The sequence below is a fragment of the Photorhabdus kleinii genome (genome assembly GCF_025384885.1).
GTDB classification, from domain to species: domain Bacteria; phylum Pseudomonadota; class Gammaproteobacteria; order Enterobacterales; family Enterobacteriaceae; genus Photorhabdus; species Photorhabdus kayaii.
Map to the genome: position 1 here is coordinate 1 of NZ_JAJAFY010000003.1, position 115343 is coordinate 115343.

Consider the following 115343-nt stretch of genomic DNA (forward strand, 5'->3'; position numbering starts at 1 on the left):
GGATAGTTATGATCTGATACTTTCTTTTTTGTGATTACCAAACCAAAACGGAGATCCTGTTTCAAGCGAAAAGTGCTAATGCATGATTTGAGATAAATGAAGGTTAAAGCGATGGAAATCAGTCATATGTACCGCCTCATTATTAAGCCAAATTGACAGGTACGAATGTTCAGATTAAAAAAGATAATAAATTTAAACGATCTATAAAATAGTTGCTGCTCTTGCTTTATCTGGCAAGAAAGAAACGGCACAACAATATAATTTCAATCGTTTTTTTTAAGATAACCTCAAATTCTTATAATAAATTTAAATTGAGAATAGTCATTAAGGTTAAATAATTTATTTATATGACTGTATTTTCAAATAATTATTTAATTAACCACATCGCTAATTATGGCTGATTGAGATATTTACCTAATCTTTATATTATATTGACAGGGTTTTTACTGCATTCTTAATATTTTCTATATTAACCAATATCTTGATTCTGTACGCAAATATCGGATTTTGCTTTAGCGCTTAATTTATTGCCCTCAGCGACTATCTTTATAGGGGTGGCCTTTTTATCTACCTGTCACCACCCCCAAAAAATTTAAATTAAGTTAAATCGCCTCTTCGTCCTGCTCACCAGTACGGATACGCACAACACGCGCCACGTCGAATACAAATATTTTACCATCACCGATCTTCCCGGTCTGTGCCGTCTGCATAATGGTTTCAACACAGGTATCGACAATATCATCTGGCACGACAATTTCTATTTTCACTTTTGGCAGAAAATCCACCATATATTCCGCACCGCGATACAGCTCGGTATGCCCTTTCTGGCGCCCAAAACCTTTTACCTCGGTTACCGTCATTCCGGTGATACCCACTTCCGCCAGAGCTTCACGCACATCATCCAGCTTGAAAGGTTTGATAATCGCATCAATCTTTTTCATGAAGTTTTCCTGTTGTTACCAATTTTTACGGCCGAAACCAGAGGTAATCGGGTAACGTCTGTCTTTACCAAAATTACGGTGCGTAATACGCGGACCCACCGGAGCCTGACGACGTTTATATTCGTTGATATCAACCAAACGAACAACTTTACGTACAATCTGCTCATCAAACCCCGCTGCCACCAGCTCATCAACCGACTTATCCTGTTCCACATAACCTTCCAGAATATCATCCAGAATGTCATAAGGCGGTAAACTGTCCTGATCAAGCTGCCCAGGCGCCAATTCTGCCGATGGCGGACGATCAATGACTCTTTGAGGTATCGCTGACGAAACGGTATTACGATATTTTGCTAATTCAAATACCAATGTTTTCGGTACATCTTTCAGCGCATTAAAACCACCCGCCATATCACCATATAATGTGGAATATCCCACCGCTGATTCACTCTTATTACTGGTCGTTAGCACGAGACGATGGCGTTTATTAGACATCGCCATCAGAATAACGGCACGACAACGCGCCTGTAAATTCTCTTCGGTGGTGTCTTTGACCGTACCCGCAAATAGAGGTTCGAATTGTGCCATAAATGCATCAAACACCGGTTCGATCGACACCACATTAAACTCAACACCCAACATGTCAGCTTGTTCTTTAGCATCCTCTATACTCATTTCAGATGTATAGCGAAATGGCATCATAACAGCCTGAACATGATCTTTACCCAATGCATCAACAGCAATTGCCAACGTTAAGCCAGAGTCAATCCCCCCGGATAAGCCTAACAACACGCCTTGAAAGCCATTTTTGCGAACGTAATCATGTACTGAAAGGACTAATGCTTGATACACCTGCTGCAATGGCGGTAATTCGGGTGCCGGATTAACCATAGGTTCAATTTTTAATTCATTAAAACGGCATTGTTGGATTTGTTCATTAAATGCGGCTAACCGATGAGTCACTTCACCATTTGTATTAAAAACTTTAGAACAGCCATCGAAAATCAGCTCATCCTGACCACCAACCTGATTAAGATAAATCATGGGTAAATCTGTACGTTGGCAATGTTCTTTAATCAGTTCATAACGAATATAAGGTTTTTCACGATTATATGGAGAAGCATTGATAGAAAGAATTAAGTCTGCACCAGCCTGTTTTAAGGCATCAATCGGCTCATCAAACCATAAATCTTCACAAATCAATAAGCCGAGATTGTAGCCCTTAAATGGCACAACACAGCTTTGATCGCCCGCTTTAAAATAACGTTTTTCATCAAAAACACCATAATTTGGCAACCGTTGTTTGAAATAACGGGCCAAAATTTTCCCTTGCCAGAATAAGGAAAGCGCGTTGTAAATCTCCCCGTCCTGCTCCCAAGGATGACCAACTAAAATAGCCGTTTGACAACTGGCCGCCTGTAAACGTGCTAATTGCTCACGGCAACGCTGATGAAAATCAGCCCGGAATAATAGATCTTCTGGGGAATAACCGGATATCGCCAGTTCAGAAAACATCACCAAATCAGCACCTTGGTGCTGTTGTTCCTGTACTGTCTGCAACATACGTTCACAGTTGCCTTCAATGTCGCCAATCATCCAATTAAGCTGTGCAAGGGCAATATTAAGAGTACGGCTCATACAATTTGGCTCTCCCAAGCCACCAATCTTTATACCAGTGTAAAAACTTCCTGAACAGCAGAGAAGTTATTCTTTAAAATCATTCGCATCTAACTCATGACGCGCCAGTAATTTGTAGAATTCAGTCCGGTTACGCCCCGCCATACGCGCCGCATGAGTCACATTACCTTTGGTCATTTGCAGTAATTTACGCAGATAATTCAGTTCAAACTGATTTCTGGCTTCTACAAAAGTGGGTAACGCAGTATTTTCCCCTTCCAGGGCCTGCATAACCAAGGCTTCACTAATAACCGGCGCAGTAGTCAGCGCAACACACTGTTCGATCACATTAACAAGCTGACGCACATTGCCAGGCCAACTTGCCGCCATCAGGCATTTCATCGCATCAACTGAAAAACTACGGACAAAAGGTTTATGACGCTTCGCTGATTCACGCAACAGATGATTCGCCAATAAAGGAATATCTTCAACCCGGCCATTCAAAGCTGGAATTTTCAAGTTCACCACATTTAGGCGGTAATAGAGATCTTCGCGAAACTCATTTTTTGCCATAGCCTTCGGTAAATCACGGTGAGTCGCTGAGATAATCCGTACATCAATATCCAGATCACGGTTACTTCCGAGCGGGCGTATTTTACGTTCCTGCAATACGCGCAATAATTTAACCTGCAAAGCCAGCGGCATATCACCGATTTCATCAAGAAACAGGGTTCCCTCCTGTGCAGCAAGGAATAACCCTTCACGGCTGCTGACCGCACCGGTAAATGCGCCTTTAGCATGACCAAACAGTTCTGACTCAAGGAGTTGTTCCGGCAAAGCACCACAGTTAATCGCGATAAATGGCTTTTTCGCCCGTGGACTGGCGCGGTGAATTGCCTGGGCTAGCACTTCCTTCCCCGTACCACTCTGACCGTTTATCAGTACACTGACATCAGATTGGGCAACCATTCGCGCCTGCTCCAACAAGCGCAACATAGCAGGACTGCGGGTAACTATCTGCTCCCGCCACTGTTCATCACTGGCAGGCGTGGATAACGCCAATGCGCCATCAATCGCTTTATAAAGCGCATCCCGATCAACTGGTTTAGTCAGAAAACTAAAGACACCCTGTTGAGTGGCCGCTACTGCCTCTGGAATTGAGCCATGAGCCGTCAGAATGATAACTGGCATACCCGGTTGTTGCTTCTGGATTTCAGCGAACAGTGCCATACCATCCATTTCATCCATACGCAGGTCACTGATCACCAAATCGATTTTTTCTTTAGTTAACAATCTCAACGCTTCACCGCCACTTTCTGCGGTTGTGACACGAAAGCCTTCACTGGTAAGACGCATTCCCAACAATTTCAACAAACCAGGATCATCATCAACCAGAAGAAGATGGGCTGGTTTACGCGCTGTCATGGTGCTGCTCCTTTATCTGATTCAGAGGTACTGTTTGGCGTACTATTTTTGTTAGGTAATGCCGTCGTTTCTGGCGTTTCAACATGTTTATCCAAATTGCCTGAGCCAGCACTCCCCTGATTTTGTTTACGGGAAGAGAGCTGACGTTCAATATCTGTCAGATTTTCCAGTTTACGAGAAGTTTGCTGTAGCTCAAATTCCAACCGTGCACGACTTTCACGCAGACGATCAAGTTTATTATCCGTATCTGCCTGTAATTTTTGGAATTTTGCCCGCTCCTCAGCCACTGCAATTTGCTGAACCTGCTGCTCACGCCATAACTGTAATAACGGTCGCAACGGATCTGGGAATTTCAACCTGTATTTGTTGAAGTTTTCAATCATCTTCCGACGCTCAGACAATGTAGGCCCGGCACTGTTAAGTAAGATACTTTGTTTAAAAGCCATATCCCAAGTAACCGGAAGCGTGTATTTCGCCATATTACGTGCTTTCGCTGATGTCAGGCGATCTGAACAATCCATCAGTCGCAGCCAGTAAAGCGCATTCTCAATCGATGGCAGCGTCTCTAAATCCCACATTAACTCACACTCGGCAATACGGTAATCCGTTACCCGTTGCTCTGGTATTACCATTTGAGTAACTGTCGCTAAATTATTATTAACCGGATTTTTAACGCAACCCGCCAATAAAAAAACAACGAAGATCAGCAGAATCATGCTAAAACCCCAAACTGAAACTCGTGGTAATAACAATCTGGCAACCAATACGTTTTTCCCAAGTTGTACTGCAATATTCTGCCGATCCGTCTTTCGTACAAAACGGTAAGTAGACCTGTTATGCATTATTTATTCATTCTCAGCAGCTAATGGCAATTTAATACGAAAACATACGTCAGCAAATTCGCTCTGAATCAATATCAGTTCGCCCTCCATACGCTTAATACAATCCTGCGCAATACTTAGCCCAAGACCACTGCCTTTCACTGCACCTTTACGCTGGAGCGTTCCCTGATAGAACGGTTCAAAAATCATACTGCGTTCTGATTCAGGGATTGGCGTACCTGTATTAGCAACATTAATTTGAACATATTCGCCAATCTGACGACTTGAAACCCAGATGTTACCGGATTCGGCACCATAGTGCACCGCATTAGAGTAGAGATTATCAATAACCCGCATTAATAGTGTAGGCTCTGCCCATAAAATATCAGTATCAAGCTGGATTTCCGTCTGAATATTTTTCGATCTTGCGGGTAAACTGTGTGATAAAACTACCTCATTAACAATTTCCCGCAGAGAAACCTGCTGTTGCTCCGTCGGACCATCCGCCAGTTTACGGTTATAATCCAGTAATTGCTCGATCAATTGCTGTAAATGTTTACTACTATTATCAAGAATAGCAACCACTTCTTGCTGATCAGCCGTTAATGGCCCTGCCACTTCATCAGCCAGTAATTCTGTCCCTTCCCGCATACTTGCCAGCGGTGTTTTCAGTTCATGAGAAATATGACGTAAAAACTCATGGCGCTGTGATTCCAACCAAGCCAAGCGTTCACTGAGCCAGATAATCCGTTGCGCCAAAGAGCGGAGTTCTCGCGGCCCCTGAAAAGAATCTATGCGAACGCCTAATGATTGACCTTCTCCCAATCGGTTAATCATGCGTTCAATCCCTTTAACCGGCCCGATAATCATGCGAGTAAATAACGCGACCAATAACGCACTCAGTAGAAATAAAATGAGACTCTGCCAGCCAAAAAATTGCCCTTTTTCAGCAATATCTCTCTGTAACTGTTCTCCTCGGCTGAAAATAACATCACGGGTAGCCTGTACCATCTGGCTATTAGCATTGGAGAATTGCTCAAGTAATTGAGCGGCAGGTTGGGTAGGTTCACTATTGAGACAAGCGATTTTTGTTAACTGCGACAGCAAATCGTTAAGCGTCTTAATATACTGTTGATCATCAAGTATAACCATCTGATCTTTCAGCATCTTAAGGTATTGCTGATATTGCCTTTGGTAGAGGTTTTTCAGCGTTTTATCCCCTAACACGCAATACTGGCGGTAACTGCGTTCCATCTCCAACGCAATACCTGTCATAGCCTCACTGCGGCGGGCATCCGCTAGCGTGGTACGGTTTATATCAGCCGCTTGCTCACTGAGTTGATCAAGACTCTGATAAGCCTGATAAGCCAAAACCAACAACGGCAATAACACCAGCCAGAAAGCCATGACAACTAATTGGCGCAATGAGCGCGGAAATAAACGCCATTTTTTCAAGGAAATCATCTCGTAACCTGTCAGTACACTCATGCTAACCGACAAAAGGCTGATAGAAAAACCATCGGTTGATAAATTTTGCTGTGACTGAAAATCAGTGTAAGACGCAAACAGTACAAAGGGGCAGGTAAACACCTGGGCGATGACGGCGGAATAATAGTTTTTGCTACTATCCCGCCAGTGAGGATAACGCATGCCCGCTGTTTATCTACAACAGTCAGACATAGGTTGGTGCCTCACTCCACGTGTCGCCCGATGTTTGATAAGGCTCGAAAGCGATATCACTGAGTTGGACGGTAGGCACCTTACTCTGGCATCATTCGATGGTTTATGTGGCATCTCTCCACCTAAATGTGGGCCGACATAAGAAGTTGAATGAGCAACTGTTCCAACTTAATGCATATTCTATGCCAATATTAAAATTTTAATTATAACTAGCTGTTTTTACTTTATAAAAAATTAAACGTAACGTTTCAGCAACCTAACAGCTTATTTTCCGGTATGAGTAAAATTTATTTTTTGTCGCCAATTAAAGACACCTAAAATCATGAAAATAAAAATAGATTAAAATCAAACAATTAAATGTCTCCTTTTTGAGACACCCATAACACCTGTTTGTCGGGTAATTGAGACAATGGAGCAATTGGGCATCTAAACGCCTAGGAATTCACTGATATAAGACTTTCACATCTGAATCACCAGCACTGATATCATGTCAATGGTCTATATATCTGGCCTTTATCAGCCAATGATGTACCATCGTAGATAGAAGCAAATAGGTCTCCATTCGGAGGAAAATATGTGTCAAACCCAAAACGAGGAACCGCTATATATGGTTCAAGATCTGACTCAATTTGAGATGCAGCAAAAACAAATAGCCTTGCTATGCCTACTTTCTCTTGCTGAAAAAAATATAAAATCGGGACGAGTAGTATCCCCTGATGAACTACGAAATAGCCTACGGAATTTAATCAACAATGACTGACAAAAAGGTGTGCAATTTCTGCTCACCCTTTTTCGCATCAGTTCAGCATATTCGAGTTAAAAGTAATATTCATCATGCAACGATGTAGTCACAAAAATTTCATTAATGTAGAAAAGGGTAAATAGAAATGAAAGTTATTGTTATTGGAGCAAGCGGTACAATAGGAAAAGCAATCTCGGAAGAATTAGAAAAAAATCACGAAGTCATTCGTGCTGGAAGGAATGGTTTAGATGTTATAGTCGATATCACTTCCGTTGATAGTATTAAGCGTATGTATGAAAAAATTGGAAAAGTTGATGCCGTAGTCAGTGCAACAGGTAGCGCGCATTTTGGATCAATTTCAGAATTAACTCCAGAGTTAAACGAAATAGGAATAAACAGTAAACTTAAAGGCCAAATTAACCTAGTACTGTTAGGAATGGACTATATTAACGATGGCGGAAGTTTTACTTTAACAACTGGAATTATAATGGACGACCCTATCCTACAAGGAGCATCAGCAGCTATGGCAAATGGTGGTGTCAAGGCATTTGTAAAATGTGCAGCAATTGAAATGCCAAGGGGAATTCGCATAAACAGCGTTAGCCCTAATGTCTTACAGGAATCATTAGATAAATACAGTGAGTTTTTCCCAGGTTTTAACGCTGTTCCTGCAAGCCGTGTAGCTCTTGCTTTTAGGAAAAGTGTCGACGGAGCTCAAACCGGACAAAACTACGAAGTTTATTAATTCAGAAAAAAGAATATAAATAACGTTTCATAATTCTGCTACACATGGCTTTCTTCAACTCATTATTATATACCCTATGGATTTCAAGATGCATCGCGACGGCAAGGGAGAGAATCCCCGGGAGCATAGATAACGATGTGACCGGGGTGAGTGAGTGCAGCCAACAAAGAGGCAACTTGAAAGATGACGGGTATAGATAAAATTATGAGTAGTATAAGATATAGCACTATTTTGGAATCTTATTTTATAAGTCTAAAAGACTTCTATATTAAGCGCTCCGATAAAGATTGATGGGGGGTTCTATCTCTAAACCTTTGATATAACGCTAATACTTACCACTAAGATCAAATTATTGCATTATACTAACCAACTAGGTTAATATCCGCTCATATGGAAAAACGAACCCCACATTGTAAGTTATCAGTGGTCAAGGCCATGATTGAAGCTGGAAAGGTACGTACCACACATGCAGCGCGAGTCGGTGCGAATGAGTTGGGGCTTGAGTTCTCCGATATGTTGGCCGTGGTGATGGCGCTCACTCCAGCAGACTTCTACAAGAGTATGACTACTTATTCTGATCACACTGTCTGGCAAGACGTGTACCGACCAAGTATACAGGCAGGCGACGTGTATCTGAAACTGACGGTCATTGATGACGTGCTGATCGTGTCCTTCAAAGAGTTATAAATAGGAGCTATGAACATGAAATGCCCTGTTTGCGGTGCAGCGGAACTTATCCATGACACCCGCGATCTGCCCTATACTTACAAGGGCGAAACCACAATCATTTCTGCGGTAACAGGCGACTTCTGCCCTGCCTGCGCCGAATCTATTTTGGATGCTGCGGAATCAGAACGCGTCATGTGCGAAATGCGGACATTCTCGAAGCAAGTCAACGCGGCCATAGTCGATCCCAAGTTCATTGCCAGAGTACGTAAGAAGCTCGCGCTTGATCAGCGGGAAGCTTCTGAAATCTTCGGCGGCGGCATCAATGCTTTCTCGCGCTATGAAAACGGCAAAACCAAGCCATCTTTAGCTTTAGTGAAGTTGCTTAAAGTGTTGGATCGTCACCCCGATTTACTCTCTGAGGTCAGGATGATGTGATTCTTTCTATTCGTTCTATTGGACTCCAACCCCTTAATTAATAGGTCTATCACCAAGCCATCCAAACATAGCCATTTATACCTCTGGATGGAATGCTAAAACAAATAAAAAAATGGCTTCAATTGTGATCTCATGTCAGTTACGAAACAAAGAATCTCAATGAAGCCAATCTATACTATCGCCTAAAAAAACCGCCTGATTACCCTAACTGCTTACGAGCATTACGGAAAATTCGCATCCACGGGCCATCTTCGCTCCACTCCTCTGGATGCCACGAATTATTCACCGTGCGAGATACCCTTTCTGGATGAGGCATCATAACAGTTGCCCGGCCATCAAGGCTGGTAACTGCGGTAATGCCATTCACTGAACCATTTGGGTTAGCCGGATAGTTTTCCGTAACCTGCCCATAGTTATTCACATAACGCAGCGCCACTAACCGGCTGCTTTCAAGCATCTCAAGATGCTGTCTATCTCGGAATTCCACTTGCCCTTCCCCATGAGAAACCGCAATCGGCATACGAGAACCTACCATATCTTGCAAGAACAGTGACGGGCTGTCAGCCACTTCCACTAAACTGAATCGTGCTTCAAAGCGCTCTGAACGGTTACGTACAAAACGCGGCCAATGTTCTGCACCCGGGATCAACTCCCGCAAGTTAGACATCATCTGGCAACCATTACAAACACCAAGCGCCAATGTATCAGGTTGTGCAAAGAAAGCAGCAAATTCATCACGAACACGCTCATTGAACAGTATTGATTTCGCCCAACCTTCACCTGCCCCCAACACGTCACCATACGAGAAGCCACCACAGGCAACCAGTGTCTGGAATTGGCTCAATCCAATACGTCCAGACAACAAATCACTCATATGAACATCAATCGCCTCGAAACCAGCTCGGTGGAACGCCGCAGCCATTTCAACATGGGAGTTAACGCCCTGTTCACGCAATACAGCCACCTTCGGCCTTACCTGCTGCAAAATGTAAGGCGCGGCAATATCTTCTGAAATATCAAAGGTCAGTTTTACATTCAATCCAGGGTCCTGATTATCCTGTTTAGCCTGATGTTCCTGATCTGCACACGCCGGGTTATCGCGCAGACGCTGCATTTGCCATGTGGTTTCTGCCCACCATAAGCGCAAGGTACTGCGATTCTGGCGATAGACTTCAGTGTTGCCACTAAAGATAACAAAATCATTACCTGCTTTGGCTTTACCCAGATAATGCACGCAATCGGCCAGACCATGTTCTGCCAAAACGCTTTCAACTAACCCTCTATCCGATGCTCGAATCTGAACCACAGCGCCCAACTCTTCTGTAAAGAGCGCCGCCAGAATATCTTCATCAAACACACTGATATCAGCTTCAATGCCACAATGGCCGGCAAAAGCCATTTCAGCCAACGTGACCAGTAAACCACCATCAGAGCGGTCGTGATAAGCCAGTAATTTTTGTTCCGAAATCAGTTGCTGAATCGCATTGAAGAAACCCGCCAATTGTTCAGCACTACGTACATCTGCGGGTTTATTACCCAGTTGACGGTAAACTTGTGCCAATGCGGTACCGCCCAGCGTGTTCTTTCCTTGCCCCAGATCGATTAATAACAATGCATTATCTTCATCAGTGGAAAGCTCAGGAGTGACTGTACGGCGAACATCTTCCACTCTGGCAAAAGCGGTAATCACCAGTGACAAAGGCGCCGTCATCTCACGCTCCTCACCTTGGTCATGCCAACGGGTTTTCATCGACATGGAGTCTTTACCCACCGGAATTGTCAGCCCTAGCACAGGGCACAACTCCTCACCCACCGCTTTAACCGCCGCATACAAACCGGCATCCTCACCAAGGTGACCCGCAGCAGACATCCAGTTAGCTGAAAGTTTAATGCGTTTTAAGTCCTGGACATAAGCAGAAGCGATATTGGTCAGAGCTTCACCGACCGCCATTCGGGCAGAAGCAGCAAAATCCAGCAAAGCGACCGGCGCACGTTCACCCATGGACATCGCTTCGCCATAGTAGCTATCAAGGCTAGCGGTGGTAACAGCGCAGTCCGCAACTGGGATTTGCCATGGACCCACCATTTGATCACGAGCAACCATGCCAGTGACAGAGCGATCGCCTATCGTGATCAGGAAGGTTTTTTCTGCCACAGCCGGCAAATGCATAATGCGTTTAACAGCTTCTGTCAGATCGATATCCCGACGCTCAAGGCTTTCACCCCTCGCTTTTAATGTACTGACATTACGCAACATTTTTGGCGTTTTACCTAGCAGTACATCCAAAGGCATATCGATTGGCTGATTATCAAAATGTTCATCATTAAGCAGTAAATGACGTTCCTCTGTTGCCTCACCGATAATGGCGTAAGGTGCACGCTCTCGTCGACAAATCTCCTCAAACAGCGGAAGTTGTTCCGGCGCAACAGCCAATACGTAACGCTCTTGTGATTCGTTACACCAGACTTCCAGCGGGCTCATTCCCGGCTCATCATTAAGAATTCTGCGTAACTCAAATCGTCCACCGCGACCACCATCACTGACTAACTCAGGCATCGCATTGGAAAGCCCACCAGCACCCACATCATGAATAAACAGAATCGGGTTGTTTTCGCCTAACTGCCAACAGCGATCGATCACCTCCTGACAACGGCGCTCCATTTCCGGGTTATCGCGTTGTACCGAAGCAAAATCCAGATCAGCATCGGATTGCCCCGATGCCATAGAAGATGCGGCCCCTCCACCTAAACCAATGTTCATGGACGGGCCACCAAGCACAATCAGTTTTGCGCCAACAGAAATTTCACCCTTTTTGACATGTTCATCTCGGATATTACCGATCCCGCCTGCCAGCATGATCGGCTTGTGATAACCACGTAATTCGCTGCCGTTATGACTGTTGACTTTTTCTTCATAGGTACGGAAATAACCCAACAACGCCGGACGACCAAATTCATTATTAAACGCCGCGCCACCTAAAGGGCCTTCTATCATGATATCCAGAGCACTAACGATACGCTCCGGTTTACCGAAATCCTCTTCCCACGGCTGTTCAAAACCCGGTATCCGCAAATTGGATACCGAAAATCCCACCAGACCCGCTTTTGGCTTAGCCCCACGACCGGTCGCCCCTTCGTCGCGGATTTCACCACCAGAACCTGTCGATGCGCCCGGCCAAGGAGAAATTGCAGTCGGGTGATTATGCGTTTCCACTTTCATCAGAATATGAGCCTGCTCCTGATGGTAATCATATGAACCATTTTCCGCACGGGCAAAGAAACGGCCAACAGAAGATCCCTCCATCACAGCGGCATTATCTTTATAGGCTGACAGGACATAATCAGGAGTCTGCTCATAGGTGTTTTTAATCATTTTGAACAGCGATTTTGGCTGCGTCTGACCATCAATAATCCAATCAGCATTAAAGATTTTATGACGGCAATGTTCTGAGTTAGCCTGAGCAAACATATAAAGTTCAACATCTGTTGGATTGCGCCCTAATTTCTGGAAAGCATCCATCAGATAATCAATTTCATCCGGGGCCAGCGCCAATCCAAGTTCAATATTGGCAGTTTCTAACGCACTGCGTCCTGCTTGCAGAATATCAATGCGTTTTAACGGAACGGGTTGCTGACGAGAAAATAATTTCTCCGCCTGTTCCAATTGAGTAAAGACCGTTTCCATCATCCGATCATGCAGCAGTGATGACAATATTTGCCACTGTGCACCACTCATTTCATCGCTCTGGATATAATAAGCCAGGCCACGCTCCAGACGCACAACCTGGGACAGGCCACAATTGTGAGCAATATCGGTTGCTTTGGAAGACCAAGGGGAAATCGTTCCCGGGCGAGGTGTGACTAACAGCAATGTACCTTGGGGTTCATGTTCAGCCAGCGAAGGTCCATATTTTAGTAATTGTTGTAACTTTGCTGAATCAACATCACTCAAAGATGCATTAATCTCTGCAAAATGAACATATTCCGCATAAATATCATTGACCGGAAGTTGCTGTTCTTGGCACACAGAAAGGAGTTTAGTGATACGAAATGCAGATAAAGCAGGTGAACCACGTAGAATTTTCATAGTAATCAATTCTCTCATCTTAGAAGCAAAGCTTAATAGATGCCTAAGGGGAAATGAGACCATTATAGAGGATTGTAACCCATGACGAAACCGTTTGCGTGACGATTATTACAGCCAATTATCCTATCGCCAAATCATGCAAATAGTATCAATTAGGTTGCACAGCCCGTTTTTGTTCCGCAAAATGCTCAATCACTGGAAATTTAACCATAACAATATAGCGCGTTTCCACATAGCACCACACTGCGTTATACAGAGATAACCATTTGAATAATATAAAAATAAATTATTTCGTTATCATTGTTATCGCTCTTTTTTCTGCCGCCATCATTAGTCTGAACATCAGTTGGCCGAATAAACAGCAGGAGCAGATTAACAGGATCATTACCAGAGGAGAGCTACGGATCAGCACCATTAGCTCACCTCTGATCCATCTTACCGGTAAGAAAGAACCAAATGGATTTGATTACGAGCTGGTACAACGCTTTGCTAATTACCTTGGCGTCAAATTAGAAATCAAATTTAGAACAAATATCAATCAGTTATTTGATGACCTGGAAAAGGGTGAAGCTGATTTTCTGGCCGCCGGCCTGACTTATCATCAAGAAAGGCTGGATCAAACCCGCACAGGTCCTGCCTACTATTCTGTATCCCAACAACTGATTTATCGCAAAGGAACTCCACGCCCCCGTTCTTTTAAAGACTTAAAAGGTAAACTATTAGTCGCTTCTGGTTCTGCTCATGCCAGCACATTGAAAGAAATGAAAGCGAGTTCCTTCCCTGAGCTCGAATGGAAGGAGACACAGCAATATAACACTCGCGAACTACTGGAACAGGTATCAGAAGGTAAACTGGATTATACGTTAGGTGACTCGATTAATGTCGCGTTGCAACAACGTACTCACCCTAATCTGGCCGTCGCTTTTGATGTGAGTGAAGATAACCCGCTGACATGGTATTTAAAACGCATTGACGACTACAGCCTTTACGCTGCCATGCTGGATTTTTTCAGCCAGCTAACGGAAAAAAATGTCATGCCACGATTGGAGGAGAAATACTTTGGTCACGTCCACTCATTTGATTATTTCGATACACTCTCTTTTCTAAGTGCCATCGATAATATTCTGCCTACCTATCGGCCACTATTTGAAAAATATTCCGGTGATATCAGTTGGCAACTACTCGCTGCCATTGCCTGGCAAGAGTCTCATTGGGACCCACAGGCAACCTCACCCACGGGTGTACGTGGCCTGATGATGTTAACCAGTCAGACGGCTAAAGGGTTAGGCGTCATTGATCGCCTTGATCCGGAGGAGAGTATTAAGGGAGGGGCGATCTATCTGCAAAATTTAATGAAACGACTACCTGAAAATATCCCTAAAGATGAACGCATCTGGTTTGCACTGGCAGCTTACAATATGGGTTATGGACATATGTTAGATGCCCGCAAACTGACGGCATCACAGAAAGGAAATCCCGATAGCTGGCTCGATGTCAAAAAACGGATTCCACTATTAAGCCAGAAAAAATATTATACAAATACCACCTATGGCTATGCCCGTGGACATGAAGCTTATCGCTATATTGAAAATATTCGCCGTTATCAGCTTAGTTTAGTCGGATATTTACAGGCCAAAGAAAACCGGAAAAAATTAATTCCCCAAGAAAACCAACCAAAATAAAAGTAAACAAATATAAGGCCCTAAGGAGTCAATTACAGCCATTATATATCCTCAGTTATATTATGTTTGACAACTAATTCAGCTAACCATACTAAATTCGTCAGGACACTATCTCTCTCAAAGGATAAATCATGATTAATTTAGACATTAACGAACAAAACAAAATTATGGTCGTCAGCAGCCATGTATTTAGTCCGACGACGGCAAATGGTCGTGCCTTTACAGAGTTAATAGAAGCATTAAAAAAGAACAATTTCGCTGTTATCCTGGCTGCTACATTCCAAGATGGCATAGCTACCGTTTCTTCTGACTCCTCACTATGCTGTATTTTTGTTGATTGGACTTCAGGAGATAATAACTATGAATCTCATAAACAAGTCTTAGAATTACTGAAAGAAATACGCAGACACAATACAACCATTCCGGTATTGTTGACCGCGGAATATTCCAGTATCGACACACTGACACTTGAAGTCATGGGATTGGCAAATGAATTCGTCTGGATGCTTGAAGACACGGCTGGATTTATCGCTTCTCGCGCCAGTTCGCTAATTAAGAAATACTATGCTCAATTATTACCGCCTTTCACTCGTGCATTACTGCAATACACCCAAGAATCACCAGAATATTCCTGGACTGCTCCTGGGCATCAAGGTGGTGTTGCACTGACTAAGACAGCGGCAGGAAGAGAATTAATTAATTTCTTTGGGGAAAATTTATTCCGAAGTGATATCGGAATAGAAAGAAAAATACTTGGCTCATTGCTAGATCATACAGGTGCTATTAAAGAATCAGAAGAATATGCCGCAACGATTTTTGGTGCTCATCAAAGCTATTGCGTTCTTAACGGCACTTCGGGTTCTAACCGTATTATCATGGGTGCCATTATTGGTGAGAAAGAGATTGTTATATGCGATCGCAATTGCCATAAATCTATTGGACAAGGTTTAATCATGACTGGAGCTTTGCCCGTATATCTTATTCCTCAACGCAATCGCTATGGTATTATTGGCCCCATTCCCAGAGATCAATTTCAACCAGAATATATCCAACAACTTATTGAACAACACCCATTAAAAGCGATCGCGATAGACAATAAGCCTGTTTATGCGGTCATCACCAACTGTACTTATGATGGAATATGTTATCACGCAGAACAAGCACAAGATTTACTAGCAAAAAGTGTTGATCAAATTCATTTTGATGAAGCTTGGTTTGCTTATGCGCGTTTTAATCCTATGTATAAACATCGTTACTCAATGCGTGATGACCCAAATGATTTTGACAATAATGGCCCGACAATATTTGCCACTCAATCCACACATAAGATGTTGGCAGCGCTATCACAATCATCCTATATCCATATCCGCAATGGTAAAAAACCCGTTGAACATTCCCGTTTCAACGAGTCTTATATGATGCACTCCACAACTTCACCGCTATATTCGCTTATCGCCACTAATGAAATTGCAGCGGCCATGATGGATGGCCCACAGGGGCAAAGACTGATACAAAACGCGATTAATGAAGCCGTAGACTTCCGTCTGACATTAGCAAAAACCCATCATCAATTTAAACAAAAAGATGATTGGTTCTTCTTACCCTGGAATGCCAGAGAGATTATCAGCGCAGATAGCGGTAAATTAATTCCTTTCCATGAAGCAAACAGAGAACAATTGGCAACGGATCCTGCCTGTTGGGTATTAAAAGAGGGAGACAAATGGCATGGATTTACCAATCTATCAGAAGAATGGTGCCTGCTAGATCCAACAAAAGTCGGTATTTTATGCCCAGGAATGAATGATAATGATGAATTGCTGGAAAATGGCATTCCAGCCGAAATTCTTTCCGCTTATCTCAGTCAGCATGATATTGTGCCGGCACGTACCACCGATTTTATCGTTCTTTGCCTGTTTTCTATTGGCGTCACCAAAGGTAAATGGGGAACATTGATCAATGTATTGTTGAATTTCAAGAAACACTATGACGCTAATACTTCACTTAAACAATGTTTGCCAAAACTCGCGAAGCAATACCCTGAATATTATGAAAATATGGGGCTCAAAGATATTTCGGATAAAATATTCGGATATATAAAAGAATATGAAATAGATATTGAGCAAAAGAAATCATTTAGCCAATTACCTGAGATAGTGAAACTCCCCCGACAAGCACACCTTGATCATATGGGAGGCCGCACTGAACATATACCACTTAATGAACTGGCAGGGCGCATATCTGCTGTGAGTGTCATTCCTTATCCACCAGGTATACCAATAATCCTACCGGGAGAACGTTTTGGTGATGAACATGCGCCCCGGTTACAATATATTCGCCAACTCGGTGAATGGAATAACAAGTTCCCAGGCTTTGAAAAAATCCTAGAAGGCGCAGAGATGATAAACGGCGAGTACCATATATGGGTACTAAAAGAGTGAATCCATAGGGTATATCTATTGATTTTCTTCCTGCTGTTTTCTGGCTGCTTTTAATGCTTTATGTTGCAGCCGACGTTGTTTGAAAAAAACACTCAACATCGTCGAACATTCCTCAGCAAGCACGCCACTGGTAATATCAATTTGATGATTCATGCCAGGATGGCGCAATATATCAACCAAAGAACCTACGGCGCCAGTTTTCATATCACTGGCGCCATAAACCAGCCGCTGTATTCGGCTATGTATTATAGCACCAGCGCACATAGTACAAGGCTCAAGCGTGACGTATAAGGTGGTATTTATCAAACGATAATTTTGTAACTGCTCTCCCCCTTTGCGTAACGCAATAATTTCAGCATGAGCGGTAGGATCATGCGCGATAATAGACTGATTCCAACCTTCCGAGATGATTTTATTATCAGCAACCAATAGAGCACCAACAGGTATTTCCCCCTGCTCTTGCGCTTTCATTGCTCGTTCGATGGCCTGCTGCATCCAATATTCATCACTATATTTTTCAGTCACTGCGGTATCTCATTTGATTACATCAGGGACAATTATAACGATTTGTTTTACCTATTTTCCAGATATATTTTCTTATTATTCCACGAGGCATATACATCAGAGATAATTTTATATATCGCTTATTACTACAACATCCCATAAATCAACCACTAAATATATAATACAACTCTATTTTACGACATCATTACATTTCCTTTAAATAAATAATAAGCCGAAACAAGTTCAGCTTATTATTCATTCTAAAATATTAATTAAAAACCGATTGCAAAATAATCTCCATATACATAAGTATCATTAGCAGATAACCTGATTTCACTTCCATAAGCATTAATCGTTCGCGCGGCAACCCAGGAGTTAAAAGTATTCAATGTCCCGTTAGGTGCTGCTGACATCGGAAATATCCAATCACCAACAGGTGACATAAAAACCTTCAGACAACCATGCTTAAACGGTGTTGGTAAAATAACTTTGTTTATCGCTAATGGAGTAAAATTATGCCTTCCCCACTGAAGTATTAATCCGCCCGGCAGTTGTTGATAACCATTATGAGATAAACTACCGGGGAATTTTTTATTCGCGTGACACTCTAATGAATCAGCAAAAGTCTTATTAAGTGTTGTCAAATCACCATTATCCAAAACATCCTTTCCACACTGCGTGGACATAAAATTAGCCACGACAGAGGCTATTGTTGATGATTGTCGTAATGCCTTATTTAACATGTGAGTAGTAATACTTTCTGGAGGAAACCCAGTTTGTAAATTCTGACTTTTTTCATATTCTGGTTGACCCACTACGTTGGCATTATTATTAATAGAAAAAGCTTTAAAATCATTCTTATTACTCATTTATCCTCCTCACAAAAAAATAATAGATTTCATTTACTAAGAACTTACTTACATAGAAATTTTCAAATACAAAGCTAACATCAATGTACAAACAATCAATAAATCTATTTTAATCATTATATTATTAAATAAAATATAACAAAATATTATTACAACATAATACAACTAACTCTTTTAAAAAAAACAAACAACACTATTTAGAAAACAATTCAGTTAATTTTATTAATTTCAACTCTATTAAAGGCAATATAATCAGGCATTAACAAAATGAATCATTTTTTGATCAGAAACAAAAATGATATTACATACACCCATAAAAAATTGTAGCAACAAGGAAATAATATAATAATGGAGCAGAAAGCTAATTTAATTAAAAATAGGATTTTAAGAGTTAACTATATTTTCCGTATATAAACAGGCTTGTTCTATATAACTTATACTTCGACACGCGGAATAGTAAAAGTTTTATTCCCCAGCCAAAAGTAAAAAAACCGAATGAATTATTTAAGGGAATACGAACATGCTTACTTCCGGATTAACGATGTTGCACTTATTATGTGAATCAAAGCCTCATTTTTATATCAATTTCTAGTATTAATCTTTCAGTATAGAAACTATTGAAGATAGTTTATAAAAATAAGAGACATTAATAGTTTTGATATATTTTCGATTACAAGATGTTAAACAATTTATTGTCATCAGTCATACATAAATAATCAATCGTTTAAGTTATAATATAATCTTACTATCCTCTTTTTGGAGTAGACTATAATTGAAATCAATCTCGATAAATTAGCTATACTATAACTCAACATGCTAATTATAACAGAACATTATTTTATTTAAGGAAAGTGCATATGAGTCACAAGAATGATTTTAAAGCTTTTTCTATTAATAATAATGCCAACGTAGTGAGTCAACCAGAATATGAAAAAAGTCAGAATTTAAAAACTGGGTTTCCCCCAGAGGATATTACTACTCATGTGTTAAATAAAGCATTACGTCAGTCGTCAACAATAGCCTCTGCCGTGGCTGATTTTATCGCCACACAATCTGGCGATGATGTTCTCGATGATGGGGATATTATTAAATTAATCGCCCAGTTAAATAGAGCTTTAGAACAAAAAATTATAACTAAAATTTCCAACTCCGCATTAGAAAAAACACAAAATGGCGCAGATATTCCTGATAAAAATGCGTTTGTGAAAAACTTAGGTTTAAATGAAGCTGCAAAACGGCAAGTAGGAACGGGGATTAATCAGATACCAGATATGTCATTTTTCACCAAAAATTTGAATGAAACTGGCTGGCAAAAATCACCTTCTGGTCTAATTGAAATGTGGGGAATAGCTCAAGTTAATGGTTATGGTTCTTACACATCTGGATATTTAAACAACTTTCCAATACCATTCCCAAATAAATGTTTTAATGTCACGTTAACTCATAATGGCCACAGCCCTAACGCGGCGGGAATATTTTCAGTAATCATAGAAAATCAGCGTGAATTTCGATGTTTTAGAAGCCCTACTAACTGGGCTCCCATTGTTACAGCATATTTTAAAGCAATAGGATATTAATTTAATAAAATTCAAATTGCCATAATCATTTAATTAACATGGTAAAAAATTTTGACCGATAAAAACATGTACTCAGCATATTCAATAAGGCATTACTTTTACAATAATTCAACATGTTATTTATATACCCTATGGATTTCAAGATGCATCGAGACGGCAAGGGAGTGAATCCCCGGGAGCATAGGTAACGATGTGACCGGGGTGAGCGAGTGCAGCCAACAAAGAGGCAACTTGAAAGATAACGGGTATAAAGTTTATCACTTAATTTAAGGAGTATAATATGAGTCCTAAAAATGATTTTAAGGCTTTTTCTATTAGTAATAATGCTAATGTAGTGAGCCAAGAAAAATATGAAGAAAATCAGAATTTGAAGACTGGGTTTGCACCAGATGGTATTACCACTAATATATTAAATAAGGCATTACGTCAATCATCCACCATATCCTCTGTAGTCGCTAATTTTATCGCGACACAATCTGGCAATGATGTTCTGGATGATGGAAATATAGATAAACTCACCGTTCAATTAAATAAGGCTCTGGAACAGAAAATGGCGCCAAAGGTTCCCGATGCCTCATTAACACAGAAAGGTATTGTTCAGCTTACAGATGTGGTTGGTAATAGTAATTCACTCGCTGCAACTCAAAAGCTCGTTTCTGATGTAAATGATAATGCTAACAATAGATTAGCCAAAAACCAAAATGGGGCAGATATTCCCAATAAAAATGAATTTGTGAAAAATCTCGATTTGCTGGACACCGTCAATTTGGCTAAAAATGCTGTGCCGAATAATAGGAAAATTAATGGTAAGGCGCTGACTGGAGATATCAATTTAGGGGCTGGTGATGTGGGAGCATTTAAGCTCGGATTAACAGGAAAATATTCTGTTGATAACCAAGTCCCGTGGAATGTAGATTCAGGGTCATATGACTTACTGAATCCGAAATTTAGTGATCATGTTGTGCACTTCTATAACGGAGCTGGGAGTTGTCCGGCTTTTCAATTGAAAGTACATTACAAAAACGGAGGTATTGCTTATCGCTCGGCTCGTGATAATTACGGATTTGAAGAAGATTGGACTAACATTTATACAACAAAAAACAAACCTACTGTAAACGAACTTGGTTTATCAGAAACCGTAGCATTGGCGAAAAATGCAGTTCCTAATAACAGGAAAATTAACGGCAAAGCGCTGGTTGAAGACATCAATCTAGAAGCCGGAGATGTCGGGGCGTATTCACGTTCAGAATCTGACAGGCGATATCAAAAGAAAGGCCCTAATCAGGGATGGCAAAAAATAGGGGCCGGTGGAGACAGCGGAAGTAGTATATTACTGAGTCAGGACATACGAGGAAGATGTATATATTTACGTACTGGTAGCCCAGGTATATTTTTACCTTTACAAATGCCTCCAATCGATAATATTTTGGTTGGTGCCGGATATGGTTCAAGAGGATGGCTCGTTGTGCATTCGTCAGATGGAGGACTGAGGTTATCTATAGTAAACAAAGAGGATTGCCCTGATATTACAGAAATTTATATTGCTGATTAGAATTATGGGCTGCATGGCAGCCCTTTTTATTTTTTAGGAGATAATTTACCCCCTATTTTACAAAGATATTTACCTATACCCGTTATCTTTCAAGTTGCCTCTTTGTTGGCTGCACTCGCTCACCCCGGTCACATCGTTACCTATGCTCCCGGGGATTCACTCCCTTGCCGTCGCGATGCATCTTGAAATCCATTGGGTATATATTTATCGAACAAGCACAAAACAAATATAACAATCTAGCCAACAGATAAAATAATATTATTTTCGCAACCGACATTCTGACGCCCTGTATTTTAACAAACCATTTAAAAATTGACAAAAGAGACAAGATAATTCCAAAATACCAACATTTTGAATATGCTTTCGATTACAAGACATTAAACGATTTATTATCATTAGCCATACACAAATAATCAATCAAGTGATTAATAATGGAATCTTATTATCCTACTTTTGGAGTAGACTATAATTGAACACAATCTCGATAAATCACCTACACTATAACTTAATATATTAATTACAAAAGAACATTATTTAATTAAGGAATATATATGAGTCCTAAGAATGATTTTAAAGCGTTTTCTATTGGTAATAACGCTAATGTAGTGAGTCAAGAAAGATACGAAGAAAGTCAGAATTTACAAACTGGATTTCCCCCAGAAAATATTACTACCCATATACTAAATAAATCATTACGCCAGTCGTCCACAATAGCCTCTGTTGTAGCTGATTTTATTGCGACAGAATCTGGCAGTGATGTCTTGGATGATGGTAATACAACCAAACTTACTACACAATTAAATAAAGCGTTAGAAAAAAAAATTACTACAAAAATTCCCGATGCCTCATTAACACAGAAAGGTATTGTTCAGCTTGCAGATGTGGTTGGCAACAGTAATACACTGGTTGCAACTCAAAAGCTTGTCTCCGATATAAATAATAACGCCAATAACAGACTAGAAAAAACTCAAAACGGCGCAGATATCCCCAATAAAAATGCGTTTGTGAAAAACTTAGGTTTAAATGAGGCTGCAAAACGGGAAGTAGGAACTAGAGTTAATCAAATTCCAGATATGTCATTTTTCACTGCAAACTTGGTTCAGAATGGTTGGCAAAAATTACCTTCAGGTTTAATTGAAATGTGGGGAATAGCATTAGTTTCTCTCGGTGGAAATCCTAATGGCGGATATATTAATAACTTTCCAATACCATTCCCAAATAAATGTTTTAGCATCACATTAACTCACAATGATTGGGACCCCGGAGCAGCAGGAATATTCGGGGCGTCTGTAGTAAATCAGAGTCAGTTCAAATGTTACAGAAGTTCTACCCCTCATACGCCTAATGTTTATACATATTTTAGGGCAATAGGATATTAATTAAAAATAATTAACTTACCATGATGATTATTTAATTAAAATTGGCAGAGAATTATGAACGATAAAAACTATATATTCAGTGAATTAAATAAAGCATTTTATCCGATATCATTACAACAAGATTATATTGCAGCAGGATCATGGCCAAATGACCCTATACCTGTAACAGATGACATATTCCATAAATTTTCAGGAATACCGCCCACAGGAAAAATACTGTCCTCTGGAGAGGATGGTCTTCCTTGTTGGAAAGATATTCCACCCCCAACGAAAGAGGAATTGATATCTATCGCAGAAGCCCAAAGAGCGAAATTCATATCTCTTGCAAATGAGAAAATAACGCCGCTTGCTGATGCTATAGAACTTGATATAGCTACGAATGAAGAAACACTATTACTTAAAGAGTGGAAAACATATCGTGTGATGCTTAATCGCATTGATACTTCAACAGCCCCAGAAATTGACTGGCCAATTTCACCATTATCGTAATTAAAAAAAGGACCGGGATTAGGATAGTTCCCGGTCTTTATCATCCTATTTATTCAGATATTTTTGACCTTCCAACATCTATTTCACCATTTTATTTACCAAAATCAGTGACAAATTCTTTTCTACAGTTAAAAATCATCAAATGTTAAATATAAATAGCCTGGATAGACTCTCGTTAAAAAACATTGAATACTTATTTCCATCAAAAATATAAAAATAGTTAACCTTATTAGAAATAATAACACCCCACTATTTTTATCCTGAACTAGACTATGATAAGCATTAATCACGATAAACCAGCCCAATAATAACCCAATGTATCAATTATATAATAATATTATTTAAGGAATTTGCATGAACCCAAAAAATGATTTCAAAGCTTTTTCTACTAGTAATAATGCTAATGTAGTGAGCCAAGAAAGATATGAAGAAAGTCTGAGTTTGTATTCTGGGTTTCCACCAAATGATGTTCCCACTCACTTGTTAAATAAAGCATTACGTCAGTCGTCAACAATAGCCTCTGTTGTCGCTAATTTTATCGCGACACAATCTGGCGATGATGTTCTCGATGATGGTGATACCATTAAACTCAACATTCAATTAAATAAGGCGTTAGAACAAAAAATTATAACTAAAATTTCCGATTTCGCATTGGAAAAAGCACAAAACGGCGCAGATATTCCTGATAAAAATGCATTTGTGAAAAACTTAGGTTTAAATGAAGCAGCAAAACGAGAAATAGGCACTGGAATTAATCAGATTCCAGATATGTCGTATTTCACTGCAAACTTGACTAGCGCTGGTTGGCAAAAATTACCTTCAGGTTTAATTGAAACATGGGGATTTGTACTGGCTAACGGCTATGGCTCTCTTGAGGCTGGATATTTAAATAATTTTCCAATACCATTTCCTAACGCCTGTTTAAATATTACGTTAACTCATGGTGGTTATAACCCCCAAGACGCCGGAATATGTTCAGTACACGTAGTAAATCGGAGCCAATTCCGATGTTATAGAAGTCCTACTAATCATGTTCCTCCTGTTGGAGTCTATTTTAGAGCGATAGGTTATTAATTAAAAAAAATTAATTTATCATGATGATTATTTAATTAAAATTGGCAGAGAATTATGAACGATAGAAACTACGTATTCAGTACGTTAAATAAAGCATTTTATCCGCTATCATTACAGCAGGATTATATTGCAGCAGGCTCATGGCCAAACGACCCCATATCTGTAACGGATGACATATTCAATAAGTTCTCGGGAATACCTCCCGCAGGAAAAATACTTTCCTCCGGCGAAGATGGTCTTCCTTGTTGGAAAGATATCCCACCACCAACAAAAGAAGAATTGATATCTATAGCAGAAGTCCAAAGAGCGCAATTTATATCTCTTGCAAATGAGAAAATAACGCCGCTTTCCGATGCGCTAGAACTGGGTATAGCAACAGACGAAGAAATGCTATTACTCAAAGAATGGAAAAAATACCGGGTGATGCTTAATCGGGTTGATACTTCGAAAGCACCTGAAATTGACTGGTCAATTCCACCCTTATCGTAATTAACAAAAAGACTGGGATTCAGGTAGAACCCGGTCTTAATCATTTTATTGATTCTGGTATTTTGTAGTTATTCAACACCAATAATCATTAAAATATTAAACCAATTCAGTCATACCACATAATTCCTCCAAGGAATAAATGAGACTTTATTAATGAAAATAAAGATCATTTTCAAACATTAAATGCAAATAGTTTAGATATATTTCAGATTACAAAAAATTAACATATTCATTACCAACAATTATATAAAAATAGTTAACCCTATAAGTTATAAGAGTATTCCATTATTATTTTTTCTAACTAAACTATAGCTGGCGTGAATAGGGAAAAATTATTTTTATAAAAATTCACTATATTGCTTATAAAATACACTGCTTAATTGGAGAAAAATATATGAGTCAAAAGAATGATTTTAAGGCTTTTTCTATTAATGAAAATGCAAATATAATGACCCAAGAAACATATGAAAAAGAACAAAAATTACAAACTGGGTTTCCAACAGCAGATATTACCCCTGAACTATTAAATAAGGCATTACGTCAGTCGTCAACCATATCCACTGTCGTCGCTAATTTTATCGCAACACAATCTGGCGAAGATGTTCTGGATAATGGGGATATAGACAAACTCACCGCCCAATTCAAGAAATCCTTAGAACAAAAAAACACAACAGAAACTCCCGATGCCTCATTAACAGAAAAAGGAATTGTTCAGCTCACAGACCAAATAGGCAACAGTAATACACTTGCTTCAACTCAGAAGCTTGTTTCTGATGTAAATGATAATGCTAATAATCGACTGGCAAAAGACCAAAACGGTGCAGATATTCCTGATAAAGCTGCATTTATAAAGAACCTTGGTTTATCAGATTCAACAAATATAACGATAGGGAATGGTGAAAATCAGGTACCTAATATGTCGTTTTTCACCGCTAACCTGAATCAGGTCGGATGGCAAAAATTACCTTCGGGTTTAATTGAAATGTGGGGAATAGCATCAGTTAAAGGCAATGCTTATGCCGAAGCTGGTGCTTTAAATAACTTTCCAATCCCATTCCCGAATAAATGTCTCAACGTCACGTTAACTCACGTTGGTAACGCTCCTCAACATGCTGGAACATTTTCACTAATGACGGTCAATAATGCCCAATTCCAATGTTTTAGCAGTATTCCAAATTTACAAATTCCTGTAGCAGCATTTTATAGAGCAATAGGGTATTAATATGAACGATAAAAACTATGTATTTAGCGCATTAAATAAAGCATTTTATCCACTATCATTACAGCAGGATTATATTGCAGCAGGCTCATGGCCAAACGATCCCATATCTGTAACTGATGGCATATTCAATAAGTTCTCGGGCATACCTCCCACCGGAAAAATACTTTCCTGTGGCGAAAATGGTTTTCCTTGTTGGGAAGACACTCCACCACCAGCAAAAGAGGAATTAATATCCATAGCGGAAAGCCAAAAAGCACAATTTATATCTCTTGCAAATGAGAAAATAACGCCGCTTTCCGATGCACTAGAACTGGGTATAGCAACAGACGAAGAAATGCTATTACTCAAAGAATGGAAAAAATATCGAGTCATGCTTAATCGGGTTGATACGTCAAAAGCCCCAAAAATTGACTGGCCAATTGCACCATTATCGTAATTAACAAAAAGACCGGGATTCAGACTGAATCCCGGTCTTTTTGTTATTACTAATACTACAATGGTTAATGTTCCGTCATCATACAAACTATTCTCCACCAAGATTTTTTAGTTCATACGATATTAGTGATCTTGTACGTCATCGAAATTTATTTTCCAGAATAAATCTTTCAACATGAAAATTATTTAATATACCTATATAAAAAGGCATTCATTACTCAGATATTCTTTCAATTTAAACATATCGGATTGTTTACTACTCAAAATATACGAAAATAATTAACCCCATAAGCTATAAAAATGTTTAATTATTATTTTTTCATCTCTAAACTGTGAGAGATGGAAAATTATCCTTACAATAACTTAAAAAATCACCTATAGAACCCACTATTGAATTTTAGGAGAATATATATGAGTCCCAAAAATGATTTTAAAGCGTTTTCTATTAGAGATGGTGCAAATGTGGTGGCTCAAAATTTATATGAAGGCACTCCAGAATTGCAGACTGGATTTCCCCCAATAGGCCTTACCACGCATGTATTAAATAAGGCATTACGTCAGTCATCAACAATATCATCTGTTGTAGCTGATTTTATTGCGACAGAATCTGGCAGTGATGTTTTGGATGATGGCAATATAGTCAAACTCACTGCACAATTGAATAAAGCGCTAGAACAAAAAATTACAAAAAAAGTTCCCGATGCCTTATTAACACAAAAAGGTGTTGTTCAACTCACAGATGTCATTGGCAATAGTAATACACTGGCTGCAACACAGAAGCTTGTCTCCGATATAAATAATAATGCCAATAACAGACTAGAAAAAACGCAAAACGGCGCAGATATTCCTAATAAAAATGAGTTTGTGAAAAACTTAGGTTTAGATAAAGCTGCAAACTTGAAAGTGGGAAATGGAATTAATCAAGTTCCAAATATGTCTTTTTTCACCGCAAACTTGGTTAAGAATGGCTGGCAAAAATTGCCTTCGGGTTTAATTTTAATGTGGGGATTAGCACAAGTTTATAACCATAGCGACCCTCAATCTGGGTATTTAAATAACTTTCCAATACCATTCCCAAACGCATGTTTTAGTATCACGTTAACTCACCGTGGTAATGACCCTCAAGCAGCAGGTATATTCTCAGCAACGATAGAAAATCAGCATCAGTTTCGGTGTTATAAAAATCTTAATTACCATAAACTCACTACTTTTACATTTTTTATGGCAATAGGATATTAATTAAAAAAATTATTATGATTATTTAATGAAAATTGGCAAAGAATTATGAATAACAAAAACTATGTATTCAGTCCATCAAATAAATCATTTTATCCGCTATCATTACAGCAGAATTATATTGAATCAGGCTCATGGCCAAACGATCCCATATCTGTAACTGATAGCATATTCAATAATTTCTCGGAAATACCTCCCACCGGAAAAATACTTTCCTGTGGCGAAGATGGTCTTCCTTGTTGGGAAGACACTCCACCACCAACAAAAGAGCAATTTATATCTCACGCGAATAAAAAAATAATCCCACTTTCTGATTCAGAAGAACTTGATATAGCAACAGACGAAGAAATGCGATTACTCAAAGAATGGAAAAAATACCGAATCATGCTTAACCGGGTTGATACGTCAAAAGCACCGGAAATAGACTGGCCAATTTCACCATTATTGTAACTAATAAAAGACCGGGATCAGGATAGCGCCCGGTCTTTATCACTCTATTCATTCTGGTATTTTAGCTATGCAATATCAAGAACCATTGAAATATCAACCCAATCCAGTAATATCATATACTTTTTCCCGGAGAATAATGACTCATTATTACTCCTCCTGCTCACCCTGACAGGATTTTATGGTTTAAATATATTTTCACCATTCTATTTATCAATATCAGGTTATTTGATTGAAAAATTCAACCAATTATCATCAACTACACATAAATAGTTAATCGCCTAAGTTATAAAAGTATTTCATTATTATTTTACCGAACTAGACTATGAATTTCTTAAAGTTATCTTTATAACAATTAAATATTATTAATTATAGAATACACTATTTAATTTGAGGGAAAAACATGAGTCCAAAAAATGATTTTAAGGCTTTTTCTATTAGTAACAATGCTAATGTTGTGAGCCAAGAAAAATATGAAGAGAACGAGAGTTTAAATACTGGATTTCCACCAGAGAGTATTACTATTCATGTATTAAATAAAGCATTACGTCAGTCATCAACCATATCATCTGTAGTCGCTAACTTTATCGCAACACAATCTGGCAATGATGTTCTCGATGATGGTAATATAGACAAACTCACCGCCCAATTAAATAAAGCGTTAGAACAAAAAATCACAACAAAAATTCCTGATGCCTCATTAACACAAAAAGGTATTGTTCAACTCACAGATATCATTGGCAATAGTAATACACTGGCCGCAACTCAGAAACTTGTTTCCGATATAAATGATAGTGCTAACGGCAGATTGGCCAAAAACCAAAATGGTCAAGATATTCCTAACAAAAATGAGTTTGTGAAAAATCTCGGTTTATTAGACTTGTTATTAGCAGGCACTCCTCTGTTTACACAAGGGGATAATTTCATAACGCTTAAAATTCCATTTTTGAGCGGATCAAAGAGAAAATATATCTTATTACAATCTGTATATGCAAAGGCTCCAAATTTAGCTAACGAGGGGAAATTCACTATCACATACCCAATTGCATACTCTTATGAACCTCATGCTATACTTTCAAGTATGGGAGGATTTGCCAGTGGAGGCAACTATGGTGAAGGAGCTGAAATATTAAAAATCAATAAAGAAAACCTGGTAATAATATCACATTGGCAGTCTCGCGGTGCACACTTTCCGCCTGTACGCATATTCGTAATAGGAGTATCAGATAACTAACTTTCAACACTCATAGTTGTTATCTATCTCTGACTTTAGAATTATCTTGATAAAGCACCGGAAATTGACTGGCCAATTGCGCCATTATTGTAATTAACAAACAGACCGGGATTAGAATAATACCCGGTCTTTATCATTTTATTTACTCTAATACTATACCCGTCATCTTTCAAGTTGCCTCTTTGTTGGCTGCACTCGCTCACCCCGGTCACATAGTTTGCTATGCTCCCGGGGATTCACTCCCTTGCCGTCTCGATGTATCTTGAAATCCATTGGGTATAGGTTGTAAATATTCTGTTATCATCCAAGCTATTTTCTCTCAAGACCTATTAACTACATAATATTAGAAGTTTTACACGCCCTTGACTTATTTCCTATATAGCTAACTGAATAATAAAGTTCACACATAAGCGTTTTCTAAGATAGAAAAAATTTCATCTATTATGGTTTTTTATTGCCAGACTTGGTTTTTCAATGTAATTTATGTCGTATAAAAATACAATAAGTGTGTAATAGTAAGAAATTAAAACTGACGATAACACACTGGTATAAAATGAAAAATAAACTAAGTTATTAAAATGTCGTTATTAATCAAAAAAAGCTGTATCAATTGTGATATGTGTGAACCTGAATGTCCCAATCAGGCTATATCAATGGGAGATGAAATTTATGAGATTGATTCCAAGCGTTGCACCGAATGCATCGGTCATTATGACGCTCCAACCTGTCAATCAGTCTGTCCGATAAATAATACCATTATCACCGATCCAGACCAACAGGAAACAGAAGAGCAATTGTGGGATAAATTTGTATTACTGCATCATGCAGATAAGATCTGAAATCAACGCTCAAGAATAACGGTCGCACAGGCATAGCGACGCTCATCGGCCAATGTCACATGCAAAGAGGTCGCCCCTAATTGCTGAGCCAACACTGCGGCCGCACCATAGAGCCGCAAAATCGGTTTTCCCAGTGCATCATTGACCACTTCAAACTGGTTAAATGCCAGCCCATTACGGATACCCGTTCCTAATGCCTTTGCTGCGGCTTCTTTTACCGCAAAACGCTTAGCCAAAAAACGAACCGGTTTTTCATGTTGCTGATATTGTTCCCATTCGAATTCACTGAGAATGCGTTTTGCCAAGCGCTCACCTGAGCGCTCGACAACCCCTTCAATACGGGCAATTTCAACAATATCTGTACCTAACCCAATAATAGCCATTAACGGCGAGCTTTCCGCATTTGGGTTTTCATATCCGCCACCGCAGCGGTCAAGCCACTGAATACCGCACGTCCAATAATGGCATGACCAATATTCAACTCATAAATTTCTGGCAGAGCAGCAATACGTTGTACATTATGATACGTCAGCCCATGACCCGCATTAACCGTTAGACCTTTACTCGCTGCATAAGTCGCGGCTGCTTTAATACGATGGAACTCTTTTTCTTGTTCTACTTCACTTTCTGCATCGGCATAAGCACCAGTATGAATTTCAATGAAAGGTGCGCCAACTTCACTAGCCGCATCAATTTGTCGATGTTCCGCATCAATAAATAACGAGACAAGAATACCCGCATCAGATAGACGCTTAACCGCCGCAGCAACTTTATCTTTCTGACCAATAACATCTAAGCCCCCTTCTGTTGTCACTTCCTGCCGTTTTTCAGGCACCAAACAGCAAAATTCAGGTTTAATGCGACAGGCAATATCCACCATTTCATCTGTCACAGCCATCTCAAGGTTCATCCGAGTCTGGATAGTTTTTTTCAACAGTTCTACATCCCGATCGGTAATATGACGGCGATCTTCACGCAAATGAATGGTAATTCCATCGGCTCCCGCCTGTTCCGCAACAAAAGCCGCTTGAACCGGATCAGGATAATTGGTACCACGGGCATTGCGCACTGTCGCAATGTGATCGATATTAACGCCTAATAATACTTCAGCCATATTTATCTCCTGTAGTCATATTAGAATATGACAAGTTTACACTTTCCATCTTGAAGAGAAACAAATTCATTAGTTTTCTTTCTTTTCAGGCTTCTGACGTACAAACTGCCGAAATAATTCACGACTTTTCAAAGGTTTGCCACCGAGATAAGGTTTTAATGCAATACGCGTGAAACGCTTTGCTGCCTTTAATATAGTAGAATCAGGGAATTCACGAGTTGCCAGTGATTTTAATTCGCGCCCAGTAAAACTGTAATGATCAACAACCAAGCTAGCAATAAATCCTTTTTCTTCTCTATAACGGTAGGTCATCGTGTCATCCACCGGCTCACCACTGCCCGCACAATGCAGATAATCAACGCCATAACCAAGATTTGCCAGCAACGCCAGTTCAAACCGACGTAATGCATGTTCCGGTGTATATTCACTGGCAGCAAGAACCTGCAAACATTGGAGATAATCAAAGAATAAGGCGGGGTAAGCCGTTCCCTGTTCAAGCACTCTTGACAACAATTCATTGATATATAAACCGCTGTACAATACGTTGCCGGTAAGAGGAAGGGCCAGAGAGATAGGATCTGCATCACGCAGCGTTTTAATTGCCCCCCGCCCACTCCAACGAACCAGCAATGGGGTAAAGGGCTGCAAGCAGCCTTTCAAATTGGAACGACGGCTACGCGCACCTTTTGCCAACACGCTAATCCGCCCTTCATTTTCAGTAAACAGATCCAGTAACAGACTAGTTTCACTGTAAGGACGCCCGTGAAGAATAAAAACACGTTGCCAACCGTCCACAGGGGATGCCTTATTTCAAATCATCGACGTAACCCAAGCTACGTAATGCTCGCTCATCATCAGCCCAACCCGCTTTAACTTTAACCCACAGTTCTAAGTGGATTTTTACATCAAACAGCCTTTCCATATCCTGACGGGCTTCAATGCCAATGGTCTTGATTTTACTGCCTTTATTACCAATGACCATTTTCTTCTGGCCTTCACGCTCAACCAGAATCAAACCATGGATATTGTAACCACCGCGCTCATTCGCCACGAACTGCTCAATTTCAACCGTGACAGAATATGGCAATTCATCACCAAGAAAACGCATAAGCTTTTCTCGAATAATTTCAGAAGCCATAAACCGCTGAGAACGGTCAGTAATGTAATCTTCCGGAAAATGGTGAGTCGCTTTCGGTATATATCCGCGCACAATTTTGGCAATCGTATCAACATTCATGCCTTTTTCAGCGCTCATTGGAACAACATCAAGAAAACTCATCTGTTTACTGAGAAAACCAATATGTGGCAATAAGCTGGTTTTATCGGTCACGTTATCCACTTTATTGATAGCCAGCAAAACCGGACAACGCAGATTACGCAGTTTGTTCAGTACCATCTCGTCATCCGGGGTCCAATGAGTCCCTTCGACAACAAAAATAACCAACTCCACATCACCGATAGAACTGCTAGCTGCCCGGTTCATCAACCGGTTAATTGCCCGTTTTTCTTCAATATGCAATCCCGGCGTATCCACATAAATAATCTGATAAGCACCTTCAGTATGGATACCCATAATACGGTGACGGGTCGTCTGCGGTTTACGAGAAGTGATAGATATTTTCTGACCTAAAAGCTGATTTAGCAGCGTGGATTTCCCCACATTAGGCCGTCCAACTATTGCAACGAATCCGCAATAGGTTTCTTGTTCGCTCATTCAAGCTCCAATTGTTTTAATGCTTGCTCAGCCGCTGCCTGTTCCGCTTTGCGACGGCTGGAGCCTGTTCCTTTAACCGGCTGTTCAATACCGCTCACTTGACAGTGAATAGTAAATTCTTGATCGTGAGCTTCACCACGAACCATAACAACCAGATATGATGGCAGAGGCAGATGATGCCCTTGCAAATATTCCTGTAAACGAGTTTTCGGATCTTTCTGTTTGTCGCCAGGGCTGATTTCATTCAGACGGGTTTCGTACCATCTCAGAATAATTCTTTCAATAGTCTGGATATCGCTATCAAGGAAAATAGCACCAATCAGCGCTTCAACCGTATCAGCCAGTATTGATTCACGGCGGTAACCGCCGCTTTTCAGTTCCCCCGGCCCCAAACGAAGGCATTCACCTAATTCAAATTCCCTTGCCAATTCAGCCAGCGTATTACCACGCACCAATGTGGCACGCATGCGGCTCATATCCCCCTCATCAACACGAGGAAAGCGATGATACAACGCATTGGCAATAACAAAACTCAGGATTGAGTCACCAAGAAATTCCAGCCGTTCGTTATGTTTACTGCTGGCACTACGATGAGTTAACGCTTGTATCAGCAAATCATGCTGATCAAAAGTGTACCCCAGCTTACGCTGCAATCTGTTAATTACGATGGGATTCATGTGCTACCAATATCGGTCAGAATTCGTCAAATAAAAACGCACACGCAACAGACCTGTAACAGGAACTCCTGACAAAACTGTTGCGTTTGCACTGGCTCCTTATATACCCGTTATCTTTCAAGTTGCCTCTTTGTTGGCTGCACTCACTCACCCCGGTCACATAGTTCTCTATGCTCCCGGGGATTCGCTCCCTTGCCGTCGCGACGCATCTTGAAATCCATTGGGTATAGGAGCCAGTCATTAAGTTTGAAAGGACATTCTACACTGCGAGTAAAATTAATGCTTCGCTAATATAAAAATATTAATTAATTCCACCAATACGGCTGAAGCGAACTCCGGTAGGCCATTCTCCTTCCTGTTTTTCAAAACTCATCCAGATGGCGGAAGCGCGACCGACCAAATTCTTTTCAGGGACAAAGCCCCATGCACGGCTATCAGCGCTATTATCACGGTTATCACCCATCATAAAATAGTGGCCTTCGGGCACAATCCACATTCCCTCTGGCAAGCCAGGCTGACGGAAATTAGGTACCGATAGTACACCGGGAATCTCCAAAATATGATGGGTCACTGCGTCCAAATTCTCAATTCTTTCACCCTGCCGCATACTGTAAGGCGGCAACGTTTCTTCAACAGGAATTTGGAAAACACCTACCTTTCTCAAACTTTCACCATTGGAATCGACACCATATTGCTGCATTGTCCACTCACTTGGAAATAGTGAACCGTAAGAAACCGGTAGTTCTCCCTGACAATTCCCTGTCTTACTGCAATTAGAAAAAATACGCAATTCTTTCTTTGCCGGATCATAAATAATTTTATCACCCGGTAAACCAACCACGCGTTTGATGTAGTCAAAACTAGGATCCAACGGGTATTTAAATACAGCAACATCACCACGCTTTGGTTCGCCAGTCTTAATCAATGTTGTTTGAGTGATGGGATCTTTCAATCCGTATGAATATTTCTCTACCAGAATGAAATCACCAATCAATAAAGTTGGCATCATGGAACCCGATGGGATCTGAAAAGGCTCATAAACAAAAGAGCGCAGGATCAGAACCACGGCTAACACAGGAAAAATAGATGAACAGGTATCCACCCATGTCGGCTTGTTAATAGTCTCAGCCAGATGCTCCTGATCCATTGTACCTTCAGTCAGCTCCTGCAATCTGGCAAGTTTTTTCTTGCGCTCTGGTGCCCATTTGAAACGATCGATACACCAAATAATGCCGGTGACTAACGTTGCCAACGTTAGGATCAGGGCAAAAGTGTTAGCCATTTAGACTCCTTACAAGCTTATTAATTGTCTTTACCAACATGAAGAATGGCTAAGAAAGCTTCCTGTGGTAACTCAACGTTACCCACTTGTTTCATACGTTTCTTACCCTCTTTCTGTTTCTGCAATAGCTTTTTCTTACGGCTGACGTCACCACCATAACACTTCGCCAAGACGTTTTTACGCAATTGCTTCACTGTTGAGCGCGCAATAATATGATTACCAATCGCAGCCTGAATTGCGATATCGAACTGTTGACGAGGAATAAGTTCTTTCATCTTCTCCACCAGCTCCCGGCCACGGTACTGTGCATTGCCACGGTGAGTAATCAACGCCAATGCATCAACTCGTTCAGCATTAATCAATACATCCACACGAACCATATCAGATGACTGGAAACGAGTGAAATTATAATCCAGTGAAGCATAACCGCGAGAGGTAGATTTCAATCGATCGAAGAAGTCCAAAACCACTTCCGCCATCGGTATTTCGTAAGTCAGTGCAACCTGTTTACCGTGGTAAACCATGTTAGTTTGCACCCCGCGCTTCTCAACACATAAGGTAATGACGTTCCCCAAATACTCCTGAGGTAATAGCATATGGCACTCAGCAATTGGTTCACGTAACTCTTCAATATTATTCAGCGGTGGTAGTTTAGATGGGCTATCCACATAGAGAATATCGCGGCTAGTTGTCTCCACTTCATACACAACCGTTGGGGCCGTTGTAATAAGGTCGAGATCATATTCACGTTCCAGACGCTCTTGAATAATCTCCATATGCAACAGGCCAAGGAAACCGCAACGGAAACCAAAACCCAACGCAGAAGAACTTTCCGGCTCATAAAATAGTGAAGCGTCATTCAGACTCAATTTACCTAATGCGTCACGGAACGCTTCATAGTCATCAGAACTGACAGGGAACAGCCCTGCATAAACCTGTGGCTTCACTTTTTTAAAGCCTGGAAGTGGTTTTTCCGCTGGTTGACGGGACAATGTTAAGGTATCCCCGACGGGTGCACCAAGAATGTCTTTAATTGCACAAACTAACCAGCCCACTTCGCCACAATCTAATACATCACGATCAACACGTTTAGGGGTGAAAATGCCAAGGCGATCGGCGTTATACACCTGGCCGGTACTCATTACCTTGATTTTATCACCCTTACGCAAGGTACCGTTTTTAATCCGCACCAGAGAGACAACACCAAGGTAATTATCAAACCATGAGTCAATGATAAGAGCCTGTAATGGCGCATCAGGATCGCCTTCCGGGGCTGGAATCTCTTTAACCAAACGCTCAATGACGTCTTGTACGCCGACGCCCGTTTTGGCCGAACAGCGCACGGCATCGGTAGCATCAATACCGACAATATCTTCGATCTCTTCCGCTACGCGCTCAGGCTCTGCCGCCGGCAAGTCGATTTTATTCAGAACAGGAACAACTTCTAGATTCATATCCAACGCGGTATAACAGTTAGCCAGCGTCTGGGCTTCCACTCCCTGTCCAGCATCAACCACTAGCAATGCCCCTTCACAGGCAGCTAGTGAACGGGAAACTTCATATGAGAAATCAACGTGCCCCGGCGTATCGATAAAGTTTAATTGATAGAGTTGCCCATCATTCGCCTTGTAATCCAAGGTAACACTCTGGGCCTTAATGGTGATACCACGCTCACGCTCAAGATCCATGGAATCCAGCACTTGCTCTGCCATCTCACGATCTGTTAAGCCACCACAAATTTGAATAATACGGTCAGATAACGTCGACTTACCGTGGTCAATGTGAGCAATAATGGAGAAATTTCGTATTTGCTTCATTATAAATATTTTTCTGCCTTGATATTTCTGAATCATTCGCCTATATGGACACACAGAGGGACATAAAGCGACGGTTTATTAGGTCGGCCACCGGCCTGAAAGGCTGTATTCTACATGCCAAATCTACGAAAACCTAGTCATGCCTACAGCTTTAAGGTATGAATCATTAAACGTTTTGGATAACTAAAATATACCCGTTATCTTTCAAGTTGCCTCTTTGTTGGCTGCACTCGCTCACCCCGGTCACATAGTTTGCTATGCTCCCGGGGATTCACTCCCTTGCCGTCGCGATGCATCTTGAAATCCATTGGGTATAGATTTATTCCCGATGCTGAATGTGAATGGCATCAGGAGGCAAGCCGATTTGCAAAACGACAGGTTGATATTCCTGCCGATTATCCCAGTAAGTAGCGATTTTGCGGGCAAAGAAGAATCCTAACGCGCCTCCTAAAACACCGCCACAAAACACCCACAATTGATTGGTCACCCATAACTGAAAAAGTGCACCACCAAGGAATAACCCAATAAGCGGTGTCAGATAAACCAACAACGCCGAACGCAGCAAGCTCCCTTCAGGGATTCCAACTTCCACTTTTTGCCCCGGTTGCAACGGTTGTAAAATCTCAAGTTCAAGCTGATGTATGCCATCAGACCCTAATTTATTGAGTAAATAAGAACCACACGTTGCTCGCGCCTGACAACTGCCACAACCAGAAGAGGAACCATAACGTAATAATGCCCGCCCCTGTTGCCAGTGAATTACTGTTGCCCACTCTTTAACCATCAGTCAGCTCCTATAAATGCGACACCAGCGGCGATACGCTTGGCAGTTGCCAATGGTAATTCACCAATAATTGTCACCTCATTTGCACCACGTATTGCACTATAAATCGTTCGGGGCCCACGACGGAGAGGATATTCCAACTTACCGGTTTTATCAGCATTAGTCACATTCACAGAAAAGCTAAATAAACCATCACTGAACATAATAGATTCAAGTGCGCCACTATTTGACAATTTACGACGGTTACGTGAAACCTCAACGAAACCAGCCGGCAATTTACCCACCTTCCAATTAAATACGACCTTCTCTAATGGTGGAATGACCAGCATTGGTGGCATATTTAAGCGAGTAATCACACTCATTGCATCATTGATATCCCCATCGATGGTAGAAGAAACAACCCTAAATTGTTCAAGCGCCTCACTATCACGATCAAGTAAGTCAATACGTAATGGTAAATGAGTTTCTTCGTCGATCAGTAAAATATAATTATAACGCACTTCATCTTTGGAGGTGATGCGTACAACCCTACAAGGCCTATCACCGATATGGGTACGACCAACGTCAATGAAATTGTAATATTTTTTCAACTGATTGAAGTCAGCAAAAATGACGGTCGGTAAATAATCAATAATATGATTACCACTAAGACTAAAAGCATCCAGTCCAGGTTCAAAATAACTGATCTCATTACCACGCTGGACAACTTCCCTACGAGAACCATCCATCTGCATAATCTGGGCAATTGGAATACCATTGATAATAGCGTGGCGATAACGAACTGAGACAATAGCCTGCTGGTTGAGATTAATAAAAGCAAGCTCGTAAGTTAGTGACCGAGTGGCATTACCCATCTCCCGCAACAAAACCTCAGCACTGCTAAGCTGTGCCGAGGCTTGTAAAGGAGCAAGCAGGCCACCCGCCAGCAAACAAACGGAGAACCAAATATGTTTCATTACTGCTATTGTGTTCCTAAAGATTGCGTTCCGGGAACCGGAATAGCAACCTGTGGTGAAATTCCCCGTTCATCATTTTGCCTAAAATGCACACGGCGATCGAGTTCATATTGTTGCAGCATGATGTTAATACGTTTATTACGCTCCTGCATTTGAATGCGCGGATCATTGCCAAATATATCATCACCAGAAGGCACTCCCAAACTCACCGGAGAAGCCGATCCCATCATTGGCAAAGTGTTAAATGCAGGCGTATCAGATTGATATTCAAGATCCTCAGCACTATGGCTGTTGTACTGCTGTACACCAACCAATACTGCCAGCGAAACACAGGCTGCAACACTCACTTGAACCATTTGACTCACCCAAGGACGAAGCTTTTGCCAGAACGGCATTTTTTGCCAGTTCTCTGGTTGAGGCTGAGATTCAGGTATAGCCCCAAGGGTGAAATGAACCGGCTCTTTTTCAAGTGCCAATGCAACCCGACTAGCAATATCCAGATGCAATACTTCCGTCACATCACCGCGCAATGTATCACGGATCAAGTGGTAATTCTCCCAGCGTTTCTGCATTACAGAATCTTTAGACAAAATACTAACGACTTCACTATCAAGAGTTTCGCCATCCATCAATGCGGAAAGTTTTTCTCTTTGCATGCCAAAGTACCCTTCAGTATTGTTCCACTATTTTTAATTTTAAATCAGTGGTTGAATTTTATCATCAATGGCTTCCCTTGCACGGAAGATGCGGGAACGAACCGTACCAACCGGACAATCCATAATGGTAGCTATTTCTTCATAGCTTAACCCATCTAATTCCCTCAGCGTTATTGCTATTCGCAAATCCTCGGGAAGAGATTCAATAGCTCGGAAAACCACCTGCCTCAATTCTTCTGACAACATTAAATTCTCAGGGTTCGAAATTTCTTTTAGTGCATTTGAAGTTTCATAATTTTCTGCGTCACTGGCATCCAAATCACTGGACGGCGGACGGCGCCCTTGAGAAACCAAATAATTCTTCGCAGTGTTTACTGCAATACGATACAACCAAGTATAAAAAGCACTATCGCCACGAAACGAAGCCAATGCACGATAGGCTTTAATAAATGCCTCCTGAGCAACGTCAGGAACATCACCCTGCGGAATATAGCGGGATAAAAGACTCGCCACTTTATGCTGATATCTGATTACCAGTAGGTTAAATGCCTTTTGATCACCTTTCTGCACTCGTTCAACCAGCATTTGATCCGTTAACTGCTCGCTCATTCGAGGTTAAATCTCCCGAAGCAAAGCTCCACATTGATATTTACTGAACCAACCATGCTGTCCTATTCCTGAGCAAGCATGGCTTTGAGTAATAAAATTCTGCGAAGTTCAATTTTTGTCATCATTTTATTGCAATCATAGCTTTGATCATATCTGATAGGCTAACATGATTTTTACCCATCTTCATTCATACATCATCAATTATGCAATCATTATTCTCTCAACATTACAGCGATGTACTTATTATTGGCAGCGGTGTCGCCGGCCTATCTCTGGCTTTACGCCTGGCCTCACAGTATAAAGTCACGGTATTAAGTAAAAGTATTCTTAGCGAAGGTGCATCCTATTATGCACAGGGCGGTATCGCCGCTGTATTTGATAAGACAGACAGTATCGCATCTCATGTCGAAGATACCCTTATCGCCGGAGCAGGACTTTGCGATAAAAGCGCTGTTGAGTTTATCACCAGCAATGCCCGTCATTGCGTACAATGGTTGATTGATCAAGGTGTCATGTTTGATACAGAAACCAGCGAAGATGGAGAAAAACAATATCATCTGACCCGTGAAGGTGGTCACAGCCATCGTCGTATTCTGCATCATGCTGATACAACCGGCAAAGAAGTAGAAACGACACTGGTTGATAAAGCGATGTCTCATCCAAATATCACAGTGAAAGAGCGCTGCAACGCAGTGGATTTAATTACGTCAAATAAAGCCCGGTTAGACGGTGATAATCGAGTCGTCGGCGCTTATATCTGGAACCGTCAGCAAGAACAGGTGGAAACTTATCGCGCTAAGGTTGTTGTACTGGCAACAGGCGGTGCGGCTAAAGTCTATCAATATACGACAAATCCCGATATCTCATCCGGTGATGGCGTTGCAATGGCATGGCGCACGGGTTGCCGTATCGCCAATCTGGAATTTAACCAGTTTCATCCGACCTGTCTTTTCCATCCACAGGAGCGCAATTTCCTGTTGACAGAAGCCCTGCGAGGTGAAGGAGCATATCTGAAACGACCTGATGGTAGCCGTTTTATGCTTGATTTCGATGAACGTGCTGAACTAGCTCCTCGCGATATCGTAGCACGAGCAATTGACCATGAAATGAAACGCCTTGGTGCTGACTGCATGTTTCTGGATATCAGCCATAAGCCAGCGGATTTCATTATCCAGCATTTTCCAATGATTTATGAAAAATTGCTGACACTGGGCTTTGATCTAACAAAAGAGCCGATTCCAATCGTTCCTGCCGCGCATTACACCTGCGGTGGTATTGTTGTCGATCATCAGGGACATACTGATCTCAACAACTTATATGCTATCGGTGAAGTCAGCTATACGGGTCTGCACGGTGCAAACCGTATGGCATCTAATTCTCTGCTGGAGTGTCTGGTGTATGGCTGGTCTGCTGCAGAAGATATCCAACAACAGATCGAAAAAATAGAAGAAGTACCGCAACTCCTTTTCTGGGATGAGAGCCGTGTTGACAATTCAGATGAACAGGTCGTCATACAGCACAACTGGAACGAATTACGTCTATTTATGTGGGATTACGTCGGCATTGTGCGTACAACCAAACGCCTGGAACAAGCACTGCGCCGTATTAATATGCTGCAACAGGAGATTCACGATTATTATTCCAATTTCAAGATTTCTAACAATCTGCTGGAATTACGAAATCTGGTGCAAGTCGCTGAATTAATCGTGCGTTGTGCGCTGGAAAGAAAAGAGAGCCGAGGTCTGCATTTCACACTGGATTACCCCGATTTACTGCCAGAATCAAAACCAACGATTTTGACGCCCTGATTTTTACTAGCAAAACTTCTGCATGACCACGCTCCGGCGTGGTTCTTTCCACAATTCATAAAATAATTCAATAATAGAGATAAAAATCCGTCACCAATTGCTGAAATTCTTGCGTATATGTACCGTCTGGTTGACGAATAGTCAATTCACTGATTAAACTGATTTTTTCCTGACGGGAAAATGCCAATAACATCCGATGCAATGGCTTACTTTGCCTGTCGCGGATATTGACCCGATGATGGGAAAACCAACCCAGACGACATGCCATTGTTTCAAATTCCTCACCAATGGCATATGGCAATACCACACAAAACAGACCATCCGCTGTAATCAACGTCTCGGCGTATTGTAATAATCGCTGGTGAGTCAGCGACCCCGTATAACGAGCCTGTTCCCTTGTCTCATTTCGACAAGCAACAGCCGGTTCAAAATAGGGGGGGTTACTGACAATTAAGTCATAACATTGCGAATACTGTTCAGCGAAATCACCAATATCCTGCTGATAAACATTTATTTTTTTCTGCCACGGAGATTGTTCTGCATTATCTTGCGCCTGCAATGCGGCCTCTGTATCCAATTCCACTGCATCAATTTTAGTATTTTCATCCGTACGCTGTGCTAGCATCAACGCAATGAGCCCACTGCCACAGCCAATATCTAAAATCGCTTTTTTGTCACTCACTGGAGCCCATGCTCCCAATAAAACGCCATCAGTTCCGACTTTCATCGCACACCGCTCATGACCAACAAAAAATTGCTTGAAAGTAAATCCATCCCGGCGTAAAAGTCGTTTCTGTTTCAAATTAATAACCTATATCTATTTAGCACAATAAATTTCGCCATAGGATAAAGGTTATTATGTTTCGGTAAAAGCTATCTACCTTAATTGACCGCTTTAATAGATGAACAATACGCCCAACCCGTTTATAATCGGCGGCCTAAACAGAGGTATATGATGACTGCAACAAACTTTTCTGAACTTGAGCTTGATGAACGCCTGCTTGACGCCCTGAATGATAAAGGTTATTCCCGCCCAACAGCAATTCAGGCTGCGGCTATTCCGGCAGCAATGGACGGGCGTAATGTACTAGGATCAGCGCCTACCGGTACCGGCAAAACCGCCGCTTACCTGCTGCCAGCTATGCAACATTTATTAGATTTTCCACGCAAGAAATCTGGACCACCACGCATTCTGATCCTGACGCCCACCCGTGAGCTAGCCATGCAAGTGGCAGATCAGGCAAAAGAATTCGCTGCACATACCAATTTGGATATCGCGACCATTACTGGCGGCGTAGCCTATATGAATCACGCAGAAATTTTCAGCGAAAATCAAGATATTGTCGTCGCCACTACAGGCCGTCTGCTGCAATATATCAAGGAAGAAAACTTTGATTGTCGGGCAGTTGAAACACTCATCCTTGATGAAGCCGATCGTATGCTGGATATGGGTTTTGCCAACGATATTGAAACCATAGCGGGTGAAACCCGTTGGCGCAAACAGACCATGCTATTCTCTGCTACTCTGGAAGGGGAAGCCATCCGTGATTTTGCTGAACGTTTACTGGAAGATCCAGTTGAAATTGATGCTGAACCATCACGCCGTGAACGCAAAAAAATCCAGCAATTTTACTACCGTGCAGATAATTTGGCACACAAAACAGCCCTACTTTGCCATTTACTAAAACAACCCGATGTCACTAAATCCATTATTTTTGTTCGCAAACGTGAACGTGTACATGAACTTGTGGATGAATTGCATCAAGCCGGCATTAAAGCCCGATTCCTTGAAGGGGAAATGGTACAAGCTAAAAGGACGGAAGCAGTTAAGCGCCTGAATGATGGCAGTATCACTGTTCTGGTTGCAACAGATATTGCTGCCCGTGGATTGGATATTGATGATATCAGTCATATTTTCAATTTTGATTTACCGCGCACCGCCGATATTTATCTACACCGTATTGGCCGGACAGCTCGTGCAGGTCGCAAAGGTACTGCAATTACCTTAGTGGAAGCACATGATCATCCTTTATTAGGCAAAATCAGTCGCTATCTGAATGAACCACTAACGTCGCGGATTGTTGATGAACTTCGCCCAACAACCAAAGCACCAAGTAACAAAGCCCACAATAAGCCATCGAAAAAAGTATTGGCTAAACGCAAAGAGAAAAAGAAAGCAGAAGACTCGAAGAAAAAAGTCAAAATACGTCATCGAGATAGCAAAAATATCGGTAAACGCCGTAAACCTTCCGGTAATCCAAAACCGGAAGTACCAACCAGTAGCGATGCGTAAATCTTTAAACGGGCCAGTTGGCCCGTTAATTATAATATGCAGTTGCACATAGTCAGATTATTCTGTGAGTAAATAGGCTCTCAGCATTCTCTATTTCTTTAAATAATCTATCGGGTATTTTGCCATCCCGAGTTTTTGCAGTCGATTATTTAATCGGTTTATGACAGAATTTATTTCCCGTCCCGATTAGAAACTTTCATTAAAATCTGCCCCTCTTGGAAAGTATATTGCCTAATTAGCCCATTAATATCCTCATTCCCCCTTTTTCCCAGAGGAATAAGGATTAGCTAAATCAATATTTGTATTTAATTTTTTACTAATAATTTTGTGAGGCGGATACTCTTTACACCAGTAACTCACACTACACTGACTGGCGATCCAAATGGCCTCCCCTCATCACAGATACAGCATGGCAGGGGAGAACAGAGAGTATTAGAGTTTCATAAACACTATTTATAGACGCTCTTGGTCCTGTTTCTGTACCAAGGAATAAAAAGATTTAGCGTTCCGCCCCAGAAAATACCGTCAAGCACACCATTGCTAAAGCCAAAAAACAGATTGAAATGTAACGAATGCAACAACACGAGGTGAATGCTTAACATAGCCGTAATAATAAACTTAACGATAAATGTGATAACAATCAGCGTCAGCGTCAACGAAGTGCCAGGACGGATGATTAAATCACTGCCTGCTTTTTCACGTAATCTTGGTTGAGAGCGCCACAGACCCCATCCCATTACAATCCCGACGAGTAAACCCGCCATCATCGTTATCAAAGCTAAATCTGAGAATGTAGTTTCACAAATGACGCTATATACCCCCCAAACCAAGAATACTATTGGTAGTAAGAAAAGGCGATCAATTCGCATTTCACGATCGTACAAGGCACTGATCCCACGCCTGATGAGAAAAGCAAAAAGAATCCAGACCCATATTGGGGTATCTTTAATAATGGTGGTCAGTGACATATTATTCTCCTTTCATATTTTGCGAGTTAAGAAGACTACACTGTAGAAATAGTTTTTTACTTGTTCCTGTAATGATTTCTCATCACGCCCGGTACGTACTTAGACACAATTATGGCAATCACAATAAATCCTAAAGAAACCAAATGCAGATAGATCGTCCAACTGAAGTAGTCGTTTATCACGCCATTAATAACAAAGACGCTCATCCAGACAAGTGCTATATATTTGTTTATTTCATAAAAGAGAAAATGTTTATACCTGTGATCATTGAAAATGCTTGATTTTCCCCAAACTAAGGCTCATGGTATCCGTCATGAAAATATTCATTACCGGTGAACAGAAAGCCGAACTCGAACACCTTCATCACACCTGCCGTGATAAGAGGGAATGTGATCGCATCAAAGCGGTTCTGCTGGCTTCTGAGGGCTGGAGTTCTGTCATGATCGCTCAGGCCCTGCGTCTGCATGAAACAACGGTTAATCGTCATATCAGCGATGACCTTAATCACCGCAAACTGAAGCCCGAAAATGGCGGCTCTCAGAGCCACCTCAGCGAAACACAGACGCGGGAACTTATCGCTTGTCTGACCGCAAATCTTCTGCCTACCACACAGGCGGTTATCCGCCTTGTCGAAGAACGGTGGGATATCAGTTACACCGTTCCCGGCATCAATAAATGGCTGCACCACAATGGGTTCAGTGATAAAAAACCGACCAGCGTGCCACACAAGTTCAACGCGGAACAGCAACGGGCCTTTATGGAAACCTACGGGAAACTGAAACAGGAAGCCGGAGACCATGAGCCTTTTATGACACTCTCTTCACACGTCAAATCAAGCTGTATCGCCTTTACCTGATTACCATATTTTTTTGTTAACTCTTCAGCTCTGCTATCTCCTTGCCACCAAGTAAACGTAACATTATATTGTTGCACAATGAGATCGTCGATAATACTCATTCCCACTTCTGAAGTGCCAGCCAGTACTAATGCAGAACGTTTTTTTCTGACAGCATTATTTTCAAAGTACTCTCTTCATTTTTCATTATTGTTTCCTTTACACTATCGAAACTGACTATTAAAATATACTAATGCAATTTTTAAACTGCACCAATTCATATATACAGTGATAAAGAAATTTGGTATTTCATGTAGAATAACCCCATAAAAAACATATAAATTTATCAATTAAAATCCAACAAATGAAACCAAATGTAATATGTTGAAAATAGTCTTTTTCATAATCAGAAAGAGACATTTTATTACTAGAGCCGTGTCTGCACTTACTGCTATAGAACATCTCGATGTAATCAAAAATATCGCTTCTGGCTTCTTCCAGAATCGAGTAAACTTTTCGCTTAATACAATCCCGTCTCAGCAACAGGAAAAAATTTTCAGTTACCACACTATCATGGTAGTTACCACGCTCACTCATACTGCTTTCCAGTTTTAGAATTTCTTTCAGGTTATTGTTAAATTTCAGATCAGACTTGTCCATAATGAATTCCTTAAATCTTAGCGAGTTTATTCTAGCAATCACGCAAGTTTTTGATCATCTATAATAAATGATCAGTCTTAAAGCGACCATAAATTCTGCTTCACAGCTAACAGTTATTTAGAGAAAAATTACTTTCAAAAAAACCATGTTACCGCCAATTTATATGAGTGAATGCAATATAAATATAACACTTATCCCAAGTTCATTTTTCTACCTTTAAATTAAAGTTAAATAAATATGAACTATTTTTTTGAGATAAAGATCAAAGATAATTTAAATAAGTGAATATTATTTAATGTTAATTACGAGTTCTATTATTTGTTTTTCACAAAAACATGCTACATCAGTAAATTAATTTGATTTTTTCCCTATTAGTTATAAATAAAGAAACATTTTCTCGAAAAAATAAATAATTTAACATTCTACGCCAAACAACTTACGAGAACCTCTAAATACTTCCCTTGATCTCGAAATTGAATAAAATATAAACAATGCCGTTCCTGACAAGGTAACCTCATCATGATGATTCGCTCTTCTCAGCAAAAATATCCTAGTGCAGGTAATTTACCTAAGCGCTATGCTTACTTATTGGAAACATTAAGCATGTTTGAATTACCAGCGAAGCTTCCTGACAGAAAATATCCGAGAGTAGTGAGGCGTAAACCGCAAAAATACCCGGTAAAAATAGAGGCCAATCAGCTTAACTGACTGGCATTAGGCCAAATAGCCCGTTTTTATCTTACTTTAAATAATATCGGCTGACTTGCTGCGCTTTCAGCCAATTATTGACTTTATCATATTCAGCCTGCATCTCACGGCTACGTACTTTCAGTGGTGTGAGATTGAAATAGATCTGGAACGTTGACTGCTGCTTATTCTGTAATGTGGGATCAGCGCCTGACTTCAACAATATCAACGCCAGTTCCGGTGAGTTAATTTTAGCTGCAATATGTAACGAAGTATCCCCAACCCGATTAGCCAAGTTGGGGTTAGCTCCTGCTATCAGCAGTAATTTAACCTGAACCTTTCTCCCTACCTGAACCGCAGCATGTAAAGGTGTTGCTAAAGTGACAGGATGAATAATATTCACATCAGGCGAGAATGATAATAAAGATTTAAGATAATCAGGATTGTTGATTTTTGCAGCCGTATGTAAAGCACTTTCTTGTTGCAACCCAGGTTGAGTAGGATCAGCTCCATCCCTCAGCAAATTATTAACATCATCCATTCGCTGATTGAATATCGCCCATTGTAACGGAGTTATATTTTCTTCACTCCGCTGACAATCTAGTTCCGATTCAGGCTCAATTACTTCATTAATTTTCATCACACTTCTCTTTAATTATGCGGAAATGCTCAGATCCGGTTCATTAAGCATGACTAGAGATTCTTCTTGCTGTTCATCATTTAAAGATGACCAAGGTTTGTATATCGTTAATAATTCCAGCACCTTTTCAAGAGAATGTGCTTTTAATCCACGTATCAGATTATTAGGAAAACCTTTGCCTGATTCTTCCGAATCATCATTATATTTCAGTAAGATTTTATGTCCTATTGGCTGAGATACCGGCAGTTTTTGTTGTAATGCATCAAGTAAATCATGCTCCACAACATAATGGCGTACCAATCCATTTTCAGCGATAGCCCTACCCTCTTGAGGTGAAAAACCCAAATTTTTCATCATATTGTCAGAAACACCAGCTGAATTAAATATTACCGCAGGCTTTCCAATTGATAATGCGGCTGTCGCGGCTAATCCACCTCCCAAAGAGTGCCCAGTAAATAACAAGTTTTCCCCAAATGCTATTCTGGCAGTACGAGCTAAATCAATTGCTTGATGATATTGAGCTTCATCAAATCCAAAACCTTGTCGTAAATTAGTTAATATATCCTTCAAATCATTAGTGCCCACAAAAGCCACTATGTAGAGATCGTCATTCCGATAAATACCTGCCTGAAAGCCTGTTGTTTCATCCCTTAAATTTGCCGGCTCTATTCCTGCCTTTAATAATTCACCATCAGAAAGACGAACATAATCACCTATTCCCATCGTGGTGCGTATGTAAACATCATCAGAAATTAAGGTCAACATATAATCAATCTCATGAGATTGCTTACCACTAATTTGCTCAGACTTAATTCCTGTGATTGACTTTAAATTAACGTTAATACTCTGTTCATTAATTAATGATTGATAGACTCTATTATTTTGTTTAGTTATTTCCGAGAGGGAAAAAACTTCAGTGGTCGTTTTTTCAATATTCTGGTCTGGAACAGAAGGCGGTGTAACAAGTTGAAGATTATTTAAAACGGGAAAACTTGAATCGACTGATAGATTCATTTCAATTGATAAACTCATAAAATTCCCCTAAGGATAGCTGAAAATAATCGACGATTTAATCAGTACAACTAATCTATCGGCAGGGAACGCCATTAAGTTAAATCAATGTTTAAATTTTGTTAATAAAATTAACCACCTGTGATTCTTCTCTCTGATAACAGAGAAATTTCTACCTATTATTTGTCAATAAATAGCCAGAAAAGAGTCAAAGTGAACTGACTACTTACAACAAATACTGTTTTGGCTTCATACAATATTCAAACGATCCAGCTTATCCTTAACCACAATCTGGCCCTTCACAGTGTTAAATACCTTTAATCATTTCTATCTCTACGTTCGCACAATAAACCAAATTATCAATGACTTATCTTGGTTATTTGGTCAAAACAATATGCCTCATTCCTATATACCCACACAAATGAGGATACTCATTGATTCAAAACAGTTAATTTCATATAGTTACTATAAAACATACTGCTACCTTACGTTTTAAATAAGTTTCTATAGCTAACCTCAAAGCAATTTTTTGGATAAACTTTCAAAAATACTTTACAACATTGAAATAGTTATCAAGAATTTAGTTTTAGTATGCATCAAAGGTTTTCCTCTAATTTTGTAATCGGTAAGCCAACATCCATTTGGTAATTATATAAAAAGGATTTACTATGTCCGCACCCCTCACATGGCACGACGTAATCGGTAACGAGAAAAAACAGCCCTATTTTCTCGACACGCTGGCCTATGTCGCAAAAGAACGTCAGGCAGGTAAAACTATTTATCCGCCACAACAGGATGTATTTAATGCATTCCGCTACACCGAATTGGCTGATATTAAGGTGGTGATACTTGGGCAAGACCCTTACCACGGCCCCAATCAGGCACATGGCCTCTCTTTTTCTGTACAACCGGGTATTCCTGCGCCACCTTCTCTGGTTAATATGTACAAAGAGCTGGCATCCGATATACCTGACTTCCAGCATCCAAATCACGGTTGCCTAGTCAGTTGGGCTAAACAAGGGGTGTTACTACTCAATACCGTACTCACCGTAGAACGTGGTAATGCACACTCCCACGCGAATCTGGGGTGGGAAACTTTCACTGATAAAGTCATTGCCGCTATCAATGAGCACCGTTCAGGCGTCGTTTTTCTGCTTTGGGGCTCCCACGCTCAGAAAAAGGGCTACTTTATTGATGCTAATAAACACCATGTTCTCAAAGCACCTCATCCATCTCCACTATCTGCTCACAGAGGGTTCTTTGGCTGCAAACACTTTTCAAAAGCCAATGCATTGCTAGAAAAACAAGGCATCGCGCCAATTAACTGGACACCTGAGTTGCCACAATAAAAAAATGCCGCCCCTGTTGGAGCGGCATTGATACTTATTACTGAACTAAAATTACTACTGAGCTAAAATTACTTTGATACAGCTACCATTGCCGGGCGTAACAAACGGCCATTTAAGGTATACCCTTTCTGCATGACCATCATGACATGATTTGGTTCATGCTGATCGGATTCCATCATGGTCATAGCCTGATGAATTTCAGGATTAAAAGGAACATTTGTGTCGCCAACAACTTCAATACCAAATTTACCCACAGCCCCAAGGAAAGACTTCAACGTCAGCTCGATGCCTTCAACCATAGGTGCTATTTCGGTATTAGTACGATCTGCCACCTCCAAAGCGCGCTCAAGATTATCAATCACTGGCAACAGTTCATTGGCAAATCTTTCTAACGCAAACTTATGGGCTTTTTCCACATCTTGCTCAGTACGACGACGGATATTTTCAACTTCAGCCTTAGCACGCAAAATGGCATCACGTTCACGTTGTTGCGCCTGCTTGAGCTGTTCTTCCAGCTCTGCGACACGCGGATCAACAACGCTTTCTGTCTCTGATGCTTCTGCTTTATCCGCACTATTTTGCTGTTCAGATACAACTTCCATATCTTCCGAGACTTGCTCGTCAGGCATTTTTTGTTCTTTACTACTCATGAATATCTCCGCGTATTTGGCATTAATCTCGCTACTTAGCCTATTATGGGGATCTAAACTGGGGATTCAAGGGAACCCGCCGTATTGTGAGGATAAAACCTCTTGCTAGAAGGCAATTACAACGATGAATAAAAAATTCAAATGCATAGGTATTGTTGGTCATCCTCGCCACCCAGAAGCACTTGCTACTCATGAGATGCTTTATCATTGGTTAAAATCCAAAGGTTATTCTGTCATTATTGATCGTCAGATTGCCAAAGACATTGGTTTAAAAGATGCACAAACTGGCGGTCTGACTGAAATTGGCAAACAAGCTGATTTAGCTGTCGTTGTTGGTGGTGACGGCAATATGTTGGGCGCTGCCCGGGTCCTTTCCCGTTATAACATTAAAGTCATTGGTATTAACAGAGGCAATCTAGGTTTTCTGACCGACTTAGATCCTGATAATGCTTTGCAACAACTTTCTGAAGTATTGGATGGCGAATATCGGAACGAACACCGTTTCCTACTAGAAGCTCAAGTCAGAAGAAACGGCCAGAAACCTCGTATCAGTACCGCTATCAACGAAGTCGTACTCCATCCGGGGAAAGTGGCACATATGATTGAATTCGAAGTCTATATTGATGAACGTTTTGCCTTTTCCCAACGTTCTGACGGACTAATTATCGCAACGCCAACTGGTTCCACAGCTTACTCGCTTTCCGCAGGTGGGCCAATTCTGACACCAAATCTGGATGCTATCGTCCTGGTACCGATGTTCCCACATACATTGTCTTCTCGGCCATTGGTTATCAGCAGTGAAAGCAGCATCAGGCTGAAATTTTCCCAAAATAGCAACGATTATGAAGTCAGTTGCGATAGCCAAATAGTTCTACCTATACAGGATGGAGAGGATGTAATTATTAGCCGCAGCAAACAGAAGCTCAATCTCATTCATCCTCAAGACTATAATTACTTCAACACATTAAGTACAAAACTAAGCTGGTCTAAAAAAATGTTCTAAAAAATTAGGTTTCACTACTTTACTGTATAAAAAACCAGTTTATACTGTATGAAGATACAGAGGTGTTTTTATACACAGGAGAAGTGTGATGCTCACCCAGTTAACCATTAGCAATTTTGCCATTGTTCGTGAGCTTGAAATTGACTTCCAGCCAGGCATGACAGCCATCACAGGTGAAACCGGCGCGGGTAAATCCATCGCAATTGATGCATTAGGTTTATGTCTGGGTAATCGTGGTGAGGCCAATATGGTGCGTAGCGGGGCTTCTCGTGCTGATATTTGTGCCCGGTTTTCTCTTTCTGATACGCCTTCTGCTCGCCAATGGCTAGAAGCACACCAACTTGATGACAGTAATGAATGCTTACTACGCCGTACAATAACGTCAGATGGTCGTTCCAGAGGCTTTATCAATGGCACTGCCGTACCGATTTCCCAATTACGCGAATTGGGTACCCACCTTATTCAAATTCACGGTCAGCATGCCCATCAATTACTATTAAATAACGGCCACCAAAAACGCCTGCTTGACACTTACGCTAATCAATTCAATCTGCAAAATGAAATGAAACAGGCATATCATCAATGGCACCAAAGTTGTCAGGATCTGGCTCGATTCCAACAACAGGCGCTTGAACGTCAATCTCGTCAACAGTTACTGGAGTATCACTTAAAAGAACTTAATGAGCTGGCACCACAATCAGGTGAATATCAAGAACAAGATAATGAATATAAACGGCTAGCAAACCGTGGTCAGCTACTGTCTGTCAGCCAAACCGCACTCCAGTTACTTAGTGATAACGATGAACAAAATATTACCAGTCTGCTGAACTACGCCAAACACGAACTGGCAGAACTCATCACTATGGATAATAAATTCAGTCAATTACTCACTATGTTGGAAGAAGCATCCATTCAAATTAATGAAGTCAGCGATGAACTCCGCCACTACGGTGATCAACTGGATATGGACCCAAATCGTCTTTTTGAGCTGGAACAAAAAATTTCACAACAAATTAGAGTGGCCCGCAAACACCACGTTGTACCAGAAGAACTTCCTTCACTACATCAACAATTATTAGAAGAACAGCAATTACTGGCGCAGCAAGAAGATGACTGCACCCACCTTAGCGAGCAGGTTAATAAACACCATAAGCAGGCATTGGAAGTTGCAGAAAAATTGCATCTGGTTCGCCAACAATATGCTAAAGAACTAAGTGAACTCATTACTCACAGTATGCATCAACTCGCCATGCCTCATGGTCGCTTTACCATTGATGTCTCTTTTGCACCTGAACATCTGAATGCTGATGGTTCAGATAAAGTTGAATTTAACGTCACCACTAACCCCGGTCAGCCACACCAATCTCTCGCAAAAGTTGCTTCAGGTGGTGAACTTTCCCGTATTGCGCTGGCAATTCAGGTTATAACGGCTAAGAAAATGGAAACGTCCGCCTTGATTTTCGATGAAGTAGATGTTGGTATCAGTGGCCCAACAGCTGCAATTGTCGGCCGTCTGTTACGTCAATTAGGCGAATCTACACAGGTTATGTGCGTCACCCACCTGCCTCAAGTAGCCGGTTGTGGTCACCAACACTTTTATGTCAGTAAACAGACTGATGGTGAAGAAACTGAAACTCAAATGCAATTGCTGGATAAAAAATCCAGATTACAAGAGCTAGCGCGGCTTCTCGCAGGCAGTGAAGTGACAAAAAATACCCTGGCAAACGCTAAAGAGCTGCTTGCCGCGTAATCTGATACAACTTTTGCGTATATTTAGGGTCATAGCTAAAGCTTGTATACCCTCTGGATTTCAAGATGCATCGCGACGGCAAGAGAACGAATCCCCGGGAGTATAGGTAACTATGTGACCGGGGTGAGTGAGCGCAGCCAACAAAGAGGCAACTTGAAAGATAACGGGTATAAAGGTTTTCAATCTCGTCAAGGTCTATTATTATCAACCTCCTGACTCCTAAAGGAATGTAATTACCATGCGCTGTAAAATGTTGACTGCCGCTGCTGTATCATTTGTCATGCTGACTGCGGGTTGCTCTACGTTGGAACGGGCTGTTTATCGCCCTGACATTAATCAGGGGAACTACCTAACACCGACTAGTGTATCAAAAATCCACAAGGGAATGACCCAGCAACAGGTAGCTTACACATTAGGAACACCGATGTTACAAGACCCGTTTGGAACTCAAACGTGGTTTTATGTATTTCGTCAGCAACCTGGGCACGAAAAAGTGACTCAGCAAACTCTGACCCTGACATTTGACAGTAATGGTGTACTGACTGATATTAAAAACGAAAATTCACTTACCGAAGATCTTCAATAACCAAAGAGATATAAATAGACAGTCAGTCAAAAAAATAGATGACTGACTGTCTATGGTAATTATTGAGCATTATTTTTAGCCCGCTCAGCACGCTTACGACGCATTTCTTTTGGATCAGCCAATAATGGGCGGTAAATTTCCACCCTATCACCCTCTTCCAAAATATCCGTCAACTTGACAGGACGGCTATAAACCCCAACTTTATTCTTTTGCAAATCAATATCATTACGCAAAGTCAGCAAACCTGATGCAACTATTGCCTGCTCAACAGTTGCGCCTTGAGTCAATTTCACCGTACGCAGATATTGGCGATCAGGCAATGCATAAACAACTTCGATATTGATATCAGACACGATAAACCTCACGTGCACGCAGAGTAAAAGCCTGCACCATACTTCCAGCCAGCTCCTTAAAAATCTTACCGAAAGCCAATTCAATCAGCTTATTAGTGAATTCAAAATCAAGGTGTAACTCAACTTTACAGGCATCTTCACTCAATGGTATGAACTGCCAGCCTCCCATCAACTTACGAAAAGGCCCGTCGACCAATTGCATATTAATGCTTTGGTTATCGGCCAGAATATTCCGGGTAACAAAAGTCTTACTTATACCCGCTTTCGAAACATCGACTGATGCAGTCATTTCGTTACTGCTAACACTCAGCACCCGACTGCCGACACACCCCGGCAAAAAATCCGGGTAAGAACCGATATCATTGACCAATTTATACATTTGTTCCACGCTGTACGGTACTAACGCAGAGCGACTAATCTGTGGCATATAATTTCCTGTAAGGCTTAATTGTAGCAAATAATATCACCTATACGTGATCAAAGAAAAAACTGTCAGCGTATAATGCAATAAACACGCATTAATCAGCAAATATGCGCGGGAAAAGATTTCTTTCACCAAACCATTCAGTATAATGCATACACTATGACAAAGAAAAAAGCACACAAACCCGGTTCGGCAACCATTGCCATGAATAGACGAGCTCGTCACGAATACTTCATTGAAGAAGAATTTGAAGCGGGTCTCTCGTTACAAGGATGGGAAGTCAAATCACTGCGCGCTGGTAAAGCCAACATCAGCGACAGTTACGTTTTGCTCAAAGATGGCGACGCTTATCTTTTTGGTGCCACCATCACCCCGTTAAATGTAGCTTCTTCCCATGTCGTTTGTGATCCAATGCGTTCACGCAAACTCTTACTTAATCAGCGCGAACTTGACTCATTATATGGTCGAGTTAATCGTGAAGGTTATACTGTTGTTGCCTTATCTCTCTATTGGAAAAACGCCTGGAGTAAAGTCAAAATTGGCGTAGCAAAAGGTAAAAAGGCACACGACAAACGTTCGGACATTAAAGAACGTGAATGGAAATTAGACAAAGCGCGTATTATGAAGAATGCAGGGCGATAAATTCTGGCATTATGGTTTAGTATTCTGATATACTTGCGTTTAAGACACTTGGGGCTGATTCTGGATTCGACGGGATTCGCGAAACCCAAGGTGCATGCCGAGGGGCGGTTGGCCTCGTAAAAAGCCGCAAAAAAATAGTCGCAAACGACGAAAAATACGCACTAGCAGCTTAATAACCTGCGCAGAGCCCTTTCTCCCTAGCCTCCGCTCTTAGGACGGGGATCAAGAGAGGTCAAACCCAAAAGAGATCGCGTGGATGCCTTGCCTGGGGTTGAAGCGTTAAATTTAATCAGGCTAGTTTGTTAGTGGCGTGTCTATCCGCAGTTGGCAAGCGAATGTAAAGATTAGACTAAGCATGTAGTACCAAGGATGTAGGAATTTCGGACGCGGGTTCAACTCCCGCCAGCTCCACCAAATTAGTAGGGACAGTGATAGGACAACAGCTTTAAAAACAGTGAGTTAGCAAAGTTGATTGGACACTGACCGGACGATGAAGGGACACAAAAGAATACGCAAAGGAGCCGCGGAGCTTTTGGAAAAACCAACCATAATTAGGTTGGTTTTTTTATGCCCGTAGCACAGCAACCAACTCCTCACAGTCAGGTGTTAATACTATGCTCATTAAAAGGGCCAACACCTCTATCATAATGCGTAGTGCAAAATAAAATGCCTCATCAGATCTCTGCTTCATATGGCATTATTTATAAATCCAGCACCTGATACCACCAGCTTCTGATGCACACATGTAACTCAACTTCATATACAATCGCCTTAGTAATCGGTATTTCTGGTGTGGCATATCCTATGTTCATGGAGTTCGGTTTGTGCCACTTAAACGGTCATTTTATTTACCAATGTCACCCTATCGGCGAAATGGCTATACTATGATGTGCCGATAAACAGTTTATATTTGTGGGAGTAATTTTGAAACGTATACCGCCAGAATTGTTTAAGTCTGAGATGAAACGAAAAGGCTGGACGCGCCGCGAACTGGCTATACGGTGGGGCAAATCAGAAACATGGATCAGCAAAATAGTGAATAATATAGAACGGGATCAACACTGGAATGATGCCCTCAATGGACTGCCTGAAAACGAAAAATCTAGGTAAACTATAGGTCATATTTTTATTGCAGAAAAGTGACCTATCGTTCATAATCCAACATTGAGAGACTATTTTCACTGACGCAGAGCTACCGGGCTGCCACCCGATAACCCTGCTTACCACAACTAACTATATAAGGTAGTTAATTATGGCTAAACGCGATAATAAAACAATTCAGCGAATTTCCCAAGCTGAACGTTTTGGCAAGGTAGCTAAAAACGGTATTTCTTTAAAAGGAAAATGGTTACAGGAGGCGGGATTTACCTTCGGAATGCCACTAAAAATCCGGGTGATGCCGGACTGTATTGTTATTACCGCCCAGAACACCCAGGAACTCTGGCAATGCCTGGAAGGACTGAGTATTGAGCCATTTAACCCCAATGCTGCTATTGACTGGATTAAGTATTATCCTGGTGGGTTGATGATTATCTAATAGACTAAAGCATAAATGGACTACACCTTTAAATGTTGGATGGTTATCCAACATTTTGAGGACGATTCAATCAGAGTAGTGCAGAAAAACCACATTTGATTAGACTTATCTAGCTATTGGGGGTCGGTTCAATTGGCCCTGATTCCATTATTCTAAGGGTTTTTCGGGCCAGTTAATATCTGAGGCTGAATTAACATCAACGCGGTTCAATAATACTCTATATTTTTTTAACTCTGCTAACAGCGATTTTTCCTCATCACTCGACATCCCCAAATCTACAGCATCTTGTAACGGAGCGATCTGTTTACTTACCGTGAGCATAAGTTGCTGTTTCTTATGTTCTGCTTGCTGCTGCTGTTCCCGTCTGAGCTTTATTTTATCACTTTCTGATATTATCCACTTTTCACTATCCCATTTGTGGTAAACAGATGGCGCTTGTTTTGTAAGAATTGGATAACCGTCTTTATCACTGACGATAGCAAAACCGCGCGATTGACCGTCAAGTAATTCATTATGTTTTTCTGCTGTTATTTCAACACACTCTTCATGAGCTTCATTATAAAAAACACATTCTTTTCTGGAAAAATAGACCATTTATACCCCCCAAAATAATATATGTACAACTTTGCCTGGATTCTCATCATTGTTGGGAGTGCCTGCTTGATATTCAAATGTCGATAGTGTTGCATTACGTACTAATGTGTGACCAGTTGATGTATTGATACTCGACATGCTTGCAATATAGCCAAAAAGCTTATTTTTAAAAGAAATTGGATAATTTACCTTTATCCATGATTGTTGAGCTGATGGGACTTTAACCCATTGAATAATTATCCCCGTATCTCCACATTGCCACCAGCCATTTTCGGATTTTATAGCTGTATTTTGTAATGCAAGAGTACCACTTTTCTCAGGCGTTAATATATTGTAACGCCGCTGATTTTTGGGATCGTCAGAATAGATATGCAACAATTTCCCTTCAGAACCGTTAATTCCCAATACATACCCATCTTTCGATTTGAAACGCAATTTAGGAAAAGGAGTTTTACTGTCAATCAGTAAACTGCCAACAGTTGCGGTTTTATTGCTAGAAATACGCAAGAAAGTATTATCGCTCTCAGATTTAGCATAACTTCCCACATCTTCAGCATTCAAACTAATATCCCCAGCCAACGGCTTCCCGTTAATTTTCCGACTACTCGGCACGGCACTTTTCGCCAATTCTACCGTTTCCGATAAACCGATATTTTTTACAAATTCAGTTTTATTGAAGATGTCAGCGCCATTTTGATTTTTAGCGAGTTTACTATTTGCATTATCATTTACATCGGAAGCAAGTTTCTGAGTTGCTGCAAGTATATTACTGTTGCCTGTTTTGTCAGTAAGCTGAATAATTCCTTTTTGGGCTAATGTGGCATCGGGAATAAAATCTTGAGTTGCAAGCTCTCCCAGTCCTAAATTATTACGCGCTGTCGCTTTGTTATTAATATCAGATAAGTTATTGGCTTTCTGTAGAAATAACCCGTTAGGATCTGCTAACAGATTTTTCCAACCGGAAGCTAATGTACTATCCGGATCTGTATTGTTATCTTCTACCCCATTCCACCAAATTTTACTTCCATCATAACTGGCAACAATAGCCCCTTTAGGATAACCATCAGTGGCAGCGCTAAAATCAGCATCATACGAATACAGGCCACCAGACATTGAATAACGTATTGCGGCAGTAATATCATTCAATATCCCGTTCATATCCTTGCCAGATGGGGGAATTCCACCAGCAGATATTGCTGTCATCGTTAACGGAGGAAAACCGCTCTGATATGTAGCTATACCTTTCGCCAAACTGTTTTCAGTAGACTTTGTTGCAATTTCGTTATAGTTTCCATCTTTTGCGAACGGAACAGTAATAAGAGTAGGTTTTTCAGTTAATTTCATTTTTCGGTATTCTTTCAACAATAGAGACGCTGACACCGGCTGGATATGGTAGTATTCCTGATGTTTGAACAATTGCTAATTCTGCTGTTGATAGCTGAAATTCAAATACATAACTCATCTTCATATTTCCATCATCAGTGATATATGCACGTCCGCTATCGCTAAACATATAAACAAGCATTCTGTTGATGTTTGGTATAGTGCAATCAGATATATTTGACATGGCTTTCATCATAATCAGCTTTCGATACATCTGATCTGATAGTTCAATAGTTTTTGTTTTTGATTCCCCGGCGTAAAATGGCGCTTGGCCAAATGGGTCTGGATCTGTTGTTGTCGAAATACTCAGAAAAGCTTCACCAAATCCCAGATATTTTGCATTTTCATTAACAGTCAACCATCTGCTAACATTCACTATTTTTCCCCACACATCCAGCCCATACGTGTTTGCTGTGTCAATATTCCAAATCAGGTCGTAAAATGTATTAATAAATTCAGCAGAGGAAACAGCGGCATTGAAACTTCGAATAAGTGAGTTGAGTTTTGGGCTAGCAGCATACTGAGCAAGAATAGTTGTTTCCACATTTTCCATTTATGAACCTACTAATTTTACGGATATATTATCAGTGTCAAGCGTTGGGATTTCATCAATACCAAAACTAATTGATGTTGAATAAGCAGTACCGTCACGGCTAAGTGTAATGCTGTAAATATCAACACTTGATGTATCTATGTTATAAACGCCTGAATAATATCTACCAGCAAATAATGTAGATGCTATTCTTGCTCGCGTTCCACCATCTTCACCGTTAAATGCTTGCGCTATAGCTGATTTAACTTGCGTTTCAATATCAGCAGGAAGGTAATCGCTATCAGCAAGTGAGACGTCAACATAAACACGAATGGGCGTCGGTATCACATATTTAATTTCATATTCAGGGTAAGGCTGAACATAGTTTTCATCATCCACAATGGTGTGAGTTGTATTCCCGTTCGTAGGAATACCTGGAGGCTTTTTCTTCCAGATTGCTCTAGCGACATCCTCAGTCTTTCCCCCATACACAGCAATATAAAGAGAGTTCGGCGCTATTTTGTATTTTGATACCCCGACTGTTTTTACTACCGAAGTATCATTTGAAATAACGTATGAGTCTGCTACCCCATTTACTTCTAATATTGCCGCATAAATGGCATGTAATGAGTTTGTCGCATTTTTAGCAACAGATTGTTTACGACGATACTCAAAATTAGCACGAGTTTCCTCATCTGTGCCAGGTACGCCAGCACTCGCATTACTGATACCAGACCAGCCAGGTACTGAGCTATAAATCGTGTTCAAATCATCAATTTGGCATGCTAACGGCCCTGTTGTTGAGTTTTGGAAAACAACATCAACAGAGCCGCTGTCAGGGATCTTAGCCTCTGTTATTGAATGATAAAGATACCCTTTTTTATCTTGAGCAATACTACCAATTGAAATAACTGTATTAACTAACCCGGTACATGTTGCTGTTACCGTTGTTCCCGATGCTGGAATTCGGTCTAAAAAATAAATCCGCCCAATGGCATCTTGGAAACGTCCAGTTGCATAATCCGGGTTAATCTGATTGACGATAGCAAGTAACTGATCGTTCTTGTCAGCAATGATAGCCGTATCACTCATTGCCATTTGACCCTGCGGTGTTGTCAAACTGGTACTCATTGCACCGCCCATTGCGGTAGCCAAATCATTTAGCCGCCCATTTAAAATATCAACTTCGTCGGGTACAGTTAAACCAGTCTTTGTAAATGTTACGCTAGGAACACTTGTTGTCAGTACTACAGAGTTAGTCATCAGAAATTTACCACCGCTGATTGATTATTCGTGTCCGTTATTGTCATCGTGCCCACAATAGTTCTTTCGTCCCCGCTTATAGCTTTACAAATGGCAGACTGAACATAAGGTAACTTCATTGCTTCTTGTTGCATTTTGCTGTTAATTAATTGAATTCCGGGCCAATGACCAAGAATGCGCTGATAATAAGGAAGACCTAATGTTGTGTCGTACCAACACTCTCCCAGATATGTACTACAGGCACAAGCGACATCCTGAGCCACAGCATAAGGGTTATCAGTAATAGAGATATTTCCAGAATCATCTAACGTTAAATCCCATGATTTGATATCAAGAAGAAATGAGCGAGTTTGCATTTTCGATCCTTATAGAAATAAAAAAACCGCAATTAAGCGGCATAGATAAAACAAAACCCGCGAGGGGCGGGCTTAATTTATTCGTTTGGTATTGGTAGCTCGTTTTTAGAAATTATTGCTAGTCTATTTTGATAGTGTTCTGGATCTCCCCATAACCACATTTCTTGTCGACTAACATCATCTTGTGTCAAGATTTTACGCAACTCACATGTGATCATGTCATAAGCATAAACATGCATATTGTATGCTAGCGCGTCGTACATTCTATCCTGCCAGAATGCCATACCATCAGTAGTCTGATTCATATCAGACACAATCACATTGTACTGATCAATCAAGTAATCAAAGAACACCTTACCAGCTAAATCACGTAAAGCTGCTCGATGCTGAGGCGTCCTGATACGCCAAACGAGAATTTGAGTTACAGGGCGGCAATTTAATACAACATCAGGCTGTATAACCACCCGATTATAATAAGCAACCTCTTTAGATACATCATTAAGCAAAGCAAGTTCGAAATGAGACTGACTAATCCGATCACTAAGGCGGCCATCAACACGAACCATACGATAACCAGGTGCAAGTGCCAATCCGTTTATCTGATCGGTAATGTCGATACCCTTAGACAGAGCAATATAAAGGGTGTGATTATTTGAGTTCTCGTTCAAATGAGCGAAAACCTCATTAATCTTTTCAGGATTTACCAATCTTTTTGGCATATACCCCCCCTCGATAGATGATTATCAGTTATCAAATTGATATATATAGCTGAGGCTATATTAGCGTCATTGAACCCCTAGTTCAACTGGTTTCACAACCAAAGTTGTGATTTTATTGTTCTGTGATGTATCAAAATGTTTCATGTTTACCATCCCTAGCTTGGGGTTTAAAAATCAACAGATTCTATATTTTTCCCGCCGCTTTTAACGTGTTGTAGCTAGGAAGATAACGCTTTGGATTAACGACACATAGCTGCTGAAAAACGGATGAAGCCTCTTCTCCCTGAGACAACATTGCTTCATCACGGTTCTCATAGTAATACCGGATAACATTCATTACTTGTTTCTCGTTTAGCATCAATTTTATTCCTTGATTTACAGCATTTTCCTTTTGAGCTTTATATACCGGGCTTTCAGTCGAGTAACTTCCTGTTCGTAACAGGACCTCTTCTGCGGGAGTAGAAGGATCTATATAGTTCAGTCCTGCACTCGCGGCATACTGCTGGAATATAGACTGGGACATACACATAGCGGAAATCTTTTCCTGCCGAGAAATGTCACTGTTTTCTGCCCCGGCGCTAAACACGCTGGCAAACAAAGCCCCCGCAACAATAATATTTAATGTTAGATTTCTACACATATTTTTATTCCGGCTTGTTGGTTTTTGAACCTCCAGATTCTACACCACCATGAACGTGCGATGAAAGTTTAATCCCATTTCCTGTAATTTCACCCTTCGCTGTTACGGTTCCACCGAATGTTGCATTTCCACCGTTACCGCCACCACCTTGAATAACCGCACCATTTAATATAATAGATGGTGAGTTTATTGTGATTGAATTTGATGAAGTAATTTCCGTTGTCGATGCGACTACGTTAATTTTATTCGGTGAGACAATATTTATCTGATTATCTACGAATTCAACATATTGTTGTGGTTCTGCGTTTAAAACTCCACCCAGATAAATTGCGTCTGAATAATTGTGTGTTCTTTTTGAACCTGGCAATGCCGGTGCTTTTGTTGCTCTGACGCTACTGATATCACGATCACAGATAGCAATTAGACCAATATCACCAATCACTGGATTCATAATGACAGCACTGTTACCACGCTGGAGGCGAAATATTGGAACATTATAGATTATTCCATTCTCGATTTTTCTCCCGGTTCCCGTCATATTATGCACCATCGGCTTGACATCTACGGTTTTCCCATTCGATTTAATGATAAGACCCAAAGTGATAAAAACATGCTGACTGAGAAATTGCCTCATAACAAAATCAAGGGTATTCGCCTCACTACAAAAATCAGCTGGCTTTGTTGTCAATTTTGGCATTGTTGTCACCCTCCTCTTTTACGGGAGTACCGTTAAATGATGTGTGCCACTGACCACCATCAAGCCAGGATGTGAGATAGTGCTCCGCCCCTGTTATCAGATAAGTGCCGCTAGCGTTCGGTAAAGAGGTTTCTATTTGTATCTTACGACCTAAAATAATTTCATTACTGAAAAGGGTAGTTGCTGTTATTCCCACGCCAGTAAATATGGGATAGCCAATCAACCCATATTTGGAAGACGTAAATAACAATTTTTCAACTTTCGGTTGACCATGCGGCCAAATAGTCACTTTATCAATCCCGAAGTCAGTATCTATATCTAACGCATTTGCGGCTTGCTGGATTTGATTAACAACATTTCCAGTAAAATTAGGATTTGAGATAACACCTTTGGCGCCATAATTTTCAACCGTTAGATCGGCTTTTTTAGCCATTGCAGTAATAATATCGACAATATCCACATCTCCCGATGCAGTGAACGGTTCAACTTCCTTTGCTCTTAGGCCAAACATCACACTGGCTGTTATCGTCAGGGGGGCATCAGGTAACTGATTAAAATCTGCATAAGCATCACTGATAAAACCCTCGAATATGGCATTACCATCCGCCCATACACGCATTAAGTTGAATTTTGCACTACCAATCCAGATCCCGCGATAGCTCAACGTTGCCATTTGACTGGTTGTTAACCCCCAGATTTGTAATGTTATTTGTGTCCCTGATATGCCGCCCCACGCCGCTATGTTGACATAAGCGCGTGCATTTTCGATAGTCAGTATATTGTTACCGCTATCATCAAATGTCTTGCCGTCAACTAGCTGAAATTCAACTTTGATATTGCGTTGCTTGTACGTCATGGAGTCACCTCTCTTGGGAAAAGGTAATATAATTTGTAGCGCTGCCCTAACCCTTCCCAAAGGGGATCGGATGAACCATCCAGATCAGCAAAAAACAACTCACCCTGGAATCGTAAATAACTGTAACGAACCATTTTATTGCAGTTGAGACACACAACTCCCTGCAATACAGGTTTATCATTTACAGTTAAGTCCATATATAAACCCGTGCTACGTTGATTGAGGCGTATCATGCATGACTGCTCATTCAATGTCACCGTGAACTCCTGAGCCTTGGCCGCCCTGAGCGCTATTTCAATCACGTCAATTTCCTCGATAATTCTTCTACTGCATCATTGAGGTGGTTAGTGGCACTCAATACAGAATCATTTAACGGACCGGTAATCGTTTCTGTCGCACGCTGGAAACCGGATGAAACTTTATCGGCAACTTGTGTTGCAGCACTAGAAACCGATTTTTTTAATCCAGTCAGGGCCTTTTTGACATCGGATAATGTAGCGTGTTTTGTTGCACCTGTTTTTTGTTCAGTGTTTTTGCTTGGACCTTTAGCCGTCTCATTCTTTGTTGTATTTGACTTATTAGCAACATTGCTGCTCATCGTCACTTCAGCAATGTCTTGTACGGCTTGGAAAACTGCGGTCACAATCAGCAATGTGACGCCGTTATCCTGCTTTATCCGATAATCGTACTTAATCAAATCGTAACTTGTGTAAGTGGTATCGGGTGTTTCGATATCGTAAATTTCGGCACTGGATACCATCTTATTCAGTGTCTCCAGGACATCAGAACGGGACGTTAACGTGAGATTTGTCAGATTAGGCATAGAACCAGAAAAGCCGGTCCATCCTTCAAATGAAAATGTCACATGAACTTCACCGGGCCGCTGCACTTTGTTGTACGATGTGTAGCCACCTTTCTCTATCGGTGCAGTGGTGATAGATGCCTCTCGTGTGACTTCTACTGCAATGAATGAGGTAGGCGTAAACGGCTTATCACCAACGTTCTGTCCGGATGCATAATAAATACCATACCCTGGGGATATCATACTGTTAACAGCAGACAGCAGATTGCCGCTACGGAACGCGCTAAGTACCGTTGTTTGATTGAGAGAAAATGCCATTATCCGGTTACCCCCGTTGAATAACTTGTTGCTAGCGTTGATCCACCTATTTTCTGTCGGGCATCGTCAACCACGCCTTTTACATTGTTAGCGTTAGAGCTAACTTGAATAGTTCCGATGTGGTAACTCTCAGAAACAGAGGAGGTTCGGTTGTTATTTACCGTATTCGAACAACGTTGTGCCGCCACATGAGCGCCAGGTTGCGGCATATTCGCCAAGACTTTTGGGATATAATCGCGGGTTTCTTTTGGTGCGGCACTCAGTCCTTTACGAAGAACATTTCCCTGTCCCCAGTTATAAGCCGCCAGCGCTTTACTCAAATCGCCATCAAACATTCTCATTAGCTGAGATAAATATTTTGCCGCAGCCTCCGAAGATTTCACCGGATCAAAGACGTCATCATCCTTTAACCCAAAATTTCTAGCTGTACCTGGCATAAATTGAAATAAGCCCCTGGCACCTGCTTTGGACACAGCATACTGATTACCTCCCGATTCCGTCATGGCAACACTACGTAATAAACCCCCCGGTAACCCGAACTGCTGCTCAAGTTGCGCTAATTTCGGTGATAGCCAACCCAGTAATTTCATGCCGGTAGTATTTGATGAAATGTCATCCTTTGACAATACATCTACCACAGCTTGAGGGATCAACAAATCAATTAACTTATTAATTGAATCGGTCAGCTTATCTAACGCGGTTTTTAACCAATTATTACTGTATTCCAGCCGCTGCTGTCGTTCATCCTCTGCCCGAATAATACGGTCGTTTTCGCTGCGTTTTTCTTCCTCTTTGACTTCTTTAACTACGGTCTTATCTGGCTTAGAGGCTTTGCCCTCCAGTTTTGCCTGATAAGCTTCATATTCTTTTTTACTAAAAAAAGGCGTCCAGTCGCTTGCCAGATAAACCCCATACGAATCCAGTGTATTTTTGGTCTCCTCTCCGACAATCGAAGTCGCGACTGACTCTACAGGATCATATAACGCATACCCGATAGCGCCGTATATTCCGGCTTTCCCTATAGCCCCTTTGCCTAGCAATCCGCCGCCACCTTTCCCCATTTTCAGCATAGATGAAGCCGCGCGATAAATTCCCCACAGCCATCCCGCAAACTTCAACCCAATCAGACCAATGATGACATTACTCCAACCACCTACCACATCCGCAGCCTGATTAGCGACTGAAATAATAAAGCTCATCTTATCGAGAAAACCGCTGACCGCTTTTTTAATCTCTTCCGGATGCTTATTCATCCAATCAGCTAAATCCTTTAGCCAGATATTGAATTGATTGATGTACGGCAAAAGGGCATTAAACAGAATGTAGCCTGTTTTCTCAAAACTCTGGCTTATCTCTGTCCACTGCTCACGGAAACGACGCGCAGCGGCAACAGATTTATCATCCACACCTGAATTGGCTGTAAATTTATCCACATCTTTGAGTGCGTGACCGGATGAGAACCATTGTTACGCGGCGTACCCGAACCCAAGCTCACCGCCATAGGCTTGCTGCTGATCTTTATTGAGCCTGGGAAAAACACCGGTCAGCTTGCGCATGATGGATTCGGTACTTTCTGAGGCAATATCAATATCCACACCCGCTTGTGACGCCGTTTTTAACAGCGTCTCAAGCGCCGGATCAAGCGCAACACCTGATTTTAACCGGGCTTTGGCATCATTAATGCGTGAAAATGCCCCGACAATCTCATTTGCGCTCACCCCGAATGCTTGACCCGCTTTTGTCCAGCCATCAAGCGCCTTAGCCGACATGCCGAATGCATCAGCAGCAGTACTTAACTGATTGAGATTGCCGGTAAAGCTGGCCACAAAACTTTTCAGTCCACCGAGTGAGACCGTAACACCCGCCAAAGCCAGGATTTGACCCTTTATGCTGGAAAAGAAAGAGGCGGCTTTCTTTCCTGCCGTCTCCATTTCTTTTGCCACTTTTTCAGTTTTCTTGCCGGTTTTGTCTAATGATTTACTGGTTTTCTTTTCGCCATCATTAAACGAGTCAACCAGTTTTTGCATCACCTGAGCCAAACCACCGATCCCGGCAATCACCGCAGCTTCACCTGCACTAAATTCAGCCGCGTCCAGTCCCAGCGTTATAACAAGTTCATCTATAATGTTTGCCATCAGTTTTTACCCTGCTGTAAAACGTAAGCATTGTGATTATCGACCTGAACAATCTCAATTAACTGCCAAAGATCCTCCACGCCATAAACTGTATCCAGCTCATGGAGTGTCGCTTTTCCTGACGAGATAACGGTCGCTATTGTGCCTGGGACATTTGTATAACTGACGATACCGAATGGCTTTGAGATATTGGAATAGCGTGGTGGGATTACGATTGGTCGGCGGTTTTGAAAAAATCCACGTGTAATTTAAGCACCTCTGTGCGCAATTTCAGCCGGGTAACAATTTCTTCAATGTCACTGTCGATCAGTTCACGCTTGATTTTTTTATCTGCCGGGTTCGGTACCATCTGTACACAGCCCATCAGTTCATCAAGTAGTGGCCTGGCTTCATCAGGAGCAATGCGAGAAATTGCTTTCAATCCAACCACCGCTAATGCAGCCATGCCTAAATCCCGAAAATTATCGGGGATATCCAACCCTTCTCTCCCCATTGCCATCAATGCACGAATAGCCCACCATTCAGCCTGTGAAGCGGGCATTTCCTGAATGTAAAAAAGCTTTCCTTTGTCGCGATTATCATCATTCATAGTGATGAAGGTTTCTTTACGTGCCATTAGCTATATGCCTCACCTGTTATTGATTCCCACTCAATGACGGCCTGTGCCGCTTGTAAAACCTTGCCCGCGTCCGGCATGGTTTTCCATTGCTTCAGAACGCCGTTCACCAATGTGTATTTACGCCCGATAGCCGGAAGAATAACCGTCGCATTACATCTGAACACAGCGACGCTAGTACGTGATGTCGTCGCCCAGGTATCAAAAATGGTGCGACTTTCCGAATCAGGCATAATATGGATCGTCTGATTGATATTGCCGTAGATAAAACCCGCTGACAGTTTACCGTCCGCCCCACGTACCGTTTCAGCCAAATCTAACGCCTCAGTTTCGAAAATGTTATCTGCCGCAAATCCCTGTAATTGCACACCAGACGGATATAAATTAGTGACTGTCAGGGTAATTACCGCATCAGCAGAAGTGATTGTGTCTGACATTATTGAACCTCCGTAGATGCCATTTCGAATTTCTGAATACTGCCACCGTCGCAATACCACAGTGTACAGCTTGGGCTGGTGCGATTTGCACGCATAGAGGCAGACATTTCCCCGACATACAAGTAATAACCCTTCGCGATTATTGACGTTGAAACATCAGTTCCCACGGCGTTAATAATTTCCAGCTTTTGTGCAGCCGATAATGTTACACCTGATCGGATACCGCCCCACAACTTAAACCGCTGGATAACATCACTCATTGAGGCTTCCACCAGCGCACGGCCAGCCGTGTTATAAGGGATAGTCTTGTTGGATTTGAACAAGGCAATAACCGCACCCTGCAAATTCGCATTCAGCCAGATTTGGCCACAGAAGGAATCTAACCACTTAAAATCACCGGTTATTGTGCCATCAGCCCAATAATTTTCGGTGATGTTATTGGCGGCATAATTGCCATAGAAATTATATCCATTAGCAATCAGTGCATCATAAACATCAGAATCGATCACATCCGGACTGAGGCCGTTCAATTCTCTGAATTTAAACGGAACACGCCCCTCCGTTCGCTCAAAATCCAGCACTGCCGCATAACCTAATACCGCTGCCGGTTTCATATTATCAGAGCAGAAAACAGGAACGACACTCCCGTAGCGATTAATACCAATAATTTTATGGGCGAGAGTTTCCTGGCTGCCTTTCACTTTTGCCGTGCCACTTGTTGTCCAGGCAACATAGAAATAGCGATATGCCTGACTACTAGCCCACGCGGATAATGCAAGATGCTGTTCATCTGTGCATTCAAATACCGTCGTAAAACCGGCCCATTGCTGAGACTGAGTTTTAATCACGGCAAATAGATCAGGAACCGCCGACACCGTAGCCCCCTGAGAAACCGTTGCCCCTAGTGCGCCAGTGAACTTAAGAGCCTCGGCCCCATCACCAGTACCATAGGTGATACTTGTATCTTCCGGTTTAATGCTGCCAGAGGCAACATTGATGATGAAAGCTTTACGGGTGGTATCGAACACAACCGTTACTGCCTTACCAATTGCTGTTTCAATGCTCTTTGCTGCATCCGCAAAGGATTTAACCCCATCAAGATTGATTGCGGCATTTATTGCTGCACCATTGATATTGAGTTTCAACGTACCGGACATTTTTTGCAGATCGGTAATGGCTACCCCATTAAAAGAACCTGAACGTAACCAGGCCGATACTGACGCTCGATTAAATCGCGAAAACAGTAATTGGCCGGGTGTCTTTGTACAGTTGTTGTACCCTGAAAAATAAATAGCCGCCATGCTATATTCTTCGGATGCACCACCGAAATATGCCGCCACATCTTCTTTAGTCGAGAATGACAACACCGCACCAACGGGTGCATATGCATTATCTGTCAGTAATAATCCGTTGAGATCAACAGCATTACCCGCTGCCGACAGCACCCCCGGATTAATTCTCACGTCTTTACTGATTGGAATTGCCATGAATAGACTCCACTGTTTTAGTGTTCAGCGTAACGCTGTTGAAAAATAGTTGTTCTGTTGTCACAACGGGGTTGATTTGAGCGGTAAATTCAAATGTCCAACGCGACTCATATTGCTGTTCACCATTAATCATCGTCGTCTGAATCGGATCGCTGGCATAAAGCGGTGCCATATCGATACCTGATCTCTTGAATAGCTCACTCGCATATTCAGTACGCACCGTCGTTGCAATAATGTGAGCATCCTCATGAGCGAACTGGCCGTAACAATCAATTTGACATGTCCAGCGTGTCGTCCGAGTGATTAGATTCTCCCCCATACCTGCCGCTGCTGGTGCGTTATAGATCACTACACTTGTTGATAAACCAGTGCTGTTCAATGGTGTCATAACAATAAAATCACTATCCGGCATCGGTGAGCGATTTATTTGAGACAAAATAACGCTACGCTTAGGTATTAAGGCCATTAAAAAACCGCGTAATGCGGTTGTTATATCGTCTTGTGTTACACTTATCGTTGCCACTATTACTCCCCACGCTGCAATGTAACAGCGAATTTGCACCAATCCGGCCACGCTTCCAAAATCTGCACTATCAACCACACTTCACCATTAATAATCAGCAGATCACCCCCTTACTGCCTGGGGCGGTTGACGGCATTAAAATTGCCATTCACATAAGCTGCTTTGAGTATGCCCTGAATATTCAAACCATTCGTATGTTGCAGATCAGTAAAAGTCAGTGGCTGGATTTGTGCGGTAACGGGTGTTGTGATGTATTTCGGGATTTGCTTGCCGCTGGGTGCTATATCATATCCCGCACTTACCCGTATCTCCCCAGGTGAGTGCGGATTAACAACCCCGACAGCACCAGATGCAATGCCATGCAAGTTCATTCATTCCCCTCATCAACCACATAATCAACACTGTTCAGCATATGTTTGGTGTGACGTAACGGCGCATCAAATCCCTTTTTAGCTATAGTGGGTTTTTCATTAGCCGGTGAAGTGAAAGAACGAATGGATTGCTGAATTTGCCCCTTAATAACTTCCCCGGTCATTCGTAATGCCACATCTCCGCTCATATCATTATCCCTCAAACACTGTGCGACAGTATCACCCCATTCATTAGCATGTTCGTTGATAGTGTTACGAAAAAACGGACGGGGCCGCCTGTTTCGCCCCGGATCACCGATCTCGTTACTGATTGCCACCATTGCAACCGAAGTGCCATCGGGATAAGTCGCATCTTTGAGAAAACCAGCCCGCAATTTTTTGCCTTCACCCACTCTTTTAGCTAATTGCTTTAAATAGCGTTTTGCGGCATCACTCCCCTTAATACTGCTCGACATTAGCGCCTCCCTTGAGTCCGTGGGTAGTAATATGACGGATAGTGAGAGGGAGAGCTGCCGGGGATGTAACGCATAGTTCTGTATTGCGCTGTTGCCTGCCAGTACATAGCCCCGTATTTCGTCTGCAAGAACCAAGCAGCACGTTCACTCACAGCGCCCATATCAGCCGAAACGGAAACAGGCCCCTCGCTTGCGCTGCTAACCCGCCCCACGAGCGGATTGGCCGCTGTTCCGCTAGCAGATAAACGATTAAGTTCAGCAATATGAGCAACAAGTATATTCAGTAACATTGCGCGTTGCTCAAGATCACTAACTGGGCTTTGGGCCGTATTGTTAAGATAGAGTGTTGCTTCAGTAAAATAGGTATCCAGCAGAACATCACTGACAGAAGAAAACTCTGGGTAACGAATGCGAAACTTCACGACATCAAAAACAACAACAAAGCCCATTAGCTTAATCCTCTTCTTTTCGCTGCTCGATATTCTTACCCGGCTTTTTGGGATCGATAGGCTCCAACCCGTTCTTTAACTCGGCTTTTTCCTCAGCTTCCGTCCGGGCCTCTTTGAGCTTTTCCTGAGCAAAAATAAGCCCATTTTTGACTAATTTCGTATCGGCATGGAGTTCCAGATATTTGTCAAAAAATGCTTTATCAACATCATATGTCAATCCATAACCACCAATAATTGTTGATGAATTTATCCCGTTTAGCGTCACGCGATTCTCATCAATTTCAATCGTTAACCCGTGGGGCAATTTACACCCCACAATGACTGTCGCCATTTAAACCCCCAACATTTGTGCAATAGCGTGTGGATAACGAATAATCGCCCCCACGTACCGGCTGATTTCTTTTGTTTAAAACTGGATGAACTCACAACAACCGCGTGTGCCCGCATTTTTTCAGTAAATGAGGCATAAGCCGTTTTTTCACCATCAAGCGTATCGGCAATCAATTGAACCAGTTCCCCTGCTTCTGTACTGTATTCAACCGCCGTTTCAATCGTCAGATTCGGAAAATTCTTTTTCAACTGATCGGTAACATTAACGTTGTATTGGTTGGTTTTTGTCAGATTGACTTCCGCTGTTGGCGACATACAAAGTTTCAATGGATCTGTTCGCTCCACCAGCCCTTCTGTCTGTTTTGTAAGCTGTTTGAATAGACGTTGGGAAATATCGTCATAAATTGCCTGCCCGTCTTTGGTTTCCCACGCTGTACCATTGGATTTTCCGTTTGCCGCCGGTATTACCGGCGCACTTAACCCAGGATCATTCAACAGTCCATAGTTTTTAAGTCCCGCAATACCATAGAAATAAGACTTATTCATAAACTTGTTTAGGGTTAATGCGCTTGCGGTATTAAGTTGCGCCGCTCGATTGATACGGGCCGTACCGTACATATCCAGCTCACGCTCCCCCCAGACAGTAAATGTTTGGAAATGATAGCTCTGGCGTTCCACCCAGTTCACGTTAGCGTCTGACATGCCATTATTGCTGTGATCACCGTATGAGCTCACTTCACCTGTTGATTCTTCAACTGGGAACTGGGTTGTCAGCGTTGTCCAGTCACCTTTTTTATTTTCACCGATAATTTCAGCCGCTCTCATCGGCGTGACCAACACACGAACCAACTCAGGATCGAGATAGTTAGTCAAATACGCAGGAACCCCGGCGTTACTCACGGTCACCATAGCAGGCTGTGCATCCATAGCTACTGTATAGTTATTAGCATATTGGGGATTTAAGTAATCGACGGCCTGTGGTACTACAATGCCGTATTCCCCTTCAATATATTGAAAATCTGCGTGTCGTTTCATTAGCTCCAGGTCCCCATTTTGACTAATTCACCCGCACCAGCAGCGGTACCGGCAACGAATTTGGTTTCGATAAAATCAGTGCTAGTTTTTCCCGCTGCGGCGGTCTGTACCTCACCCGTTTTTAAGGATGCGTAAATCTTATCCCCAACTTTTGCGGGCGTACTTGTTCGTACCGTAAAATCACCCGCAGTAAATAAAGTGACTTCACGTCCGGGTTGGATCAGCATAGATGCTTCACCCAGCCAAAGAGTGATAGATGCTTGTCCGTCACGCCCCACAAAACCAGACGGAGCACCCGCCCCCTTGTTCGAGACGACACCATCAATCACCCAGGCAAAACGCCCAACAGTCACACCGTCCTTACCCGCAATCAGTGCGCCTTCCCCTGCCAGCAAAATGGCGTTAGGGTTAGTACTGGCAAATGCCCCCTCAATACCGGGGGCTGGATAGTGATTAATTTTGTTCGGAAAACCCATAGTTAAACCCTCACTAATTTAGATGCGGTGGGAAAACGTTTTTCAAAAGAATCTATAGCCGCAGAATCCATTGCCAGGCGGGCTTTCGGTTTTGCTGACTCGGCTATACTGATCTGCATTTTCACTAAAGAACGATAAGCGGACGGATGAACGCCGGTTGTATCAACACCCACCTCATCAAGCGCAACTCTGTAAATTTCGTCAGCAGAATCCATTGCTACTACATCACCGATGAGGGGTTTAACCTCAGCCTCAGCAATGCGAATAGCATTAATGCGATTCACTGTATCTTTCTCTATCTTCCGAGTAGCTGCACAAATAGCCGCATCCATTGCGGGCTTACTAACACTATCCTCTTCCTTTGGTTCTGGTTCATTATCGGGATCATCGTCCTGCGCAGGCGTGCCTGAAATTAACGCCCGGATTTTTTCCAAGTCTTCCTCTGGCAATTTACCCGCAAGCAGTTCGAGCACTTGCGCACAGATATCATCATCCTGCGCGGGTGGCTCCGCTGGCTCCTGTGTCTCCGCATCATCAGCAACAGCTTCAATGATTGAGGCAAGCTCCGCTGAGTCGATTTCCATATCCTGAGCCAGAAGGGTACCGAATTTATTTTTCGCCGCTTCCGCTATACTTTTCGCGCTATCACCCGCTTTCAGTAATGAGGCAATTTCTTTCGGTGCGGCATCTTGTGCTAATTTCGGCTGCAAGTATGCCCCCAGCGCTGCACGTACAGCGACAGCCACCATTTTTTTATTTAACTTCATGTGTTTTAACTCCAGAGGGAGGGAATCGCAGACAACAACATCTGCACCGGCTCGCCCTTCTTCAACAAGAGCGACATGGTTCCCGACGATATCGCGCATAACACCATCATGATGAATTCCGTCATACGTGCCGGGGGTCATATCAGCTACGTAGTGATACGCCGCTGACAATTCTTTTTGTTCATCCGATTCAATACCCGCTATAGATTCAGCATCCCAAATTGCCAAGCTGTTTTTCAGGTATGTACCATCGAACATGGAATTTGATCCCGTTGTACCGACAATCAATTCTGTTGAAGGTTTGGCCGCCGTGACGGGAATGTGTTTTTTCAATAACGGCAGGTTATTGAAGGTTGCAGCCCCTTTTTTTATTTCATCAGGGTCACGCAACAGTTTGTACATACGATTAGGATCGAGTCCTAATCTTTGCCAGTTCGGGATTTCTCTTCCGTAATACGATGATACCGTCGCCTTAGAGATAGGACTTTCAACAACATGCAAACGCCCGTCTCTGTCGTATGAGCGTACAGAAGCCCGATCTAACGCCAGACCGTGATTCATAATATTTCTCGGATTAATTAGTTGCTTAGTTTAGGAATGACGACCTGCCAACCACACCCGCAATTGATTTCTTCACCAGGCATGATCCATTTGCCGTCAATATAAAGCCCTTTTGATAAATCGAACTCTTCACCATCCGCTTTCAAGTGTGATTGACGAAATTTTTTTGCTGCACGACTGTGCCGCCAGATACCCATTTTAAAACCGATTGAACGCTGCCGGGCAGATTGCATAACAGAAGTTGCTTTGTTGTTCTGGTCACGAGCAATCAGTGCTGCGCGGCGCTTAGTCATGCCGTAACGCTCTTGCAAGGCTTTTGTCAGCGTTCCAAGATCACGCCCTCTTGCTACGGATTGCATTACTAGCGTTTCAACTTGCGACAAATATTGCCGTGGAATACTTTTAATCAACCCAACATTCTCACCAATGACCGCCTGTAGCGCGTTATTCATTTCTGTCGTCATCGTGAAGGGTATCGAAATATGTGCAGCATCTAACGCATGGATTAACGAGGCATCCATGTTATCCATTGATAAAGCCGCGAATTTTTTCGCCAGCTTGTCAGCTAAAGCATCAAACTGCTTCAACCAACGCCGGGTTAATTTTCGCATTGCTGAACGCATCAACATCGCCGGGCTAGCATCCATTGCCATTGCTGCACCGCTGTTCTTATAGTTGGCGGATACCCAGTAAATCACTGAGTTATTCATCTCATCCACCAGCTTATATAGCTGCCTGCTGTACCATACCCGAACGCCCGCATTAGGTTTAATTTGCCGGAGCACTTGGTTTCTCGTTGGTTTCCTCATGTATTGAGCCTGCCGTTATTCCAGTGAATAGTTTTTTGGCATCATCTTCATCAATTGGAAACGCTGTAGTCACTATCGCTATGGCGCTTTCAAGTGAGAGTAATCCCTCCGCATATTTTGTAACTACATCCACGATACTGGATACCTGAGCACCGTTCAGGGATTCTTTTGCCATTCCTTGACTATCATGATCTGATTTATGTTCTGTATTACTGATATCGTCATCATCATTAAATGAGTCCTTAACATCCTCGCTGTCGTTTTCGATATCATTAATCTCAAGGGAGTGATACGGGCTGTTTTCATCATTGGCTAGACGTTCGCGGGCTTCATCTGTACTAATCACATTTGCAGCAATTAATACTGAATCAGTATCTGCATCGGTCTTACGTATGTTGGCTTTTTGTTCATCAGTCATTTGATATAGCGGTTCGAATGTAAAGCTAATATCAGGATCAATTTCGCCAAATTCGGATAATTGAATAATATCAATCATTCGTGCCAGCCCATCTTTCACCAACATTTGCAAGGTAGCAATAAAGTCATAGAAAACACGGATTTCCCCATCAGATGACGCATTTAGCCCACTCGGTGTGATACCGGTAAAAATAACTAACGGTATGCTACTGACTGAACTCATATGTTCCTGAAACTGGGCTTGCAGTGAATCAAGGCCGCTCAGCGGTGTATTGAACTGGAAAAACTCCTCTTCATTATCCAGCATCATTACTCCTCGGTTATCACGCATCTTATTAAACAATTCTGCACGATAAATTAACTGATCGGGACTATTCGTCTGTCCTTGTAATGTAGATTGAAGATTGGTTTTAAATCCAGACACAGAGAATGAATGGATCAAATCAGATACGCTATCACGTGTCCTATACCAGTTTTGTACATAAGATTCTGCAATCTGAGTCAGTGATAAGCCGCCGAAATTATACGCAGGTTTAAGCATATCGGTTAATGGCCGGGTGATAAATGTAATCAAACGACTGTCATGTACAGTCTTTGCCATCACATACCAACTTGACGGCTTATAGAAGTCATTGCTCAACGGGTTGTTAGCGTTATAAATCCCCGGATATGTCCATATTGGTTCAATAACGTTAAAACCAATAAGACTTCCTTTTGTGATTTTTTTAGGTGACAGAAATAATCTAGACTCAAGTTCAACCGGATCGGTTGCAGCAAGCACACCTTTTGATGTTCGCACGTCAATATAAATCTGACCGCGCCCAAAAAAGCCATCATGCTCAATGGCCTTTTTTAACCGTTCACGAACGTGGAATTTTTCAATAGCCTCATTAAGCACTTTGATTTTATCGGATTTGTCATCATCCCCCACTGATGTTAGCTTTATCCACTTACGAGTCATTTCTCCTGCAATGGTGCCTACCATTTTCCGATATTCGGGTAATTGTGACAGTTGGGCCAGATAAGGATAACCGGGAAAACCCACATCTCCCGATATACCACCTGTCCCCGTCACATATTCATAAGGCGTAGAATCCATTGCCATTAATGCGGACAACTGTTCAGTGGGAACAACACCAGGAGGGGGCCTGTACGGTTCAATAGGCCGAGCTATTTTTCGCTCTGTTATCGATCCGACAGTATCCGGATGTATATTCATCGGCTGAGGCGCTGATTGATCAATAGCCTGTTCAACTGGCAAAGCCTCCGCTTTCTTTTTATGTCTGAATCTGAAAAACATTAAATTCGCCCCAACAGATTTTTAGATATACGAAGTGGGTTGTTTTTACCTGTGATATAACCATCCAGCGAATAACGTACCGCATCCCAACAATGGTTATGTTTGTCGAGCACCACCGGCAGGACTTCACCGGTCAGACGGTCGGTCTTGTATGAATAGAGTCTTGCCTCATCAATCATGTGCTTACAGCGTTCATGAATAATGATTTCTTCAAAGCCTTTAAGGTAAGTGATCCCGTCTTCGACACTTCCGGGCCATTTTGTGGCGCCGTCAATGATGAACCCCTGACGCGACAAGTAACTGATTGTTTCAGGTCGGCTGCAATCACCATGAATAGGCCACTTTCTAGCCTCTGGAATTGAGTCATAGAACTGGGGCATCTCGTCCAATTCAACTCCGACGCCATAGGCTTCATATTCAATATATAGTTTGGTACCGATAATGAAGCAGCGAATTAATGTTGACGGGTCATTCGCGAAACCAAAGTCAGCCCCATAGAAAAGTCGATCAGCTTCTAGCCATAGCTCATCAGAAAATGCTTCAACCCGGTACTTGCCAGAGAAAATAACCGCTTCACTGAGTGCTTTTGGCAATCCAAGCCAAATATGCTCATACGCTTCATAGTCGATGCGTTTGCAATATTCCATCTCTTGTCGGAGTACGTCAGGGAAAAAAGCGTTATCGCAATAGTTAACTTTTCGAATAATCACACCACCATCGGGCGGATCTTCCTGATGCCGGATCATCAGTTTGTATGTCGGGTCTTCCTCCTCGCGAGGATTAAAAGAAACCCAGACTTCGGATTTATTGGCGCGAACTGTCGGACCGAGGATATCCCAACTATCTTGTGATACCGTTTGAGCTTCCTCTACCCAACAGATCTTAATGCCATGCATCGACTTGATGCTTTGAATATTGTTTCGAAGACCTTTAAACGTGAAACGAGTGCCATTCCGACCTTCTATCTCGTTATTCTTGACTTTGTAGAAGTGGGACAGCCCAAGATCAATAACTTGTGCCTCAAGCAGCGCAAGGACGGAATCGTTAATAGAGTTTTGGAATTCGCGCGCGCAGAGAATCGTCATTGGTTCTATTACGCCCAACAATACCAGCGCACGAGCAATCTCTACCGATTTACCGCCACCCCGCCCGCCATACGTCCAACGCCAACGGACAGAACCTAATGCACGGTCATATAAAACCTCTGTCGCCCAGTCACTACTAAAGGCGTACAGAACACCATCAATTATGACCGGGCTATCTGTTTTCCCTCGCGGAGCTTCTCCATGTGAGAAGCCCACACATCAGCCGGGCAATTCGCAGGGGTCACAATGCAGACTTTTCCGTAACTCAGTCCAGCAAGATCGACATTGACCTCAGCCTTATTGCTGCTCATGTCGATACCGGTAAGCTGCGCAGCGTTCTTAATATTCGGCGCAACTTGTCCGAATTTCTTATCTGCTAACGCTTCTTTCCCGGCGCGAAATGACAATTCAGCTAAATGTCCAGCATTGAATGAAACAAGTAACGCCGCTTCGTTTCTCAGTTCTCGAATGCGGGCTTTTATTTCAGGTCTGCGCATCAATATGGATGATTGAGAATCAGCGCGAGCCGGAGAGTAACCCGCGCATATTGCCGCCTCTTTCATCGGCATACCCGCCGCTATATTCTGAGCAAACTGTTCGTATTGCGGTTTTAGAATCCCTGCGGTTCCCTGCGAACTTTCTGCGAACTTCTCAAGTTCATGTATATTGCTAACACTGCCTATTGTCTGACTTTGCGCCTGGTTCGCATCAGGTTCGCACTGCGTACTTTCAACAATAGTGCGAACCCACTCCTCAGTCTTTGCCCTCTTGCGGATTGCGGCATCACTAATACCGTGTTGTTTGGCAATCTCCCTGATTGAGAGAAGGCCAAAACGGTAATCACGCTCTATTCCCTCCCAATCAGTATTTTTTGCCATCTCTTTACCTTAAAATAAAAAACCACCGTGAAAGGTGGTCAACATGCAATATTTATTCAATAACAAAGAATCATCACTTAGTTATTGCTTAATTCGGCTTTCCGTCTGATATTTACCATTCGAACATAAAAATCATGCATATATTTATAATTTTCTTCACGTTTATCAATAGCCTCAAAAGGCTTAAGCCACTCATCAACCTGAGATTTGCACGTAATAAAAGCATCATTCACTAACTTCTCAGGCAGTATGTCTGCTGATAATTTAGGAAGAACATAATCATTTAGACATGTTGTCATAGGATCTGCGTATTGGGTTTCCGAGTACCCAATACAAGGTAAAATAAAAACAATCAGCAATCCGATAAGTTTTACGCAATTGAATATTTTTAACATCACTTCCTCCTTGCATGGGAGGATTATACATTAGGATTATCACTAGTATGCGATAGATACAAAACGCCACCACGAGATGTGATGGCATGGGGATATTCCTGTAGCTACTCAGGGAATGGACACAGAAATAAGAATTTATCGTTAGAAAATTATGTTAGTGAGGAAACATGAATAACATCACGATTATTAATTCATATCTTCATCTATATTAAGAAAATACGATCCAGCTCTCTATGTGTTATCTAACGAAAGGTAATAGACTGTCTATTCTTTAACCTTATCAAAATTAGGAGATAAACAGTGCTTGAAACAATTTCATATATCCCTATCTTAAAGACCAAAAGAGCTGAATTTAATGCATTAAATCAACTCGACACTTTTACGAAATCAAAGATTATTCCTCTATTAGAAATTGAGCCAGTTCCCATAGACCCTGACACAGATATCCCAGATAAAACATATAATGAAATGTTAAATGGGTTTGAGAGAAAAATTCTTTCTGGGTGTGATGGTATTCCTATAGTATTTTTAGATGGGATTTTAATCGAAGAGCAATTTATTGCTTCAACAGACACATATCCAATTGAAAATGCGATAATCCAAGCAAGAAACGCTGGGTTTAGAGTGATTCCGGTAACATCTCCGACCAGATCAGTTGATTATAAACAATCTATCAGCACCCTTGTGCAGAGCGAAATTTGCTTCAGATTAACAACCACTGATTTAGTCAATCCTCAGCTAATTACTGATTATATCCATGAATTACAAATTACCCCTGAGCATATTGATGTAATTATCGATCTACGAGATATGCTATCAGAAAGTGATGTCAGCTCAGGGCATAGCAAAATACTTGCGTTGGGCTTGATTAATAACTTTAGCAACCTCCAGAGATTCCGTTCTATATCATTAGCATCAGGATCTTTCCCTATTGATTTGAGCGGCATATCATTAGGAACTTACTCTCAAACTCGCTTGGAATGGACATTGTGGCAAGCTCTTCACTCTAGCGGACAGTTATTAAGAAACGTCATTTATAGTGACTATGGTATACAGCACCCTGATTATTCTCGCCTTGCAACTCGATTCCCCAGTGTTACCGCCAGTGTTCGATATACTGCCGATAGTGATTTTTTAGTATTTAGAGGGCAAGTTGCGAATCGATATGGCTATGAACAGTATGGCGCTCATAGTAAAGCAATTGTGACCCACCCTGAATACTCAGGAAATTCATTCTCTACGGGTGATAAAGATATTGATAATTACGCGAGAGAATACACGCAATACCTTCAAGATCCTGAGGGAAATCACAAATTTGGCAGTCCAGAAGTTTGGAGGAGAATTGGACAAAACCACCATATTACTAAGGTAGTCTCTCAGCTCTCCAATTTGTACGGGCTTTAAGCTTTTTCCTGACCAAATCACGAAGCTCATCTGTATCTACAGTTTCTGCTAATTTATTCCATAACACACGCCGTGGTTTGCTTTTTAGACCACGGTCTTTACCTAAATCAGAGAAAATTTCCAGCATTTCCTCTTTCCATAGCAACATAGAAAGGGATACTTTATCTATAGACGGATTAAGGCGATTGTGGCGCTCAGTATGTAAATGTATACCATTTCTTGTACCTTGCGTTACTATCTTAACTCCCCACCAATCAGGAATAATCTCCATTGCTGGCTTAGAGTGAGTTTCAGAAACAACAAGAGTTACCTTATCCATAACCGATGAATAATATTGAATCTGTAATGGTAAACGGAGCAAGTTATCACTTTTACTTTTGATTTCATAACCATGCATAAGTCCATTAATCACCGTAATATCAGCACGGCTTGCTCCGAGACTCATTGTAAACTCGTCAATAATCAATGTATCTGGATCTTTGTGATGCTCCTTCAGTATCTTAGAATGAACAGCACGCCGCACGTCTATGTCTTTCATTATCTTGTCTTTCTTTCCAAGGTGTTAATGTAACCGTTTTTGAGGCCAGGAACTTTAAACGCTAACTAAATATATAGCACTATTTTTTTCTTCGTCCTCTGACGTAAAGCCGATTTTAAGAAAAAATTCCAATACTCAGTTAATGCACTGCCCCCTAACATACTCCAGCCACCCCAGTATCATTTGCTCTGAGGTGGCAATGTGTTCTATTCCTCAATTAGAAGGAGCTGCCTCTGGATGCGGTATCTTATCCTGCCAGTGTTCTTTTATCACTTCACTCATACGTTTCATCCAGTCCGCCAGTTTTAATTGCTGTCTCTTTCTCTGATTTCAGTTTAGGGACATTAGTAAACGCCATTTTTGCAATGTATTTACCGAATTCGTCTTTGCTGATGATAAGCGTTTGATCAAGGATCGTCTCTGAATTGTTGTGCTATACATAGTATTTACTGAGTCGTGTTTGCGTTTCCCTGTCTTTCTCGAAGTAAATCAGATCAACTTCTGTTTTCATTTTGTCACCTTGTAACATTCAGTTTTTATGTAATCCTGCAAATATCTTAATTTTGCTCGGTCATTGATGATGCCTTCTCGGATATCAAGAACAGTTGATCCAGTTTCTCCAGTGAGTTCGACTGTGGTTGTAGTGCCCACGCCGCCGGAGGTAGTGGCCTCACACACGGGACAGGTGGCCGCGATGCGCAACCGACGACGACCGGCAGCAACATCATCACGCAGAGCATCATTTTCAGATTTAGCATTAGCAAGTTCCTTCGTATGTTTCACATCCAACTCGTTCAACATCGTGATGTGAGAGTTCTGATAGTCGATAATGTCTGTGAGTTGCTGAATGTCTTCTTGCTGCTGCTTTGTAACACGTTGCTCTCTCTGTAACTCAGAGTGATAATAATACGCTGTCAATGAAATAAGGATCAACGCTAGTATCGTGTAGTAATGAAAGCTAAATTTCATAGCAACAACGCCCCAGAAACCAACCCCATCCATCTTTACCTATCAAAGTAAGAACAAAACCAAACAGAAACAATCTTCCGGCCAACAAATGTCTATTCATCCAACCCCCAGCAAGTTAATTCCGATTCCTGGGCGCGTCGCTCAACCTGACCATAACAGCCGTTTGCCTGCCCTTTGGTTTGTCGGCAATCTCGACCATCGTCAAATACCCAGCGCTTTATCTCAGCACAAGCGCCTTTCTTATCTCCGGCATTCAGCTTTCGATAGAACGTGGAAGAGAAGCATTTCGATGGGCCAATGTTATACGGGCAAAAGCTGGCAATACCTGCTATCTGAGGTTCAGTTAATGGCACCCACACATTGCGTTTTACCCATGCGATGGACTGCTTTGCTTCTTGTGCATTGAGGTCACGGCACTGATTCGGTATTAACCTCATCCCTTGACGAACAGGAGCTCCATCAATCCGAGTCACACCTCGGCAGATTGTCCAGACTCCACCCGCATCCTGATACGTTGATAGCCGGTTACCCTCTTTCTCGTCCAAAAATTGAGACAGTATCGCCATAGCACCTGCACCAGAGAGAACCAGACCGATAACCGTAGCACTTAACTTACTGGTCTTTGTCATTGCGTCTAAACTCCCGATGCTTGTAGTACCAGTTGACCCCAAAGGTACCAACAGTGCAGATAATGCCAATAATGATGGCCCAGTCGTTCAGCGACAGAGCGCCAAGCATTGCTGTAAGCGCCCCAAGTATATGCAATGGAGCTGGTGTATTTGTCCATACGCATAATTCCATCCTACTGATGGGGTGATCATTTAGTTAATTTAATTGTTTGGGCTGATTTGCCCGGTATTGATTTAAAAGACTCAGTGAGAATCAGACTTCACTGTATTAAGAGAAGAACGTATACTTATAACAAATTTGCATTACCTGACATACACATTTTTATGAGCTTAATTTACATACGACTATATATTAATAAAATTGTTGTTCGCAACGTCAGCACTGGTAAAGAAGTCTCTGGTACCCCCGACACTCCCTTTACTACATCTCGTTTATTACTAGGGCAAATGATACCTGCAATGTTTTTGCTTAAAAAGCTAATAAAAAAAGTGAGGAAAAATACTTGGTATAACTTTTTTTTATCAAACCATCATGTGATTATTCAGCCGATGGAAATGAATGAAGGTGGACACAGTCAAGTTGAATTCAGAGCTTATATAGATCTCGCTAAGAGCATTACTTCAAGTCAAAACGTTAATCTCTGTTCACCGAGATTACTACCACTTTCTGACGATGAAATCCGCCAAATACTATCCAACAATTCATTATTTCGCCATAACAACTAATGAGAGAAACTCAAATAACCCCTCACCGCAGCGAGGTAGTTATTCATATCATCGCCCCAATTTCCTGCTTAGTTTGATTAAAGTATTCTTCTTCTAATTCTACACCCAAGACACGACGATTCAGCTTTAGTGCTGCTTTTAGTGTTGCGCCCGATCCCATAAAGAAATCTGCCACTAGATCTCCTTCCCGGCTGCTAGACTGGATAATATGTGCCATCAAATCGGCTGGCTTTTCACAAGGGTGTTTGCCAGGGTAATACTGAACAGCGGGAAACATCCATACATCGGTATAGGGAACATCAACAGTTACAGAAAACGGGCGACGCAGCAGCCCATATTCCCGACTCAATTCTTCATACTGGCGTGATAAAGTAAGATGAGATTCTACTAGCTCATGATACGGCCTGTTTAATTCTCCGTTCTGGTGTTTTTCTCTGGCTATCCGAGCGAACAGTACTCGCAGCTTTTGGTAATCCACTTCATTGGGTAATTGCCACTGGCTATCACTGAACCAGTGACTGGCCATCTGTTTTCCCGTAGCAGCGTTAATTTCTTTTGCTGTGACACCCAACGCCTTTCGTGCATCGCGAAAATAGTCCACAAGAGGTTTAAAGACATATTGCTTAAGTTCGCGGCATTTGTGGAAATATCCATCACCTTTAGGTTGATAAGGCCCCTGATAATGTTCAGCAAATATGATCCGTTCAGTAGCAGGGAAATAAGCCCTTAAACTTTCTTTATTCTGTCTGCGCCACGGACCAGAAGGTTTTGCCCAGATAATGTGGTTAAGCACATTGAACTGTTCACGAACAAGGATTTCCGTATCAGATGCCAGACGCGAACCACAAAACATATACAAACTGCCGTTGGGTTTCAGCACACGCCAGAATTCAGTCAGTACTTCATCCAGCCACGCAAGATAAGCCGTTACATCCTCCCATTGTCTGTCCCAACCACACTCTTTCACCCGAAAATAGGGCGGATCAGTGGCAATTAAGTCTATGCAGCTGTCTGGTAACGTTTTGATAAATCGTAGAGAGTCGTCATTAATTAATGTGATACCACTTAAATTCACAATATTTTCCATAAATCGATACTGGCTTACTCTCAGGTCAGCACAGAACAGGCGAATGGCTGGCGTCGTCAACTTCACCAGCCGTCCATTTCACCGCTTAAGAAGTTACCCCATCAGGGGCAACGCTTGAAAAAGGTGTCGTTGTCCCGGCTTTCCATCAATCCAGCCAGACAAAATTGAGTTAAAAGTAATTGGCAACGCGGCGTTGATAGCCCCGTCAGAGTTGAAACATCAGGAATAGAAACCCAGTCATACATCGGTACGGTTTCTAAAACACATGAGGCTATTGTTGTCATATCTTCATGTTTTAGCATGATAATTTAAACCTTTGGTCAGTTAATGTGCATAGACACACATGTAACTCTGACCGATGACAACAGCAAGTCTTATCTGGATTTCAGGCAATAAAAAACCCCGCACTGGGCGAGGCTATCAGTCACGAATGCTACTATCGCAACGTATACTAGAATAGTGGCTCATAAGTTCAAAGATGTCAACACGTTCGTGACAAAAGTTTTGATTTTCTTTCCTGTTCCCGTCTTATAAAGGCATCTTGCAATGGTTGATAAATCAAATATTCCGTTGTTCTTAATATTTCCTCAACCTCACGCCGACAAGTTGACATTGATGGCTTTCGCTTACGCAACATACCATTTCTGCGGATCATAATTCTTGGCTGAACCGTTGCATGATAATGCCTAGCAATTGCTCTATCAGATACACAATAAACATATCGACTAAGCAACATCCCAAATGCAACCCGATCAATATGGTAAATATGGTCTACTACCCTAGCGATTAACATACCATCATCATCATTACATATCGGACGTTCTGGATAACCTCTCGGCTCTACTGTCGCCATAAACTCAGCAATCATACTGCTCTGACGTTTATCAAACCTGCCAGAGTAAACCCACGCGCCAAACTTAGATAACCAATCCTGCAACCAGATTTCTTGTGATTGGCTCAACTGTAGCCCATCCGTTGGAAACATCACACCCGACATAGCCGTACCTCTTCAACTTCCTTTTTCACTTTTGGTCATTAGTCTCGCTCTGCATTAAATAAAATCGAACAGCTGAGAGGCGACATTCTCAGCAGCTTCTCTAGTCGGGAAATTGCGATACAATATAAAGTTCCAAAGCACGTTTAATGTGGCTTTATAAAGTTCCTGAAATTCCAGCTCTTCCATTTTGGCAAAGCTGATTGAACGAGGTTCACGATATAGACTTCCGTTAGGCATCTCGTAAGTGTCATAGTGCCCTGACTCCACTGTTGCCCAGCGCCGAAAGGTATCAAAGGATTTGGTGGCAGTAATGTTCTGGGCTCGGTTTTTGGATATGCCAGCAAGATATTCATCCGCAGCGGATTGTAAGACATCTTCACTGCCCGCGAAGTGTGCAAGAAATTGTACGTAGCCACGCACAAGCGCTTTCTCTTTCGGGGAAATAGTGCCTCCAGTAGGTTGCCAGTATTCATAGCCAAGATTCAGAAGGGCAAAATATTTACGATGGAAACGCGGGTTACGTGCTTTCTTAAAATCCGCATAAAGCACATCGCCACACTTCACTTTGAAGTGCAGGTATTCCCTGGCTGCGGGAGTCGCCGGTCTCAGGGTGTCATTCGAGATTTTGATAAAACTATGCTGCGTCATCACTTATCCTCAAAGTTATGACACAGCAGCTTTTGTTTAGGTTATCGGATGTTCAGGCCGATACGAATAGAATAACAGGTGTTAGTATTAATTCCCAATTTTACTTTTTATTAAATAAGTTAACGACGTTTGTATCTTGTTGTGTCGTAGATATATTAATACTATTCTTCAATTGTATTCTGGATTGAAAATCAAGTACCTGTGATTCTGAAAAAAATCCCTTAGGAACTGAACATAAATCCTCTAAATCTCCTTTTGGGAAACCAAATTCCTCAAGAAGCGTTTTTTTACTAAAAGTTCCAGAATCCAATAATAGGTTCAAGCACCTAGGTAACAAACGAACCGACTCTGGTTTTCTAAGATCATCAAGCGGCTCTCCTTTTCGCCAACCTCTAGCAGAAATATTTTTATATAATCTCTGATATTCCAGAGAAGATATTAACTCTAAATTTCTCGCCCTAAGGATCATAGATTGTGCCGACATCCCCCAGCGATTTTTTAAAGATATGAAATTCTGTAATGTAGGATATGGAGGAAGCTCTACAGAAAATGACTCTTCCGGCAACATGAAACTCGACGCAAACTTATGTGCTTGCTCTTCTATTGGATTAAAATTAATAGTATCAAATTTATTTATATATCGATGTAAGACTATATGACCTAATTCATGAGCAGCATCAAATCGACTACGATAATAGTTATCTTTGTCACTAGCTAAAACCACATACGGTCTATTATCTAAATCATTCCATTGAGAATAGCCATCCATTACAGAACTACCTTGTTCAAATCTGGAACAGACTATCCCCGCATTCTCCATTACAAGTAATAGATCATCTATCGGTGCAATACCTAATCCCCAAGCTTTCCTACACTCAAAAGCCATTCTTTCAATCAACTGATCATCTATCGCTCTGTAATCCTTTACGTTAAGATGAGGAATGTTAACTTCTGGATAATCAAGATATTCTTGCATCTTACATGATAACTCTTGAAACCATCCCATGTACCGCTCTGAGGCGATACATAAGTCTTTTGCCGTAGTTGAAAGTGTTCGGAAGAATACTGGTCTTTTTTCGTACTTAACAATAGGCTTTGTGAACCAACTTACCGGGCAATTAAGAATCTGACTTAAGCTATGCAATACTTCTGCATCGGGGGAATGATTACCGTTTTCCCATTTGGTAATAGTTGATGGAGAACGATCCACTAATCTACCAAGGTTAATTTTCGATAATCCCCTCGCTTCTCTTATCTGTGTCAACCTTTCAGATTGGAAACCAGAAATTCCCACTCTCATAATGTCTCACCTATTCTATTTTTCCTGATCCTTCAGGCGCTTCTTGAGCTTAGGTAAAACCATATCAGGAATGACTATCTTTTTCTCTCCAGTATAGAGCGCTAAAAGCTCCGTTACAGATTTATTATAGTGAAAACCTTTCATATTGGTAAAAGGAACCACAATCCTTAAATCCATCATGCTGGCCTGAGATTCATGATATGGTGGATTAATATTTATTAACAACACACCTAACGTATCAATGTCATTATGATGTTTACTATCTTCTTCTCTAAAAAGATCTGGAGTATAGCCTTCAAATTTTTCATTCAATTGGGCTATCAATGAACGATGTTTCGCGCCCCTTATGTGGCGCTCATCGTGATTTAACCCAATACGGCTAATTTTAACACCTTCTGAATCAATAATAATATAATGCTCCCCTTTCGGGGACGTATCAGCATCGTAACAAAGATAACCTGAGCGACTTGCAGCTTCCCTCAAAGCTGAGTTAAGGCCATAGTGCCTAGCCTGAGGCCTAAATCTACGTTGCTCCTGCTCACCAAGTTTTAATATATCGCCTATAGTTACTTCCTGTGCTGCGGCATACTTAGCATATAATTCATCTTGTACGTTAAGCCAAAAATCACGCCTGAAAGCGTTTATTATCAAATCGGTAATATCACTTTGTGTGTCGTTAATGCTCATTTAGATACCCTGATTGCGTTAAGCAGATTTTATGGTATTTTTTTTTCGTTTTGAACGCAAGCAATATACTTAATATGTAATTTGTACGTTACAAATACAACTTCAACTCTTATACCATCCCAGTGTGTTCCAGCAGGCCACTTCACTAGAAAAACAATATTCAGCTACAAAAAGGCTTTCCCACACACTTTTCACTTTGCTGTTTATGCAACTGAACTACCTACTTTTTTCATGAATGATCATCCATCCTAATCAACATAGTGAGGTATTCATTAACTTTGTAAGATTCCCTATCCGATCTTCGAAGAGTACAATTGAGCTTCAGCATCTCCAGCTCTTAGTTATCCACCAGCAATTCTATTTTGGTAAAGCCAGCATCCTGCTGGCGTTTACATTGAATCGACTAGCTTTCAAGTCTAACTTTGTAAGATAGCGATGTTTTCGGCACTACACCAAAATGGGATAATTAATAAATACCCCAATTATCTAATAAAATCAGTTTACTGTTTATGGTCATATTGGTCTGCCTCTTTTGGTCTTTAGTTAAAATGCTTTGTCCGCATATCGGCGCTCTTTTTGTTTAGTCTGTTGCTGTGTACGACATATTTCAGCAGCAACAATTTGATCAGTTGGTAAGTAATGCCCGTTTTTAAATTCCTGGAATATCGTTCCGGTTTCACCGTGACGATTTTTATCCAAAATAATCTCAGCATAATTTCTGGCTGGACTTCGTGGGCTATAAACAACATCCCGGTAAGTAAAAATAATCCTGTCTGCATCTTGCTCTAAGCTACCTGAATCTCTTAAATCAGCCGCAACAGGACGACGTTGATGCATTGGCCGCTTATCAACTTCTCTTGATAACTGACTCAATGCGGTAACTGGTGTATGCAGTCGTTTAGCCAGTCCTTTGAGGACCCTAGATATTTGAGCGATAGCAAGATCATTACGTTCGGCTTTGGGCTTTTCTATCAATCCCAGATAATCAACAAAAATTCCTTTCAGATTCGGATACCTGCGTTTATGAGTTTCACTGATAGCACATATTTGCTCAACGCTTAATTCACTAGCATCAAGAATATGAATATCACGATCTATTAACTCGCTTATTGCGTTAGATATACGAACCCAATCTTCATCATAAAATTCACCACTTCTCAATTTGGAAACTGACAGTTGGGCAGAACCAGCAACCATACGCTCTGTAATTTGTTGTGCTGCCATTTCCATTGAAAACAGCAATACTGCCCCTCCATGCCTCGTCATACCCTCAATCATGCAAAGTGCCAGTTCTGTTTTGCCCATGCCGGGACGACCGCCGATGAGAATTAAATCAGTTGGGTTAAATCCTCCCGTCAACGAGTCAAATGGCTCAATACCTGTCATAATCATGCCGCGACTATCTTCACCTAAGTTACGCCTCTCCAGTGTGTCAATGTACCCTTCAACCAATGTCTTGATGTGCACGGGAACTAGGTTGCCAGTATCTCGCATTAACTCCCCCATAGTGGACATAAAGCCCGCTATGACATGTTGTGCTTGAGTATGATTTTTAGTTTCCAGTAACGCCTGTTGACCGGCGTTGATCACTGCTGTAACCCGCCGAACATACCAATATTCACTAACTTTATTGGCATAGCCTTTCAGGTTTGCATTCCAAACAGGGCTCTTACTCAACTCCAGGACATTAGCTAATGTATTACCATCTCCACTCATAGCCTCAGCGATGAATATTGGATCAATCAGGGAGCTACTGAACGCTTGTTTTTTGATTTCAACGTAGACACGACGCAAAAAATCTGAACTAAACGCCTCTTCTGGTAACGTTGCAAGAACATCGTAAGCATCCTGCGTTAATAGCGATACAACAAACGAAACTATGCATATATCTATTATCGGTGGCAAAAGGCGGGTTGAATATTACCCAACGACGGGAATGGTTTATTCAAATGCTGTCAAGGGATTATATCCAAAAGTCAAAATGCCAAAAACCGGGATTAAGGCAGCAATAAGACTGGCAAAAAAAAGCAATTCATTAAAGAGGTAAGACCAATGTTCACATATATCTGTGTCTTTGAGCCGACAAAAAAAGCTCAAAAAAATGGGGCCGTACCACTTGCAATCGCACTCAAAACCAATTCCGAAAAAATGGCTAAAGCTATGGCCATTGTTTACCTTGGGGAAGAGTACGCGGACGATATGAGCAACTTCAACACATCAAAACCGATTATTTGTAAAGATATACAAGGCTCCCCTCGCCCACCAATTGGTAAATTTGACGAAAAATTTGCTACTGAATACGAGTTCAACGGCACCACATGGCAGGCTAGAACACTCGAACCAACGAAAAACTCATCTATTACTACACGTGATTTTAACCACACTTACGCCACGTTAGATCTGGAAATTGCACTGGCATTACTAGACGGTGACTTTCATTGCTGGGCGATTATGTCACATAGTATAAAAGAAGCTAAGCAACTGATAGCAGACAACAATGAAACATGGAGGCAATGGTCCACCGCATTTCGCATCAGAACCGACGCTCTGTCCATTCCAAGAGAAACGCTTTTCAGCATCGTGCGTGAAGGTAAACGCCGTCCTGAATTTCTGGCCGATGTCATCGCTATGAAGGAATTTTTAAACTGTGCTTTAGGTAATACCGACATATCCATTGAATTACCAGAAGAGCAACCCAAAGTTTCCGATTATCCGATGTCAACATCAGAAGCCTCAATAACAGATGTCGCTCCAGATGAGGTTGAACCCCCACAGGCGGCACTACAGGTTAAAGAGAAAAAAAGCGAAATCACGTCTCTTAAGACCAGAAAAACCAAGCAAACCAAAGAGGACAAAGCGGTAGAAAAGACTGCACAAGACACTACGGCGGATGATGAAGTCACCTCATTGCCTCCTGCTGCTACCCTGAACACCAATGATGATAACTTCCAACATCGTGCCAATTTGCTGGAAGAAACTATCAAGGCACAAGGCGATGAGCAGCAAACGAATCTCCGTATCTGGAAAGCAGTCCAACGCACCGATCCCCACTTTACAAAACCATTAGAGGGAATGGGGTTCAACGGTACAAGCATAAACAGTAACTATATGTTTATGCGGGCAACAGAACTATTCGGACCATTCGGTTATGGATGGGGCTGTAATGTCACAGAAGAAAAACTGATCAATGGCGCCCCCATGTCAGAACCTATCTATGACGATAAAAATAAACAAATTGGGAGCCGATTCTTACGTGATTCTGACGGCACATTAATATGTGAACAAAATCACTCTATCAAAATTCTCTTTTGGTATCTGGTCGAATGTGACATTTGCGCTGAAATTGAAAGTTATGGTGCAACACCATACATGTACAGAACCAAATATGGAATTAAAACAGATGGAGAAGCCATCAAGAAATCACTCACCGATGCCATAAAGAAAGCGTTATCGATGCTTGGATTTTCTGCTGATGTATTTATGGGTATGCATGATAACCCTGAATATCTGGCCGACAACAACATTGAATTTGAAATCAAGGCCGCCAGTGATAAGGCCGAGGATCTAGTCAGATTACGCAAGGAACTAGACGATAAGTTCACCCGTAATACAGAAACTATGCGTACCGCTGTCAGCAAAAATGAAATTCGCGGCATAGCATCTACCCTTATCCGTGAATTAGGCATTCATTTAGGCAACGCCAAGGCCAAAGGAGACAAGGATTACGAAAAGTACTTATCCGGTCGTCTGCGTCGCTTGAATGAAATAGAGAAAGAATGTTTAACTCAATTAGAGAAAGCAAACTAATGACTACAACCGCAATTGCATTAGCAGCAGATTATGAAAAATTACAACAGTTGGTAGAAACTGGCGAATTCTCGCCAGAAGATATCGCCGATACACTTGAAAGTATCGAATGTACTATCGGTGATAAACTTGATGCTATCATGATCCATGTTCGCAATATCGAAGGCCAAGCCAAGACTCTTGCTGATGAGTCTAAGCGACTTACTGACCGTAAAAAATCATTCGAAAGGCAAGTAAAAAACCTAACACCAGCAATATTAAAAACTTGGATTCAAAAACGATCAACTGCTCTGAAAACAATCAGGAATAATCTGTCATTTTTACGCAGCGCCATAGATGAAGCAGTTACTGATTGCCTGATTAGTATGAATCCTGTGAATTTAGTAACAGCATCACGGTATCAAACTGAACGAATAGAAAACGATAACGAATATATTGTTGACCCTCTATCTCCTAACGAGGTTACTGCATTACTGTCAGCAGCAAGCAATAAACAAAAACAATGGGAAAATTTATTCCTTTTTGCGATACATACAGGGCTTAGAAGCTCCGAGTTATGCGCGCTTCGATGGCAAGATATCGACTTCATTGGCAAAACCGTACATGTCCAATCGGCACGAGTAGTAGGAATAATAAAAGGAACGAAGACAAAAGCCGGTACCAGAAAAGTTGAACTGGACACTAACGCTATATCAGCCCTATTAAATCAGAAGACATTCACTTTTATGAAAGGTGGAGTGGTCTTTGAGGACCCCAAAAAAGGTGAAGCTTGGGCAGGTGCAGATGCCATTCGTAAAAAAGCCTGGGTACCCACACTAAAAAAGGCGGGAATTCGGTATCGCAACCCTTATCAAACAAGGCACACATTTGCAACAAAGCACATCAGCCAAGGGGTTAATCTTTTCTGGCTTGCCGCTCAAATGGGGCATAAAGGTCCAGAGATGCTTTTCAGACATTACGGCTCATATCTGAAGGAATATGATAACAGCACATACAAACCTAAACAGGCCAGTAGTAGGACATGAAAGGAGCTGCAAAGAATACGCGGCAAAGATATTTCATAAAAATGTTATTTATAACAATAAGATGTAAAACAATTAACGCGGGTTCAACTCCCGCCAGCTCCACCAAATAAATCAAGGGGTTACGTGAGAGCGTAGCCCCTTTTTCTTTGTCTATGTCCACTTTACGTCCACTCATTTTATTTTTATGGGCATCAATGGACACTACCTGCACCACTGTATTCCTGCTGATTCATCACTGAAATTACTTAAGATGCTTGAACGTAACCCTGCGCTTATTAATGAATTAAACACACTTTAATGCTTTCACTTTCTCCTTGTCATAATGCAAAAGGAGAAAATAATTTCAGTTCTGTATATCCTCTAAAGCCGCGCCCTATCTGATTTCTATGATAAAGCACGGCTCTCTTTCATGATCTTATTTTTCACGTAAAATATAATTTTTCCTTTAATATCATTGCATTGTAATTTTCTCCATTGTCTTCTTTTGATCCAAAGTGTGCAGGCGGGTGCGGTGTAGTGCCGTTTTCATCATAAGTTCGTTTATTTCGTCATAAGCGAAGTGAGACAAACCGTCACTAAGGTATTTATTTGATTCTTGAGTCAGATAATACAATCGGTTAGAGTAGTGTCGCCATCGGCAAAATCCAATGGTCAGGGGGTCGCAGCCTTGAATGAGTAACCCACTGGTAAGAGATTATTTCCTTACCAGTGTGCCTGCTATCGCTTCTATGGCGGTTCAGGCAGGGGAGGCTATGCCTCGCCGGAATGGTTACTCTCCGGTACTGCGAACCCTGTTTGAACCGCCACCACCAAAGAGGTAAGCAGGAATATGAAAAAAGATTGGCACACCGCCGATATTATCGCCGCGATACGCAAGAAGAATAAGACGCTGGCATCATTGTCCAGAGAGCACGGTTTAAATTCTTCAACATTAGCAAATGCTTTAACGCGGCCCTAGCCTAAAGGGGAATTGTTGATCGCTCAGGAAATTGGTGTAACCCCTGCTGAGATATGGCCCAGTCGGTATTTTGATGAAAATGAGCAGCCTATCAAACGAACCATTCGAAATGATTTACCAAACAATTCTGATATCACATAATTTATTTCTATATCCGAAAAAGTAACGACAACTTTTAAACCACTAAACTAATATAACACTCTGAATTATCAGTTTTTTATTACACTCATTGCCCATTCTTTAATATCAGAATTGTATTCATAGCTCTATGAAGGTGTAAAAAAGCCCGCATGTTGCGGGCGAGATAATTGTGTTTCAGACCATCAGAACACAAACCCGTAGCGCTAATTGATATCGCATTATTAACCTGGGTACGTATTAGTTTGATTAATAACCGTGCTGTGTGCATCTGGTTGCGTTTTATGAGGATATGAAAGAAGGCCACGTATTAACGCAGCCTGTTAATTAATGGTGATTTTCATTCAATGGACAACGTTAACTGATGTCCGATAGCCAATGCGACCTTACCCACCGTATCAATTTTGGTTGAGTGCCGTAAATCAAAGATACGGGTCACTTCCTGCTTTTTCACCCCCATACGGCTAGCTAACTCAATTTGCGTTAACTTGGAATCAAGAAACGCATTGAGCATAAGCACCTTAGAGGCCACGCTTAAAGGCACATCGACATAATCATCATCCTGCCCTACAGGGCTAGGAAGCGGAATTTTTTCACTATCTTCGAAGTAAAATTCAAAGGCGGTTATTAGCGCATCAAGTGCCATCTCTAGCGCCTCTTCCCGTGTATCCCCTTGGGTTAAAGCTTCGGGGATATCCGGGAACGAGACGAAATAACCGCCCTCTTCTACTGGCTCTAGTGTGACTAAATATCGCATATTTTTAATGGTGAACCTGTTGTGCGAGAACCAGCCCCTTGCGAGGCTGGTTTTTATCACAATCCTAATTGCTTAATGATTGCTTTCCTCAGTGGCTCTTTGATCTCTTGGCTAGGGTGTCTCGGCATAATGCTTCGTTTCCCCCGATATCTCAGTTTCAGATGGTTTGTCCCGTTTGAAACTTCGACTCCTTGAGCTTCCAGCCACCGTCTAAACTCGCTTTGCTTCACCACTCCTCCATTCTGTTGAACATACCAACACAGTAAACATTTATGCTTACTTGGTCAACGCTTTTGTTTACCACCTAGAAAGGGTAAAAATAACCTCTACCGAAGAGAGATCAATTAATCTAGCCAATCACTGGCAAGTATTTCTGTTTCAGCCCATCCGATTTATAGGCCATGTTCCTTATCGCGCTGGCGTTCTCCGGCATACCTGTGTTGTGGTGCGTATGCGCGGCGGTCAGTTCAGCTAATTCCTTAACCACAATTTTTGGCTTGCTTAAATCTATCCGGCGTCACTATAGGCAAGGATGCCCGCGCCTCGATGAGTTCCGCGCCTAATGTTCCTAAAAAACCACTCGGCTTTCATAAGCCATCTTAACCGTTAGGTTTCTCATCAGGCCGATAGGCCGGTCATGTCATCAATTATCAATCTTCGCAAAACCAGTGGAGCACGCATTGCTTGTTGAGCTTCAGTTCTGGGCTGAACAAAACGCATTGAAGGACGTGATGCGGCTTCGCATATCGCTTCGGCATCAACAAAAACACCGGCTTTAGCTGCAATACTCTGTTGTACTGGAGGTGCAACATGGATTACAGATATGGCAGCCACACCTATAGTCGAGTCGCCTATTGTAGAAACATTTTCTATAGAAAATAGGAGGAAAAGTGCATTGCTAATTGAAAACCTATACCGGAAGGTACATCAAGTGAAAGATGACATCGGATTTTTCGAATTTGCATGTTCTAAGTTTTTGCTCAATATTGCAGATTCTTATATCCGACTTCATCGTCATTGGGGACTACAAGGTTTTCTCAAAATGATTAGCCAGCTCAAAGATATTGATGAAAGTTTTGCTGAGCATTTCTCACTGGCAATGAACCCTAATCATATAGAAACAGGAATTGAGGAAATAGATTTTCTTTATAGAGAGGTTATTATGCTTCTTGGTGGTGAAACAAATTCTGATGAAAATTTTGTGAGTCAGGGCATTATGAACATACTGAATGTGGTTGAGAACTAGCAGTTATATACCCGTTATTTTTCAAATTGCCTCTTTGTTGGCTGCACTCGCTCACCCCGGTCACATAGTTTGCTATGCTCCCCGGGATTCACTCCCTTGCCGTCGCGATGCATCTTGAAATCCATAGGATATAAAAATAGCTCATTAGATGTTTTGCGCCCATATATTTTATGGGGAAATTATTGAGTTCATTCATAATGAACTTAGTTTTTACTTATTGTAAAACATAAATTAGCAGATATCTTATTTCGACAAAATTAACTGCGAGCTTCACAAAAGAATTTAATACAATAGAAATTTAATTACATAAATTACACATTTATAATGCACTTTAACTATAGTAGATCTTAAATAAAGCATGATGAATTATTTTTATCACTAATAGTGATTAATAATTACTGGGTAAGTTAACATTAATAAATAATTTTTAAGACCAAAAATATACCAAGCTATTTATAAACAATATCGGATAACTTCCTCTCCATTTCCTGTTATTTCCTCTGAGTGATGTTCTATGCTAAATCTGCCGTCACCTGAACATAATTGAATATTCTAATATACCTATTATATAATCCTGTAAATATAATATCACTCACAAGATTCTGTAATTTATTGCAAGTTATATTATAGTTAATATTGAATGCAATAGTGTAAATGAAAAATTTTTATTATATTTTTAATAAAATAAATCTAAAAAGAGTATATTATCATTTTCAAAAATAATATAAGGAAATATATTAAAAGATAAAATATAAAAACAATCAACACTGAATTATTCATTATTATTAATTGATAAAAATTATTTCTCTACTCTTTATCACAAATCCATCAGCGTTACTTCAACAAATTTTCAACAATACAACAAAAAATTATACGAAAAGAGAACTTATTACCTATTATTGAACAATAATTAGTAGCTAGGATAAATTATTTTACTCTACATAATCCCCTGATGAGGTACCAACCATGAAAAAGCTATCAATTTGTTTTTTAGTATTGAGCATTACCGCTTTCTCGCCTAACTTCGCGTCGGCAAATTTATGTTATTACTCTGAGAGATCTCTGGGTAAATGCGCTAAGACATGTGCGCCAGTAATTATTATTAGCCTTTTCCTTGGGACAATTTGTCTTTAAATCAATTGATAATAATATATTTAATAAATAAAGTGACAAGGATAGTTTTGTTCTTGTCGCTTTCATTGTACGGTTTTATTTATTTTATATTTTTTAAACCGTCAATCACTTTAAATACATTCAATCCAAATTAAGTGGAATGCTTAATCGGCAAGCTCATAGAATGAAACTCTATTAATCATAGAAAAATAAATACTCCACGGAAGGTTATCTCAGCAGGAAAATATATTAAATACCTAATCGTCTTATTATTAATATAACCCCATAATTAAAACTATTTTTCTGTCTGTAAGTAATAGTTGAAGTCACCAAAAATCTTAGATAAAAAATACTAGTAAATAATTCATTATATCATCTCAAAATTATATAATTTAAGAGACACAATTTTCAAAAATCCTTATTAATGGCTGATAGTTACATTGATAAGCAGAAATATTAGCCTCAATCCACTGTTTAGCATCTATAGATTCAAAAGAGATTTTATATCCACAGTTTATAACAATATATTCAAACAATAGTCGCTGTGTTCGCCCATTTCCTTCTCTAAAAGGATGAATCACATTTAATTCTGCATAATATTCAGCAAGTTTCCTAACAAGCTCATGATAGTTTAATCCTACAAGATAATCTTCATTCTCTAATATATCAAATATCCTATTCCCTTCCATCTCAATACATTTAGCATGACAGAAGCGGGTATCCCCTTTAGATATATCAATTATCCTTAGCTGACCAGCCCAATCATATAAGTCAGAAAATATCTGTTTATGAAGTTGACACCAAAAGACCAAATCGTAAGGAGGTTCCTGGAATGAAATATTCAATATAGCAAGTTCAGTGAGTTCCCTTTCTGCCTGTTCAAGCACAATGGGATCACGAATACCTAATTTATTAATCAATGTGTCTATACCCGGATATGTGTAGGGATCTTGCCCTGCTCCATATTTATCTATCATAACCACCTCATTGTAAACTATATTTCCTAATGAGTTTATCTTTAAGATTTTTTTGCTCTTTCGGTGTTTCAGGCAAACTATTCATAACAATATTCATCCCTTCAAGGCGCATGCTATCTCTATAGTTTTTTAATTTTACACGGTCAAAATAATGTTTTTTTTCATTATAAGTTGTCATTATTGCTCTTCTATTCTTTTGGTTTCTAATATTTTTCTCTTGCTGACGGGAATATTTAAACTTAGCCAGATCCAAATCGCTCAATTTACAGTTAATCACCTGGCCGCTTTCAAATATCCCCCAAGAAATAACTTCAAAATAACTAACCTTCCCATTTCTAATACGGTTAATCTTTACCTCTAAGTCTTGTTGCAATATTTGCAAAACCTGTTGCACCTTACGTTCAGATATCCCTGTCGCTTCTACAATTGAACGGGTATTAGGATGATCTAATTTAGTCAAGGCCGCCATAACAGCTAACTCATATTTCATTTGAATTTCCAAGATACATATCTATGCAGCAATAGTATAAAACATCAAAGTAACGAAAACCAGAAAAGAGAATAACGCTATTATTGACGAATCCGGTAAAGCACATGTTCATGAAGCGGGTGCCCATCCGGTAATGAAGGATGCAAAAAAGTATTTTCATCTTTTACCATGCCAAGCCGCTCCATAACTTTTTGAGATCGCAAATTGGAAATTGTCGTAAATGCAACTATTTCCTCAAGTTTCAATTGGGTGAAAGCAAAATTCAATGCCTTACGTGCTGCTTCATTGGCATAATCTCTACCCCAAAATGGCTTATTAAGACGCCATGCAATTTCAACACAAGGTGAAAACGGTAATTCCGCTATAGGAATATTCAAACCGACAAAACCAATAAAATCCCCGGTTTCTTTCAGCTCCACAGCCCATAATCCCCAACCTCCCTGTTGCTCAAATCTCTGGATAATTCTATCCACCATGGTATTACTCTGTTCCGCCGTCAAGGTGGTAGGAAAATATTCCATGACTTCTACGTTACTATTCAAATAGCAAAATGGTAATCTGTCTTCCTCTCTCCATGCCCGCATGATTAATCTGTCTGTTTCCAACACTACAGCCATATTCTCCTCCTCCCAATATTAGTTAACAAACAGAACACCTACCTATACGGCATACCACATACTTTAATCAGAGTCATTAAAACAATTAAATAGATATACCCGTTATCTTTCAAGTTGCCTCTTTGTTGGCTGCACTCGCTCACCCCGGTCACATAGTTTGCTATGCTCCCGGGGATTCACTCCCTCGCCGTCGCGATGCATCTTGAAATCCATAGGGTATAAGATTACTACAATAAACAAAACTAAAGAGAAAATAGAACAACTCGTTAAAAACTAACAGGGAAGTGGCCCGTGCCGGAAGGATCTGAATCAGATGTCACACGGGCCTGGTTTATCAAGCACTGGTTTTTACCGTGGCCTTATCTTTAGATTTATCATTATTGGTATCTTTTATTGGCACAACACGTTCAGATGCTGTCTTGTTTTCAACCTGTTCCGATTGCCCAAAAAACAGGCCTCCACGCTTGATAGACATACTGCCGCAACGACTGATTCCGCGCAGCTCACCATGTTCAAGAATATCCAACGTTGCTGCACAGCAAGTCCCCACAACGTCACCATCAATAATGATTTCTGGCGCGCTAAGTTCACCTTCAACCCGTCCAGCATGCATAATGCGGATCGCGCCCTCTTTCACCCGGATATTGCCAATCACTTTGCCCCAGATTTGTATATCACCTTCTACATCAATATCACCCTTAAATACCGAACTTTTGGCAACAATAGTACAACGACGAGCTTCTGCACCGGCGTTCTTTTTATCATCAACAAATTGAGATACCGGCTCAACAGCCGCTGCCTCTGCTTTTTTTCCAAACATAGTTTTTAATCTCGACCTCATGTGAATAAAGCAAAATATTAGAGCCAAAAAAGAGAGAATCGCTGTCACTGCACAGCCAAAAAGATTACCCGCCAGATAGAATCCCAGAGCAATGCTCCACATGATCCATATACAGCTCAAAAAAATGTTGTCCGAAAAACGATGTTTTGCCATGTTTGTTCACGTTTTTGTTATTTTTCATGCTTTTTTCGTTAGAAAATACAAAACTAAAATCACTATTTTAACAGAGCAGATAACAATCAATGCTAAAGGAAAGCAGGTATTTACAACGTTATTAAACGGTTAAAAACCTATACCCGTTATCTTTCAAGTTGCCTCTTTGTTGGCTGCACTCGCTCACCCCGGTCACATAGTTACCTATGCTCCCGGGGATTCATTCCCTTGCCGTCGCGGTGCATCTTGAAATCCATTGGGTATATATTCATTCTTCGATAATAATTAACAAGGAAAAATTAACATTAAAATAGATGCTTTATATTTATAATTGTTAACATAAATCAACAATAAAGTCACGTTATTAATGTTTAATTTTATTTACAGATGATGTATTGCAAGAATATTTCTCAATTAATATTTACTGATATTTATCTAACAAACATCTTACTTATTTATATAATAGAATTAATTTATTAAAAATATCAATATTACTGTGCAAGAAAAACACAATTAATATCCAATAAATCAATTACTTTTATGAATAAATGACTCAATTACAACCTTATAACATTAATTATAGATTGGATAAACCATCATAAATTACTCATTTAAACTATATCATTATACAAAAAGATTAATATTAAAAATATTTTTTATTTATTTCTATTATTTACTAATTTTATATTAATATAGAAAAGAGATAAGATTGATATGAAAGTAATTCAATATTGAGAGATATAATGAATGAAAAATTATATAGTGGGGATAACTTAAACACCAAAATTTTATTGAAAATAATCAGACCTCACTTGTCTCACAATCAAGAAATAGTTATTAAAAAGTAAAATTTATCATTAATCTGAATATATGAAGCTTCTTTCGCTGGCACAACTTCAAAGATTTATCAGTCTTATTAGTCACCCAAGGTAAAGCCAGCAATATTTTCAATGTTGCCTTGGATAATAACTGGTGAACTACTGGTTGTAATCTGCAATTTACCAAATGGTTCTCAAGACTTTTATGGATTGAAGCTCTCGCTTTTTTCAATACTACGTTGGAAAATTTCCCCTGATTGATAGTTTTACCAAGAAGATCCTGATCGGTAGAATAAGGTATAGCAATAATAGCGCCATTAAAGGTCACTGTGATATAGCTTCGATCAGCTTTATTTGCAACAGTCACAACACTCAATATTAACATGGCCGCTATTATAATTTTATTCAGTTTCATTTCGAATTATTACGATTATCTAATAACGATTAATATCAGCATAAAAAAACAACATATTTTAAATAAATAATTTTATTGGTGATCCTATTTTAATCTTATCAAGATTAGAAAAAATTTGATGTAAGGAATAAACCATAAAAAATATTTATATATGAAAAATGACCCTATCGACCTTTAAAGTATTACAGAATAATTCAATTAATAAAAACAAAAAATACAAATCCAAATAATTTCACAACAAAATACTTAGATAACATTTCAATACGATCATTTGCGATCTATAGTGTCGCAAATTATATCTATATAAGAATAAAATACTTTATGCAATTTGTTTTTCAAATTAAAAGATCTAAAATTTCAATTTTTCGATATAATCGTTCTGCATCGTATAAAAACCAACCTTGACAAAACAGGATATACCCGGCAATTCTTTATGACTGAATAGGACATTCAGATTGCCCTCATGTGTTGAAATTAACCGTTGGATTATCCTAATTGCTCAAGATATCCAACTGGGTTCAATAAAGCCTGGAGTTAATATGGAAAACCGGAAAGATTCGACTCAACCTTCCCAGACGGATCAAATACTCAATGTCATATCCGAATTATGTACTATTCGTAAAATGCAAGCGGCTCCCCCACCAGAATCATGGCCTAGTACGCGTGATGTAGCGGAACAATGCGATTTCACCATCTACAAAGCACGTTATCTGTTATTGAAACTGGCTAACAAAGGATTAGTTATGGTAACTCCGTCTCCCATTAAGAATTCTCTCCGATGGTATATACCGGAAGACAAAATTAAATCTATCTAATGTCAAACAAATCTGAAGAAAAGGATGTCTGCTCTGTGCAGTAGGGCCAGTCTATATAGTCGAAAACTTGAAGAGACGACATACGGCCCTATGGTGTTATTCATTCAAATCGCTATATTCTTTCTATGATAAAAGTCTCAACAACGCATTCAAGTGCAGAGATATCATAATCAATTATTATCATTTTATTTCAGAGGAAGCCAGAATGGAAAAATTGCATCGTTGGGAAAAGGATGGATATGTTGTCACTACAGATAAAAATAAATTAGATATTACGATCATACAACAGTTTCTAACGAACTCCATTTGGGCAGAAGGGATCGACAAGGAGACAGTTAAGTTGTCGATCGAAAATAGCTTGAACTTTGGTCTATATAAAGATACTCAGCAGATAGGATTTGCTCGTATCGTGACTGACTTCACAACCTTTGGTTATCTTAGTGATGTTTTTATTTTAGACGACTATCGAGGATTAGGATTAGGACGTTGGCTAATGACATGTTGCCTGGAACATCCCCAAATAGCACAGCTTCGTCATATTATGCTAGTCACTTCTATGGCGCCGTGGCTGTATGAAAAAATGGGTTATTCCCCGGTAAACGAAGAAAACTTTGTTTGGCAAATTGTCCGACCTGATATTTACAAACAACCTAAGCTATAAAGTAGTCATATCAATTAGTCATGAAAAATGCCCGACAAGGTGATCGGGCATTACTGCGACAACAACCACACTATTGCGATAAGCAGGAAGCTATTGTTTTATCAACTTGTATCTTTTAACCAGAAATTAGAAACTGGCATTAACACCTAAGCTGAAAGCATAAGTGTGATTCTGAACATCACCATCATTACGTGATATTGACACAAAAGCGCCCCAATCTTTTGTAATAGCAGCATTCATGCCGATAACGTATTCACGCCAGTTGGTGTCCTGCTTTTGACTTTCACTAACGAAAGATGTCTCAGTTGAGTTAATGGCACTACTAATCTGATAACGACTATCACCGAACTGGTGGTTAAACCGAACTTCAGCATAGGGATTAAAACGACTAAAATTGGTGTCCAGACGCCAGCCTAATGTTCCGACCTGAGAGTCGTAACGTTGATCGCCGAAATGCATAGCCGTGCTGCTCTTACCTGATTCACGATAACCTTTAACATAACTCTTATCCCAAGCGTATTCGATAATCGGGCTGGTCATGACTGTAGATATCAGCGGAATATCCCAACCCGCAGTAATGCGTCCGCCCCACTGATGACCGGTAGTCGAAGCATGCTCCTTGCGCAGCCACTCATTGAGCACAATACCACGCGTAATGTCTTCATATTTCATGTCCAAATAGTGAAGATCGCCGCTAATCCAACCTTTATCGTAGTAACGCCATAAGCCATAAGTGGTGAAGACATAACCACGACCATCAGCGTGAAAATGATTAACTGAGCGTTTATCCTGATAACGAGAGATCATTCCCCCCAACAGAATATTATCCGTGAGCTGATAGTCACTACCCAGAGTCAGTGTGCTGTTGTGATTACCACTATAACCACCGAATACGCCTATTTTACCTTGGTCATTACCCACGCTACGTAGCTGCTGCAAACGGCCGTCAAGAGAAGCAAGCGCCCCCTTCACCGGCACATTGTTGGTATTCGTCAGTGACATAGCCTGATGTGGAGCATTAAGGATTGAAATAGTGTACTCACCAATCATACGCTGTGCGTTTGGAGTTGGATGAAAATCGTCAGCAAATAAAAAGAGTTGATTGGCATCAAAACCGGGAACATCGGAATAACAAGCACTGGCATTAACAGTCCGAGCACAAGCATAACCTACTGTATTGGAAAAACCATAACGTAAAGGATTATCAATGACCTCATGTAAAAGTGCATTAACATCAACTCGAACAATATTGCCGCCCTTCTGGCTAAGTTCGATATCTTCTAATTGGTTGTAGCTATCAACCAGCTCTGACGCACTACGGCTTACTTTTTCATAAGTACCAAACAATTGTTGAGTTATCTCCTCCGCTTTTTTAGCATCCCCCCCTGAAGCTTCAAGTCCGATATTTTTGAAAACACCTTGGATAACTTGAAGACGGGTGCCTTCATCGATTGTTGGATACTTGTTGACTGCCGCATGAACTTTATCCATCGCCTCCTTAAGTTTGCCTGAGGTAACTTTAGATTCTAGCCCTCTAGAGATAATGGTCTCCATAAGCTTCGGAGTGACACCAACATCAGGAACCGTAGGTACGATCACCAACCCAGCCCCCGTATTGAGAAGCGTATGTACCTGGAATGCAGCGGCTTTTGCACTCTTATCAATTATTCCTTGCGCTTTACCCAAATCTCCCAATGCCGCCTGAATATCATTACCACCAATCCAGTGAACATACATGCCATTAGGATCAGCACGACCACCGTGGCTTGCCAGATAATTATCTACCTGATTTTGAGTGTTGTGATCTTTATTTAAATCAGAAACAGCAGTCGCTCCACCTACTGCGTAATTATTCCCCCCACTATTAGAATTGGTCAATTTAGTCCCTAAGTGTTGAGCAATAAGATCATTATACAACTTACTGGTTGTACCATTGATCGTATATCGACCTCCATTTCCGCTGTCACTCAAACTATCACCAAAAACATATAGCTGGTCATAAGTGTGTGCATTAGAAATTGCACTTATCGAAAGTGCTAACACGCCTGGTGTAAATATAAATGCCCTTTTCATTAATATGATCCTCAAGAAGTTATTTTATATTTATCATTGAACTAGCCGTTCAACTAAAATGATCAATCCGAATAGAAACTACGTTAATGAGATATGACGCAGTCCCCTTTTTGATTAACCAATACCTCATTATAGTTAGCAACAGAGAGAATCCCGCACTGTTTTTTTAGGTTTTAAAGTTTAGTGTTGCTTGATTGTTCAATTAATCAATTTGGTTAAAATTCAACTATCTATAAAAAGTAATATTAGACCAAATTGATTCAATTCTCTCCTCTGCTTCATGAAATAGATCACAAAACAGACAGAATAAGATTCTGATAGGAATAATGGATAGCTTTAAGTAATATCTGAAGCGATCCATCACTACAAACGTGATAGCATCAATTCATCTCAGTTCAGAAAAATAAAAGATTAAGAAGAATGAATATGAAAATTCAGCAAGCAATGAAGGCCGATTTCAATAAACTGATCGAAATCTGGGAAGCCTCGGTACGAGCAACACATGACTTTTTATCTGACGAATATATTAATCAACTACGCCCATTGATTCTGCATATCTATTTACCGATGCTGACGGTTTATAAAGCGATAAATGATAAACACGAAATTGAGGGTTTTATTAGCGTTGATCAGCATCGAGTTGAAATGTTGTTTATCACTCCAGATTCCCGTGGCAAAGGCATCGGCAAAACATTGCTGAATTTTGCTATTAGCGAATTAGGTATCAATGAACTTGATGTTAATGAACAAAATGTTCAAGGAGTAGGTTTCTATCAGCACCAAGGATTTAGCGTTTTCAACCGCTCAGAAATTGACGGTCAAGGTAATCCGTTTCCGTTATTACATATGCGAATTGAACGGCCGAACGCCAAAGCTATCTAACTCACACTATCCCCACATGACGCCACTATTATCAAGGCAGCGACAGTCTCTTCGCTGCCCAAACCTATACCCGTTATCTTTCAAGTTGCCTCTTTGTTGGCTGCGCTCACTCACCCCGGTCACATAGTTCTCTATGCTCCCGGGGATTCGCTCCCTTGCCGTCGCGATGCATCTTGAAATCTATAGGGTATATATTTATTTCAAATTAAATTCTATTGCTAAGGTAAGCTCTTTTGGCAAACCAGCCGGTTTCAATCCTACCGATCGAGCTTGTTGAATCGCCGCAAGAGCAGCCCGATCCAATTCATCAGCGCCTGAACTCTGTACTAATTGGTGATTCGTCAAATCGCCACTATCCAGCAAGCTAAACCTGACCTGAACTATCCCCTGTTGCTTCATTTTCTTAGCCCGACGCGGATAGCGTTTATGTTTTTCAATTTCACGACGCAAGGCAGCCTGATAGCTTTGTAACTCATCAGCTCCCACGCCCGTCATCGGTTGACTGGTCGTCGCCTGACGGGCGCCTGCTTGTGAATCCACAGCATCTCTCCCCGCTAACTGAGAGTTACCTTCCGTTTGCTCTGCCTGTTTTTGTTGAGGCTCTTCTACCGGTTTTTTCTGTGGCTGAGATTTGTCCTTCGGTTTAGCATCCACATGCTTTTCTGGCGGTGGCCTCGGACGTTCCTGTTTGCGTGGCTTATCCGCTGGCTTATTAAGTACTATTTTTGCCTCATGTGGTGATTCCGCTACCACTATCTCTGGCGGTAACGGGGGAGGAATAGGTTCCGGTTCTACAGGTTGTTCCTGTCCGGCCGGTGCTGCCGAAGCAACCATTTCTATTGACATACTAATTATTGGCGAATTCACTGATTGATTATTCGCACTGTCATCACGCAGTAAATGCCGCGCCATAAATCCAACAATACCCGCATGTAACAGTAAGGAAGCACACAAGCCAATATAAATACGATTTTTCATCATAACTTCAAGCCATCTTTCCGTTCATTATCTGTGGAGATTGCCAGCGCGCTTAACCGCAACCGGCAAATCTCCTTTAAAGAGTCAGAACCGACTGGTGACACTAAGCTTAAACGTCCGACCAGGCGCTGGCATCATGGAACGCGTTAACGGGTCCAGATAATAGCGATCGGTTAAGTTGGTGCCAGATAATTCAACGACTACATCTGGCGTAACCTGATAATTAATATAAGCATCTACAGTCATTACCGAATTCCAGCGCATCGGATTATTACTTATCCCTTTATAAACACCGGGCATTTTTTTCATTAACCATTTTTCATCCTTATTCTCCACACTGCTATGGTATAATACTCGGCTACCGATCTCTAAATTTTCATCCAATAACCGGCCACCAATATTCAGATTAAGAGAATAACGAGGTGGAATAGTTGTCCTTAAAAAACCACCGGGAAAACCGCCATCAATACATTCAGGAACACCAAACTGGTTTCTTGGATCTAACATAAGCGATGCAGTTTTATCACAAACTTTATTCTTAAGATTATAAGATAGGCCAAAATGGGTAAAGAAACTACCGTTATCATAACGTCCCTGTAGTTCTAAACCGGATAATTTCTGTTTATCTAGTTGAGTAAATACAAAGTTACTGTCACGATCAAAAACATGCTCAATGACAGTATTGTAATAAGCGAATCTAATATCCGCATTACGCTCCGCACCCAATAACTGACTTAAATCATGCACATAACCCACTTCCACTGTTTTACTACGTTCAGGTTTAAAAGCGCGTGCTGGTTTATCAGTCAAACCGGAGGAAAAGCCAACGGTATCTTCAAAGATACTCGGCATACGTACTGCTTCGGCATAACGGGTATAGATACGTGCATTATCAGAGATATAAGCCGTTGCGGAAAATACCGGCGCCCAAGCATGATCTTTACGTTTAGGTTGTTTAGACCAACGCTCCTGCTCACTTTTTGCTTTATAAACACCACTATCACCAGTACTCAATATTTCTCCAGAGTCATCAATATAACGGCTATTCTGCTGAACGGTACTGTATTCATATTTATACACTTCTTTATTCGTCACAGGATCAATAACGCGTTCGTTCATATCAAGTTTCCCATTAAAATAGGGATTATTTTGTTTATATAACTTACCATCGTCATGATATTTCCAAAGCACGTCTACCGGTACCATAGGGCGAAGAATTGAATCTCGTGTTTTTGAACTTGTAAATTTTTTATCAGTGTATTCGTTAAATTCATCATCAGTCAGACACTCAAAACATTCATCAAACTTTTTATATAGTTCAGCTTCCCGGTCGGTAAGTGTTCTCAGATATCGCAACCCTTGGCCAACCAACTTTTTATCCTTACTATAACCAATATCACGAGCCGCCAAACGTTCATTTAAAAAATCATCCTTAGACCAATAACTGATTCGCCTAGCGCCGGCACTTAATGCCAGCCACGGGGTAGGACGCCAGTCAAAATTAAAGGCAACATTATTCTCCTGACGGCGTCCTTTTCTTGGTGGTGATCGAAAACTAGAAAAATTCTTCCCTTCATAATCATCATGAGAACCTAAACGTTCCTGTTGCAGACTAGCTGACAAGGTTAAATCTAAATTTGAGGTCAATTCGAAAGCATTAGAGAGATCAATTCCCCAACGGTTATTATGGGTATTAGTAGAAGCAGTATCTACCAGACGACCATCTTTATTCGGATTTCTTTCCTGCCGCCCCCCCACATCCCAAGCTTCATCCCGCTCTCGCGGTTCACGTGGATATCCCCCGGCAGTATTGGTATCGCTGATAGTACGGGTAATCCAAAATTTCATATCAAAATCAACCCATTTGTTCCCGTCAGGTTTCCATTTATAATCCAGATTAAATGCCTGCTGATGTACATTCGCCAGCGGCCACTGTGGTACAACATTATTTTCAGCCCGAACCCAACCAAGCCGCGAAGGCATAATCTCCCCGTAAATCGTTTTAGTATCGCGGATACCAAACCCAATCGTCTGTTGATTAGCCAGATACCAGGTATTTTTAAACAACCAAGACTTCATTTCACTGGAAGTATTCGGCACCTCATTTCCAGGGCGATATATACGTGCCACAAAAGGCAGATAAGGATCATATGACCGGGTCCCACCATCAAGGATCTCTATATCCTTTTTATTAATGGGCTCATCATAGCGATGAGCACCACCCTTGCCGGCAAAATAGTTTCCTTTACTGCGATAACTATAAGCTGCCATTAAATCAAAATATTCCTGCCGGGTACCTATCGCCAGACGTATCGCATTATCTTTTAGGCCCAATAATTTATTATCTTTTGAAGTTTTTGGCGTAATTTCTAACGCAGGATCAACATAATTAAATCCTTGATTAAAATCGGGAACATCTCGATAATCTTGTCCCAATTGTAGATGAGGTACACGTTCCTTAACTGCATTGCTGCTGGTTTCCAATTTCAAGTTAATACCGAATTGCTCATCTATCGGTACCACATCATCAATACCCAGAGTTTTGATCATTACCGCCCCACCGATCGAACCTTTTACTCCACGTGTCAATGATGGACCTTTTTCTATTTCAATGCTGCTGATCAAATTAGGATCAATATAGTTACGATTATTCGCACCGTTATAACCACGCCAGGTGGTAATTGCCTGTTCAGTACCGTCAATGGTAACAGGAACCCGCCCCTGCCCCTGAATACCTCGAATATTAGGATCTAATGCGCCACTGTTTCTCGAATCACCACTAAATACGCCAACTGCACTTTTTAAAACATCCGCCGGTGAAGCGCCCTTATAGCGTTCTACCAAATCCTTACCCAAGTAAATATTGGTAATATCTTTATCATAAACCGCATCATAACCTGCCTCATCTTTTTCACTGGTCGCTGAAACGTTAATTTTACCGAGGTCAGCCTTATTTTCAGCGGACTGTTTAGATGATTGAGCCGGGGTTACTAGTGTTTCTGCATCAGCACGATAAGGCATCATACTGTAGGCCAACACCAGCATGAATGTTATTTTGCTATATTTATTATTTAATTTATACATAATCATTATCTGCCATAGTGTGGATTGAAATAACTTGTTACTTCAACCAGTATCAAAAATACTTTTCAAACTTGACTAACACTTCATTCTTATTATAGGAATAGAGCCAATCAACATTACTACTATTTTTTCTAAATCGATAAGTAATTACTGGGGTTAAACCGAAAACTTCAAATTTAGGCATACTCACAATTGCCGCATAGAATTGTTCATTATCTTTACGACGTGCATTTAGAGGTACGCTGTAATCACCAAATTGCCGCTGGCGCAATGCAGTAAATACCACTGCATTAATTCCCGGATACAATTGAGTGGAAATGCCTGCTCGCACACCTTTTTGCTGATAATCATCTACTCTCTCAACACTGGTTTTATTAACCCAATCCCCCCCTGCAAAGGTAATGGTTTGATCAGTTAAATAATAAGATAAGGTGGCATAAACAGAGGTCATATTACCGTCATTATGATTATAAAGTTTATGATAACGAAACTGCTTATATTCTCCTTCCAAATTCAATACCAGATTTTTAGATAGAATATGCATCCATTCGGATTTTATTCCCGTAGTACGATAACGAGAATGGTTACCAACATAATTAAACTCAACAACTGGCCCTATTAGGAAATCATCCTTTTGCGCTTTATAGCTATAGCCCAAATAAGCAGAAGTGGTATTTTCATTCTCCTCACTATGATAACGGTAACTTTCTCCATAAGTCATCGAGCGTAAAAAGACACCGTGGTGACCACTCAGCGGATATATCTTACGCAACGTAGCATCATAACTTATACCATTTGCTTTCTTTGCCATAGGCAAATTACGTTCAACTGCGCACTCACCATTTTCACGATAAAGTGTGCAAACAGGAGGCTTATCCGGCGACATATTCGTGTTATCGTTAAAGATATATCCCACGGAAAAAGACCCACGCCAAGCATTGCGAAAATTAATCGCCTCCTGATAATTAGTTATATTCTTAATGACTGCCGGTGGTAATTTATTTTCATAATCGCGACTAGCCGCTGAAATTTCATTAAATAGTAAACTAGCTTCTCTATTTTTTTGATTCTCATAATAGACTCTAGCTAACTCTAATTTAGCACGGGTAAAATCAGGCTGTTGCTGCAAGATGGCCTGATAATGCTGTTCTGCTGCTGCCAAGTCACCCTGAGAGCGCGCCAGATTTGCCCGAGCAAAACGGACCAATTGGATATCATGTCCAGGTAACTTCTGGTATATCAACAAAAAGCGCTCGACATCCTTCACTTGTTGATGATTAATGGCTAAATAGAGCGCCTGACCAATATCATTCACATTATTCTCAATACTAAAAGTCTGACCATTAAGTACTATCGATAAATGATCCGTTTTTTTATTTACAGTTTCATCCGTGACCAGCGCTTTTTCTTGATCCTGTAAATTCCGTTGTACGTTATGCCACAATCTTCTACCGGTATCTTCATCTGCCAGAACCAAAGAGGGATAAATAAACAAGCAATTGATCAATATGGAAAAACGGATAATGGGTATATTTAACATCGGAATATCACTGCTTCATAGTCGAGCCGATAAATAAACAAAATAAGACAAAGCCCATATGAACTTTGCCTTATTCAGCTAATACAAATTCATATTATGGATTTTTAGTTCCACCAAAGGCAGTATCTTTACTGTGATCCGCATCAAATTTAGCCACCCCAGCTAAACTAGCTGCATTATCGCCAAAGAAGTGACCGCTGTTTGTCCCTACAACATTTCCAGCAGTCGCCCTACCCGCAAATGAACCATCTGTTCTAATCCTAGAATTAATACCAACGGTCAATGCACTATTTGCTATTGAACCAGTAAGCCTTTTCTGACCGAAATCAGCAGTAAATGTCCCATGCAGGGCATTGCTACCACTATATTGGTTAATTCCTTTAACCGTATAAGTTGCTACGCCACCGGTAGGTAAATTAGTTGTCACATCTTTACCAGAATAATAGGCGGTATGAGTAGTATCATCTACCGTGCCTTTTTGTGACCATTCACCAAAATAAACATCAGCATTAGCCACTTTACTGAAATTGAACACCCCCATCCCACTATGGCTACCTGATCCCGGCATAGAAATTTTGTGAATTCCATTTGCATCCGCTGCGGCATAACTTGCAAGATTTGAAAAGCTAGTAATTTTCCCCCCCCAAATAGACTGAACTCCTATTCCCGGTTCTCCACCCGGAGTCGGATGACCTCCACCACGTGCATCAGTCACACCTACCTGGATACTTTGTTTCTGACTATCAAACTGTTGTGTTTGCCCAAAACCTGGATCAGCCATAGCTTGTGTTACTAATCCACATGTACCTAATACTGCAATTAACACTTTAACTTTGTTCATAGCATATTCCTTATGTTAACTAATTAAATGTTAGAGTATTGCTTATTACATAGTTTTAGCACCGTCCGAAGACTGGCGCGCATATTAACGTACTTTTAATAAAAAATGAAATGATAATCATTATCATAAAACAATCGTATCTATTTGTATAGAATGGCAATTAATAAAGCTAACTATTTAATTATTAAATAAATATTTACCATAACCTTAATATAGCAACGGATATAATCTTAGATGAATCACCCATAACGTGTGTAAAAAAATCAATACATATAGATGTATAAATAAGAAATTATTTCAATATTAAATTAATTATAATGTTATTGTTCACATGGTAACTATATAACACCAAATTAGCTATTTCACATTAATTAAGAAATACTTAACAATGATAAATAAAAATCAAAAATATATATCTCATCTAAATGATTTAAATAGGAAAAATTATTTTTCCAGATATAAATATATTTATTACGAGAATGATCACTAATATATAAATTATTAAATTCACTAAAACGAAAACATTACTGACATAACTTAAACTCTAACTAAATATCATTTACCATTGATGAAAAATTAAATAACCACAGTTTTTTAAAGTAAATTAAAATTAACTGTAATTTTTTATAAAATAAATAATCAAATGGCAATATTGATACTCTTTTAGCTCCAAGATGAAAGAATTCAATTAAGTTATTTAAATAAAATCAGAGAAATCCCCTACCTTTCGACAGGGAATTTATGTAGATATGATAGCTGTTAGGTTAAAATATGAGCATCACTCAGGCTCCTTATATCCCTGCTGTATCAGTATTATGTCCCAATGTTCTAATATATATCTAGATTCTTCATCCTCTATATCAGCCATCTTACGGAAATACATTTTTGCTTTCTCTAAATCTTGTGGAACGTTGCCGTCACCATGTAAATAAGTGACAGCAATACTGTTATATGCCCTTATAAGACCCAAACTACCTGCTCTTTCATAAAGTTCTATTGCTTTTTCCACATCTTGTTTATCTCTACCTTCATATTTATAAATTCCACCTAGCCAATATAAAGCCAACATATGATTTCCATCTAAGCTCAAAGCTTTCTCATAATAATATTTAGCCATTTGATAATCTCTTTCAGGTCTTACTAATGCACTATCACTATATAAACGCCCCAACAAAAAATTAGCATCAGCACTCCCTTTCGCTGCGATTTTTTCTAAGTTACGGAACTCCTTAACGGTTCTGGGTGTTTTCAGAGTAATTTCCTTATCCTCATAATTCATTCCTGTAAACACCGTTTTCGGAATATATTTTTCTATATTTTCCGCATATACATTAGAAACCAATAAAACCATCATTAAAATAATATATTTCATGAGATTGTCCTAAATTATTTATCAGAATACTCTGTAGCTGAACGAGGTTCATTTTGAACATTCTCAATCTTCAACTTCAAAGCCATTTTCCATTTTCTTACCAGAAGAAAGTATAGTTTCCTATTTTTCCAAAGGCAAATATATTATCAAATAGGAAAAACAACCATCCAAAATATAAATATATTACTTACTAAACTGAGTAAAATAAATATATTAAGAATGTAACTCAAATTCTGACTTAAATATAAATCTTTATTGATAACAGATTTAATAATCATAACCTTATAAAATGATTTTTATGAATAAGCTGTCAAATAGCAATATTGATAGTATTTTATACTAACTGAAAGAGTTAGATAAATCATTTAAATAATTTAATAAAATCCCCCATCTTTAGATAGGGAATTAAATGTAGATATAATAACGATCAGACTGATATGAATATCATTCAGGTTCTTTATATCCTAACTGTATCATTATGATATCCCAATGCTCTAAAGAAAACTTAGCTTCTTTATCCCCCATATCAGCTATTTTCTGGAAATATATTTTCGCCTTTTCTAAATCTTGTGGAACATTACCATCACCATGTAAATAAATGACAGACATATTATTGTATGCCTTTAAAAGACCTTGGC

Annotated in this window: 114 protein-coding genes, 1 tRNA gene, 1 other RNA gene and 6 pseudogenes (1 of these 122 running past the window's edge); 40 read left to right on the forward strand and 82 right to left on the reverse strand. The window is 40.8% G+C overall.

All coding sequences use genetic code 11. The features are described from left to right. Positions 1-602 precede the first annotated feature (602 nt). From glnB to LG003_RS03050, 5 genes are all read right to left on the reverse strand, one after another. Positions 603-941, reverse strand: coding sequence for a nitrogen regulatory protein P-II (gene glnB, locus LG003_RS03030; RefSeq protein ID WP_011147501.1), 339 nt, complete (start codon positions 939-941; stop codon positions 603-605). A gap of 15 nt (positions 942-956) precedes the next feature. Further along, positions 957-2579, reverse strand: coding sequence for an NAD+ synthase (locus LG003_RS03035; protein WP_262980130.1), 1623 nt, complete (start codon positions 2577-2579; stop codon positions 957-959). A 66-nt stretch (positions 2580-2645) separates the two neighbouring features. Then, positions 2646-3983, reverse strand: a complete 1338-nt coding sequence (gene glrR, locus LG003_RS03040; protein WP_112876349.1) for a two-component system response regulator GlrR — start codon at positions 3981-3983, stop codon at positions 2646-2648. After that, entirely contained in the window at positions 3980-4825 is an 846-nt protein-coding gene (gene qseG / locus LG003_RS03045) for a two-component system QseEF-associated lipoprotein QseG (protein ID WP_262980131.1), read from the reverse strand. The genes glrR and qseG overlap by 4 nt, the downstream gene beginning before the upstream one ends. A gap of 3 nt (positions 4826-4828) precedes the next feature. Further along, positions 4829-6268: a sensor histidine kinase gene (locus tag LG003_RS03050; protein ID WP_192880975.1), complete on the reverse strand. Its 1440-nt coding sequence runs from the start codon at positions 6266-6268 to the stop codon at positions 4829-4831. A gap of 1103 nt (positions 6269-7371) precedes the next feature. On the opposite strand from LG003_RS03050, the gene LG003_RS03055 reads away from it, so the two are divergent. From LG003_RS03055 to LG003_RS03065, 3 genes are all read left to right on the forward strand, one after another. Further along, a complete protein-coding gene (locus tag LG003_RS03055) occupies positions 7372-7971 on the forward strand; it encodes a short chain dehydrogenase (RefSeq protein WP_262980132.1) in 600 nt (199 codons plus the stop codon). Positions 7972-8361: 390 nt separating this feature from the next. Next, positions 8362-8658: a type II toxin-antitoxin system MqsR family toxin gene (locus LG003_RS03060; protein WP_112876351.1), complete on the forward strand. Its 297-nt coding sequence runs from the start codon at positions 8362-8364 to the stop codon at positions 8656-8658. Between the two features lie 15 nt (positions 8659-8673). Next, positions 8674-9075, forward strand: a complete 402-nt coding sequence (locus tag LG003_RS03065; protein WP_046397899.1) for a type II toxin-antitoxin system MqsA family antitoxin — start codon at positions 8674-8676, stop codon at positions 9073-9075. A 199-nt stretch (positions 9076-9274) separates the two neighbouring features. On the opposite strand, the gene purL is transcribed toward LG003_RS03065, so the two are convergent. Beyond that, positions 9275-13162 carry a phosphoribosylformylglycinamidine synthase gene (gene purL / locus LG003_RS03070; protein ID WP_262980133.1) on the reverse strand — a complete coding sequence of 1296 codons (3888 nt, stop codon included), beginning with the start codon at positions 13160-13162 and terminating at the stop codon, positions 9275-9277. Positions 13163-13428: 266 nt separating this feature from the next. On the opposite strand from purL, the gene mltF reads away from it, so the two are divergent. Together mltF and LG003_RS03080 are read left to right on the forward strand one after the other, a co-directional pair. Beyond that, positions 13429-14844 carry a membrane-bound lytic murein transglycosylase MltF gene (gene mltF / locus LG003_RS03075; protein WP_112876353.1) on the forward strand — a complete coding sequence of 472 codons (1416 nt, stop codon included), beginning with the start codon at positions 13429-13431 and terminating at the stop codon, positions 14842-14844. 131 nt (positions 14845-14975) lie between these two features. Further along, positions 14976-17282 (forward strand): Orn/Lys/Arg family decarboxylase, encoded by a 2307-nt coding sequence (locus LG003_RS03080; RefSeq protein WP_262980134.1) that lies wholly within the window; start codon positions 14976-14978, stop codon positions 17280-17282. Between the two features lie 15 nt (positions 17283-17297). On the opposite strand, the gene tadA is transcribed toward LG003_RS03080, so the two are convergent. Further along, positions 17298-17807 (reverse strand): tRNA adenosine(34) deaminase TadA, encoded by a 510-nt coding sequence (tadA, locus tag LG003_RS03085; RefSeq protein ID WP_262980135.1) that lies wholly within the window; start codon positions 17805-17807, stop codon positions 17298-17300. A 251-nt stretch (positions 17808-18058) separates the two neighbouring features. Continuing rightward, complete coding sequence (locus LG003_RS03090; RefSeq protein ID WP_262980136.1) at positions 18059-18655, reverse strand: gp53-like domain-containing protein; 597 nt, start codon at positions 18653-18655, stop codon at positions 18059-18061. 857 nt (positions 18656-19512) lie between these two features. On the opposite strand from LG003_RS03090, the gene LG003_RS03095 reads away from it, so the two are divergent. The 12 genes from LG003_RS03095 to LG003_RS03150 all read left to right on the forward strand — a co-directional run bounded on the left by LG003_RS03095 (position 19513) and on the right by LG003_RS03150 (position 30628). After that, complete coding sequence (locus LG003_RS03095) at positions 19513-20232, forward strand: gp53-like domain-containing protein (RefSeq protein ID WP_112876356.1); 720 nt, start codon at positions 19513-19515, stop codon at positions 20230-20232. Positions 20233-20512: 280 nt separating this feature from the next. Then, positions 20513-21784: a phage tail protein gene (locus tag LG003_RS03100; RefSeq protein ID WP_262980137.1), complete on the forward strand. Its 1272-nt coding sequence runs from the start codon at positions 20513-20515 to the stop codon at positions 21782-21784. Between the two features lie 551 nt (positions 21785-22335). After that, the gene (locus LG003_RS03105) at positions 22336-23163 is read left to right on the forward strand and encodes a phage tail protein (RefSeq protein ID WP_262980138.1); all 828 of its coding nucleotides are present in this window, start codon (positions 22336-22338) and stop codon (positions 23161-23163) included. 54 nt (positions 23164-23217) lie between these two features. Beyond that, positions 23218-23652 carry a tail fiber assembly protein gene (locus tag LG003_RS03110; RefSeq protein WP_262980139.1) on the forward strand — a complete coding sequence of 145 codons (435 nt, stop codon included), beginning with the start codon at positions 23218-23220 and terminating at the stop codon, positions 23650-23652. A gap of 354 nt (positions 23653-24006) precedes the next feature. After that, positions 24007-24726 (forward strand): gp53-like domain-containing protein, encoded by a 720-nt coding sequence (locus tag LG003_RS03115; RefSeq protein WP_262980140.1) that lies wholly within the window; start codon positions 24007-24009, stop codon positions 24724-24726. Positions 24727-24780: 54 nt separating this feature from the next. Further along, complete coding sequence (locus LG003_RS03120; protein ID WP_112876360.1) at positions 24781-25215, forward strand: tail fiber assembly protein; 435 nt, start codon at positions 24781-24783, stop codon at positions 25213-25215. Between the two features lie 394 nt (positions 25216-25609). Further along, on the forward strand, positions 25610-26437 hold the full coding sequence (locus LG003_RS03125; protein WP_112876361.1) for a phage tail protein: 828 nt from the start codon (positions 25610-25612) through the stop codon (positions 26435-26437). A gap of 1 nt (position 26438) precedes the next feature. Beyond that, entirely contained in the window at positions 26439-26873 is a 435-nt protein-coding gene (locus LG003_RS03130) for a tail fiber assembly protein (RefSeq protein ID WP_112876362.1), read from the forward strand. 410 nt (positions 26874-27283) lie between these two features. Beyond that, positions 27284-28111 (forward strand): phage tail protein, encoded by an 828-nt coding sequence (locus LG003_RS03135; RefSeq protein WP_262980141.1) that lies wholly within the window; start codon positions 27284-27286, stop codon positions 28109-28111. Between the two features lie 45 nt (positions 28112-28156). Then, positions 28157-28558, forward strand: coding sequence for a tail fiber assembly protein (locus tag LG003_RS03140; RefSeq protein WP_262980142.1), 402 nt, complete (start codon positions 28157-28159; stop codon positions 28556-28558). Positions 28559-28958: 400 nt separating this feature from the next. Continuing rightward, the gene (locus LG003_RS03145) at positions 28959-29789 is read left to right on the forward strand and encodes a phage tail protein (protein ID WP_262980143.1); all 831 of its coding nucleotides are present in this window, start codon (positions 28959-28961) and stop codon (positions 29787-29789) included. A gap of 578 nt (positions 29790-30367) precedes the next feature. Next, entirely contained in the window at positions 30368-30628 is a 261-nt protein-coding gene (locus tag LG003_RS03150; RefSeq protein ID WP_112876365.1) for a YfhL family 4Fe-4S dicluster ferredoxin, read from the forward strand. A gap of 2 nt (positions 30629-30630) precedes the next feature. On the opposite strand, the gene acpS is transcribed toward LG003_RS03150, so the two are convergent. From acpS to rpoE, 11 genes are all read right to left on the reverse strand, one after another. Further along, entirely contained in the window at positions 30631-31011 is a 381-nt protein-coding gene (gene acpS / locus LG003_RS03155; RefSeq protein WP_262980144.1) for a holo-ACP synthase, read from the reverse strand. Continuing rightward, positions 31011-31742 (reverse strand): pyridoxine 5'-phosphate synthase, encoded by a 732-nt coding sequence (gene pdxJ, locus LG003_RS03160; RefSeq protein WP_112876367.1) that lies wholly within the window; start codon positions 31740-31742, stop codon positions 31011-31013. The genes acpS and pdxJ overlap by 1 nt, the downstream gene beginning before the upstream one ends. A gap of 69 nt (positions 31743-31811) precedes the next feature. Next, positions 31812-32537, reverse strand: coding sequence for a DNA repair protein RecO (gene recO / locus LG003_RS03165; protein ID WP_112876368.1), 726 nt, complete (start codon positions 32535-32537; stop codon positions 31812-31814). A gap of 10 nt (positions 32538-32547) precedes the next feature. Further along, positions 32548-33456, reverse strand: coding sequence for a GTPase Era (gene era, locus LG003_RS03170; protein WP_112876369.1), 909 nt, complete (start codon positions 33454-33456; stop codon positions 32548-32550). Beyond that, entirely contained in the window at positions 33453-34133 is a 681-nt protein-coding gene (gene rnc, locus LG003_RS03175) for a ribonuclease III (RefSeq protein WP_112876370.1), read from the reverse strand. The genes era and rnc overlap by 4 nt, the downstream gene beginning before the upstream one ends. A gap of 301 nt (positions 34134-34434) precedes the next feature. Next, positions 34435-35415, reverse strand: a complete 981-nt coding sequence (lepB, locus tag LG003_RS03180; RefSeq protein WP_262980145.1) for a signal peptidase I — start codon at positions 35413-35415, stop codon at positions 34435-34437. A 20-nt stretch (positions 35416-35435) separates the two neighbouring features. Then, positions 35436-37232, reverse strand: coding sequence for a translation elongation factor 4 (gene lepA, locus LG003_RS03185; protein ID WP_112876398.1), 1797 nt, complete (start codon positions 37230-37232; stop codon positions 35436-35438). 319 nt (positions 37233-37551) lie between these two features. Further along, positions 37552-38016: a SoxR-reducing system protein RseC gene (gene rseC / locus LG003_RS03190; protein ID WP_112876372.1), complete on the reverse strand. Its 465-nt coding sequence runs from the start codon at positions 38014-38016 to the stop codon at positions 37552-37554. Further along, a complete protein-coding gene (rseB, locus tag LG003_RS03195; RefSeq protein ID WP_112876373.1) occupies positions 38016-38972 on the reverse strand; it encodes a sigma-E factor regulatory protein RseB in 957 nt (318 codons plus the stop codon). Before rseB ends, rseC begins: the two co-directional genes overlap by 1 nt. A gap of 5 nt (positions 38973-38977) precedes the next feature. Further along, positions 38978-39628, reverse strand: a complete 651-nt coding sequence (rseA, locus tag LG003_RS03200; protein WP_112876374.1) for an anti-sigma-E factor RseA — start codon at positions 39626-39628, stop codon at positions 38978-38980. Between the two features lie 39 nt (positions 39629-39667). Further along, complete coding sequence (rpoE, locus tag LG003_RS03205; protein ID WP_112876375.1) at positions 39668-40237, reverse strand: RNA polymerase sigma factor RpoE; 570 nt, start codon at positions 40235-40237, stop codon at positions 39668-39670. A gap of 203 nt (positions 40238-40440) precedes the next feature. Between rpoE and nadB the strand changes: the two genes are divergently transcribed. Continuing rightward, positions 40441-42045 (forward strand): L-aspartate oxidase, encoded by a 1605-nt coding sequence (gene nadB / locus LG003_RS03210; RefSeq protein WP_262980146.1) that lies wholly within the window; start codon positions 40441-40443, stop codon positions 42043-42045. Between the two features lie 67 nt (positions 42046-42112). Here the strand turns inward: nadB and trmN are convergent, their stop codons facing one another. Then, positions 42113-42847 carry a tRNA(1)(Val) (adenine(37)-N(6))-methyltransferase TrmN gene (trmN, locus tag LG003_RS03215; protein ID WP_112876377.1) on the reverse strand — a complete coding sequence of 245 codons (735 nt, stop codon included), beginning with the start codon at positions 42845-42847 and terminating at the stop codon, positions 42113-42115. A gap of 153 nt (positions 42848-43000) precedes the next feature. On the opposite strand from trmN, the gene srmB reads away from it, so the two are divergent. Then, positions 43001-44338: an ATP-dependent RNA helicase SrmB gene (gene srmB / locus LG003_RS03220; protein ID WP_262980197.1), complete on the forward strand. Its 1338-nt coding sequence runs from the start codon at positions 43001-43003 to the stop codon at positions 44336-44338. Positions 44339-44787: 449 nt separating this feature from the next. Here the strand turns inward: srmB and LG003_RS03225 are convergent, their stop codons facing one another. Further along, complete coding sequence (locus LG003_RS03225; protein WP_112876379.1) at positions 44788-45306, reverse strand: DUF6622 family protein; 519 nt, start codon at positions 45304-45306, stop codon at positions 44788-44790. Positions 45307-45619: 313 nt separating this feature from the next. Here LG003_RS03225 and LG003_RS03230 point away from each other — a divergent pair. After that, positions 45620-46117: pseudogene (locus LG003_RS03230) on the forward strand (winged helix-turn-helix domain-containing protein); the annotation flags it as partial. A 333-nt stretch (positions 46118-46450) separates the two neighbouring features. Here LG003_RS03230 and LG003_RS03235 read toward each other — a convergent pair. After that, positions 46451-46750 (reverse strand): annotated as a pseudogene (locus tag LG003_RS03235) (IS3 family transposase); the annotation flags it as partial. A 570-nt stretch (positions 46751-47320) separates the two neighbouring features. Here LG003_RS03235 and LG003_RS03240 point away from each other — a divergent pair. Continuing rightward, positions 47321-47509, forward strand: coding sequence for a hypothetical protein (locus LG003_RS03240; protein WP_112876381.1), 189 nt, complete (start codon positions 47321-47323; stop codon positions 47507-47509). Between the two features lie 31 nt (positions 47510-47540). Here LG003_RS03240 and LG003_RS03245 read toward each other — a convergent pair whose 3' ends face one another. Beyond that, positions 47541-48128 carry an ankyrin repeat domain-containing protein gene (locus LG003_RS03245; protein ID WP_112876382.1) on the reverse strand — a complete coding sequence of 196 codons (588 nt, stop codon included), beginning with the start codon at positions 48126-48128 and terminating at the stop codon, positions 47541-47543. A 15-nt stretch (positions 48129-48143) separates the two neighbouring features. Continuing rightward, entirely contained in the window at positions 48144-49160 is a 1017-nt protein-coding gene (locus tag LG003_RS03250) for a phospholipase (RefSeq protein WP_262980147.1), read from the reverse strand. 647 nt (positions 49161-49807) lie between these two features. On the opposite strand from LG003_RS03250, the gene ung reads away from it, so the two are divergent. Next, positions 49808-50488 (forward strand): uracil-DNA glycosylase, encoded by a 681-nt coding sequence (gene ung / locus LG003_RS03255; protein ID WP_036777820.1) that lies wholly within the window; start codon positions 49808-49810, stop codon positions 50486-50488. A gap of 68 nt (positions 50489-50556) precedes the next feature. Here the strand turns inward: ung and grpE are convergent, their stop codons facing one another. After that, positions 50557-51138 carry a nucleotide exchange factor GrpE gene (gene grpE / locus LG003_RS03260; protein ID WP_011147556.1) on the reverse strand — a complete coding sequence of 194 codons (582 nt, stop codon included), beginning with the start codon at positions 51136-51138 and terminating at the stop codon, positions 50557-50559. A gap of 124 nt (positions 51139-51262) precedes the next feature. On the opposite strand from grpE, the gene nadK reads away from it, so the two are divergent. From nadK to bamE, 3 genes are all read left to right on the forward strand, one after another. Next, a complete protein-coding gene (gene nadK, locus LG003_RS03265; protein WP_262980148.1) occupies positions 51263-52141 on the forward strand; it encodes an NAD(+) kinase in 879 nt (292 codons plus the stop codon). Between the two features lie 88 nt (positions 52142-52229). Continuing rightward, positions 52230-53891, forward strand: coding sequence for a DNA repair protein RecN (gene recN / locus LG003_RS03270; protein ID WP_112876385.1), 1662 nt, complete (start codon positions 52230-52232; stop codon positions 53889-53891). A 238-nt stretch (positions 53892-54129) separates the two neighbouring features. Next, positions 54130-54477 (forward strand): outer membrane protein assembly factor BamE, encoded by a 348-nt coding sequence (gene bamE, locus LG003_RS03275; protein ID WP_011147559.1) that lies wholly within the window; start codon positions 54130-54132, stop codon positions 54475-54477. Positions 54478-54536: 59 nt separating this feature from the next. Here bamE and LG003_RS03280 read toward each other — a convergent pair whose 3' ends face one another. Together LG003_RS03280 and LG003_RS03285 are read right to left on the reverse strand one after the other, a co-directional pair. Further along, entirely contained in the window at positions 54537-54830 is a 294-nt protein-coding gene (locus tag LG003_RS03280) for an RnfH family protein (protein ID WP_112876386.1), read from the reverse strand. Then, a complete protein-coding gene (locus LG003_RS03285) occupies positions 54823-55257 on the reverse strand; it encodes a type II toxin-antitoxin system RatA family toxin (RefSeq protein WP_112876387.1) in 435 nt (144 codons plus the stop codon). The genes LG003_RS03280 and LG003_RS03285 overlap by 8 nt, the downstream gene beginning before the upstream one ends. A 156-nt stretch (positions 55258-55413) precedes the next feature. Here LG003_RS03285 and smpB point away from each other — a divergent pair, with 156 nt between their 5' ends. From smpB to LG003_RS03305, 4 genes are all read left to right on the forward strand, one after another. Beyond that, the gene (gene smpB, locus LG003_RS03290) at positions 55414-55896 is read left to right on the forward strand and encodes an SsrA-binding protein SmpB (RefSeq protein ID WP_112876388.1); all 483 of its coding nucleotides are present in this window, start codon (positions 55414-55416) and stop codon (positions 55894-55896) included. Positions 55897-55946: 50 nt separating this feature from the next. After that, positions 55947-56310: a transfer-messenger RNA gene (gene ssrA, locus LG003_RS03295) on the forward strand. A 510-nt stretch (positions 56311-56820) separates the two neighbouring features. Then, entirely contained in the window at positions 56821-57006 is a 186-nt protein-coding gene (locus LG003_RS03300; RefSeq protein ID WP_049582210.1) for a helix-turn-helix transcriptional regulator, read from the forward strand. A 142-nt stretch (positions 57007-57148) separates the two neighbouring features. Beyond that, positions 57149-57433 (forward strand): SymE family type I addiction module toxin, encoded by a 285-nt coding sequence (locus LG003_RS03305; protein WP_112876389.1) that lies wholly within the window; start codon positions 57149-57151, stop codon positions 57431-57433. 147 nt (positions 57434-57580) lie between these two features. On the opposite strand, the gene LG003_RS03310 is transcribed toward LG003_RS03305, so the two are convergent. The 29 genes and pseudogenes from LG003_RS03310 to LG003_RS03450 all read right to left on the reverse strand — a co-directional run bounded on the left by LG003_RS03310 (position 57581) and on the right by LG003_RS03450 (position 80119). Next, the gene (locus LG003_RS03310; RefSeq protein WP_112876390.1) at positions 57581-58027 is read right to left on the reverse strand and encodes a tail fiber assembly protein; all 447 of its coding nucleotides are present in this window, start codon (positions 58025-58027) and stop codon (positions 57581-57583) included. Further along, positions 58028-59371 carry a phage tail protein gene (locus tag LG003_RS03315; protein WP_240000687.1) on the reverse strand — a complete coding sequence of 448 codons (1344 nt, stop codon included), beginning with the start codon at positions 59369-59371 and terminating at the stop codon, positions 58028-58030. Continuing rightward, entirely contained in the window at positions 59358-59963 is a 606-nt protein-coding gene (locus LG003_RS03320) for a DUF2612 domain-containing protein (protein WP_112876391.1), read from the reverse strand. Before LG003_RS03320 ends, LG003_RS03315 begins: the two co-directional genes overlap by 14 nt. Next, positions 59964-61205: a baseplate J/gp47 family protein gene (locus LG003_RS03325; protein ID WP_112876392.1), complete on the reverse strand. Its 1242-nt coding sequence runs from the start codon at positions 61203-61205 to the stop codon at positions 59964-59966. It abuts the gene before it with no gap. Continuing rightward, on the reverse strand, positions 61205-61561 hold the full coding sequence (locus LG003_RS03330; protein WP_112876393.1) for a hypothetical protein: 357 nt from the start codon (positions 61559-61561) through the stop codon (positions 61205-61207). Before LG003_RS03330 ends, LG003_RS03325 begins: the two co-directional genes overlap by 1 nt. Positions 61562-61638: 77 nt before the next feature. Then, positions 61639-62280: a hypothetical protein gene (locus tag LG003_RS03335; RefSeq protein WP_112876394.1), complete on the reverse strand. Its 642-nt coding sequence runs from the start codon at positions 62278-62280 to the stop codon at positions 61639-61641. Positions 62281-62464: 184 nt separating this feature from the next. Beyond that, the gene (locus tag LG003_RS03340; RefSeq protein WP_112879592.1) at positions 62465-62920 is read right to left on the reverse strand and encodes a hypothetical protein; all 456 of its coding nucleotides are present in this window, start codon (positions 62918-62920) and stop codon (positions 62465-62467) included. A gap of 4 nt (positions 62921-62924) precedes the next feature. Then, positions 62925-63617, reverse strand: a complete 693-nt coding sequence (locus tag LG003_RS03345) for a Gp138 family membrane-puncturing spike protein (protein WP_192881065.1) — start codon at positions 63615-63617, stop codon at positions 62925-62927. Next, the gene (locus tag LG003_RS03350; RefSeq protein ID WP_112879591.1) at positions 63589-64473 is read right to left on the reverse strand and encodes a baseplate hub protein; all 885 of its coding nucleotides are present in this window, start codon (positions 64471-64473) and stop codon (positions 63589-63591) included. The genes LG003_RS03345 and LG003_RS03350 overlap by 29 nt, the downstream gene beginning before the upstream one ends. After that, positions 64470-64775, reverse strand: a complete 306-nt coding sequence (locus tag LG003_RS03355) for a phage baseplate plug family protein (protein WP_049582220.1) — start codon at positions 64773-64775, stop codon at positions 64470-64472. The genes LG003_RS03350 and LG003_RS03355 overlap by 4 nt, the downstream gene beginning before the upstream one ends. Next, positions 64772-65593, reverse strand: coding sequence for a phage baseplate protein (locus tag LG003_RS03360; RefSeq protein ID WP_112879590.1), 822 nt, complete (start codon positions 65591-65593; stop codon positions 64772-64774). The genes LG003_RS03355 and LG003_RS03360 overlap by 4 nt, the downstream gene beginning before the upstream one ends. Next, a complete protein-coding gene (locus LG003_RS03365) occupies positions 65593-67026 on the reverse strand; it encodes a lytic transglycosylase domain-containing protein (RefSeq protein ID WP_370446084.1) in 1434 nt (477 codons plus the stop codon). Before LG003_RS03365 ends, LG003_RS03360 begins: the two co-directional genes overlap by 1 nt. Positions 67027-67059: 33 nt before the next feature. Continuing rightward, positions 67060-67728: a hypothetical protein gene (locus tag LG003_RS23330; RefSeq protein ID WP_370446083.1), complete on the reverse strand. Its 669-nt coding sequence runs from the start codon at positions 67726-67728 to the stop codon at positions 67060-67062. 208 nt (positions 67729-67936) lie between these two features. Then, positions 67937-68344, reverse strand: coding sequence for a hypothetical protein (locus tag LG003_RS03375; protein ID WP_262980149.1), 408 nt, complete (start codon positions 68342-68344; stop codon positions 67937-67939). After that, positions 68344-68781 carry a phage tail fiber protein gene (locus LG003_RS03380; RefSeq protein WP_036770760.1) on the reverse strand — a complete coding sequence of 146 codons (438 nt, stop codon included), beginning with the start codon at positions 68779-68781 and terminating at the stop codon, positions 68344-68346. The genes LG003_RS03375 and LG003_RS03380 overlap by 1 nt, the downstream gene beginning before the upstream one ends. Beyond that, positions 68781-70268, reverse strand: coding sequence for a DUF3383 domain-containing protein (locus tag LG003_RS03385; RefSeq protein ID WP_262980150.1), 1488 nt, complete (start codon positions 70266-70268; stop codon positions 68781-68783). Before LG003_RS03385 ends, LG003_RS03380 begins: the two co-directional genes overlap by 1 nt. Beyond that, positions 70249-70791, reverse strand: a complete 543-nt coding sequence (locus tag LG003_RS03390) for a phage neck terminator protein (RefSeq protein ID WP_390894095.1) — start codon at positions 70789-70791, stop codon at positions 70249-70251. The genes LG003_RS03385 and LG003_RS03390 overlap by 20 nt, the downstream gene beginning before the upstream one ends. A 110-nt stretch (positions 70792-70901) precedes the next feature. Next, a complete protein-coding gene (locus LG003_RS03395) occupies positions 70902-71162 on the reverse strand; it encodes a hypothetical protein (protein ID WP_262980152.1) in 261 nt (86 codons plus the stop codon). Beyond that, positions 71159-71617: a hypothetical protein gene (locus LG003_RS03400; protein WP_262980153.1), complete on the reverse strand. Its 459-nt coding sequence runs from the start codon at positions 71615-71617 to the stop codon at positions 71159-71161. The genes LG003_RS03395 and LG003_RS03400 overlap by 4 nt, the downstream gene beginning before the upstream one ends. Beyond that, positions 71617-72066 carry a DUF4054 domain-containing protein gene (locus tag LG003_RS03405; protein WP_262980154.1) on the reverse strand — a complete coding sequence of 150 codons (450 nt, stop codon included), beginning with the start codon at positions 72064-72066 and terminating at the stop codon, positions 71617-71619. The genes LG003_RS03400 and LG003_RS03405 overlap by 1 nt, the downstream gene beginning before the upstream one ends. Positions 72067-72070: 4 nt before the next feature. Further along, positions 72071-72397, reverse strand: a complete 327-nt coding sequence (locus tag LG003_RS03410; RefSeq protein ID WP_049582229.1) for a hypothetical protein — start codon at positions 72395-72397, stop codon at positions 72071-72073. After that, a pseudogene (locus tag LG003_RS03415) lies at positions 72398-73431 on the reverse strand (major capsid family protein). Next, entirely contained in the window at positions 73431-73907 is a 477-nt protein-coding gene (locus LG003_RS03420; protein ID WP_262980155.1) for a structural cement protein Gp24, read from the reverse strand. Before LG003_RS03420 ends, LG003_RS03415 begins: the two are co-directional and overlap by 1 nt. A 2-nt stretch (positions 73908-73909) precedes the next feature. Beyond that, positions 73910-75235, reverse strand: a complete 1326-nt coding sequence (locus LG003_RS03425) for a DUF2213 domain-containing protein (RefSeq protein ID WP_262980156.1) — start codon at positions 75233-75235, stop codon at positions 73910-73912. Between the two features lie 17 nt (positions 75236-75252). Beyond that, positions 75253-75945, reverse strand: a complete 693-nt coding sequence (locus LG003_RS03430; protein ID WP_262980198.1) for a phage head morphogenesis protein — start codon at positions 75943-75945, stop codon at positions 75253-75255. Positions 75946-76003: 58 nt separating this feature from the next. Continuing rightward, entirely contained in the window at positions 76004-77761 is a 1758-nt protein-coding gene (locus tag LG003_RS03435; protein WP_262980157.1) for a DUF1073 domain-containing protein, read from the reverse strand. Further along, positions 77761-78996 carry a PBSX family phage terminase large subunit gene (locus LG003_RS03440; protein WP_049582807.1) on the reverse strand — a complete coding sequence of 412 codons (1236 nt, stop codon included), beginning with the start codon at positions 78994-78996 and terminating at the stop codon, positions 77761-77763. The genes LG003_RS03435 and LG003_RS03440 overlap by 1 nt, the downstream gene beginning before the upstream one ends. 11 nt (positions 78997-79007) lie before the next feature. Then, positions 79008-79724, reverse strand: a complete 717-nt coding sequence (locus LG003_RS03445) for a terminase small subunit (RefSeq protein WP_262980158.1) — start codon at positions 79722-79724, stop codon at positions 79008-79010. A gap of 77 nt (positions 79725-79801) precedes the next feature. Then, positions 79802-80119: a hypothetical protein gene (locus LG003_RS03450; RefSeq protein WP_049582234.1), complete on the reverse strand. Its 318-nt coding sequence runs from the start codon at positions 80117-80119 to the stop codon at positions 79802-79804. 300 nt (positions 80120-80419) lie between these two features. Here LG003_RS03450 and LG003_RS03455 point away from each other — a divergent pair, with 300 nt between their 5' ends. Then, complete coding sequence (locus tag LG003_RS03455) at positions 80420-81523, forward strand: beta family protein (protein WP_049582235.1); 1104 nt, start codon at positions 80420-80422, stop codon at positions 81521-81523. Here LG003_RS03455 and LG003_RS03460 read toward each other — a convergent pair. The 4 genes and pseudogenes from LG003_RS03460 to LG003_RS03475 all read right to left on the reverse strand — a co-directional run bounded on the left by LG003_RS03460 (position 81483) and on the right by LG003_RS03475 (position 83823). Continuing rightward, entirely contained in the window at positions 81483-82061 is a 579-nt protein-coding gene (locus LG003_RS03460) for a sce7726 family protein (protein WP_049582237.1), read from the reverse strand. The genes LG003_RS03455 and LG003_RS03460 overlap by 41 nt on opposite strands. Positions 82062-82568: 507 nt before the next feature. Next, complete coding sequence (locus LG003_RS03465; RefSeq protein ID WP_112876767.1) at positions 82569-83030, reverse strand: lysis protein; 462 nt, start codon at positions 83028-83030, stop codon at positions 82569-82571. 92 nt (positions 83031-83122) lie between these two features. Then, positions 83123-83659, reverse strand: a complete 537-nt coding sequence (locus LG003_RS03470; RefSeq protein WP_262980159.1) for a lysozyme — start codon at positions 83657-83659, stop codon at positions 83123-83125. After that, a pseudogene (locus LG003_RS03475) lies at positions 83643-83823 on the reverse strand (phage holin family protein). Before LG003_RS03475 ends, LG003_RS03470 begins: the two are co-directional and overlap by 17 nt. A 160-nt stretch (positions 83824-83983) precedes the next feature. Between LG003_RS03475 and LG003_RS03480 the strand changes: the two are divergent. Beyond that, positions 83984-84385 carry a YjaA family stress response protein gene (locus LG003_RS03480; RefSeq protein WP_112876768.1) on the forward strand — a complete coding sequence of 134 codons (402 nt, stop codon included), beginning with the start codon at positions 83984-83986 and terminating at the stop codon, positions 84383-84385. Positions 84386-84428: 43 nt separating this feature from the next. On the opposite strand, the gene LG003_RS03485 is transcribed toward LG003_RS03480, so the two are convergent. From LG003_RS03485 to LG003_RS03515, 7 genes are all read right to left on the reverse strand, one after another. Next, the gene (locus LG003_RS03485) at positions 84429-85472 is read right to left on the reverse strand and encodes a DNA-methyltransferase (protein ID WP_262980199.1); all 1044 of its coding nucleotides are present in this window, start codon (positions 85470-85472) and stop codon (positions 84429-84431) included. A gap of 101 nt (positions 85473-85573) precedes the next feature. Next, positions 85574-85774, reverse strand: a complete 201-nt coding sequence (locus LG003_RS03490; protein ID WP_074524840.1) for a hypothetical protein — start codon at positions 85772-85774, stop codon at positions 85574-85576. A gap of 179 nt (positions 85775-85953) precedes the next feature. Then, on the reverse strand, positions 85954-86469 hold the full coding sequence (locus tag LG003_RS03495; RefSeq protein WP_225816643.1) for an antiterminator Q family protein: 516 nt from the start codon (positions 86467-86469) through the stop codon (positions 85954-85956). Between the two features lie 54 nt (positions 86470-86523). Next, entirely contained in the window at positions 86524-87117 is a 594-nt protein-coding gene (locus LG003_RS03500; RefSeq protein ID WP_049582240.1) for a DUF1367 family protein, read from the reverse strand. Between the two features lie 100 nt (positions 87118-87217). Continuing rightward, positions 87218-88417, reverse strand: a complete 1200-nt coding sequence (locus LG003_RS03505) for a helix-turn-helix domain-containing protein (protein ID WP_262980160.1) — start codon at positions 88415-88417, stop codon at positions 87218-87220. A 15-nt stretch (positions 88418-88432) separates the two neighbouring features. Further along, positions 88433-89104: a hypothetical protein gene (locus LG003_RS03510; protein WP_112876671.1), complete on the reverse strand. Its 672-nt coding sequence runs from the start codon at positions 89102-89104 to the stop codon at positions 88433-88435. A 543-nt stretch (positions 89105-89647) separates the two neighbouring features. Beyond that, on the reverse strand, positions 89648-91009 hold the full coding sequence (locus LG003_RS03515) for a replicative DNA helicase (RefSeq protein WP_112876672.1): 1362 nt from the start codon (positions 91007-91009) through the stop codon (positions 89648-89650). A gap of 255 nt (positions 91010-91264) precedes the next feature. On the opposite strand from LG003_RS03515, the gene LG003_RS03520 reads away from it, so the two are divergent. The 5 genes and pseudogenes from LG003_RS03520 (at position 91265) to LG003_RS03540 (ending at position 95035) form a co-directional block, all read left to right on the forward strand. After that, positions 91265-92911, forward strand: a complete 1647-nt coding sequence (locus tag LG003_RS03520) for a hypothetical protein (protein WP_370446043.1) — start codon at positions 91265-91267, stop codon at positions 92909-92911. Further along, positions 92911-93936 carry a siphovirus Gp157 family protein gene (locus LG003_RS03525; RefSeq protein ID WP_240002997.1) on the forward strand — a complete coding sequence of 342 codons (1026 nt, stop codon included), beginning with the start codon at positions 92911-92913 and terminating at the stop codon, positions 93934-93936. The genes LG003_RS03520 and LG003_RS03525 overlap by 1 nt, the downstream gene beginning before the upstream one ends. 2 nt (positions 93937-93938) lie before the next feature. Continuing rightward, positions 93939-94041 (forward strand) — tRNA-OTHER (locus LG003_RS03530). 566 nt (positions 94042-94607) lie between these two features. Then, positions 94608-94757 carry a hypothetical protein gene (locus LG003_RS03535; protein WP_158537752.1) on the forward strand — a complete coding sequence of 50 codons (150 nt, stop codon included), beginning with the start codon at positions 94608-94610 and terminating at the stop codon, positions 94755-94757. Between the two features lie 8 nt (positions 94758-94765). Then, positions 94766-95035: pseudogene (locus LG003_RS03540) on the forward strand (helix-turn-helix domain-containing protein). A 337-nt stretch (positions 95036-95372) separates the two neighbouring features. Here LG003_RS03540 and LG003_RS03545 read toward each other — a convergent pair. The 3 genes and pseudogenes from LG003_RS03545 to LG003_RS23335 form a co-directional block, all read right to left on the reverse strand. After that, complete coding sequence (locus LG003_RS03545) at positions 95373-95789, reverse strand: type II toxin-antitoxin system HicB family antitoxin (protein WP_262980161.1); 417 nt, start codon at positions 95787-95789, stop codon at positions 95373-95375. A gap of 56 nt (positions 95790-95845) precedes the next feature. Further along, positions 95846-96019 (reverse strand): type II toxin-antitoxin system HicA family toxin, encoded by a 174-nt coding sequence (locus LG003_RS03550; protein WP_112876676.1) that lies wholly within the window; start codon positions 96017-96019, stop codon positions 95846-95848. A gap of 442 nt (positions 96020-96461) precedes the next feature. Continuing rightward, positions 96462-96554, reverse strand: a pseudogene (locus LG003_RS23335) (hypothetical protein); the annotation flags it as partial. A gap of 58 nt (positions 96555-96612) precedes the next feature. Between LG003_RS23335 and LG003_RS03560 the strand changes: the two are divergent. Next, positions 96613-97035 (forward strand): hypothetical protein, encoded by a 423-nt coding sequence (locus LG003_RS03560; RefSeq protein ID WP_240000694.1) that lies wholly within the window; start codon positions 96613-96615, stop codon positions 97033-97035. 1505 nt (positions 97036-98540) lie between these two features. Here the strand turns inward: LG003_RS03560 and LG003_RS03565 are convergent. From LG003_RS03565 to LG003_RS03585, 5 genes are all read right to left on the reverse strand, one after another. Beyond that, on the reverse strand, positions 98541-99125 hold the full coding sequence (locus LG003_RS03565) for a putative adenosine monophosphate-protein transferase Fic (RefSeq protein WP_112876678.1): 585 nt from the start codon (positions 99123-99125) through the stop codon (positions 98541-98543). A 7-nt stretch (positions 99126-99132) separates the two neighbouring features. Next, positions 99133-99615: a YhfG family protein gene (locus LG003_RS03570; protein WP_112876679.1), complete on the reverse strand. Its 483-nt coding sequence runs from the start codon at positions 99613-99615 to the stop codon at positions 99133-99135. A gap of 80 nt (positions 99616-99695) precedes the next feature. Then, the gene (locus LG003_RS03575; protein WP_262980162.1) at positions 99696-100232 is read right to left on the reverse strand and encodes a GNAT family N-acetyltransferase; all 537 of its coding nucleotides are present in this window, start codon (positions 100230-100232) and stop codon (positions 99696-99698) included. Positions 100233-100566: 334 nt separating this feature from the next. Then, positions 100567-101052, reverse strand: coding sequence for a bactofilin family protein (locus LG003_RS03580; RefSeq protein ID WP_229015797.1), 486 nt, complete (start codon positions 101050-101052; stop codon positions 100567-100569). A gap of 1011 nt (positions 101053-102063) precedes the next feature. Beyond that, the gene (locus LG003_RS03585) at positions 102064-102459 is read right to left on the reverse strand and encodes a hypothetical protein (RefSeq protein WP_262980163.1); all 396 of its coding nucleotides are present in this window, start codon (positions 102457-102459) and stop codon (positions 102064-102066) included. A gap of 539 nt (positions 102460-102998) precedes the next feature. Between LG003_RS03585 and LG003_RS03590 the strand changes: the two genes are divergently transcribed. Together LG003_RS03590 and LG003_RS03595 are read left to right on the forward strand one after the other, a co-directional pair. Beyond that, positions 102999-103274, forward strand: coding sequence for a FaeA/PapI family transcriptional regulator (locus tag LG003_RS03590; protein ID WP_112876683.1), 276 nt, complete (start codon positions 102999-103001; stop codon positions 103272-103274). 205 nt (positions 103275-103479) lie between these two features. Further along, positions 103480-103935 (forward strand): GNAT family N-acetyltransferase, encoded by a 456-nt coding sequence (locus LG003_RS03595; RefSeq protein ID WP_112876684.1) that lies wholly within the window; start codon positions 103480-103482, stop codon positions 103933-103935. Positions 103936-104061: 126 nt separating this feature from the next. Here the strand turns inward: LG003_RS03595 and LG003_RS03600 are convergent, their stop codons facing one another. Beyond that, positions 104062-106008, reverse strand: coding sequence for an autotransporter outer membrane beta-barrel domain-containing protein (locus LG003_RS03600; RefSeq protein WP_262980164.1), 1947 nt, complete (start codon positions 106006-106008; stop codon positions 104062-104064). A 426-nt stretch (positions 106009-106434) separates the two neighbouring features. Between LG003_RS03600 and LG003_RS03605 the strand changes: the two genes are divergently transcribed. Further along, complete coding sequence (locus LG003_RS03605) at positions 106435-106890, forward strand: acetyltransferase (protein ID WP_112876771.1); 456 nt, start codon at positions 106435-106437, stop codon at positions 106888-106890. Between the two features lie 195 nt (positions 106891-107085). On the opposite strand, the gene LG003_RS03610 is transcribed toward LG003_RS03605, so the two are convergent. The 6 genes from LG003_RS03610 to LG003_RS03635 all read right to left on the reverse strand — a co-directional run. Beyond that, entirely contained in the window at positions 107086-107871 is a 786-nt protein-coding gene (locus LG003_RS03610; protein ID WP_112876686.1) for an energy transducer TonB, read from the reverse strand. Between the two features lie 81 nt (positions 107872-107952). Then, positions 107953-110952: a TonB-dependent receptor domain-containing protein gene (locus LG003_RS03615; RefSeq protein ID WP_192880987.1), complete on the reverse strand. Its 3000-nt coding sequence runs from the start codon at positions 110950-110952 to the stop codon at positions 107953-107955. Between the two features lie 52 nt (positions 110953-111004). Beyond that, positions 111005-112492, reverse strand: coding sequence for a surface lipoprotein assembly modifier (locus tag LG003_RS03620; protein WP_262980165.1), 1488 nt, complete (start codon positions 112490-112492; stop codon positions 111005-111007). A gap of 94 nt (positions 112493-112586) precedes the next feature. Then, positions 112587-113333: a Slam-dependent surface lipoprotein gene (locus LG003_RS03625; protein ID WP_112876688.1), complete on the reverse strand. Its 747-nt coding sequence runs from the start codon at positions 113331-113333 to the stop codon at positions 112587-112589. 778 nt (positions 113334-114111) lie between these two features. Next, positions 114112-114705, reverse strand: a complete 594-nt coding sequence (locus tag LG003_RS03630; protein WP_262980166.1) for a tetratricopeptide repeat protein — start codon at positions 114703-114705, stop codon at positions 114112-114114. A gap of 444 nt (positions 114706-115149) precedes the next feature. Beyond that, a protein-coding gene (locus LG003_RS03635) for a tetratricopeptide repeat protein (RefSeq protein ID WP_262980167.1) crosses the window boundary here: on the reverse strand, positions 115150-115343 show its 3' end. Its footprint extends 400 nt past the window's final position; the window shows 194 of its 594 coding nt (coding positions 401-594); the start codon falls outside the window, past its right edge — the gene reads right to left on this strand; the stop codon is at positions 115150-115152.

What these genes read in the sequence shown, in the direction of transcription:
- LG003_RS03110 (WP_262980139.1), top strand. Translation starts at nt 23,218, where the DNA reads ATGAACGATAAAAACTATATATTCAGTGAATTAAATAAAGCATTTTAT.
- LG003_RS03080 (WP_262980134.1), top strand. Translation starts at nt 14,976, where the DNA reads ATGATTAATTTAGACATTAACGAACAAAACAAAATTATGGTCGTCAGC.
- LG003_RS03460 (WP_049582237.1), bottom strand. Translation starts at nt 82,061, where the DNA reads ATGAAAGACATAGACGTGCGGCGTGCTGTTCATTCTAAGATACTGAAG.
- LG003_RS03405 (WP_262980154.1), bottom strand. Translation starts at nt 72,066, where the DNA reads ATGGGCTTTGTTGTTGTTTTTGATGTCGTGAAGTTTCGCATTCGTTAC.
- LG003_RS03050 (WP_192880975.1), bottom strand. Translation starts at nt 6,268, where the DNA reads ATGATTTCCTTGAAAAAATGGCGTTTATTTCCGCGCTCATTGCGCCAA.
- LG003_RS03625 (WP_112876688.1), bottom strand. Translation starts at nt 113,333, where the DNA reads ATGAACAAAGTTAAAGTGTTAATTGCAGTATTAGGTACATGTGGATTA.
- LG003_RS03090 (WP_262980136.1), bottom strand. Translation starts at nt 18,655, where the DNA reads ATGAGTAATAAGAATGATTTTAAAGCTTTTTCTATTAATAATAATGCC.
- LG003_RS03600 (WP_262980164.1), bottom strand. Translation starts at nt 106,008, where the DNA reads ATGAAAAGGGCATTTATATTTACACCAGGCGTGTTAGCACTTTCGATA.
- LG003_RS03140 (WP_262980142.1), top strand. Translation starts at nt 28,157, where the DNA reads ATGAATAACAAAAACTATGTATTCAGTCCATCAAATAAATCATTTTAT.
- LG003_RS03500 (WP_049582240.1), bottom strand. Translation starts at nt 87,117, where the DNA reads ATGACGCAGCATAGTTTTATCAAAATCTCGAATGACACCCTGAGACCG.
- LG003_RS03560 (WP_240000694.1), top strand. Translation starts at nt 96,613, where the DNA reads ATGGCAGCCACACCTATAGTCGAGTCGCCTATTGTAGAAACATTTTCT.
- LG003_RS03245 (WP_112876382.1), bottom strand. Translation starts at nt 48,128, where the DNA reads ATGAAAATTAATGAAGTAATTGAGCCTGAATCGGAACTAGATTGTCAG.
- LG003_RS03035 (WP_262980130.1), bottom strand. Translation starts at nt 2,579, where the DNA reads ATGAGCCGTACTCTTAATATTGCCCTTGCACAGCTTAATTGGATGATT.
- LG003_RS03490 (WP_074524840.1), bottom strand. Translation starts at nt 85,774, where the DNA reads ATGCTAAAACATGAAGATATGACAACAATAGCCTCATGTGTTTTAGAA.
- LG003_RS03135 (WP_262980141.1), top strand. Translation starts at nt 27,284, where the DNA reads ATGAGTCCCAAAAATGATTTTAAAGCGTTTTCTATTAGAGATGGTGCA.
- purL (WP_262980133.1), bottom strand. Translation starts at nt 13,162, where the DNA reads ATGAAAATTCTACGTGGTTCACCTGCTTTATCTGCATTTCGTATCACT.
- LG003_RS03485 (WP_262980199.1), bottom strand. Translation starts at nt 85,472, where the DNA reads ATGGAAAATATTGTGAATTTAAGTGGTATCACATTAATTAATGACGAC.
- LG003_RS03615 (WP_192880987.1), bottom strand. Translation starts at nt 110,952, where the DNA reads ATGTATAAATTAAATAATAAATATAGCAAAATAACATTCATGCTGGTG.
- LG003_RS03520 (WP_370446043.1), top strand. Translation starts at nt 91,265, where the DNA reads ATGGCCATTGTTTACCTTGGGGAAGAGTACGCGGACGATATGAGCAAC.
- pdxJ (WP_112876367.1), bottom strand. Translation starts at nt 31,742, where the DNA reads ATGGCTGAAGTATTATTAGGCGTTAATATCGATCACATTGCGACAGTG.
- rseB (WP_112876373.1), bottom strand. Translation starts at nt 38,972, where the DNA reads ATGAAACATATTTGGTTCTCCGTTTGTTTGCTGGCGGGTGGCCTGCTT.
- recN (WP_112876385.1), top strand. Translation starts at nt 52,230, where the DNA reads ATGCTCACCCAGTTAACCATTAGCAATTTTGCCATTGTTCGTGAGCTT.
- LG003_RS03120 (WP_112876360.1), top strand. Translation starts at nt 24,781, where the DNA reads ATGAACGATAGAAACTACGTATTCAGTACGTTAAATAAAGCATTTTAT.
- LG003_RS03630 (WP_262980166.1), bottom strand. Translation starts at nt 114,705, where the DNA reads ATGAAATATATTATTTTAATGATGGTTTTATTGGTTTCTAATGTATAT.
- LG003_RS03100 (WP_262980137.1), top strand. Translation starts at nt 20,513, where the DNA reads ATGAGTCCTAAAAATGATTTTAAGGCTTTTTCTATTAGTAATAATGCT.
- LG003_RS03565 (WP_112876678.1), bottom strand. Translation starts at nt 99,125, where the DNA reads ATGATAGATAAATATGGAGCAGGGCAAGATCCCTACACATATCCGGGT.
- LG003_RS03505 (WP_262980160.1), bottom strand. Translation starts at nt 88,417, where the DNA reads ATGAGAGTGGGAATTTCTGGTTTCCAATCTGAAAGGTTGACACAGATA.
- rnc (WP_112876370.1), bottom strand. Translation starts at nt 34,133, where the DNA reads ATGAATCCCATCGTAATTAACAGATTGCAGCGTAAGCTGGGGTACACT.
- LG003_RS03400 (WP_262980153.1), bottom strand. Translation starts at nt 71,617, where the DNA reads ATGTCGAGCAGTATTAAGGGGAGTGATGCCGCAAAACGCTATTTAAAG.
- LG003_RS03420 (WP_262980155.1), bottom strand. Translation starts at nt 73,907, where the DNA reads ATGGGTTTTCCGAACAAAATTAATCACTATCCAGCCCCCGGTATTGAG.
- acpS (WP_262980144.1), bottom strand. Translation starts at nt 31,011, where the DNA reads ATGGCTATTATTGGGTTAGGTACAGATATTGTTGAAATTGCCCGTATT.
- lepA (WP_112876398.1), bottom strand. Translation starts at nt 37,232, where the DNA reads ATGAAGCAAATACGAAATTTCTCCATTATTGCTCACATTGACCACGGT.
- rseA (WP_112876374.1), bottom strand. Translation starts at nt 39,628, where the DNA reads ATGCAAAGAGAAAAACTTTCCGCATTGATGGATGGCGAAACTCTTGAT.
- qseG (WP_262980131.1), bottom strand. Translation starts at nt 4,825, where the DNA reads ATGCATAACAGGTCTACTTACCGTTTTGTACGAAAGACGGATCGGCAG.
- glnB (WP_011147501.1), bottom strand. Translation starts at nt 941, where the DNA reads ATGAAAAAGATTGATGCGATTATCAAACCTTTCAAGCTGGATGATGTG.
- ung (WP_036777820.1), top strand. Translation starts at nt 49,808, where the DNA reads ATGTCCGCACCCCTCACATGGCACGACGTAATCGGTAACGAGAAAAAA.
- lepB (WP_262980145.1), bottom strand. Translation starts at nt 35,415, where the DNA reads ATGGCTAACACTTTTGCCCTGATCCTAACGTTGGCAACGTTAGTCACC.
- LG003_RS03315 (WP_240000687.1), bottom strand. Translation starts at nt 59,371, where the DNA reads ATGAAATTAACTGAAAAACCTACTCTTATTACTGTTCCGTTCGCAAAA.
- LG003_RS03330 (WP_112876393.1), bottom strand. Translation starts at nt 61,561, where the DNA reads ATGCAAACTCGCTCATTTCTTCTTGATATCAAATCATGGGATTTAACG.
- LG003_RS03545 (WP_262980161.1), bottom strand. Translation starts at nt 95,789, where the DNA reads ATGCGATATTTAGTCACACTAGAGCCAGTAGAAGAGGGCGGTTATTTC.
- LG003_RS03480 (WP_112876768.1), top strand. Translation starts at nt 83,984, where the DNA reads ATGAGCTTAATTTACATACGACTATATATTAATAAAATTGTTGTTCGC.
- LG003_RS03380 (WP_036770760.1), bottom strand. Translation starts at nt 68,781, where the DNA reads ATGTCAGACACAATCACTTCTGCTGATGCGGTAATTACCCTGACAGTC.
- grpE (WP_011147556.1), bottom strand. Translation starts at nt 51,138, where the DNA reads ATGAGTAGTAAAGAACAAAAAATGCCTGACGAGCAAGTCTCGGAAGAT.
- nadK (WP_262980148.1), top strand. Translation starts at nt 51,263, where the DNA reads ATGAATAAAAAATTCAAATGCATAGGTATTGTTGGTCATCCTCGCCAC.
- LG003_RS03240 (WP_112876381.1), top strand. Translation starts at nt 47,321, where the DNA reads ATGATGATTCGCTCTTCTCAGCAAAAATATCCTAGTGCAGGTAATTTA.
- LG003_RS03470 (WP_262980159.1), bottom strand. Translation starts at nt 83,659, where the DNA reads ATGACAAAGACCAGTAAGTTAAGTGCTACGGTTATCGGTCTGGTTCTC.
- LG003_RS03095 (WP_112876356.1), top strand. Translation starts at nt 19,513, where the DNA reads ATGAGTCACAAGAATGATTTTAAAGCTTTTTCTATTAATAATAATGCC.
- LG003_RS03525 (WP_240002997.1), top strand. Translation starts at nt 92,911, where the DNA reads ATGACTACAACCGCAATTGCATTAGCAGCAGATTATGAAAAATTACAA.
- bamE (WP_011147559.1), top strand. Translation starts at nt 54,130, where the DNA reads ATGCGCTGTAAAATGTTGACTGCCGCTGCTGTATCATTTGTCATGCTG.
- LG003_RS03340 (WP_112879592.1), bottom strand. Translation starts at nt 62,920, where the DNA reads ATGTGTAGAAATCTAACATTAAATATTATTGTTGCGGGGGCTTTGTTT.
- LG003_RS03115 (WP_262980140.1), top strand. Translation starts at nt 24,007, where the DNA reads ATGAACCCAAAAAATGATTTCAAAGCTTTTTCTACTAGTAATAATGCT.
- LG003_RS03445 (WP_262980158.1), bottom strand. Translation starts at nt 79,724, where the DNA reads ATGGCAAAAAATACTGATTGGGAGGGAATAGAGCGTGATTACCGTTTT.
- LG003_RS03105 (WP_262980138.1), top strand. Translation starts at nt 22,336, where the DNA reads ATGAGTCCTAAGAATGATTTTAAAGCGTTTTCTATTGGTAATAACGCT.
- glrR (WP_112876349.1), bottom strand. Translation starts at nt 3,983, where the DNA reads ATGACAGCGCGTAAACCAGCCCATCTTCTTCTGGTTGATGATGATCCT.
- LG003_RS03510 (WP_112876671.1), bottom strand. Translation starts at nt 89,104, where the DNA reads ATGAGCATTAACGACACACAAAGTGATATTACCGATTTGATAATAAAC.
- LG003_RS03130 (WP_112876362.1), top strand. Translation starts at nt 26,439, where the DNA reads ATGAACGATAAAAACTATGTATTTAGCGCATTAAATAAAGCATTTTAT.
- LG003_RS03450 (WP_049582234.1), bottom strand. Translation starts at nt 80,119, where the DNA reads ATGTTAAAAATATTCAATTGCGTAAAACTTATCGGATTGCTGATTGTT.
- LG003_RS03375 (WP_262980149.1), bottom strand. Translation starts at nt 68,344, where the DNA reads ATGGCACGTAAAGAAACCTTCATCACTATGAATGATGATAATCGCGAC.
- LG003_RS03055 (WP_262980132.1), top strand. Translation starts at nt 7,372, where the DNA reads ATGAAAGTTATTGTTATTGGAGCAAGCGGTACAATAGGAAAAGCAATC.
- LG003_RS03285 (WP_112876387.1), bottom strand. Translation starts at nt 55,257, where the DNA reads ATGCCACAGATTAGTCGCTCTGCGTTAGTACCGTACAGCGTGGAACAA.
- rpoE (WP_112876375.1), bottom strand. Translation starts at nt 40,237, where the DNA reads ATGAGCGAGCAGTTAACGGATCAAATGCTGGTTGAACGAGTGCAGAAA.
- LG003_RS03335 (WP_112876394.1), bottom strand. Translation starts at nt 62,280, where the DNA reads ATGCCAAAAAGATTGGTAAATCCTGAAAAGATTAATGAGGTTTTCGCT.
- LG003_RS03465 (WP_112876767.1), bottom strand. Translation starts at nt 83,030, where the DNA reads ATGAAATTTAGCTTTCATTACTACACGATACTAGCGTTGATCCTTATT.
- LG003_RS03250 (WP_262980147.1), bottom strand. Translation starts at nt 49,160, where the DNA reads ATGAGTTTATCAATTGAAATGAATCTATCAGTCGATTCAAGTTTTCCC.
- LG003_RS03320 (WP_112876391.1), bottom strand. Translation starts at nt 59,963, where the DNA reads ATGGAAAATGTGGAAACAACTATTCTTGCTCAGTATGCTGCTAGCCCA.
- LG003_RS03535 (WP_158537752.1), top strand. Translation starts at nt 94,608, where the DNA reads ATGAGTAACCCACTGGTAAGAGATTATTTCCTTACCAGTGTGCCTGCT.
- LG003_RS03495 (WP_225816643.1), bottom strand. Translation starts at nt 86,469, where the DNA reads ATGTCGGGTGTGATGTTTCCAACGGATGGGCTACAGTTGAGCCAATCA.
- LG003_RS03570 (WP_112876679.1), bottom strand. Translation starts at nt 99,615, where the DNA reads ATGAAATATGAGTTAGCTGTTATGGCGGCCTTGACTAAATTAGATCAT.
- LG003_RS03360 (WP_112879590.1), bottom strand. Translation starts at nt 65,593, where the DNA reads ATGGCATTTTCTCTCAATCAAACAACGGTACTTAGCGCGTTCCGTAGC.
- LG003_RS03595 (WP_112876684.1), top strand. Translation starts at nt 103,480, where the DNA reads ATGGAAAAATTGCATCGTTGGGAAAAGGATGGATATGTTGTCACTACA.
- srmB (WP_262980197.1), top strand. Translation starts at nt 43,001, where the DNA reads ATGACTGCAACAAACTTTTCTGAACTTGAGCTTGATGAACGCCTGCTT.
- LG003_RS03580 (WP_229015797.1), bottom strand. Translation starts at nt 101,052, where the DNA reads ATGTTTGGAAAAAAAGCAGAGGCAGCGGCTGTTGAGCCGGTATCTCAA.
- LG003_RS03620 (WP_262980165.1), bottom strand. Translation starts at nt 112,492, where the DNA reads ATGTTAAATATACCCATTATCCGTTTTTCCATATTGATCAATTGCTTG.
- LG003_RS03430 (WP_262980198.1), bottom strand. Translation starts at nt 75,945, where the DNA reads ATGAATAACTCAGTGATTTACTGGGTATCCGCCAACTATAAGAACAGC.
- rseC (WP_112876372.1), bottom strand. Translation starts at nt 38,016, where the DNA reads ATGGTTAAAGAGTGGGCAACAGTAATTCACTGGCAACAGGGGCGGGCA.
- LG003_RS03435 (WP_262980157.1), bottom strand. Translation starts at nt 77,761, where the DNA reads ATGTTTTTCAGATTCAGACATAAAAAGAAAGCGGAGGCTTTGCCAGTT.
- LG003_RS03425 (WP_262980156.1), bottom strand. Translation starts at nt 75,235, where the DNA reads ATGAATCACGGTCTGGCGTTAGATCGGGCTTCTGTACGCTCATACGAC.
- LG003_RS03610 (WP_112876686.1), bottom strand. Translation starts at nt 107,871, where the DNA reads ATGATGAAAAATCGTATTTATATTGGCTTGTGTGCTTCCTTACTGTTA.
- LG003_RS03125 (WP_112876361.1), top strand. Translation starts at nt 25,610, where the DNA reads ATGAGTCAAAAGAATGATTTTAAGGCTTTTTCTATTAATGAAAATGCA.
- LG003_RS03325 (WP_112876392.1), bottom strand. Translation starts at nt 61,205, where the DNA reads ATGACTAACTCTGTAGTACTGACAACAAGTGTTCCTAGCGTAACATTT.
- LG003_RS03350 (WP_112879591.1), bottom strand. Translation starts at nt 64,473, where the DNA reads ATGACGTACAAGCAACGCAATATCAAAGTTGAATTTCAGCTAGTTGAC.
- LG003_RS03150 (WP_112876365.1), top strand. Translation starts at nt 30,368, where the DNA reads ATGTCGTTATTAATCAAAAAAAGCTGTATCAATTGTGATATGTGTGAA.
- LG003_RS03060 (WP_112876351.1), top strand. Translation starts at nt 8,362, where the DNA reads ATGGAAAAACGAACCCCACATTGTAAGTTATCAGTGGTCAAGGCCATG.
- LG003_RS03575 (WP_262980162.1), bottom strand. Translation starts at nt 100,232, where the DNA reads ATGGCTGTAGTGTTGGAAACAGACAGATTAATCATGCGGGCATGGAGA.
- LG003_RS23330 (WP_370446083.1), bottom strand. Translation starts at nt 67,728, where the DNA reads ATGGCAAACATTATAGATGAACTTGTTATAACGCTGGGACTGGACGCG.
- LG003_RS03310 (WP_112876390.1), bottom strand. Translation starts at nt 58,027, where the DNA reads ATGGTCTATTTTTCCAGAAAAGAATGTGTTTTTTATAATGAAGCTCAT.
- LG003_RS03385 (WP_262980150.1), bottom strand. Translation starts at nt 70,268, where the DNA reads ATGGCAATTCCAATCAGTAAAGACGTGAGAATTAATCCGGGGGTGCTG.
- nadB (WP_262980146.1), top strand. Translation starts at nt 40,441, where the DNA reads ATGCAATCATTATTCTCTCAACATTACAGCGATGTACTTATTATTGGC.
- LG003_RS03345 (WP_192881065.1), bottom strand. Translation starts at nt 63,617, where the DNA reads ATGCCAAAATTGACAACAAAGCCAGCTGATTTTTGTAGTGAGGCGAAT.
- LG003_RS03145 (WP_262980143.1), top strand. Translation starts at nt 28,959, where the DNA reads ATGAGTCCAAAAAATGATTTTAAGGCTTTTTCTATTAGTAACAATGCT.
- LG003_RS03395 (WP_262980152.1), bottom strand. Translation starts at nt 71,162, where the DNA reads ATGAACTTGCATGGCATTGCATCTGGTGCTGTCGGGGTTGTTAATCCG.
- LG003_RS03590 (WP_112876683.1), top strand. Translation starts at nt 102,999, where the DNA reads ATGGAAAACCGGAAAGATTCGACTCAACCTTCCCAGACGGATCAAATA.
- LG003_RS03065 (WP_046397899.1), top strand. Translation starts at nt 8,674, where the DNA reads ATGAAATGCCCTGTTTGCGGTGCAGCGGAACTTATCCATGACACCCGC.
- LG003_RS03225 (WP_112876379.1), bottom strand. Translation starts at nt 45,306, where the DNA reads ATGTCACTGACCACCATTATTAAAGATACCCCAATATGGGTCTGGATT.
- LG003_RS03585 (WP_262980163.1), bottom strand. Translation starts at nt 102,459, where the DNA reads ATGAAACTGAATAAAATTATAATAGCGGCCATGTTAATATTGAGTGTT.
- era (WP_112876369.1), bottom strand. Translation starts at nt 33,456, where the DNA reads ATGAGCGAACAAGAAACCTATTGCGGATTCGTTGCAATAGTTGGACGG.
- LG003_RS03605 (WP_112876771.1), top strand. Translation starts at nt 106,435, where the DNA reads ATGAAAATTCAGCAAGCAATGAAGGCCGATTTCAATAAACTGATCGAA.
- smpB (WP_112876388.1), top strand. Translation starts at nt 55,414, where the DNA reads ATGACAAAGAAAAAAGCACACAAACCCGGTTCGGCAACCATTGCCATG.
- LG003_RS03305 (WP_112876389.1), top strand. Translation starts at nt 57,149, where the DNA reads ATGGCTAAACGCGATAATAAAACAATTCAGCGAATTTCCCAAGCTGAA.
- LG003_RS03410 (WP_049582229.1), bottom strand. Translation starts at nt 72,397, where the DNA reads ATGGCGACAGTCATTGTGGGGTGTAAATTGCCCCACGGGTTAACGATT.